Annotated in this window: 95 protein-coding genes, 2 tRNA genes and 2 pseudogenes (2 of these 99 only partly in view); 47 read left to right on the top strand and 52 right to left on the bottom strand. The window is 65.5% G+C overall.

Annotated elements, in window-relative coordinates; translation table 11 throughout:
* Both recB and recD read left to right on the top strand, forming a co-directional pair.
* Positions 1-2,961 carry the 3' portion of an exodeoxyribonuclease V subunit beta gene (gene recB / locus LJ656_RS00885; protein WP_230507381.1) on the top strand. Its footprint begins 765 nt before the window's first position, so only the last 2,961 of its 3,726 coding nucleotides appear in the window; its start codon lies beyond the left edge, outside the window; the stop codon is at positions 2,959-2,961.
* Complete coding sequence (gene recD, locus LJ656_RS00890; protein ID WP_230507383.1) at positions 2,958-4,940, top strand: exodeoxyribonuclease V subunit alpha; 1,983 nt, start codon at positions 2,958-2,960, stop codon at positions 4,938-4,940. The genes recB and recD overlap by 4 nt, the downstream gene beginning before the upstream one ends.
* Positions 4,941-4,944: 4 nt before the next feature.
* On the opposite strand, the gene LJ656_RS00895 is transcribed toward recD, so the two are convergent.
* Positions 4,945-5,586, bottom strand: coding sequence for a VC0807 family protein (locus LJ656_RS00895; protein ID WP_230507384.1), 642 nt, complete (start codon positions 5,584-5,586; stop codon positions 4,945-4,947).
* 196 nt (positions 5,587-5,782) lie between these two features.
* Here LJ656_RS00895 and arfB point away from each other — a divergent pair, with 196 nt between their 5' ends.
* Complete coding sequence (arfB, locus tag LJ656_RS00900; protein WP_230507385.1) at positions 5,783-6,187, top strand: alternative ribosome rescue aminoacyl-tRNA hydrolase ArfB; 405 nt, start codon at positions 5,783-5,785, stop codon at positions 6,185-6,187.
* A gap of 46 nt (positions 6,188-6,233) precedes the next feature.
* Here arfB and LJ656_RS00905 read toward each other — a convergent pair whose 3' ends face one another.
* Positions 6,234-7,553, bottom strand: coding sequence for an EAL domain-containing protein (locus LJ656_RS00905; RefSeq protein ID WP_230507387.1), 1,320 nt, complete (start codon positions 7,551-7,553; stop codon positions 6,234-6,236).
* A gap of 645 nt (positions 7,554-8,198) precedes the next feature.
* On the opposite strand from LJ656_RS00905, the gene LJ656_RS00910 reads away from it, so the two are divergent.
* Positions 8,199-8,489, top strand: a complete 291-nt coding sequence (locus tag LJ656_RS00910; RefSeq protein ID WP_230507388.1) for a putative quinol monooxygenase — start codon at positions 8,199-8,201, stop codon at positions 8,487-8,489.
* 83 nt (positions 8,490-8,572) lie between these two features.
* Here the strand turns inward: LJ656_RS00910 and LJ656_RS00915 are convergent, their stop codons facing one another.
* From LJ656_RS00915 to LJ656_RS00925, 3 genes are all read right to left on the bottom strand, one after another.
* Complete coding sequence (locus tag LJ656_RS00915) at positions 8,573-8,830, bottom strand: DNA-binding protein (RefSeq protein ID WP_230507390.1); 258 nt, start codon at positions 8,828-8,830, stop codon at positions 8,573-8,575.
* 280 nt (positions 8,831-9,110) lie between these two features.
* Positions 9,111-9,350 (bottom strand): hypothetical protein, encoded by a 240-nt coding sequence (locus LJ656_RS00920; RefSeq protein ID WP_230507391.1) that lies wholly within the window; start codon positions 9,348-9,350, stop codon positions 9,111-9,113.
* Positions 9,351-9,617: 267 nt separating this feature from the next.
* Positions 9,618-10,337 (bottom strand): YdcF family protein, encoded by a 720-nt coding sequence (locus tag LJ656_RS00925; RefSeq protein ID WP_425605899.1) that lies wholly within the window; start codon positions 10,335-10,337, stop codon positions 9,618-9,620.
* A 265-nt stretch (positions 10,338-10,602) separates the two neighbouring features.
* Here LJ656_RS00925 and LJ656_RS00930 point away from each other — a divergent pair, with 265 nt between their 5' ends.
* The gene (locus LJ656_RS00930) at positions 10,603-10,923 is read left to right on the top strand and encodes a hypothetical protein (RefSeq protein ID WP_230507393.1); all 321 of its coding nucleotides are present in this window, start codon (positions 10,603-10,605) and stop codon (positions 10,921-10,923) included.
* A 358-nt stretch (positions 10,924-11,281) separates the two neighbouring features.
* Here LJ656_RS00930 and LJ656_RS00935 read toward each other — a convergent pair whose 3' ends face one another.
* Together LJ656_RS00935 and LJ656_RS00940 are read right to left on the bottom strand one after the other, a co-directional pair.
* A complete protein-coding gene (locus LJ656_RS00935; protein ID WP_230507394.1) occupies positions 11,282-11,533 on the bottom strand; it encodes a hypothetical protein in 252 nt (83 codons plus the stop codon).
* Positions 11,534-11,879: 346 nt separating this feature from the next.
* Positions 11,880-12,275, bottom strand: a pseudogene (locus LJ656_RS00940) (transposase); the annotation flags it as partial.
* A gap of 408 nt (positions 12,276-12,683) precedes the next feature.
* Between LJ656_RS00940 and LJ656_RS00945 the strand changes: the two are divergent.
* From LJ656_RS00945 to truB, 9 genes are all read left to right on the top strand, one after another.
* On the top strand, positions 12,684-13,586 hold the full coding sequence (locus LJ656_RS00945; protein ID WP_230507395.1) for a LysR family transcriptional regulator: 903 nt from the start codon (positions 12,684-12,686) through the stop codon (positions 13,584-13,586).
* Positions 13,587-13,671: 85 nt separating this feature from the next.
* Positions 13,672-14,880 carry a pyridoxal phosphate-dependent aminotransferase gene (locus tag LJ656_RS00950; RefSeq protein WP_230507396.1) on the top strand — a complete coding sequence of 403 codons (1,209 nt, stop codon included), beginning with the start codon at positions 13,672-13,674 and terminating at the stop codon, positions 14,878-14,880.
* Positions 14,881-15,303: 423 nt separating this feature from the next.
* Entirely contained in the window at positions 15,304-16,275 is a 972-nt protein-coding gene (gene scpB / locus LJ656_RS00955) for an SMC-Scp complex subunit ScpB (protein WP_230507397.1), read from the top strand.
* 63 nt (positions 16,276-16,338) lie between these two features.
* The gene (gene rluB / locus LJ656_RS00960) at positions 16,339-18,144 is read left to right on the top strand and encodes a 23S rRNA pseudouridine(2605) synthase RluB (RefSeq protein ID WP_230507399.1); all 1,806 of its coding nucleotides are present in this window, start codon (positions 16,339-16,341) and stop codon (positions 18,142-18,144) included.
* A 639-nt stretch (positions 18,145-18,783) separates the two neighbouring features.
* Positions 18,784-19,242, top strand: a complete 459-nt coding sequence (gene rimP, locus LJ656_RS00965; RefSeq protein WP_006052964.1) for a ribosome maturation factor RimP — start codon at positions 18,784-18,786, stop codon at positions 19,240-19,242.
* Positions 19,239-20,714: a transcription termination factor NusA gene (gene nusA / locus LJ656_RS00970; RefSeq protein WP_075297946.1), complete on the top strand. Its 1,476-nt coding sequence runs from the start codon at positions 19,239-19,241 to the stop codon at positions 20,712-20,714. The genes rimP and nusA overlap by 4 nt, the downstream gene beginning before the upstream one ends.
* 94 nt (positions 20,715-20,808) lie before the next feature.
* A complete protein-coding gene (gene infB, locus LJ656_RS00975; RefSeq protein WP_230507400.1) occupies positions 20,809-23,724 on the top strand; it encodes a translation initiation factor IF-2 in 2,916 nt (971 codons plus the stop codon).
* A gap of 85 nt (positions 23,725-23,809) precedes the next feature.
* Positions 23,810-24,175, top strand: a complete 366-nt coding sequence (gene rbfA, locus LJ656_RS00980) for a 30S ribosome-binding factor RbfA (RefSeq protein WP_230507402.1) — start codon at positions 23,810-23,812, stop codon at positions 24,173-24,175.
* A gap of 81 nt (positions 24,176-24,256) precedes the next feature.
* Positions 24,257-25,192 carry a tRNA pseudouridine(55) synthase TruB gene (gene truB, locus LJ656_RS00985; RefSeq protein ID WP_230507404.1) on the top strand — a complete coding sequence of 312 codons (936 nt, stop codon included), beginning with the start codon at positions 24,257-24,259 and terminating at the stop codon, positions 25,190-25,192.
* Between the two features lie 134 nt (positions 25,193-25,326).
* On the opposite strand, the gene LJ656_RS00990 is transcribed toward truB, so the two are convergent.
* From LJ656_RS00990 to LJ656_RS01005, 4 genes are all read right to left on the bottom strand, one after another.
* Entirely contained in the window at positions 25,327-26,889 is a 1,563-nt protein-coding gene (locus LJ656_RS00990; RefSeq protein WP_230507405.1) for a DHA2 family efflux MFS transporter permease subunit, read from the bottom strand.
* A gap of 32 nt (positions 26,890-26,921) precedes the next feature.
* Positions 26,922-28,151 (bottom strand): EmrA/EmrK family multidrug efflux transporter periplasmic adaptor subunit, encoded by a 1,230-nt coding sequence (locus tag LJ656_RS00995; protein WP_230507407.1) that lies wholly within the window; start codon positions 28,149-28,151, stop codon positions 26,922-26,924.
* A 90-nt stretch (positions 28,152-28,241) separates the two neighbouring features.
* Positions 28,242-29,750 (bottom strand): efflux transporter outer membrane subunit, encoded by a 1,509-nt coding sequence (locus tag LJ656_RS01000; protein ID WP_230507409.1) that lies wholly within the window; start codon positions 29,748-29,750, stop codon positions 28,242-28,244.
* 49 nt (positions 29,751-29,799) lie between these two features.
* Positions 29,800-30,315, bottom strand: a complete 516-nt coding sequence (locus LJ656_RS01005; protein WP_230507411.1) for a MarR family winged helix-turn-helix transcriptional regulator — start codon at positions 30,313-30,315, stop codon at positions 29,800-29,802.
* Between the two features lie 345 nt (positions 30,316-30,660).
* On the opposite strand from LJ656_RS01005, the gene typA reads away from it, so the two are divergent.
* The 6 genes from typA (at position 30,661) to LJ656_RS01035 (ending at position 40,571) form a co-directional block, all read left to right on the top strand.
* Positions 30,661-32,490 carry a translational GTPase TypA gene (gene typA / locus LJ656_RS01010; RefSeq protein ID WP_230507412.1) on the top strand — a complete coding sequence of 610 codons (1,830 nt, stop codon included), beginning with the start codon at positions 30,661-30,663 and terminating at the stop codon, positions 32,488-32,490.
* 406 nt (positions 32,491-32,896) lie between these two features.
* Entirely contained in the window at positions 32,897-35,758 is a 2,862-nt protein-coding gene (locus tag LJ656_RS01015) for a 2-oxoglutarate dehydrogenase E1 component (protein ID WP_230507414.1), read from the top strand.
* Positions 35,759-35,899: 141 nt separating this feature from the next.
* Positions 35,900-37,168 (top strand): 2-oxoglutarate dehydrogenase complex dihydrolipoyllysine-residue succinyltransferase, encoded by a 1,269-nt coding sequence (gene odhB, locus LJ656_RS01020; protein WP_230507416.1) that lies wholly within the window; start codon positions 35,900-35,902, stop codon positions 37,166-37,168.
* Between the two features lie 136 nt (positions 37,169-37,304).
* The gene (lpdA, locus tag LJ656_RS01025) at positions 37,305-38,735 is read left to right on the top strand and encodes a dihydrolipoyl dehydrogenase (protein ID WP_230507417.1); all 1,431 of its coding nucleotides are present in this window, start codon (positions 37,305-37,307) and stop codon (positions 38,733-38,735) included.
* Between the two features lie 91 nt (positions 38,736-38,826).
* Positions 38,827-39,924: a cell division protein ZapE gene (gene zapE, locus LJ656_RS01030; RefSeq protein WP_230507419.1), complete on the top strand. Its 1,098-nt coding sequence runs from the start codon at positions 38,827-38,829 to the stop codon at positions 39,922-39,924.
* Between the two features lie 170 nt (positions 39,925-40,094).
* Positions 40,095-40,571, top strand: coding sequence for a transposase (locus tag LJ656_RS01035; protein ID WP_230507421.1), 477 nt, complete (start codon positions 40,095-40,097; stop codon positions 40,569-40,571).
* Positions 40,572-40,879: 308 nt separating this feature from the next.
* Here the strand turns inward: LJ656_RS01035 and LJ656_RS01040 are convergent, their stop codons facing one another.
* The 4 genes from LJ656_RS01040 to LJ656_RS01055 all read right to left on the bottom strand — a co-directional run bounded on the left by LJ656_RS01040 (position 40,880) and on the right by LJ656_RS01055 (position 46,886).
* Positions 40,880-41,365 (bottom strand): DUF2147 domain-containing protein, encoded by a 486-nt coding sequence (locus LJ656_RS01040; RefSeq protein ID WP_230507422.1) that lies wholly within the window; start codon positions 41,363-41,365, stop codon positions 40,880-40,882.
* Positions 41,366-41,583: 218 nt separating this feature from the next.
* Complete coding sequence (locus tag LJ656_RS01045; protein ID WP_230507423.1) at positions 41,584-43,311, bottom strand: ShlB/FhaC/HecB family hemolysin secretion/activation protein; 1,728 nt, start codon at positions 43,309-43,311, stop codon at positions 41,584-41,586.
* Between the two features lie 232 nt (positions 43,312-43,543).
* Positions 43,544-44,950, bottom strand: a complete 1,407-nt coding sequence (locus tag LJ656_RS01050; protein ID WP_230507424.1) for a collagen-like triple helix repeat-containing protein — start codon at positions 44,948-44,950, stop codon at positions 43,544-43,546.
* A 304-nt stretch (positions 44,951-45,254) separates the two neighbouring features.
* Positions 45,255-46,886 carry a collagen-like triple helix repeat-containing protein gene (locus LJ656_RS01055; RefSeq protein ID WP_230507425.1) on the bottom strand — a complete coding sequence of 544 codons (1,632 nt, stop codon included), beginning with the start codon at positions 46,884-46,886 and terminating at the stop codon, positions 45,255-45,257.
* Between the two features lie 656 nt (positions 46,887-47,542).
* Here LJ656_RS01055 and LJ656_RS01060 point away from each other — a divergent pair.
* From LJ656_RS01060 to LJ656_RS01130, 15 genes are all read left to right on the top strand, one after another.
* Entirely contained in the window at positions 47,543-47,725 is a 183-nt protein-coding gene (locus tag LJ656_RS01060) for a Flp family type IVb pilin (RefSeq protein ID WP_230507426.1), read from the top strand.
* Between the two features lie 142 nt (positions 47,726-47,867).
* The gene (locus LJ656_RS01065; RefSeq protein WP_230507427.1) at positions 47,868-48,380 is read left to right on the top strand and encodes an A24 family peptidase; all 513 of its coding nucleotides are present in this window, start codon (positions 47,868-47,870) and stop codon (positions 48,378-48,380) included.
* The gene (locus LJ656_RS01070) at positions 48,380-48,865 is read left to right on the top strand and encodes a TadE/TadG family type IV pilus assembly protein (RefSeq protein ID WP_230507428.1); all 486 of its coding nucleotides are present in this window, start codon (positions 48,380-48,382) and stop codon (positions 48,863-48,865) included. The genes LJ656_RS01065 and LJ656_RS01070 overlap by 1 nt, the downstream gene beginning before the upstream one ends.
* A gap of 121 nt (positions 48,866-48,986) precedes the next feature.
* Positions 48,987-49,949 (top strand): Flp pilus assembly protein CpaB, encoded by a 963-nt coding sequence (gene cpaB / locus LJ656_RS01075; protein ID WP_230507430.1) that lies wholly within the window; start codon positions 48,987-48,989, stop codon positions 49,947-49,949.
* Between the two features lie 41 nt (positions 49,950-49,990).
* Complete coding sequence (locus LJ656_RS01080) at positions 49,991-51,421, top strand: type II and III secretion system protein family protein (RefSeq protein ID WP_230507432.1); 1,431 nt, start codon at positions 49,991-49,993, stop codon at positions 51,419-51,421.
* Positions 51,422-51,508: 87 nt separating this feature from the next.
* Entirely contained in the window at positions 51,509-52,750 is a 1,242-nt protein-coding gene (locus LJ656_RS01085) for a fimbrial protein (protein ID WP_230507434.1), read from the top strand.
* A gap of 3 nt (positions 52,751-52,753) precedes the next feature.
* Positions 52,754-54,163: a TadA family conjugal transfer-associated ATPase gene (locus tag LJ656_RS01090; protein ID WP_230507435.1), complete on the top strand. Its 1,410-nt coding sequence runs from the start codon at positions 52,754-52,756 to the stop codon at positions 54,161-54,163.
* On the top strand, positions 54,156-55,238 hold the full coding sequence (locus LJ656_RS01095; protein ID WP_230507437.1) for a type II secretion system F family protein: 1,083 nt from the start codon (positions 54,156-54,158) through the stop codon (positions 55,236-55,238). Before LJ656_RS01090 ends, LJ656_RS01095 begins: the two co-directional genes overlap by 8 nt.
* Before the next feature lie 2 nt (positions 55,239-55,240).
* Complete coding sequence (locus tag LJ656_RS01100) at positions 55,241-56,248, top strand: type II secretion system F family protein (protein WP_230507439.1); 1,008 nt, start codon at positions 55,241-55,243, stop codon at positions 56,246-56,248.
* A gap of 9 nt (positions 56,249-56,257) precedes the next feature.
* Positions 56,258-57,157 carry a tetratricopeptide repeat protein gene (locus tag LJ656_RS01105; RefSeq protein ID WP_425605889.1) on the top strand — a complete coding sequence of 300 codons (900 nt, stop codon included), beginning with the start codon at positions 56,258-56,260 and terminating at the stop codon, positions 57,155-57,157.
* A 34-nt stretch (positions 57,158-57,191) separates the two neighbouring features.
* Positions 57,192-57,605: a DUF3613 domain-containing protein gene (locus LJ656_RS01110; protein ID WP_230507440.1), complete on the top strand. Its 414-nt coding sequence runs from the start codon at positions 57,192-57,194 to the stop codon at positions 57,603-57,605.
* Between the two features lies 1 nt (position 57,606).
* Entirely contained in the window at positions 57,607-59,511 is a 1,905-nt protein-coding gene (locus LJ656_RS01115; protein ID WP_230507441.1) for a TadG family pilus assembly protein, read from the top strand.
* Positions 59,512-59,529: 18 nt separating this feature from the next.
* Complete coding sequence (locus LJ656_RS01120) at positions 59,530-60,921, top strand: sigma 54-interacting transcriptional regulator (RefSeq protein ID WP_230507442.1); 1,392 nt, start codon at positions 59,530-59,532, stop codon at positions 60,919-60,921.
* A 45-nt stretch (positions 60,922-60,966) separates the two neighbouring features.
* Positions 60,967-61,683 (top strand): DUF2968 domain-containing protein, encoded by a 717-nt coding sequence (locus tag LJ656_RS01125; protein WP_230507443.1) that lies wholly within the window; start codon positions 60,967-60,969, stop codon positions 61,681-61,683.
* A gap of 329 nt (positions 61,684-62,012) precedes the next feature.
* Positions 62,013-62,207 carry a hypothetical protein gene (locus LJ656_RS01130; protein ID WP_230507894.1) on the top strand — a complete coding sequence of 65 codons (195 nt, stop codon included), beginning with the start codon at positions 62,013-62,015 and terminating at the stop codon, positions 62,205-62,207.
* 89 nt (positions 62,208-62,296) lie between these two features.
* Here LJ656_RS01130 and hfq read toward each other — a convergent pair whose 3' ends face one another.
* Positions 62,297-62,779, bottom strand: coding sequence for an RNA chaperone Hfq (hfq, locus tag LJ656_RS01135; RefSeq protein WP_230507444.1), 483 nt, complete (start codon positions 62,777-62,779; stop codon positions 62,297-62,299).
* A 380-nt stretch (positions 62,780-63,159) separates the two neighbouring features.
* On the opposite strand from hfq, the gene LJ656_RS34835 reads away from it, so the two are divergent.
* From LJ656_RS34835 to LJ656_RS01155, 5 genes are all read left to right on the top strand, one after another.
* Positions 63,160-63,294, top strand: coding sequence for a hypothetical protein (locus LJ656_RS34835; RefSeq protein ID WP_268998454.1), 135 nt, complete (start codon positions 63,160-63,162; stop codon positions 63,292-63,294).
* Between the two features lie 26 nt (positions 63,295-63,320).
* The gene (locus LJ656_RS01140; RefSeq protein WP_230507445.1) at positions 63,321-63,956 is read left to right on the top strand and encodes an RNA polymerase sigma factor; all 636 of its coding nucleotides are present in this window, start codon (positions 63,321-63,323) and stop codon (positions 63,954-63,956) included.
* Entirely contained in the window at positions 63,949-64,956 is a 1,008-nt protein-coding gene (locus LJ656_RS01145) for an anti-sigma factor family protein (protein ID WP_230507446.1), read from the top strand. Before LJ656_RS01140 ends, LJ656_RS01145 begins: the two co-directional genes overlap by 8 nt.
* A gap of 149 nt (positions 64,957-65,105) precedes the next feature.
* Entirely contained in the window at positions 65,106-66,683 is a 1,578-nt protein-coding gene (locus LJ656_RS01150; RefSeq protein WP_230507447.1) for an FAD-binding oxidoreductase, read from the top strand.
* 30 nt (positions 66,684-66,713) lie between these two features.
* Positions 66,714-67,205 carry a hypothetical protein gene (locus tag LJ656_RS01155; RefSeq protein ID WP_230507448.1) on the top strand — a complete coding sequence of 164 codons (492 nt, stop codon included), beginning with the start codon at positions 66,714-66,716 and terminating at the stop codon, positions 67,203-67,205.
* On the opposite strand, the gene LJ656_RS01160 is transcribed toward LJ656_RS01155, so the two are convergent.
* From LJ656_RS01160 to LJ656_RS01200, 9 genes are all read right to left on the bottom strand, one after another.
* Positions 67,202-68,158 (bottom strand): DUF1571 domain-containing protein, encoded by a 957-nt coding sequence (locus LJ656_RS01160; RefSeq protein ID WP_425605900.1) that lies wholly within the window; start codon positions 68,156-68,158, stop codon positions 67,202-67,204. The two genes, LJ656_RS01155 and LJ656_RS01160, sit on opposite strands and share 4 nt — an antisense overlap.
* 204 nt (positions 68,159-68,362) lie before the next feature.
* Positions 68,363-70,117 (bottom strand): AMP-binding protein, encoded by a 1,755-nt coding sequence (locus LJ656_RS01165; RefSeq protein WP_230507450.1) that lies wholly within the window; start codon positions 70,115-70,117, stop codon positions 68,363-68,365.
* Positions 70,118-70,176: 59 nt separating this feature from the next.
* Positions 70,177-71,478, bottom strand: coding sequence for an acetyl-CoA C-acetyltransferase (locus tag LJ656_RS01170; protein ID WP_230507451.1), 1,302 nt, complete (start codon positions 71,476-71,478; stop codon positions 70,177-70,179).
* A 120-nt stretch (positions 71,479-71,598) separates the two neighbouring features.
* Positions 71,599-72,534 (bottom strand): MaoC family dehydratase, encoded by a 936-nt coding sequence (locus LJ656_RS01175; protein WP_230507895.1) that lies wholly within the window; start codon positions 72,532-72,534, stop codon positions 71,599-71,601.
* 169 nt (positions 72,535-72,703) lie between these two features.
* Complete coding sequence (locus LJ656_RS01180; RefSeq protein WP_230507452.1) at positions 72,704-74,122, bottom strand: 3-oxoacyl-ACP reductase; 1,419 nt, start codon at positions 74,120-74,122, stop codon at positions 72,704-72,706.
* 221 nt (positions 74,123-74,343) lie between these two features.
* The gene (locus LJ656_RS01185; protein WP_230507454.1) at positions 74,344-76,842 is read right to left on the bottom strand and encodes an acyl-CoA dehydrogenase; all 2,499 of its coding nucleotides are present in this window, start codon (positions 76,840-76,842) and stop codon (positions 74,344-74,346) included.
* Between the two features lie 217 nt (positions 76,843-77,059).
* Positions 77,060-78,055 carry a TetR/AcrR family transcriptional regulator gene (locus LJ656_RS01190; protein ID WP_230507455.1) on the bottom strand — a complete coding sequence of 332 codons (996 nt, stop codon included), beginning with the start codon at positions 78,053-78,055 and terminating at the stop codon, positions 77,060-77,062.
* A 468-nt stretch (positions 78,056-78,523) separates the two neighbouring features.
* The gene (locus LJ656_RS01195; protein ID WP_230507456.1) at positions 78,524-79,759 is read right to left on the bottom strand and encodes an MFS transporter; all 1,236 of its coding nucleotides are present in this window, start codon (positions 79,757-79,759) and stop codon (positions 78,524-78,526) included.
* A gap of 345 nt (positions 79,760-80,104) precedes the next feature.
* On the bottom strand, positions 80,105-81,064 hold the full coding sequence (locus LJ656_RS01200; RefSeq protein WP_230507457.1) for a YihY/virulence factor BrkB family protein: 960 nt from the start codon (positions 81,062-81,064) through the stop codon (positions 80,105-80,107).
* A gap of 205 nt (positions 81,065-81,269) precedes the next feature.
* Between LJ656_RS01200 and LJ656_RS01205 the strand changes: the two genes are divergently transcribed.
* Positions 81,270-83,060, top strand: a complete 1,791-nt coding sequence (locus LJ656_RS01205) for a 3-deoxy-D-arabino-heptulosonate 7-phosphate synthase (protein ID WP_425605890.1) — start codon at positions 81,270-81,272, stop codon at positions 83,058-83,060.
* A gap of 110 nt (positions 83,061-83,170) precedes the next feature.
* Here the strand turns inward: LJ656_RS01205 and LJ656_RS01210 are convergent, their stop codons facing one another.
* The 5 genes and pseudogenes from LJ656_RS01210 to LJ656_RS01230 form a co-directional block, all read right to left on the bottom strand.
* On the bottom strand, positions 83,171-84,124 hold the full coding sequence (locus LJ656_RS01210; protein ID WP_230507458.1) for a PfkB family carbohydrate kinase: 954 nt from the start codon (positions 84,122-84,124) through the stop codon (positions 83,171-83,173).
* Positions 84,125-84,252: 128 nt separating this feature from the next.
* On the bottom strand, positions 84,253-84,618 hold the full coding sequence (locus LJ656_RS01215; RefSeq protein ID WP_230507459.1) for a DUF3140 domain-containing protein: 366 nt from the start codon (positions 84,616-84,618) through the stop codon (positions 84,253-84,255).
* 13 nt (positions 84,619-84,631) lie between these two features.
* Entirely contained in the window at positions 84,632-85,036 is a 405-nt protein-coding gene (locus LJ656_RS01220) for a DUF6566 family protein (protein ID WP_230507460.1), read from the bottom strand.
* A gap of 79 nt (positions 85,037-85,115) precedes the next feature.
* Positions 85,116-86,090, bottom strand: a pseudogene (locus LJ656_RS01225) (Dyp-type peroxidase); the annotation flags it as partial.
* A gap of 119 nt (positions 86,091-86,209) precedes the next feature.
* Positions 86,210-87,121, bottom strand: coding sequence for a CHAD domain-containing protein (locus LJ656_RS01230; RefSeq protein ID WP_230507462.1), 912 nt, complete (start codon positions 87,119-87,121; stop codon positions 86,210-86,212).
* A 237-nt stretch (positions 87,122-87,358) separates the two neighbouring features.
* On the opposite strand from LJ656_RS01230, the gene LJ656_RS01235 reads away from it, so the two are divergent.
* The gene (locus LJ656_RS01235) at positions 87,359-87,727 is read left to right on the top strand and encodes an NUDIX hydrolase (RefSeq protein WP_230507896.1); all 369 of its coding nucleotides are present in this window, start codon (positions 87,359-87,361) and stop codon (positions 87,725-87,727) included.
* 245 nt (positions 87,728-87,972) lie between these two features.
* Here LJ656_RS01235 and LJ656_RS01240 read toward each other — a convergent pair.
* Both LJ656_RS01240 and LJ656_RS01245 read right to left on the bottom strand, forming a co-directional pair.
* Positions 87,973-88,059: transfer RNA gene (locus LJ656_RS01240), tRNA-Leu, on the bottom strand.
* Between the two features lie 227 nt (positions 88,060-88,286).
* Positions 88,287-88,373: transfer RNA gene (locus LJ656_RS01245), tRNA-Leu, on the bottom strand.
* A gap of 416 nt (positions 88,374-88,789) precedes the next feature.
* On the opposite strand from LJ656_RS01245, the gene rnr reads away from it, so the two are divergent.
* Positions 88,790-91,297 carry a ribonuclease R gene (gene rnr, locus LJ656_RS01250; RefSeq protein ID WP_230507463.1) on the top strand — a complete coding sequence of 836 codons (2,508 nt, stop codon included), beginning with the start codon at positions 88,790-88,792 and terminating at the stop codon, positions 91,295-91,297.
* Between the two features lie 210 nt (positions 91,298-91,507).
* Entirely contained in the window at positions 91,508-92,251 is a 744-nt protein-coding gene (gene rlmB, locus LJ656_RS01255) for a 23S rRNA (guanosine(2251)-2'-O)-methyltransferase RlmB (protein ID WP_075298073.1), read from the top strand.
* Positions 92,252-92,411: 160 nt separating this feature from the next.
* On the opposite strand, the gene LJ656_RS01260 is transcribed toward rlmB, so the two are convergent.
* The 11 genes from LJ656_RS01260 to LJ656_RS01310 form a co-directional block, all read right to left on the bottom strand.
* Entirely contained in the window at positions 92,412-92,708 is a 297-nt protein-coding gene (locus LJ656_RS01260) for a contact-dependent growth inhibition system immunity protein (RefSeq protein WP_268998455.1), read from the bottom strand.
* 39 nt (positions 92,709-92,747) lie between these two features.
* Complete coding sequence (locus LJ656_RS01265; RefSeq protein WP_230507465.1) at positions 92,748-93,053, bottom strand: contact-dependent growth inhibition system immunity protein; 306 nt, start codon at positions 93,051-93,053, stop codon at positions 92,748-92,750.
* A gap of 38 nt (positions 93,054-93,091) precedes the next feature.
* Positions 93,092-93,391 carry a contact-dependent growth inhibition system immunity protein gene (locus LJ656_RS01270; RefSeq protein ID WP_230507466.1) on the bottom strand — a complete coding sequence of 100 codons (300 nt, stop codon included), beginning with the start codon at positions 93,389-93,391 and terminating at the stop codon, positions 93,092-93,094.
* Positions 93,392-93,457: 66 nt separating this feature from the next.
* Entirely contained in the window at positions 93,458-93,748 is a 291-nt protein-coding gene (locus tag LJ656_RS01275) for a contact-dependent growth inhibition system immunity protein (protein WP_230507467.1), read from the bottom strand.
* A 95-nt stretch (positions 93,749-93,843) separates the two neighbouring features.
* Positions 93,844-94,140, bottom strand: coding sequence for a contact-dependent growth inhibition system immunity protein (locus tag LJ656_RS01280; RefSeq protein ID WP_230507468.1), 297 nt, complete (start codon positions 94,138-94,140; stop codon positions 93,844-93,846).
* Complete coding sequence (locus LJ656_RS01285) at positions 94,137-94,970, bottom strand: RNase A-like domain-containing protein (RefSeq protein ID WP_230507469.1); 834 nt, start codon at positions 94,968-94,970, stop codon at positions 94,137-94,139. Before LJ656_RS01285 ends, LJ656_RS01280 begins: the two co-directional genes overlap by 4 nt.
* A gap of 172 nt (positions 94,971-95,142) precedes the next feature.
* Positions 95,143-95,439, bottom strand: a complete 297-nt coding sequence (locus LJ656_RS01290) for a contact-dependent growth inhibition system immunity protein (RefSeq protein ID WP_268998456.1) — start codon at positions 95,437-95,439, stop codon at positions 95,143-95,145.
* 93 nt (positions 95,440-95,532) lie between these two features.
* A complete protein-coding gene (locus LJ656_RS01295; protein WP_230507471.1) occupies positions 95,533-95,823 on the bottom strand; it encodes a contact-dependent growth inhibition system immunity protein in 291 nt (96 codons plus the stop codon).
* Positions 95,824-95,833: 10 nt separating this feature from the next.
* The gene (locus LJ656_RS01300) at positions 95,834-96,667 is read right to left on the bottom strand and encodes an RNase A-like domain-containing protein (RefSeq protein WP_230507472.1); all 834 of its coding nucleotides are present in this window, start codon (positions 96,665-96,667) and stop codon (positions 95,834-95,836) included.
* Between the two features lie 194 nt (positions 96,668-96,861).
* Complete coding sequence (locus LJ656_RS01305; protein WP_329958775.1) at positions 96,862-97,152, bottom strand: contact-dependent growth inhibition system immunity protein; 291 nt, start codon at positions 97,150-97,152, stop codon at positions 96,862-96,864.
* A 9-nt stretch (positions 97,153-97,161) separates the two neighbouring features.
* Complete coding sequence (locus LJ656_RS01310; RefSeq protein WP_230507474.1) at positions 97,162-97,995, bottom strand: RNase A-like domain-containing protein; 834 nt, start codon at positions 97,993-97,995, stop codon at positions 97,162-97,164.
* 361 nt (positions 97,996-98,356) lie between these two features.
* On the opposite strand from LJ656_RS01310, the gene rpiA reads away from it, so the two are divergent.
* Complete coding sequence (gene rpiA / locus LJ656_RS01315) at positions 98,357-99,052, top strand: ribose-5-phosphate isomerase RpiA (RefSeq protein WP_230507475.1); 696 nt, start codon at positions 98,357-98,359, stop codon at positions 99,050-99,052.
* 255 nt (positions 99,053-99,307) lie between these two features.
* Here rpiA and LJ656_RS01320 read toward each other — a convergent pair whose 3' ends face one another.
* The gene (locus LJ656_RS01320; protein WP_230507476.1) at positions 99,308-100,462 is read right to left on the bottom strand and encodes a glycosyltransferase; all 1,155 of its coding nucleotides are present in this window, start codon (positions 100,460-100,462) and stop codon (positions 99,308-99,310) included.
* Positions 100,463-100,650: 188 nt separating this feature from the next.
* On the opposite strand from LJ656_RS01320, the gene LJ656_RS01325 reads away from it, so the two are divergent.
* Positions 100,651-101,955: a glycosyltransferase family 4 protein gene (locus tag LJ656_RS01325; protein WP_486650194.1), complete on the top strand. Its 1,305-nt coding sequence runs from the start codon at positions 100,651-100,653 to the stop codon at positions 101,953-101,955.
* Positions 101,956-102,438: 483 nt separating this feature from the next.
* Positions 102,439-102,861: a helix-turn-helix domain-containing protein gene (locus LJ656_RS01330; RefSeq protein ID WP_230507478.1), complete on the top strand. Its 423-nt coding sequence runs from the start codon at positions 102,439-102,441 to the stop codon at positions 102,859-102,861.
* Positions 102,862-103,137: 276 nt separating this feature from the next.
* Here the strand turns inward: LJ656_RS01330 and LJ656_RS01335 are convergent, their stop codons facing one another.
* The 8 genes from LJ656_RS01335 to LJ656_RS01370 all read right to left on the bottom strand — a co-directional run.
* On the bottom strand, positions 103,138-105,561 hold the full coding sequence (locus tag LJ656_RS01335) for a polysaccharide biosynthesis tyrosine autokinase (RefSeq protein ID WP_230507479.1): 2,424 nt from the start codon (positions 105,559-105,561) through the stop codon (positions 103,138-103,140).
* 46 nt (positions 105,562-105,607) lie between these two features.
* Positions 105,608-106,801, bottom strand: coding sequence for a polysaccharide biosynthesis/export family protein (locus tag LJ656_RS01340; protein ID WP_230507480.1), 1,194 nt, complete (start codon positions 106,799-106,801; stop codon positions 105,608-105,610).
* 42 nt (positions 106,802-106,843) lie between these two features.
* The gene (locus LJ656_RS01345) at positions 106,844-107,797 is read right to left on the bottom strand and encodes a glycosyltransferase family 2 protein (RefSeq protein WP_230507481.1); all 954 of its coding nucleotides are present in this window, start codon (positions 107,795-107,797) and stop codon (positions 106,844-106,846) included.
* A 2-nt stretch (positions 107,798-107,799) separates the two neighbouring features.
* Positions 107,800-109,221, bottom strand: coding sequence for an undecaprenyl-phosphate glucose phosphotransferase (locus LJ656_RS01350; protein ID WP_230507482.1), 1,422 nt, complete (start codon positions 109,219-109,221; stop codon positions 107,800-107,802).
* 45 nt (positions 109,222-109,266) lie between these two features.
* A complete protein-coding gene (locus LJ656_RS01355; protein ID WP_006048767.1) occupies positions 109,267-110,001 on the bottom strand; it encodes a Crp/Fnr family transcriptional regulator in 735 nt (244 codons plus the stop codon).
* A 634-nt stretch (positions 110,002-110,635) separates the two neighbouring features.
* Positions 110,636-113,287, bottom strand: coding sequence for a glycosyl hydrolase 2 galactose-binding domain-containing protein (locus tag LJ656_RS01360; RefSeq protein WP_425605892.1), 2,652 nt, complete (start codon positions 113,285-113,287; stop codon positions 110,636-110,638).
* Positions 113,288-113,337: 50 nt separating this feature from the next.
* Positions 113,338-114,417, bottom strand: a complete 1,080-nt coding sequence (locus LJ656_RS01365; RefSeq protein WP_230507483.1) for a DUF1839 family protein — start codon at positions 114,415-114,417, stop codon at positions 113,338-113,340.
* Positions 114,414-115,343 carry the 3' portion of an amino acid--[acyl-carrier-protein] ligase gene (locus LJ656_RS01370; RefSeq protein WP_230507484.1) on the bottom strand. The gene runs 123 nt beyond the window's last position, so 930 of the gene's 1,053 nt are visible here — the last part of the coding sequence; its start codon lies off the right edge, out of view; its stop codon occupies positions 114,414-114,416. The genes LJ656_RS01365 and LJ656_RS01370 overlap by 4 nt, the downstream gene beginning before the upstream one ends.

Consider the following 115,343-nt stretch of genomic DNA (forward strand, 5'->3'; position numbering starts at 1 on the left):
GCGCAGGAGCGTCTGAGCAAGACCAGCCACAAGCCCGAGCACGTCGGCGCGGCGATCGCCGCATGGAACGACTACTTCGCGCAGGGCGACTGCCACGCGGCGCCGCCGCGCGCCGCGCTGAAGCTGACCGTGTCGGCGTTGAAGAAGGCAACCAAGGTCAAGTTCGAGCCGCCCGCGCATCCGTTCTTCGAGCACGCGGAAGCGCTCGCGGCGGCCGTGGTCGCGGCCGAAGCCGCGCAGCGCGCGCGCTGGCTCGCGCTGGTGCAGACGTGGCTCGACTACGCGCCGGCCGAACTGGTCGCGCGCAAACGCACGCGCCGGGTGGTGTCGTTCGACGATCTGCTGGCGAACCTGTATCGCGCGCTGGCCGCGCATCCGTGGCTCGCCCAGGCGCTGCGCAGCCGCTACCCGGCCGCGCTGATCGACGAGTTCCAGGACACCGACCCGTTGCAGTTCGCGATCTTCAGCCGGATCTTCGCGCCGGCCGGGCCGCTGTTTCTGGTCGGCGATCCGAAGCAGGCGATCTACAGCTTCCGCGCGGCCGATCTGCACACCTATCTGGCGGCGCGCGAATCGGCCTCCGCGTGCTACACGCTCGCGGTCAACCAGCGCTCGACCGCGCCGATCGTCGATGCGTGCAACCGGGTCTTCGAAGCGAATCCGCGCGCGTTCGTGCTCGACGGGCTCGACTATCAGCCGGTGCGCGCGGGCGAGCGGCGCCGCGCGCCGTTGGTCGATGCCGATGCTGCCGCGCACGAGCGCGATTTCCGTGTCTGGACCTTGCCGCAAGGCGACGCCGCGCTGAGCAAACGCGACGCGCAGCGCGCCGCAAGCGAGGCGTGCGCGGCCGAGATCGTGCGGCTGCTGCGCGGCGCGCGCGGCGGCACGGTCACGCTCGGCGAACGGCCGCTCGCCCCCGGCGATATCGCGGTGCTGGTGCAGACCCACAAGCAGGGCAGCCTCGTCAAACGGGTGCTGGCAGCGTGGGGTGTCGGCAGCGTGGAACTCGCGCAGGCGTCGGTGTTCGCGACGCTCGACGCCGAGCAGATCGAACGCGTGCTCGCGGCGATCGATACCCCCGGCGATCTGCGCCGGCTGCGCGCCGCGCTCGCGACCGACTGGCTCGGCCTCGACGCGGCCGCGCTATGGCGTCTGACCCAGGTCGCGGACGCACCGGACGCGCCGGCCGCGCCCGGCGACGCGACGCCAGCGGCCGACGCGATGGGCTGGGTCGAACGTTTTTCGCGCTACCGGATGCTGTGGCACGAGCGCGGCTTCGCGGTGATGTGGCGCACGCTGATGCGCGAGTTGCGGGTCGCGCAGCGGCTCGTCGCCGGCGTGGATGGCGAGCGCCGTCTGACCAACGTGAACCATCTCGCCGAACTGGTGCAGGCGCGCGCGGCGACCCAGCCGGGCATCGCGCCGACCTTGCGCTGGCTCGCCGCGCAGCGCGAGCAGGGCGGCGGCGAAGACGCGCAGTTGCGGCTCGAGTCGGACCGCAACCTGGTGCAGATCGTCACCGTGCACAAGTCGAAAGGCCTCGAATACGCGGTGGTGTTTTGCCCGTTCCTGAACGACGGCGGCTTGCGCGAACCGCCGTCGTCGGGCTTGCCCGATGCGCGCGAATATCACGACGACAGCGGCGACGCGGTGCTGCATTACGGCTGCGACGACGAAGAGGCCGAGCGGGCCTCGCGTTACGCGGTGCGCGAGCAGGCGGCCGAGCGCGCGCGGCTCGTCTACGTGGCGCTCACGCGCGCGGTGTATCGCTGCTATCTGGTCGCGGGCACCTATCTGTCGGCGCGCTCGACCAAAGAGTCGCGCCGCAGCGTGCTGAACTGGCTGGTCGGCGGCGCGGGGCACACGTTCGACGCGTGGCTCGCCGAGCCGCCCGACGAAGCGGCGCTCGCCGCCAGCTGGCAGGCGCTCGGCGGTGGTTCGATCAGCTTGCAGCCGCTGCCCGAAGTGACGCGCCGCATTCCGCTCGAAACGCTGCAGGATGAGAGCGCGCAGCTGCTCGCGCGCGCGAACCGGCGGCCGCTGCGCGATCAGTGGCGGATGGCGAGCTTCAGCGGCCTGATCGCGGCGGGCGGCAGGAGCGGCGACGCGCAGGCAGCGGCGCCGCACGAAGAGGTGCGTCCCGATCACGATGAAATCGTCGACGCGCTGGAGGCGGCGCCGCTGCTCGCGCCGCTGCCGGCGAGCCCCGCGCCGACCTACGCGGACGACGACATCCTCGGCTTCCCGCGCGGCGCGGCGGCCGGCGAGTGTCTGCACCGGATGTTCGAACTCGCGGATTTCAGCGATCCCGACACGTGGCGCGACGCGATCATCGGCGCACTGCGCGAGCGACCCGCGCCGGCCGAACCCGAACTCGCCGCGCGTTTGCCCGCGATGATGCAGCGCCTGCTCGCGGATGTCGTCTCGACCGAGCTGGTGCCGGGGATGACGCTCGCGCAGCTCGATCCGCGCCGCCGGCTGAACGAACTGGAGTTTCTGTTCGCGGCGCCGTCGCTCGATTTTCCGGCGCTGCGCGAGTTGCTCGGCGAATACGGTTACCCCGATGTCGCGCTGGAGCCGGGCGTGCTGCGCGGCTTCGTCAAAGGATTTATCGACATGATCGTCGAGCATGACGGCCGCTTCTGGATCGTCGACTGGAAATCGAATCATCTCGGCGACAGCGCCGCCGATTACTCGGCCCCGCCGCTCGAAGCGGCGATGGCGAGCCACGCGTACCACTTGCAGGCGCTGCTCTATACGGTCGCGCTGCATCGCTATCTGAAGACGCGGGTGCGCGACTATGCGTACGACACGCATATCGGCGGTTACCTGTATCTGTTCGTGCGCGGCGTGCGGCCCGACTGGCGCGATGCCGACGGCGCGGCCGGCGTGCACGTGCGGCGCGCGCCGTTCGAACTGGTGGCGCTGCTCGACGCGGCGATGATCGGAGGCGGCGCATGAGCATGCTCGAACAGGAGGTTCCGGCGCCGCTTGGGCTCGAAGATATCGGCGTCAATCTGCCCGCGCCGGCCGACTTCAGCATTGCGCTCGCCGAGGGTTTCGCGCGACGCATCGGGATGCTCGCGCGGCGCGGCGGCGCGTCGACCGAGGTCGTGAAGTGGGCCGCGCGCGCCGCGTTCGCGGCGAGCCGCGCGACCGCCGAGGGGCACGTGTGCGTGCCGCTCACGACGCTCGCGCGCCGCTTCGATGCGTCGAGCGCCGAGGTGCGCGCGGCGCTATCGGCGAGCGGGATGGCGAGCGTGCTGAGCCACGACGACGCGCAACCGGCAGCCGCGTTGCGGCCGCTCGTGATCGATGCGCAGGGGCGGCTCTATCTCGCGCGTTACTACGACTACGAGCGGCGTCTGGCGCGCGCGCTGGTCGCGCATGCGGCGGCCGACGAGCAGGGCGCGGCGCTCGATGGCGATCCCGCCGCGTTGCGCGAACGTCTGTTGCGCTATTTCGGGGTGCCAAAGGACGACGAGATCGACTGGCAACGCGTCGCGGCCGTGATGGCGCTGTCGGGGCGGCTGACGATCGTCAGCGGCGGTCCCGGCACCGGCAAGACCACCACCGTGGTCGGCGTGCTCGCGTGCCTGCTCGATGCGCGCGCCGATCTGCGCATCGCGCTCGCCGCGCCGACCGGCAAGGCCGCGCAACGGATGCAGGAAGCGCTGCTCGCGCGCGCCGGCGACTTGCCGCCGGCGCTTGCCGCGCGCCTGCCGCAGACTTCGTACACGCTGCATCGGCTGCTCGGCTCGGGGCCGGGCGGGCGCTTCCGGCATCATCGCGACAATCCGTTGCCGTACGACGTGGTGGTGATCGATGAGGCATCGATGATCGACGTCGCGATGGCCACCCATCTGCTCGATGCAATCGCGCCGCACACGCGGCTCGTGATGCTCGGCGACAAGGATCAGCTCGCGGCGGTCGAGGCCGGCGCGGTGTTCGCCGAACTGAGCGCCCGGCCGGCGCTGACGCCGAGTGGCTTGCGGCGGGTTGCGCAGGCGCTCGATCTCGACGAGGCGCGGCTCGCGAACGCGTTGCCGCGCGCAGCGGATGAATACAACGATGCGCCGCCGGACGACCTGTTCGCGGCGCCCGCAGCGTCGGGCGCCAGTCCGCTCGCCGATTGCGTGGTTTGGCTCGAGCGCAACTACCGCTTCGGACTCGAATCGCCGATCGGCCGGCTGTCGCTGGCGATCCGCCACGGCTCGCCGGGCGACGCGCTTGGCGTGCTGCAAATCGATCCGCTCGAAGCGTGCGCGGCGGCGTTGCACGAGGACGCGCACACGACGCTGAGCGAGCGCACGATCGCGCGACTCGCGGCCGGTTTCGCGCCGTACGCCGATGCATTGGCCGCGGCGCTCGCCGGCGACGCGCCCGATCCGCTGCCGCTGTTCGATGCGCTGAACCGGTTCCGCATTCTGTGCGCGACGCGGCTCGGCGCGCGCGGCGTCGATCAGGTGAATGCGGCGATGGCCGCCCAGGTGCGCCGCGCGGCCGGCGTCACGCTCCCGGTCGGCGCGCAATGGTTCGCCGGCCGGCCGGTGATGGTCACGCGCAACGACTACGCGCTCGGGCTGTTCAACGGCGATATCGGCATTGCGCTGCCGGGCGCGGGCGGCGCGCTGCGGGTCTATTTCCGCAGCGGCGACGGCGGCGTGCGGGCGGTGTCGCCGGCCGCGCTGCCGCCGCACGATACCGCGTTCGCGCTGACGGTCCACAAGTCGCAGGGTTCGGAGTTCGAGCACGCGGTGCTGGTGTTGCCGGCGGCGTTCAGCCGGGTGTTGTCGCGCGAGCTCGTGTACACGGCGATCACGCGCGCGCGCGAACGGGTCGAAGTGATCGGCGCGCGCGCGGTGTTCGTGCAGGCGGTGGCGACGCCGACCCAGCGGGATTCGGGGCTGGCCGCGCGGATCGCGGATGCGCGGGTGTGAAAGGTCAGCCGGCGACCCCGCTCGCGGGCGCGCTGTCCTGCAGCCGGCTGCGCATCGTCTTGCGGTACCACAGCGTCCACAACGCGAGGCCGCCATAGATGCCGTATCCGATGAACGGCGACACCACGAGAAAGCGCTCGACTGGCCACGTCAGCGCCATCCATGCGCGCAGCGCGGTTTCGGCGGTCAGTCCGCTGCCCCACACCAGCGTCATCACGCGCATCGCCGATGCGAGGCCGGGGCGCTCGCGCCACAGCGCGTCGAAGTGAGCGGCGCCACCGGCCATTTCGCGCGCGACGCTCGCGCGGGCGAGATAGAAGATCAGCGGCCGGCGCATCGGCAGCGACAGCAGGAACACCACGCCGATCGCGCCGGAGATCAGCGACTCGCGCAACAGCAGCATGCGCGCACTGCCGCCGAGCGCCATCGCCGCGACCGACAGCACGATGCCCGCGAGCACCATCACACTGAGCGCGTCGACCCGGCGAAAGCGCGCGAGTTCGATTGCGCTCCACACGAGCGGGGGCACCGCCGACGCGATCAACGCGCCGGTCTCGCCGACGTACGGCCGCGCGAGCCGGTACGCGAGCCACGGCAGCAGGAAGTTGACGGCCAGTTCGAGCACCAGACCCGGGCGGATTTTCATACGGTTTTGCGCGGTAAGCGGAGGAGGCAGTATCGATGAAGCGGCCGCGCCGACGCAAATTTTTTCACGGTCGGCGCGGTGACGAAGGACCTGCACTGGCGGCCCGCATCGCTCTTATCTTGCGCATCTCACGTTCGTCGCGTTGGCCGTCCCGCGCACCGCTTGTACACTGACGCTTCCACATCTGACCCACGCTATGACCTCCCGCTACCCGATCCCGCCGAACGAAATCGAATTGACCGCCGTGCGCGCGCAGGGGGCGGGCGGCCAGAACGTCAACAAGGTATCGAGCGCGATCCATTTGCGTTTCGACGTGCGGGCGTCGTCGCTGCCCGAGGTGTTGAAGATGCGCCTGCTCGCGCTGTCCGACCATCGACTGACCCGCGACGGCGTCGTCATCATCAAGGCGCAGGAGCACCGGACTCAGGAGATGAACCGCGCGGCGGCGCTCGCGCGGCTCGACGAGCTGATCGAAAGCGTCAGCGTGACGCGCAAGACGCGTGTCGCGACCCGGCCGACGCGTGCGTCGAATCTGCGGCGGCTCGACGGCAAGGCGAAGCGCAGCGAGGTCAAGTCGGGGCGCGGCCGGGTTCACGAGTAGTCCGGCCGGGCTCCCAGCGATCACTGCCGCTGCTCAAGGGCGCGGACTACCGCTTGCCGCGCCGGCCGGTACGAACCTCCGCGAGCGGCGTGGCCGCCGGCACGAAATCGACGCACAGCACGTGCGTACCGTCGCTCTCGAACGCGATGGCCGCGGTGTAGCAGTCCTGACCGTCGGCGAGCGAATAATGCGGACCCATCATCGCGACCCGTCCCGGCGCGGCGAGCGCGTGCCGGAAATACGCGCGCCGCGACCAGTTGCTGCGGGTCTCCGCATAGAGCGGCGCGAGCCGCCGCGGCGGGGGCGGCACCGACGCGGCCGTCACCGACGGCAGCGTCTGCTCGCCCTGGCCGTCGGTGAGAAACACGCGGCGCGCCTCGGGCAGATGCCAGATGCACTGCGCGGCCTGTTCGAGATTGCCGGTGCTCCGGTAGACGTCGACGGCGGCCAGCACCGCCTCGGCGAAGCCCTCGAAGCCGAGCCGCTGATGGCTCGCATGGGCGCGCTCGTAGTCGGCGAACTTGCTCCAGATCGACGCGATCAGCTCCGGCACCCTGGTGCAGGCCGCCTGCACCGAACTCTTCGGCAGACCGAACCAGAAACCCTGCACGAAGTCGACGTCGGCCTGCATCAGGATCATCAGCTCCTCGTCGGTTTCGACGCCCTCGGCCAGCACCAGCGTGCCTGACTGGTGCAGCATCGCGATCAGGTGGCTGATCATCGATTCGTCGCCCTCGCGCTTGCCGGCGCGCGCGACCAGCGAGCGGTCGAGCTTGACGATATCGGGACGGAACCGCCACACGCGGTCGAAATTGGAAAAGCCGGTGCCGAAATCGTCGATCGCGATCAGGAAGTCGCGCGGCTGCGACGCGGCGAGCATGCTGGCGACCGCGGATTCGTCGTCGGCCGGTTGCTCGAGCACCTCGATCACGATGCGCTCCTGCGGCAGGCCGAAATGCGCGGACAGTTCATCGATGAACGCGCGCTGCGGCCAGCCCGTCTCGAACACCTGCGGGCGCGTGTTCAGGAACAGCCAGCCGGTGCTGATGCCTTGCTCCATGAAGTTCGCGACATGCAGACAGCGCGCGATGCGGTCGAGCTCGCGCGCCTCGGCGGCCGAGCGCGTACCGGAAAACAGCACTTCCGGCGAAACCGGCAGGCCGACCGGATCGAACGCGCGCAACAGTCCCTCATAGCCGACCACGCACTGATGGGTGACCGACAGCACCGGCTGAAACACGCTATGCAAGGTCAGCGCGCGCCACGTCGCGGTCCAGCCGGACTCGCCGCGAACCAGATGCGGGAGCAGGCCGCTCAGACTCAATTCGCTGACGGATGGCATAGAAACGGGCATGAGAGCGGACATGGGATCGTTGCGGCAAGCGGGTGAGAGGGCGCGCAAACCCATTCGGCGCGCAATGGCGGCTCGCCTGAAGCGTCGACGGGGCAACGCGGATACGGCCCGGGAACGCGAAGGACGATGCCAGTCATGCTGGATTCCGGCGAATTGGTCAAAATCAGTCTAGCAGTTTGGCGCGCGCAACAATGTGCGGGGTATCACAAACACCCACGCCCGAAATTGCCCGCAAACCGGCCACCCGTGGCCCTCCGGCAATGCTTTGCGAATCCCTCGCCGAGCCGTTCGGACCCGGGCCCGGCGCGAGATCGATTCTCAATCGCAATCGTTGCCTACACGCCGAGGGTAACAAAGCGGGAAGTGCCCGCCCGCCAAATTCCAGGCGCGGATGATGCGTCCGCGGGCGGCCCGCGATAGCGGCTTGCGGGCGGCTTGCGATGGCGGCTTGCGATAGCGGCTTGCATAAGCGCGCGACGCCGCGCCGGCGCGGTTCCGGCTGGCCGGGCCGGCGCGGGTTGAGGCAGCCCCCTGCGGGTCTTGGCGCGCTGTCGGACGAAGACGGGATTGTTGCGCAGCCGTGCTGGCAACGGGCGTGTCGGCAGGTTCGCCGCGGCACGGTTATGCTGCTGCTTTTCTTGAAAAGGAGATGAGGTAATGGCGGAAATCGCGGTGGTCGCAATTTCGGTGGCGAAGCCGGGCCATGAGGAGCAACTGCGCGCGGCCCTCGAAGGGATCGTCGGGCCGACGCGCGCTGAAGAGGGCGTGCTGCAGTACGACTTGCACCGCGACCTGCAGGAGCCGCGCCGGTTCGTGTTCGTCGAGCGCTGGACGAGTCAGGAGGCGCTGGCCGCGCATGCGCAATCGGCGCATATCCAGGCGTATCGCGCAGCGGTCGTGGACTGGGTCGAGCACGCGGAAATTCGCGTCGTGTCGAAGATCGCGTGATGGGCGGCGGCGCGCTTGCGGACGCGCATACGCGCGCCGCGTGGCGTGCCGCTGCGTGGCCTGCCGCTGCGCGCGGTCGAGCCTTAGTGCGCCGCTTGCGGCACGTCGAGAATCAGGATGATGGTCCAGTCCGCGTCGCCGTCATGGTGATACTGGCGCTCGGCGACGATGAACGGCTGCTGCTTGCCGGCCGGCCCGAGGAACAGCACGTCGCCTTCCATCGGCAGGCATTCGACGGGCGGCAGCGCGAGGTACGCTTCCTGACCGCCGCGCGGCATCAGTTTTTCGATCTTGCGTGATGCTGCTTCGGTCCATTCGATATCTAGCTGGATGTTGCTCATGCTGTCCTCCGCACCTGAGTGCGCACGGGTTAGGGGATGCCGGCGCGGCGCCGGGCGGTGCGCGACTTTAGCATACCGAAAGCGCAGCGCCGCGGCCTTGCGCGGTAAGGGGCGGGTGGCCCGGCGGGCACGCGTCGCGTCGAGGCCGCGTCGTGGCCGCGCCGGCCGGCGCCGTCTTCATGATGAACGGGCTGATAACAAAAAAGCCGAAACCGGCGATGCCGGCTTCGGCTTTTTCACCTGCACGGCGAGGACCGCGCGGCGAAACCTTTACGTGGGCTTAGGTGCCCGCGTCGGCGGCCTTCTTGTTGTGATGGTGCGGAGCCGTCTTGTGATGCTTGGCCGGCGTGGCAGGCGCGCTTTCCATCGCTTGCTGACGATTTTGCAAGTCTTGCGCGCGCTGTTCGATGTCCGCTGCCTTAGCCGGATCGGTGCTGGTTCTGATGCCGGCGTCTTGCGCGTGCGCCGCGCCCGTTACGGCACAGAGGGAAACCAGGATCGCCAGGGACACTTTCTTCATCGTTACCTCCGTAGAGTGGTGGTGGACCCAAGTATTGCCTGTCCATCAGGAAAGACAATGCATTCTAGCGAGCAAACTCCGCTCCAGCCGATGGCTTTGTAACCGCGCTAAACATTTGTTACATCTCGTAATTGCCGTCGATGCGCGATGCGTCGAAAGGCCCTTTGCAGCGGGGCTCGCGCGGTGTCGGCACGGGGTTCGAGAGCGTCGCGGGCGCATCCGGAAATGCGTCGCACGGTTAAATAACGCACGTTCGGCACCGGCTGCTCAGAACCAGCCGATCGCGCTATACACATGAAACTGCGCAATTCCGACCAGCTCGTGCAGCGCGATTTCGGCAACCGCCAGATTGCCAAAGCGCGGCAGCACGCCCAGTCGCGCGGAGCGCGCGCTGGAGATCTGCGGCTGCGGTTGGATCCCGAAGTGCCGGAAGTCGAGCAGCGCGCGCGGCATCTGATACGCGGACGTGACAAGTATCAAGGTGTCGTAATGAGATTGGCCAACAATGGCCGATACGTTGCGGGCGTTTTCGTAGGTCGTGCGGCTGGTCCTTTCGAGCACGATGTCCGAGCGCGCTACCTGCCGCTCCAGCAGGTAGGGCAGGTAGGTGTCGGCTTCGGTCGCGCTGTGGCGCTGCGGATTGCCGCCGCTCACGATCACGTGGCAACTGGGCGCAGTGCGCTTGCAGGCGGCGTAGGTCTGCGCGGTGACCTCGATGCGCGGGAGCACGTCTCGTGGCGGCACCAGCTGGTGGTTGTCGTCGTAGACCGTGCCGCCGCCGAGCAGAACGATCGCGGTGTGCGGCGCAAACCTCACGGGCGCGGCACTGTTGCGTTGCGGTTGCGCGAGGTCGAGCAGCGGCGCGGCCAGCCAGCCAGCGGCGAGTAGCCAGAACAGCGCGAGCGTGCAGATCACGAGGGGGCGACGGGCGCTTTTCCAAAGCACGATTGCTGCAAAAAAAAGCGCTAATAAAATGAATAGAATCAATTTAAATGGGGTAACGTATGTCTTTCGGGACAAATCTACGGGCTTGCCATCGCGCCGCGGCGGTTGCATCGTCGGTTCGTAGAGAGAACGCTAGCACGACGTTCAGACGGGGGTTCCGAAAGCGAGACCAGGCAGCATCTGCCGGGAATCCGTTGCCGCATGGGCTGCGAGCTTCCGGACAGAAGCGGGTGCCACGCGCGTCACCGGTGGCGCGGTGAAGCGTGGGCACGGATGTGTCATAGCTGCACTTTAAGAAAGAAGTGAGATGACCACGTATTCCAACGAAGCCGTACTTGAAGCGCTGCGGCGAGCGCAATATCGTCAGGTTCCCTGGGCCAGAAGGCCCGGTGTCTTCCAATATCTCCGCGCGCTGGGTCTGATGGATACCGTTAGACAGCGCACCGTCGCGCCGGCCCCCGGCTTTCATGCCCCAGTCGACATCGCCGTGCTCACCGAGCGCGGCAAAGCTGAGTTCGCGCGGCTCGAGCACGACGAGCGTCTGCTCACGTGGACCGCGCAACGCATGAACGATTACGTTCTGGCCGCCGAGCGGCAGTCCGCTGCGGCGGACGAGGTAAGGCCTTAGCTTAGGATTCATCGCTGTTCAGATTCGTTGTCCGCCAGGGCGTACCGCCCCTGGGTGGGCGCGTGTTTCCGCTGACCGGCTGCCTCGCACGGCTGGGGAGCGATGCGCTGCTCTGCCGTCGCGAGCGACGGGCGCTGCGCGTCGGCCGATCGCTATGGCGTTTCGCATTCCCCTTTCCCCCGAAAAAAAAGCCCGTATCGCGAAGATACGGGCGTACCGGAATTACTACTGCCACGCTGTGCTAATGGCGTTAAATCAGACTGGCGCGGTGCCAGGTGGTTCCCCGATTATCAGCGCTGCGATAGCGATCGTTTGATATTTCGCGCGCTGCATCCATCGATTCAGTCCGGCTTGCACGTCAACGGCGTCGAGGTTCGTCGCGAGGCGCATCGGGCCGCGCTCGCACGTTGCTGGCGATATCCCCCCGCAGATCGCCGCGCGGCGCCGGCGGCGTGAACTCGCGATTGTGCGCTTCGCTTTGCTGCCACGCTTCCAGCGTCGCCGGTCGGTCCGGTCGCCAGTTCCACCCTTGCGGGCGTTGTTGAGCGAATGCCGGTGCGGCCATCGATGAAATCACAATGCCGCACAACAGCAGTGACATTGGTTTCATACCAAGCTCCCCCCTAAGCCATTTGACTCAAGGTCTGTTTGCATAGGTACAAACTTATGCCGCGTTGCGAAAGCGCGCTGTAATTAATAGTAAATGGATGTTTCGCGCGGAGCATTTTGCGCGCGTTGGGTGTCAGAGGCCGCGCTCGCGACGGGTGGGCCAGGTCGTGCGCAATGGGTCGCACGACGGGCGCCGCGGGGTCGCGCAAGCAGGTTTTGGCGTGGCGAGCAGAAGGAGGGGCGCTCACCGTGGAGCCGCGCCGGTGACGAACGCTAAAGGAGCGGGTGGCGGCGCCGATAAAAAACCGGGCGCCCGCAGGCGCCCGGTGTGAGGCAGCGTCGCGTCAGGCCATCTTGACCGGCGCGCGCCACGATTCCGGATTGGTCCAGAATGCGCCGCGCAGACGGTCGCGACTCGGCGGTGCCGGCGGTTTGGCCGCCGTCGCACCGATGCGGCCGCGCAGCGAAATTTCGCGGCCGCTGGTACCCAGCCGCTTCACGATTTCAGCGAGCGTGCCGTCAGCTTGCCACTCGTCGAAGCGACGCCGGCAAGTCGGCGGCGACGGATAGCGGCCGGGCAGCTTGGACCAGCCTTCGCCCGTCGACAGCACCCACAGCACCGCATTGACCACCGCGCGTGCTTCCACGCGCGGCCGGCCACGCCGTTCGCTGCGCGCCGGCTCGGCACAGAACAAAGCCTCGACTAGCGCCCACTCGTTGTCTCTCAAATCATCGAACAGCATCATGTTTCACCTCAGCGAAGCTAACTCCGGTGCGCTGCCCCGCGCCGCGCACTCTTCAGGGACTCGATAGGCGAGTTTCAAAGGGAACGGGCTTGCCACGCTTTGCCATTCACCCGGAAATCATGGCGCCGTTCCTGTGCTTCTCGTAATGCACGAACTATGCCAATCTGATTCCGATTGCCTGAAAGCCTTGTGGCGGCGGGCCAGCACAGGCGCCGACCAGCGCCGTATAAGAATCCAAAAAACCTATCTCGCAAATCGGGACAATCACCAATCTTGTGCACACAGGCCCGGCCAGCGTGCGTCCGCGCCTTTTTGCTGCATTGCAGCGAAGATGCCGAGGCGTCGCCCCTGCACGATGTTCGCCGTACAATGCGCATCAAATTGCATCATTAATGAGGGCTGCAAATGAATGTGACGCTGCGACAACTAAGGGTTTTCATTGAGGTCGCACGCCTGCAAAGCTTCAGTCGAGCCGGCGATGAAATCGGGCTCACGCAGTCAGCGGTCAGCCGGTGCGTGCGCGAGCTCGAAAGCGAGATCGGGCTGAAGCTGATCGATCGCACGACGCGCGAAGTGCAGTTGACCGACGTCGGCGGCAACCTGGTGTCGAGCGTGTCGCGGCTGCTGTCCGATCTCGATGACGCGTTGCGCGAGATCCGCGAAATCGGCGAGCAGCGCCGCGGCCGGGTCGTGGTGGCGGCGAGTCCGACCGTCGCGTGCCGCTTGATGCCGCGGGTCGTGGCCGCGTGTGTGCGGCAGTTTCCGTATGTGACGCTCGGCTTGCGCGACGACGTGCAGAGCGACGTGGTGCGCAAGGTGAAGTCGGGCGAGGTCGATTTCGGCGTGATCATCGGCCCGTTTGCGGACGACGATCTGCTCAGCGAGACGCTGATGACCGACTCGTTTTGCGTGGTCTCGCGCGACGACCATCCGCTCGCCGCGCGCGAACAGGTCGCGTGGCAGGATCTGGACGGCGAGCAACTGGTGATGCTCGATTACGCGTCCGGTAGCCGGCCGATCATCGACGCCGCAATGCAGGCGCAGGGCGTCAGTGCCAACGTGGTGCAGGAACTTGGGCATTCGGCGACGGTGTTCGGGCTGGTCGAGGCGGGCGTCGGCATCAGCGTATTGCCGTGGCTCGCGCTGCCGCTGCCGGCGGGGGCGTCGCTGGTCGCGCGGCCGCTGGTGCCGCGTGCGGAGCGGCGCGTCGAACTGGTGCGGCGGCGCGACCGCTCGCTGTCGCCGGCCGCCGAAGCGGTGTGGGATCTGATCCGGCAACTGCCGGGGCGGGCGGAGGAGTTGAACTGACAGGCGCGCGCTACACTACCGCCTCCGCGGCGCCTGCTGACAGCGTGTGCGCCGGATCTGATCTTTTCATCCCCCGGAAGCCCCGATGAGCGAACTGGACCTGCCTGTGCCCTCCATCCCGAATGCGCGCGACGCGGTGCGCGCGCTGCGCCCGTCGCAGATCCGTGAAGTCGCCAATGCCGGTTTCGGCGTCGAGAACGTGTTGCCGTTCTGGTTCGGCGAGTCCGACCGCGTGACGCCGGCCTTCATTCGCGACGCCGCGAGCACCGCGCTCGCCGCCGGCGCGACCTTCTACACCCACAACCTCGGCATCGCGCCGTTGCGCGCCGCGCTGGCCGGCTATGTGAGCGGGCTGCACGGGGCCACTTCCGCTGAGCAGATCGCGGTCACGAGCGCGGGCGTCAACGCGTTGATGCTCGCCGCGCAACTGGTGGTCGGCGCGGGCGATCGCGTGGTCGCGGTGACGCCGCTGTGGCCCAATCTGGTCGAGATTCCGAAGATTCTCGGCGCGCACGTCGAAACGGTGGCGCTCGGCTACGGCGAACACGGCTGGCAGCTCGACCTCGGGCAATTGCTGGCCGCGCTGACGCCCGACACGAAGATGCTGATGATCAACTCGCCGAATAATCCGACCGGCTGGGTGATGAGCCGCGATGATCAGCGCGTCGTGCTCGAGCACTGCCGCCGGTATGGCATCTGGATCGTCGCGGACGAAGTGTACGAGCGGCTTTACTACCCCGACGACGCGAGCGGCGCCCGCGCCGCGCCGTCGTTCCTCGATCTGGCGACGCGCGATGAACGGGTGATCTGCGTCAATTCGTTCTCGAAGGCGTGGCTGATGACCGGCTGGCGGCTGGGCTGGATCGTCGCGCCGACCGCGTTGATGGACGATCTGGCGAAGCTGGTCGAGTACAACACGTCGTGCGCGCCGTCGTTCGTGCAGCAGGCGGGCATCGCCGCGCTCGAGCAGGGCGAGCGTTTCACCGAGGAGCTGGTGCAGGACCTGAAGACCTCGCGCGATCACCTGGTGCGCGCGTTGTCGGCGGTGCCGGGCGTCGACGTGAAGGCGCCGCTGGGCGCGATGTATCTGTTCTTTTCGATGCCGGGCTCGGCGCACAGCCTCGAATTGTGCAAGGCGATGGTGCGCGAGGTTGGGCTGGGCATCGCGCCGGGTAGCGCGTTCGGGCCGCAGGGCGAGGGCTTCGTGCGCTGGTGCTACGCGTGCGATACCGCGCGGCTGGATGCGGGCGTCGAGCGTCTGCGGCAGTTTCTCGCGCGGCACCAGCACGGCTGACGCCCGTTTGCGCCGCCGATAGCGGAGCCGGCGGCGCGGACCGTAGCGGGGGCGCTCACCGCTGCGAGCGACCCGGCGTCGCTGCGCACCAAGGCGCAATTTCCCACGCGGCGGATTTTCCCGTCGCGCGTCGTGCGCATGACGCACCTTACCGCACGGGCTCGCTGGCCCCCTCGCGGCGAGCGATGCACGGCGGATGCGGCTTTACGCCCCGGTCGTTTTTGCGTAATATGGCGCTCAGTCACGCGATTCCCTTCAGGAATATCGCTGCTCCGTCCGGCTGGGTCTGGCTCGATAAGTCTGTTCGCCGCCCCCCGGTGCGTGCTCCCATCAATATGACCGATCAGAATCGGGCGAGCGCGTCTTCAGTTCCACATCGTCTGTTTGATCCGGTTCTTTGACCACAGGGTCTGACCTAGCTGCATGAATACCCAAGAGGCGAAGATCGTCCTCGAGACTGCCTTGATCTGCGCGCAGGAGCCGTTAAAGCTCGGCGAATTGCGCAAGCTCTTTGCCGACGGCGTGTCGGCAGACACCGTTCGGACCTTGCTCGAAGACCTTAAGCGGGACTGGTCGGGGCGCGGTGTGGAGCTGGTCGGGCTGGCGTCGGGCTGGCGGTTTCAAAGCAAGCCCGCGATGCGCTCGTATCTGGATCGTTTGCATCCGGAAAAGCCGCCGAAATATTCGCGCGCGGTTCTCGAAACGCTCGCGATCATTGCCTACCGGCAACCGGTGACGCGGGGCGATATCGAAGAAATTCGCGGTGTGACGGTGAATACGCAGGTCGTCAAGCAGCTGGAGGATCGCGGCTGGATCGAAGTGATCGGGCATCGCGACGTGCCGGGGCGCCCGGCGCTGTACGCGACGACGCGGCAGTTCCTGGACGACCTGGGCCTGACGGCGCTCGACGAATTGCCCCCGCTCGCGGACCCGTCGGCGCAACTGAACGCCGATCTGCTGGGCCAGCACGCGATCGAGTTTGCCGAGGGCGACGCGCACAGCGCGGCTTCGGACGAAACGCTCGAACCCGCGCCGCAAGCCGAACCGGCAAGCGAGCCGGATTCGCAACCGGCAGCGGAGCCCGCCGGCGCGAGCGGTACCGCAGATGCTGCCGGGCCGGATAGCGCGGCGCAGGAGCACGAAGCAACAGAACAGACTGAACCGGTACGCGCGGCGAGCGAGCCGAGCGTCGCCGGTTCGGCGCAGCACCTCGATCCGGTCCCCCAGACCGATCCGGCAACACCCGCGCACGACTCGGGCATGTCTCGCGATACGGAGCATGCCGCCGAGCCGAACCCGATCGAAGCGGCACACGACGATCCCGAGGATCGCCGCGATACCGCGCAGGACGCAGGCTTTCTGACCGACGACGAAACCGAGTCGCGCAGCGCCTGACGTAACCGAACTTTTTAGCCGCGCCCGCAACGGGCGCGCGCGACCTGACACTTTGAGGTTGTTTTGACACATACCCACGACACCGATTCGTCCGAATCCGAACGCGCCGTTCCGTCGGCGCGGACCGACGAAGCGCGCACCAAGCAAGCGTCGGCCGGCGAGGGCGAGCGCCCGGCGCAGAACCTGGAAGCGGACGGCGAAGAGCGTCCGCGCCGCGGTCTGCGTCGCGGGCCGCGCAGCCTGATCGCGCGCCGCCGCGCCGGGGCGAAAACGAAGGCCGCCGAAGGCGCGCCGGCGCAGGGCGCGCCGGTCGTTACCGAAGCGCCGCCGGACGGTGAGGTCGTCGCGCAGGTGCGCATGCCGCGCAAGGACGCGGGCGCGCGGCAAGGCGGTCGACGCAATGCGGCTGGCGCGAAGCAGGGCGCGCCGCGCGAAGGCCAGCCGCGCGAGCGTCAGCCGCGCGAAGGCGGCCAGCGCCAGAATCGCCGCGGCGGCGGCGAGGCCACTGCGGCAGCCGAGACCCCTCAAGATGATCTGTTCTCGTACGTGACGTCGCCGGCGTTCGACGCCGACAACAGCACGACGGGTGGCGTACGCGCGCCGATGCTGCGCCGTGGCAAAGCCGCGGGCCCCAAGCGCGTGCTGTCGCCGGACGACGACGCGCCGAAGCTGCACAAGGTGCTGGCCGAAGCGGGCATGGGTTCGCGCCGCGACATGGAAGAGCTGATCATCGCTGGGCGCGTGTCGGTGAACGGCGAGCCGGCGCACATCGGTCAGCGCATCATGCCGACCGACCAGGTGCGCATCAACGGCAAGCCGGTCAAGCGCAAGCTCGCCAGCAAGCCGCCGCGCGTGCTGCTGTACCACAAGCCGACCGGCGAAATCGTCAGTCATGCGGATCCGGAAGGGCGCCCGTCGGTGTTCGACAAGCTGCCGCCGATGAAAACCGCCAAGTGGCTCGCGGTCGGCCGTCTCGACTTCAACACTGAAGGTCTGCTGATGCTGACCACCTCGGGCGATCTCGCGAACCGCTTCATGCATCCGCGTTATAGCGTCGAGCGCGAGTACGCGGTGCGAGTGGTCGGCGAACTCGCGGAAGGGATGCGCCAAAAGCTGTTGCACGGTGTCGAACTCGAAGACGGTCCGGCAAACTTCCTGCGCATTCGCGACGGCGGCGGCGAGGGCACCAATCACTGGTATCACGTCGCGCTGGCCGAAGGGCGCAACCGCGAAGTGCGCCGGATGTTCGAAGCGGCCGGCCTGATGGTGAGCCGGCTGATCCGCACGCGTCACGGCCCGATTTCGCTGCCGCGCGGGCTGAAGCGTGGTCGCTGGGAGGAGCTCGAGGACAATCAGGTGCGCGCGCTGATGGCATCGGTCGGCCTGAAGGCGCCGAGCGAAGAGCGCAGCAGTAGTCGCAATGCCGCGCCGGAGCGCCGTCAGCCGGATCCGATGCAGACTTCGATGGGCTTCATCAACCGTGAGCCGGTGCTGATGTCGCATAGCCGTTTCGAGCAGCAACCGCGTGGCCAAGGTCGTCGCGGCGCGGCGGGGGGCGGCTTCGGCGGGGGCGCCGGTGCGGGCTTCGGCGGCGGGCTGGGCGGCGGTTATGGCAATCGCGGCACAGGCGGTCAGCGTGGCCGGGATGTCGACGGCAATCGTGCGCCGTCGCCGAATGGCAATCGCGCGCGCCCCGGCGCGGGGGCCGGTACTGGCGGCAAGCGTGCCGGCGCGCCAGGCAATGCGGGCAACCGCGGGCCTGGCGGCAACCGTGGTGGCAACGGCAATCGCGCAGGCGGCAATACGAATCCGGGCGGCGCGAATCGTGGCGGCGCAGGCGCGCCGCGGGGGCGCTCGCGCGGTCGTTAAGCGGGATGGCGAGCGCCGGCGGAAACGGTCGCGGCGAGCCGCCGTCCTCTACCGGTCAGCAAACGGCCGCCACTGTGTGGCTGCGCCCGGCTGATGCTCATACAAGCTCCGAGCGGAAAATACTGCTCGTGCAAAAAGGCGAGGCGGTTACTCGCCTTTAAGTATTTATGGCGTTTCGCCACCTATCGCGCTCGACGATTACCGCATTTTCGAGCGCTGGTTGGAGGCGCGCGGCAGCCCGATAAGGGCTGGATCGCAGCAATGCATCTGCCGCTTCCTGCCCACACAGCTTCGCCGCGCTGCCGGCCGCCTTGCAAAAGCCTCGGATCGCAGCCATATCGGCCAAAGATTCCCATGAAATCAAGCGGAAATGCATGCTGCGCGGCGTTCGGCGGATTGCGTTTGAACCGAAAAAAGGCTACAATCGCGAAGTCGCTGGGCGTACGGTTTCAATGTGCGGCTCAGGTGCGACCACCGGCAATAAGATGATGGGCGTTCAGCCCATTTTTTTTTGCCGCTCAGTTCTTCGTGGTTCGGCATCTCGGGTTCGCATGAACGTGCGCCGGCTTGGCGCGCGGCCCGCTTGGTTGTTTGCAGAAGAGGCGCGAGGCTCGCTGCGCGAACATCTAAGAGGGCACTGTGCAACTGACGGAACTGATTGAAACCACGGTCGTGGGACTCGGCTACGAGCTCGTCGATCTCGAGCGCACCGGGCGCGGCATGTTGTGTATCTATATCGACCAGCCGGCCGGCATTGCGATCGAAGACTGCGAGAAGGTCACGCGTCAGCTCCAGCACGTTCTGACGGTCGAAAATATCGATTACGAGCGGCTCGAAGTGTCGTCGCCCGGTCTCGACCGTCCGCTGAAAAAACTGGCGGACTTTGAACGCTTCGCGGGCAGTGAGGCGGTTATCACACTGAAAAAGCCATTGGACGGACGGAAATCGTACCGGGGCATTCTGCATGCTCCGCAGGGCGAAACGATCGGTCTGGAATTTGAAGGGAAAGAAGGCGCCGCGATGCTCGATTTCACGCTCGCGGACATGGACAAGGCGCGCCTTGTTCCAAAAGTTGACTTTAGGAGCCGCAAACAATGAGTCGCGAAGTGTTGATGCTGGTGGATGCGCTGGCACGCGAGAAGAATGTCGATAAGGACGTGGTATTTGCCGCGCTCGAAGCGGCTCTCGCTTCGGCCTCCAAGAAACTCTTCGAAGAAGATGCGGACATCCGCGTCCATATCGACCGTGAAAGCGGCGAACACGAAACGTTTCGCCGCTGGAAGGTGGTGCCGGACGAAGCCGGTCTGCAGGAACCGGATCAGGAAATCCTGTTGTTCGAGGCGCGCGAGCAGCAACCCAGCATCCAGCTCGACGAGTACATCGAAGAGCCGGTGCCGTCGATCGAATTCGGCCGGATCGGTGCTCAGGCCGCCAAGCAGGTGATCCTGCAGAAAGTGCGTGACGCAGAGCGCGAGCAGATCCTGAACGACTTCCTCGAGCGCGGCGAGCACATCATGACCGGCTCGGTGAAGCGCCTCGACAAGGGCAACTTCATCGTCGAATCAGGCCGCGTCGAAGCGCTGCTGCGCCGCGACCAGCTGATTCCGAAGGAAAATCTGCGCGTGGGCGACCGTGTGCGCGCGTACATCGCGAAGGTCGACCGCACCGCGCGCGGCCCGCAGATCGAGCTGTCGCGGACCGCGCCGGAATTCCTGATGAAGCTGTTCGAGATGGAAGTGCCGGAAATCGAACAGGGCCTGCTGGAAATCAAGGCGGCTGCCCGGGACCCGGGCGTGCGCGCGAAGATCGGCGTGGTCGCATATGACAAGCGCATCGATCCGATCGGCACCTGCGTCGGCATTCGCGGTTCGCGCGTGCAGGCCGTGCGCAACGAGCTCGGTGGCGAAAACGTCGACATCGTGCTATGGTCGGAAGACCCTGCCCAGTTCGTGATCGGCGCGCTCGCGCCGGCAGCCGTGCAGTCGATCGTCGTCGATGAAGAAAAGCACTCGATGGACGTCGTCGTCGACGAGAACGAACTGGCGGTCGCAATCGGCCGCAGCGGCCAGAACGTGCGACTCGCCAGCGAACTCACCGGCTGGCAGATCAATATCATGACGCCGGATGAATCTGCGCAGAAGCAGAATCAGGAACGCGGCGTCCTGCGCGACCTGTTCATGGCGCGTCTCGATGTCGACGAAGAAGTCGCCGACATCCTGATCGACGAAGGCTTCACGAGTCTCGAAGAGATCGCCTACGTGCCGCTCAACGAAATGCTCGAAATCGAAGCATTCGACGAAGACACCGTCCACGAACTGCGCAACCGCTCGCGCGACGCGCTGCTGACGATGGCGATCGCGAACGAAGAGAAGGTCGAAAACGTAGCACTCGACCTGAAGAGTCTGGACGGCATGGACGCCGACCTGCTCGCGAAGCTGGCCGAACACCAGGTGCAGACGCGCGACGAACTCGCCGAGTTGGCCGTGGATGAACTGGTCGAGATGACCGGAATGGAAGAGGATGCCGCTAAGGCGTTGATCATGAAAGCACGTGAACACTGGTTCCAGTGAGAAATGACCATGGCGCACTGAATTGAACGCGGCCGCGAGGCCGCATGACCCGATGCTAACCGCAAGGAATCGGTCCTTGCATTAAGAGGAATGAATGGCGAGTAACAACGTAGCCCAATTTGCCGCGGAACTGAAAATGCCTGCAGGCGTGCTGCTGGAGCAGCTGCAGGCAGCGGGCGTCCAGAAGGCGAGCGAAGACGACAACCTGTCCGAGGCGGACAAGGCGCGTCTGCTCGATCACTTGCGCAAGTCGCATGGCTCGACCGATGCCGACAAGCGCAAGATCACGCTGACGCGCCGACATACGTCGGAAATCAAGCAGTCCGATGCGACGGGCAAAGCTCGCACCATTCAGGTCGAGGTGCGCAAGAAGCGCACGTTCGTCCGCCGCGACGAAACGGTCGCGGAAGGCGGAGACGCATCGAATCATGTGGCCGAAGGCGCGGACGTCGAAGATCTGGAACTTCAGCGCCGTGAGGAAGAAGCGCGTCACGAAGCCGAGCTGCTCGAAAAGCAGGCTCAGGAGCTGAAGGCGCGTCAGGAACAGCTCGAACGCGAAGAAGCCGAGCGCCAGGCGCGCGAACGCGCGGCCGAAGCCGAGCGTCAGCGCGCGGAAGACGAAGCGAAGAAACGCGTGGCAGCGGAAGCGGCAGCTCGCGAGAAGGCCCAGCAGGCGGCGGCGCAAGCCGCGCAGCCGGCTGCGCAAGCCAAGGGCAACGAGCAGGACGAAGAGCGCGCAGCAGCCGAGCGCGCCGCGCAGCGCGAAGCCGCAAAGAAGGCCGAAGACGCCGCGCGTCAGGCGGCCGAAAAGGCGCGCGCCGAGCAGGAACAGATCGCCAAGCGCCGTGCGGCGGCGGAAGCCGAAGCGCGTGCGATTCGCGAAATGATGAACACCCCCCGCAAGGCGCAGGTGAAGGCGCCGGAACCGGCACCGAAGCCCGCCGAACCGGCCAAGGCCGCCGAGGCCAAGGGCACGCTGCACAAGCCGGCGCGTCCGGCAGGCGAGACGTCCGCACGTCCGGCCGCGAAGAAGCCGGCCGCGGCGGCTCCGGCTGCCACGACCGCGCCGTCCGCGGGCGACAAGAAGAAGCCGGGTGCAGGCAAGGGCAGCTGGCAGGACGACGCAGCGAAGCGGCGCGGCATCAAGACCCGCGGCGACACCAGCGGCGGCGTCGATCGTGGCTGGCGCGGTGGTCCGAAGGGCCGCGGTAAGCATCAGGAACAGTCCACCACGTTCCAGGCGCCGACCGAACCGATCGTGCGTGAAGTGCACGTGCCGGAAACCATCACGGTTGCCGATCTCGCGCACAAGATGGCGGTGAAGGCGTCCGAAGTCATCAAGTCGATGATGAAGCTCGGCCAGATGGTCACGATCAACCAGATGCTGGACCAGGAAACGGCGATGATCATCGTCGAAGAACTGGGCCATCGCGCGGTCGCGGCGAAGCTGGACGATCCGGAAGCGATGCTGGTCGAAGGCGAAGTGAGCGATGCGGAAGCGTTGCCGCGTCCGCCGGTCGTCACGGTGATGGGTCACGTCGACCACGGCAAGACCTCGCTGCTCGACTACATCCGTCGCGCGAAGGTTGCCGCGGGTGAAGCGGGTGGCATTACGCAGCACATCGGCGCTTACCACGTCGAGACGCCGCGTGGCGTGATCACGTTCCTCGACACGCCGGGTCACGAAGCCTTTACGGCAATGCGTGCCCGCGGTGCGAAGGCAACCGACATCGTGATTCTGGTGGTGGCCGCCGACGACGGCGTGATGCCGCAGACCAAGGAAGCGATCTCCCACGCGAAGGCAGGCGGTGTGCCGCTCGTCGTCGCGATCAACAAGATCGACAAGCCGGACGCGAATCCGGAGCGCGTGAAGCAGGAACTCGTCGCGGAAGGCGTCGTGCCGGAAGAGTACGGCGGCGACTCGCCGTTCGTGCCGGTGTCGGCGAAGACCGGCGCGGGTATCGACGATCTGCTCGAAAACGTGCTGCTGCAGGCCGAAGTGCTGGAGCTGAAGGCACCGGTCGAAGCACCGGCCAAGGGTCTCGTGATCGAAGCAAAGCTCGACAAGGGTAAGGGTCCGGTTGCAACGATCCTGGTTCAGTCGGGTACGCTCAATCGCGGCGACGTCGTGCTGGCAGGCAGCGCCTACGGTCGCGTGCGGGCAATGCTCGACGAGACCGGCAAGCCGACCAAGTCGGCTGGCCCGTCGATCCCGGTCGAAATCCAGGGTCTGTCGGAGGTCCCGCAGGCTGGCGAAGAAGTGATCGTGATGCCGGACGACCGCAAGGCGCGTGAAGTTGCGCTGTTCCGTCAGGGCAAGTTCCGCGACGTCAAGCTGGCGAAGCAGCAGGCCGCGAAGCTCGAGAACATGCTCGAGCAGATGGGCGAAGGCGAAGTTCAGTACATGCCGCTGATCGTCAAGGCCGACGTGCAGGGTTCGCAGGAAGCGCTGGTGCAGTCGCTGCAAAAGCTGTCGACCGACGAAGTGCGCGTGCAGATCGTGCACGGCGCGGTCGGCGGGATCAGCGAGTCGGACGTCAACCTCGCGACGGCGTCGAAGGCGGTCATCATCGGCTTCAACACCCGCGCGGATGCGCAGGCTCGCAAGCTCGCGGAAGCCAATGGCGTCGATATCCGCTACTACAACATCATCTACGACGCAGTGGATGAAGTGAAGGCGGCGATGTCGGGCATGCTGGCACCGGAGAAGCGCGAAGTCGTGACCGGTACCGTCGAAGTGCGTCAGGTCTTCAAGGTGCCGAAGGTCGGCGCGGTGGCCGGCTGTATGGTCACGGACGGTTTCGTCAAGCGCTCGTCGTCGGTGCGCGTGCTGCGCAACAACGTCGTCATCTTCACCGGCGAACTCGATTCGCTGAAGCGCTTCAAGGACGACGTGAAGGAAGTCCGTCAGGGCTTCGAGTGCGGTATGTCGATCAAAAACTTCAACGACATCGTCGAAGGCGATCAGTTCGAAGTCTTCGAAGTCACCGAAGTCGCGCGTACGCTGTAATTCATGCGGCACTGAACAACGGGCGGAACGGGCTTGACGCCCGCTCCGCCCGTTTTGCATCCGTCATCACGGAGCACATAACACCATGACCAAGAAACGTTCTTCCCCCAACCGCAACGTGCAGATCGCCGATCAGATCCAGCGCGACCTCGCCGAGCTGCTGCGCGAAGTCAAGGATCCGCGCATCGGCATCGTGACGTTCCAGAGCGTCGAGCTGACGCCTGACTACGCGCACGCGAAGATCTACTTCACGACGCTGACCGGCGACCCGCAACAGACGCTCGAAGCGCTCACGCACGCGGCCGGCCACCTGCGCAATCTGCTGTTCAAGCGCTTGCACATCCATACGGTGCCGACGCTGCATTTCCACTACGACAAGACGATCGAGCGCGCTGTCGAAATGTCGCGTCTGATCGACGAGGCAAATTCGACGCGTGCGAAGGAAGACTGAGCGTTTGCCGGGCCGTGCGCGTGTTCAGCCGCGCGCGGCGCCGTTGTTCGTATCCATCGAAGAAGTCTTTGCCTCACTGACATGACCGCACCTCAACGCCCCCGCGTGCCGCGTCGCGCGCTCGACGGCGTGCTGCTGCTCGACAAGCCGCTCGGCCTGTCGAGCAACGACGCGCTGATTCGCGCCAAGCGTCTCTATCTGGCGAAAAAGGCGGGCCACACCGGCACGCTCGACCCGCTTGCCACCGGTCTGCTGCCGCTGTGTTTCGGCGAAGCCACCAAGTTTTCGCAGGATCTGCTCGAAGCCGACAAGACCTATGAGGCCACGATGCGCCTCGGCGTTCGCACGACCACCGGCGATGCCGAAGGCGAAGCGCTCGAGATTCGCGCCGTCGACTGCGACGAAGCCGCGGTGCTGGCCGCGTTGCCAGGCTATATCGGCGAAATCACGCAGGTGCCGCCGATGTATTCGGCTCTCAAGCGCGACGGCAAGCCGCTGTATGAATATGCGCGCGCCGGCCAGACGCTCGAGCGGGAAGGGCGTCAGGTGACGATTCATGCACTTGAGCTGATCGCGTGCGCGCTGCCGGACGTAACGTTTCGCGTCACGTGCAGCAAAGGCACTTATGTGCGCACGCTCGCCGAGGACATCGGCGAGGCGCTCGGTTGCGGCGCGCATCTGGTCGCGCTGCACCGCACCGGTGTGGGCGCGCTGACGCTCGACGGTTCGGTGACGCTCGACGCACTTTCCGACGCGACCGAGGCCGAGCGCGACGCGTGGCTTAAACCGGTCGACGCATTGCTGTCGACGTTCCCACAGGTGAATTTGAGCGACGACGACACGCGCCGCTTTCTGCACGGCCAGCGCCTGAAGCTGTCGACGCTGACAGTTACCGCCGAAGCGGCGAAGGCAGCGCGGGTCCGGGTGTATTCGGCGCAAGGACGCCTGCTTGGCGTCGCGAAGCCGGGCGACGGTGTGTTGGCACCTGAGCGCCTCGTCGTGACCGCCGAAAGCTGAACAGCACGCGCGGGCTCGTCATCCGGAGGAGAGTAGGCACAACAAAAAAGCGGGATCGCTTCATAGCGATCCCGCTTTTTTTATGCTGCGGCGGAAAGTTGGACTCGATCCGCGTCACTGAACCGCCAACGCACTCAATGCGCCGCGGCCGCCGCCGCACCCGCATCGCCGCCCGCGCGCTCCGGTCGCGTGATCCAGATCAGCGCGATCAGCGCGACGAAAATGCCGGCCGAGATAAAGAACAGATCGTTCACGCCGAGTTGCGCGGCCTGCTGCGTGACCATCGAGTTGAACAGACCGTAGGCCTGCGGCTGACTATAGCCCGCGGCGCCCATCTGATGAATCGACTGCCCGAACGCCGGGTTGTACGCGTTCGCCTGCTCGGTCAGTTGAGCGTGATGCATGATCGTGCGGTGATCCCACGCGGTCTGAAAGATCGAGGTACCGATCCCGCCGCACATGATCCGCACGAAATTCGACAGACCCGACGCCGCCGGAATCCGATGCCCAGGCAAGCCCGACAGCGTGATCGATACGAGCGGAATGAAGAAGCCCGCCATGCCGATGCCTTGGATCAGCGTGGGCAGCATCAGCGAATACGTATCGACGCCGGTCGTGTAGCGCGAGCGCATCCAGAAGCACAGCGCAAAGATCAGGAACGACAGCGTCGCGATATAGCGCGGATCGGTGCGCGGCAAAATCTTGCCGGTCACCGGCGACAGCAGGATCGCGAACACCCCGACCGGCGCCATCACCAGACCCGCTTCGGTCGCGGTGTAGCCGATATCGGTTTGCAGCCACAGCGGCAGCAGCACCAGATTGCCGAAGTAAAGCCCGTAGCCGATCGACAGCGCGATCGTGCCGCCGGTGAAATTGCGCCGGCTGAACAGCGACAGGTCGACCACCGGATGCTCGGCCGTCAGTTCCCAGACGATGAAAAACGCCAGCGCGATCACCGCGACGAGGCCGAGCACGACGATCGTCGTCGACGAGAACCAGTCGAGGTCTTTACCCTTGTCGAGCATCACCTGCAGCGAACCGACCCAGACAATCAGCAGACCGAGACCGACGCCGTCGATCGGCGCCTTCCTGAGCACCGAGTCGCGGTTGCGAAAGATCGCCCAGGTGGCGACCGCCGCGGCCGCGCCGACCGGAATGTTGACGTAGAAGATCCACGGCCACGAGATGTTGTCGGAAATCCAGCCGCCGAGAATCGGGCCGGCGACCGGCGCGATCAGGGTGGTCATCGCCCACATCGATAGCGCCATTGGCGCCTTCGCGCGCGGATAGCTGGCGAGCAGCAGCGTCTGCGACAACGGAATCATCGGGCCGGCCACCGCGCCTTGCAGCACGCGCGACGCGAGCAGGAACGGCAGGTTCGGCGACAGTCCGCACATCCACGACGACAGCACGAACAGCACGATCGACGCCATGAACAGCCGCACCTGACCGACGCGGTCGGTGAGCCAGCCGGTCAGGGGCACCGAGATCGCGTTGGCGACCGCGAACGACGTAATCACCCATGTGCCCTGGTCGGACGACACGCCGAGATCGCCGGAAATCGACGGAATCGATACGTTCGCGATCGACGTATCCAGCACGTTCATGAACACGGCGAGCGACACCGCGATGGTGCCGATCACCAGTTGCGCGCCCTCGAGCGGCGGATGAGGCACTTGCGCCTGAGCCTGAGCCATTAGAAATGCCTTCTATTGAGGGTCCGCGCCGCTTAGCTCTTCGTCGCCGGCTTGGCCGCGGCCGCGCCGGTTTGCGTGGACTTCTGCGAGGCGCCGTTCGCACCCGCGTTTTCCGCGATGATGCGGGCGATCACCGCGTCGGCTTCCGCGCCGTACTTGTCGAACACGTTGGTCTGATAGGCGGTGTTCGACGCGTTGCCGAGCTGGCCGCCCGTATCGTCCTTGATGTTCACGTCCGCCTGCATCGACAGACCGATGCGCAGCGGGTGCTTTTCGAGTTCCTGCGGATCGAGCGCGATACGCACCGGCAGACGCTGCACGACCTTGATCCAGTTACCGGTCGCGTTCTGCGCCGGCAGCAGCGAGAACGCCGAACCCGTACCCGCCGAGAAGCCGACCACCTTGCCGTGATACGGCACCGACGAACCGTACACGTCGGCGGTCAGTTCGACCGGCTGGCCGATGCGCATATGCTTGAGCTGCACTTCCTTGAAGTTCGCGTCGACCCACACGTCGTGCAGCGGCACGATCGCCATCAGCGGCGTACCCGGCGACACGCGCTGGCCGACCTGCACCGAGCGCTTCGCGACATAGCCCGTCACGGGCGCCGGCAGCGTGTTGCGCGCGTGGTTCAGGTACGCGTCGCGCACCTTCGCGGCGGCGGCCTGCACGTTCGGGTGATCCGAGATCGTAGTGTTCGCGGTCAGCGCGTGGTTCGCGGCGAGCTGCTGCTTGGCGGCGTCGAGCGCGGCCTGCGCGGACTTCACTGTGTCGCGCGCGTGCGAGATTTCTTCCAGCGACACCGCGCCGGTCTGCGCGACCGCCTGGCGACGCTTCAGGTCGTCCTGGGCGCGCGACAGATCGGCCTGACGGGCGGCCACTTGCGCTTCGTACTGGCTGTCGTCGGCGAACAGGCCGCGCACCTGGCGCACCACCTGGGCGAGATTCGCTTCGGCCTGTTCGAGTGCGACGCGCGCGTCGGCCGGGTCGAGTACGACGAGCGGATCGCCGGCCTTGACGATCTGCGTGTCGTCGGCGTTCACCGCGATCACCGTGCCGGTGACCTGCGGCGTGATCTGCACGACGTTGCCGCTCACATAGGCGTCGTCGGTGTCTTCGTGGAAGCGCGCGACGAGGAAGTAGTACAGACCGTAAGCGACCGCGGCGATCAGGATCACGATGACGAGCAGCGTCATCATGCGCTTGCGTTTGCCGTTATTCGCCGCTTGCGGTGGAGTAGCGGGCTGCTGGGGGGTGCTCATTGATGTGCTCCGGGTTCTTTTGAACGTCGTCGTTTATTCGGGTGTTCGGGCGTGTGTTCGTTCGCTCGTGACGGGTAGGCGCGGGATCGCTCAGTTCGACGCGGTGCTCGCGGCCGGCGCCGTTGCCGGGGCATCGGTCGGCACCACGAGGCCGGTTTGCGTCGCGTCGAAGCCGCCGCCCAATGCCTTGATCAGGCCGATCTGCAGGCTGCGGCGACGCATCTGCAGGCCCGTCACCGTTTGCTCGGCGGCGAGCCGGTTTTCGTCCGCGGTCAACACCTGCAATTGGGGCGACAGGCCGGCCTTGTAGCGCACCACGGCGAGCTGATACGCCTTGGTCGACGCATCGAGCGCGCGCTGCGCGTCGCCGGCCTGGCGGTCGATCGAGCGGATCGACGAGACCTGCGTCGACACGTCCTGCAGCGCGTTGATCAGCGTCTGGTTGTAGTTCGCGACGTCGAGTTCGAAGTCGGCGTAGCGGCCTTTCAGCTGTGCGCGCAGCGCGCCGGCGTCGAAGATCGGCAGATGGATCGCCGGGCCGAACTGGATCTGACGGCTGGATGCGGTCAGGAAGCGGCCCCAGCCGAACGCGTCGAAGCCGAAGCCTGCCGCGAGGTTGACGTCCGGGAAGAACTCGGCCTTTGCTTCCTTCACGTCGTGCATCGCGGCTTCGACCTGCCAGCGAGCGGCGACGATATCCGCGCGGCGCGACACCAGATCCGCGGGGATGTTGTCCGGCAGAGCGACTGGGTTGCCGACGCTCAGCGTCGGCTTGTCGATCTGCAGGCCGCGGTCCGGCCCCTTGCCGAGCAGCGCGCCCAGCTGGTAGCGCACGACGGTGATCTGGCCGTCGAGGTCGGTCAGGTTCGACTGGCTGGTCGCGATATTTCCGGTCGCGGTTTGCTTCTCGACGTTGGTGTCGAGACCGGCGCCGACGCGGTCATTGGTGATGCGGCCGATGTCCTGGCGGTTCGCGATCTCGTGCTCGGCGATGTCGCGGAACGCATACAGCTGCGCGAGCTGGTTGTAGGTGCTCGCGACCGATGCGGCGAGCGTCACGCGTGCCTGCTGCATGTCGGCCTCGGCGGCCATTTTCTGCGATACGGCCTGGCCGAGTCGCTGACGGTTCTTGCCCCACAGATCGAGATCCCACGACGCGCTCGCGAGCACGTTGTTTTCGCTATACCAGGTGCCACCGTAAGGGGGCGGGAACAGCGCATTTGCGGAGTACAGCTCGCGGGTCCACGAATACTTGAGGTCGGCCTTTGGGAACAGTGCGGAGCGCGAGCTTTCGATATACGACGACGCCTTCGCGAGCCGCGCCTGGGCCTGGGCGATCGACGGGCTGCCGTCGAGCGCTTCGGCGATCAGCTTGGTCAGTTGCGGGTCGCCGAACTGGTTGGCCCAGTCGAGCGACGGCCACTGGCCGCCTTCGCCCGGCAGGCTGCGGGTCGACTCGTACTGCGTCGGCGCGGCGATCTGCTTGTCGCTCCTGACGCCGAAGTAGTTCGCGCACCCCGTGAGGGCGAGCGCTGTCACCGCGGCGGCGACAGCGGCCCGGCTCGACAGCGCGGGCGCGGACAGGGAAAGGGATTTCATCGCTCGACTCTTTGAGTGGAAGGTAATGATGGACGCAGCAAGTAATTTCTTACGTTTTGCTGTCGGCGCTGCCTGCGGCGTCACGGACAAGGCCCGTCTGTTCGCCGGAATTGACGAGCACGCGGCGCAGCATGCTCTTGAGAAACCCCACTTCCTCGGGGGTGAAGCCGTTCAGCAGACTATCGAGTACGCCATTGAAAATGCCCGGCATGCGCGCGGCGATCGCATTGCCTTCAGCGGTCAACGCGAGGCGCACGACGCGCCGGTCTTCGTTGCTGCGCACCCGCGTGAGCAGGCCGCGCTTCTCGAGCCGGTCGATCAGCCGCGTGACGGCACTGGCGTCGATCCCGTATTCACGGGCGAGTTCGGCGGCGAGCAGGCACTTGCCGCTGGCCACCATGAACAGGATGCTGCCTTGCTGACTGGTAATGCCGAGTTCGGCCATGCTGCGCTGCGTGACCAGATTCGACATTGTGGATTTCACTCTTGAGAGCAGGTAGCCGACGCTTTCGCCAAGCTGATACTCGCTTAGGTCCGGCGTGGGTTCGTTGGACGGCTCCGTCATGATTCTCGTGCGAATGCAATGGTTGACTAGGCAGCAGTATAGTCGGCTGTTGGTTGACGCGACAAGTGTTATTGCAGCTTAGGCAAGGATTTTTTCGCGCTCGTGCAAGAAAAGGGTGCGGATCGCTTAAAACGTGGCGGGGCTGCGTTTCTGCGAGGTCCTGCAACGGGGTGAGGCGTCGGTCCATTCGGGAATACCAGAAAGCATCATTGGTACATGCTATAATGTTGGGTTCCCAAAAGTGCGCTTTGGGCTAGTCGTGTTTCGGGTTGGTGGTGATTGAACCTCCGGCCAGTATCAGCAGGCGGCAGCAAGCGGCGCACTCCAACTGTCTTCAGGTTTCCTATGACCCGCGCCCTACGCAATATCGCCATCATCGCTCACGTCGACCACGGCAAGACCACGCTCGTCGACCAGCTCCTCCGCCAGACCGCCACGTTCCGCGACAACCAGCAGGTTGCAGAGCGCGTGATGGATTCGAACGACATCGAAAAAGAGCGCGGCATCACGATCCTGTCGAAGAACTGCGCGGTCGAGTACGAAGGCACCCACATCAATATCGTCGACACGCCGGGACACGCGGACTTCGGCGGCGAAGTGGAGCGCGTGCTGTCGATGGTCGACTCGGTGCTGCTGCTGGTCGACGCGGTCGAAGGCCCGATGCCGCAAACGCGGTTCGTGACCAAGAAGGCGCTTGCGCTCGGTCTGAAGCCGATCGTCGTGGTCAACAAGGTGGATCGTCCGGGCGCGCGGGTGGACTGGGTCATCAACCAGACCTTCGATCTGTTCGACAAGCTGGGCGCGAACGACGAACAGCTCGACTTCCCGATCGTCTATGCATCGGGTCTGAACGGCTACGCCGGCATGACGCCGGACGTGCGCGACGGCGACATGCGTCCGCTGTTCGAAGCGATCCTGAAGCACGTGCCGGTGCGTCCGGCTGATCCGGAAGCGCCGCTGCAGCTGCAGATCACGTCGCTCGACTACTCGTCGTACGTCGGCCGTATCGGTATTGGCCGCATCACGCGCGGCCGTATCAAGCCGGGTATGCAGGTCGCGGTGCGCTCGGGTCCCGAGGGTGAAATCCTCAACCGCAAGATCAACCAGGTGCTGTCGTTCAAGGGTCTCGATCGCGTCCAGGTCGACTCGGCAGAGGCGGGCGACATCGTGCTGATCAACGGTATCGAAGAAATCGGTATCGGCGTGACGATCTGCTCGCCCGAGCAGCCGGAAGCGCTGCCGATGATCACCGTCGATGAGCCCACGCTGACGATGAACTTCCTCGTCAACTCGTCGCCGCTCGCGGGCCGTGAAGGCAAGTTTGTGACGAGCCGCCAGATTCGCGACCGTCTGACGAAGGAACTGAACCACAACGTCGCGCTGCGCGTGAAAGACACCGGCGACGAAACGACCTTCGAAGTGTCGGGTCGCGGTGAGCTGCACCTGACCATTCTGGTCGAAAACATGCGCCGCGAAGGCTACGAACTCGCGGTGTCGCGTCCGCGCGTCGTGATGACCGAAATCGACGGCGTCACGCACGAGCCGTTCGAAAACCTGACCGTCGACATGGAAGACTCCCACCAGGGCGGCGTGATGGAAGAGCTGGGCCGCCGCAAGGGCGAACTGCTCGACATGACGTCGGACGGCCGCGGCCGGACCCGTCTCGAGTACCGTATTTCGGCGCGCGGTCTGATCGGCTTCCAGTCGGAATTCCTGACGCTCACGCGCGGCACGGGTCTGATGAGCCACACGTTCGATTCGTACCAGCCGGCCAAGGAAGGCGCGGTCGGCGAGCGTCGTAACGGCGTGCTGATTTCGCAGGACGACGGCGCCGCTGTTGCCTACGCGCTGTGGAAGCTGCAGGATCGCGGCCGTATGTTCGTGTCGCCGGGCGACGCGCTGTACGAAGGCATGATCATCGGCATTCACAGTCGCGACAACGACCTCGTCGTGAACCCGATCAAGGGCAAGCAGCTGACCAACGTGCGTGCGTCGGGTACCGACGAAGCCGTGCGTCTCGTGCCGCCGATCCAGTTGTCGCTCGAATACGCAGTCGAATTCATCGACGACGACGAGCTGGTCGAAGTCACGCCGCAATCGATCCGTCTGCGCAAGCGTCACCTGAAGGAACACGAGCGCCGCAGCGCGAGCCGCAACAAGGGCGCGAGCGAGTAAGCGGGCCGCGTGATTCCGGATAGAAGCAGTTGAACGAAAGCCACCTTCGGGTGGCTTTCGTGTTTCTGGCGCATCCTGTCTCGATGTCCGCGCGCCGTTGCGAGCGCCCGACGTGGCGCGTGGCGCGCGACGACCGCGCAAACGGTTTCCCGCCACTTCCCGCAGAACACTGTTTCAAGCCGTGAAGAGATCCCGGTAAGCGCTGAAAACCCCGTGATGACGGGGCTTTGCGGCTCGGCTGTTCGCTATCTGGGCTATTCGTTCTGTGCTATGCTCCCGGGTGCAAAGTTTTAGGTCCTTCCAAGCAAGACTTGATTCGCGCAATCCGCTAAACGGTCAGGCCGTGTCGCGGAAGGTTCTGTAACCCGCTATTTCTCGAGAAGCTCGAAGAAAGGTGAGCGTAAAAATGATGAAGCAATTCCAGTCGAACTCTTATCTGTTCGGCGGCAATGCTCCGTACGTTGAAGAAATGTACGAAGCGTATCTCGATAATCCGGCGTCAGTGCCCGAGACCTGGCGCAGCTATTTCGATGCGTTGCAGAACGTGCCCGCATCGGACGGCAGCAATGCCAACGACGTGGCCCACGGCCCGATCGTCGAATCGTTTGCCCAGCGCGCCAAGGCCAATGCCTTCCTGCCTCGCGCGACGGCCGGCGGCGAAGACCTCGCTACCGCCCGCAAACAGGTTTACGTCCAGTCCCTCATCGGCGCATATCGCTTCCTCGGCTCGCAATGGGCCAACCTCGATCCTCTGAAGCGCCGCGAACGTCCCGCGATCCCCGAACTTGAACCCGCGTTCTACGACTTCACCGAAGCCGACATGGACCAGGAGTTCAGCGCGACGAATCTGTACTTCGGGTTCGAGCGCGCGACGCTGCGTGACATCGTCAAGGCACTGCGCGACACGTACTGCGGCACGATCGGCGCCGAGTACATGTATATCAGCGATCCGGAGCAGAAGCGCTGGTGGAAGGAGCGCCTCGAATCGATCCGTTCGACGCCGAACTTCAGCAACGACAAGAAGAAGCACATCCTGAACCGCCTGACGGCCGCCGAAGGCCTCGAGCGTTTCCTGCACACCAAGTACGTCGGCCAGAAGCGCTTCTCGCTCGAAGGCGGCGAGAGCTTCATCGCGTCGATGGACGAAGTGGTCCGCCACGCCGGCGCCAAGGGCGTCCAGGAAATCGTCATCGGCATGGCTCACCGCGGCCGTCTGAACGTGCTGGTCAATACGCTCGGCAAGATGCCGGCTGACCTGTTCGCCGAATTCGAAGGCAAGCACGTCGACGATCTGCCGGCTGGCGACGTGAAGTACCACAAGGGCTTCTCGTCGGACGTCGCAACGGAAGGCGGCCCGGTTCACCTGTCGCTCGCGTTCAACCCGTCGCACCTCGAAATCGTCAACCCGGTGGTCGAAGGTTCCGCGAAGGCGCGGATGGACCGTCGCGGCGACGACAGCGGCGTGCAGGTGCTGCCGGTGCAGATCCACGGCGACGCGGCTTTCGCTGGCCAGGGGGTCGTGATGGAGACGCTGAACCTCGCGCAAACGCGCGGTTACGGCACGCACGGCACGCTGCACATCGTCATCAACAACCAGATCGGCTTCACGACGTCGGACCCGCGCGACTCGCGCTCCACGTTGTACTGCTCGGACGTCGTCAAGATGATCGAAGCGCCGGTGCTGCACGTGAACGGCGACGATCCCGAAGCGGTCGTGCTGGCGACCCAGCTCGCTATCGACTTCCGGATGCAGTTCCACAAGGACGTCGTGGTCGATATCGTCTGCTTCCGTAAGCTGGGCCACAACGAGCAGGACACGCCGGCGGTCACGCAGCCGCTGATGTACAAGACGATCGCCAAGCACCCGGGCACGCGCGCACTGTACGCTGAAAAGCTGGTGCAGCAGGGCGTGATCACCGCAGAAGAAGGCGACGAATTCGTCAAGGCCTATCGCAAGGCGATGGACGAAGGCCATCACACGGTCGACCCGGTGCTCTCGAACTACAAGAGCAAGTACGCGGTGGACTGGGTGCCGTTCCTGAACCGCAAGTGGACCGACGCAGCCGACACGGCTGTGCCGCTCGCGGAACTGAAGCGCCTCGCCGAACGCATCACCACGATCCCGGAAAACTTCAAGGTTCACCCGCTCGTCGAGCGCGTGATCAACGACCGTCGCGCAATGGGCCGCGGCGAAGCGAAGCTCGACTGGGGTATGGGCGAACACCTCGCGTTCGCATCGCTGGTCGCATCGGGCTACGCAGTGCGCCTGACCGGTCAGGATTCGGGCCGCGGCACGTTCACGCACCGTCACGCGGTGCTGCACGATCAGAACCGCGAGCGCTGGAACGACGGCACCTACGTGCCGCTGCAAAACATCGCCGAAGGTCAGGCAAAGTTCACGGTGATCGACTCGGTGCTGTCGGAAGAAGCGGTGCTCGGCTTCGAATACGGCTATTCGACCGCTGAACCGAACACCTTCGTCGCATGGGAAGCGCAGTTCGGCGACTTCGTGAACGGCGCGCAAGTCGTGATCGACCAGTTCATCTCGTCGGGCGAAGTGAAGTGGGGCCGCGTGTCGGGCCTGACCATGTTGCTGCCGCACGGCTACGAAGGCCAGGGTCCGGAGCACTCGTCGGCGCGTATCGAGCGTTTCCTGCAACTGTGCGCGGACCACAACATGCAGGTCGTTCAGCCGACCACGCCGGCGCAGATCTTCCACCTGCTGCGTCGCCAGATGATCCGCCTGTTCCGCAAGCCGCTGATCGTCGCTACGCCGAAGTCGCTGCTGCGTCACAAGGAAGCCGTGTCGGATCTGTCCGAACTCGCGAAGGGTTCGTTCCAGCCGGTGCTCGGCGAGACCGACGAGTCGATCGACGCGAAGAAGGTCAAGCGCGTGATCGCCTGCTCGGGCCGCGTGTACTACGACCTGGTTGCGCATCGCCGCGAAGCGAAGGCCAACGACGTCGCGATCATCCGTATCGAGCAGCTCTATCCGTTCGCGCACAAGCAGTTCGAAGCAGAACTGAAGAAGTACGACAACGCGACGGAAGTGGTGTGGGTGCAGGACGAGCCGCAGAATCAGGGCCCGTGGTTCTACATCGAACACCACCTGAAGGAAGGCATGAAGGAAGGGCAGAAGCTGGCATACAGCGGCCGTCCGGCTTCGGCCTCGCCGGCAGTGGGCTACTACGCGAAGCACTACGAGCAGCAGAAGGCGCTGATCGAAGGCGCTTTCGGCCGCCTCAAGAGCGCGTCGATCGCTAAATAAGGAAACAGACGAACCGGGAAAGCGCCGAGCGCTTTCCCGCGCCGCGCTCAACGGACCAACGAAGGTACAGGCGCGGCGCTCAGGGTTCGCAGGCGGTCGTGAACAAGCGCCGTCACCCGATACGTATTCAGGATACTCATAATGGCTATTGTTGAAGTCAAGGTTCCCCAGCTGTCCGAGTCGGTCTCGGAAGCCACGATGCTGCAGTGGAAGAAGAAGCCCGGCGAGGCTGTCGCTCAGGACGAAATCCTCATCGAAATCGAGACCGACAAGGTCGTGCTCGAAGTGCCGGCACCGTCGGCAGGCGTGCTCGCGCAAGTCATCTCGAACGACGGCGACACCGTCGTCGCCGATCAGGTGATCGCGAAGATCGACACCGAAGGCAAGGCAGGCGCCGCTGCTGTCGAAGCCGAAGTGAAGCCGGCTCCGGTTGCTGCCGCTGCTGCCGCACCGGTCGCTCAGGCTGCTGTCGCAACCGGCTCGAACACCGCTGCTTCGCCGGCTGCCGGCAAGCTGATGGCCGAGAAGGGTCTGGGCGCTGGCGACGTCGCCGGCACGGGCCGCGATGGCCGCATCACCAAGGGCGACGTGCTCGCCGCCGGCGCACCGGCTGCCAAGGCGGCACCGGCTCCGGCTGCCGCACCGAAGGCTGCCAAGCCGTCGCTGCCGGAAGTCAAGGCGCCGGCATCGGCCGATCAGTGGCTGAAGGACCGTCCGGAACAGCGCGTGCCGATGTCGCGTCTGCGCGCGCGTATCGCCGAGCGTCTGCTCGAGTCGCAGCAGACCAATGCGATCCTGACCACGTTCAACGAAGTGAACATGGCTCCGGTGATGGACCTGCGCAACAAGTACAAGGACAAGTTCGAGAAGGAACATGGCGTGAAGCTCGGCTTCATGTCGTTCTTCGTGAAGGCGGCCGTGCACGCGCTGAAGAAATTCCCGCTGGTGAACGCGTCGATCGACGGTAACGACATCGTCTATCACGGCTACTTCGACATCGGTATCGCGGTCGGTTCGCCGCGTGGTCTGGTGGTGCCGATCCTGCGCAACGCGGATCAGCTGAGCCTCGCCGACATCGAGAAGAAGATCGCCGAATTCGGCCAGAAGGCCAAGGACGGCAAGCTGTCGATCGAAGAAATGACCGGCGGTACGTTCTCGATCTCGAACGGCGGCGTGTTCGGCTCGATGCTGTCGACCCCGATCATCAACCCGCCGCAGTCGGCAATTCTCGGCGTGCACGCCACCAAGGAACGTCCGGTCGTCGAAAACGGCCAGATCGTGATCCGCCCGATGAACTACCTCGCGCTGTCGTACGACCACCGTATCATCGACGGTCGCGAAGCAGTGCTGTCGCTGGTCGCGATGAAGGACGCGCTGGAAGATCCGGCACGCCTGCTGCTCGACCTGTAAGCGCACGTTCCACTGGCGCCGGCCGGCCATCGCTTGCCGGCGTCATCCGCAGTAAGTCTTCACGCATTCAGCAGCACCGGAACGGCGCGCGCCACCTCGGGTGGCCCGGCGCCGTTCCCCCATCCAAGGGATTGTCATGTCCAAAGAATTTGACGTCGTCGTGATCGGCGCCGGCCCTGGCGGTTATATCGCCGCCATCCGCGCAGCGCAGCTCGGCAAGACCGTCGCATGTATCGAAAAGTGGAAGAACCCGGCCGGCGCGCTGAAGCTCGGCGGCACCTGCCTGAACGTCGGTTGCATTCCGTCGAAGGCGCTGCTCGCGTCGTCGGAAGAGTTTGAAAACGCGTCGCACCACCTCGCCGACCACGGCATCACCGTGGGCGACGTGACGGTCGATATCTCGAAGATGATGGCCCGCAAGGACGGCATCGTCGAGAAGATGACCAAGGGCATCGAATTCCTGTTCCGCAAGAACAAGATCACGTGGCTCAAGGGCCATGGCAAGTTCACCGGCCGCACCGACGCCGGCGTGCAGATCGAAGTGAGCGGCGAAGGCGAAGCCGAAGTCGTGACCGCGAAGAACGTGATCATCGCGACCGGCTCGAAGGCCCGTCATCTGCCGGGCATTCCTGTCGACAACAAGCTGATCGCCGACAACGAAGGCGCACTGAGCTTCGACACGGCACCGAAGAAGCTCGCCGTGATCGGCGCGGGCGTGATCGGTCTGGAACTCGGCTCGGTGTGGCGCCGCCTCGGCGCGGAAGTGACCGTGCTCGAAGCGCTGCCGGAATTCCTCGGCGCGGCTGACCAGGCGCTGTCGAAGGAAGCGGCCAAGCAGTTCAAGAAGCAGGGTCTCGACATCCACGTCGGCGTGAAGGTCGGCGAAGTGAAGACCAGCGCGAACGGCGTGTCGATCGCTTACACCGACAAGGACGGCAACGCGCAGACGCTGGATGCGGACCGCCTGATCGTGTCGGTCGGCCGCGTGCCGAACACCGACAACCTCGGTCTCGAAGCGATCGGCCTGAAGGCCAACGAGCGCGGCTTCATCGACGTGGACGACCACTGCGCGACCTCGGTGCCGAACGTGTACGCGATCGGCGACGTGGTGCGTGGCCCGATGCTCGCGCACAAGGCCGAAGACGAAGGCGTGCTGGTCGCCGAAGTGATCGACGGTCAGAAGCCGCACATCGACTACAACTGCGTGCCGTGGGTGATCTACACCGAACCGGAAATCGCATGGGTCGGCAAGACCGAGCAGCAGCTGAAGGCCGAAGGCCGCGAGATCAAGACCGGCCAGTTCCCGTTCATGGCGAACGGCCGCGCGCTCGGCATCGCGAAGGCGGACGGTTTCGTCAAGATGATCGCGGACGCGAAGACCGACGAACTGCTCGGCGTGCACATCATTTCGGCGAACGCATCGGACCTGATCGCGGAAGCCGTGGTGGCGATGGAGTTCAAGGCGGCGTCGGAAGACATCGGCCGCATTTGCCATCCGCACCCGTCGCTGTCGGAAGTCATGCGCGAAGCGGCACTGGCCGTCGACAAGCGCGCGCTGAACATGTAATCGCGCACGCCTGACTGAACGCAACCTTGGCATCACCAAAGGCGGGCGGGGTTCATTCCCTCCCGCCTTTCTTTTTGCAGCAAGCAATACGATGAACGTCACCGAATACTACGAAAAAGAACTGCAGACGCGGGGTTATCAATCCGATCCGGCGCAGCGCGCGGCGGTCGACCGTCTGCAGCGGTGCTATGAAGAGTGGGTCGAATACAAATCGCGCCGCTCGAATGCGTTCAAGAAACTGATCAACCATCCGGACCAGCCGCGCGGCGTCTACATGTGGGGCGGGGTGGGGCGCGGCAAGAGCTTCCTGATGGACAGCTTCTACATGATCGTGCCGGTGCAGCGCAAAACGCGGCTGCATTTCCACGAGTTCATGCGTGAAGTGCATCGCGAGCTGGAAGAGCTGAAAGGCCAGGCCGACCCGCTCGACGAACTCGCGCGCCGCATCTCGAAGCGCTACCGGCTGATCTGTTTCGACGAATTCCACGTGTCGGACATTGCCGACGCGATGATCCTGTACCGCCTGCTCGACAAGCTGTTCGAGAACGGCGTGCAGTTCGTGATGACCTCCAACTACGCACCGGACACCTTGTACCCGGACGGTCTGCATCGCGACCGGATGCTGCCGGCGATCGAGCTGATCAAGGAGAAGCTCGACGTGATCAACGTCGACGCGGGCATCGACTACCGGCGCCGCACGCTGGCCCAGGTCGAGGTCTATCACACGCCGCTCGACGCGGCCGCCGGCAAGGCATTGCGCGCCGCGTTCTCGCAGCTCGCGGCGGTGCCCGACGAAAGCCCGATCCTGCATATCGAAAAGCGCGAGCTGAAGGCGCTGCGTCGCGCGGACGGCGTCGTCTGGTTCGATTTCGCGACGCTGTGCGGCGGCCCGCGCTCGCAGAACGACTACCTCGAACTGGCGAGCCGGTTTCACGCGGTGATCCTGTCGGACGTGCCGCAGATGTCGGTGCGGATGGCCTCCGAAGCGCGCCGCTTCACGTGGCTGATCGACGTGTTCTACGACCACAAGGTCAAGCTGTTGATGTCGGCCGCGGTGCCGCCGGAGCAGCTGTATCTCGACGGTCCGATGGCCAACGAATTCACTCGGACGGTGTCGCGCATCGTCGAGATGCAGTCGAAGGAATATCTCGACGCGCCGCGCCGGATCGTCGACACGTCGCTGACCTGACGCGCCCCGTGCGGATGCGTCGCACCGCGGGCGGGAGGGTATGCGCGCGGATGTGCGCCCGACCGGTGTACCTGTTTGCCCAAAAAGGTACTCCAGGAATCAGAATGGTCTGATGGCCCACGCGGGGATGACTGGCTATCTTTTGTCGTAGTTCTGACAAAGGAGTGACCATGAATCCGTACCGCGAGATGACCGAAGAGCAGTGGCTGAGCGTCGAGCCGTTGCTGCCCGAACTGCAGCCGCGCAGAGAAACGCGCGGCCGTCCGCTGGCCGACACCCGCGCGGTGCTCAATGGCGTGCTGTGGGTCATGCAAAGCGGCGCGAGCTGGTCGTCGATGCCGCGCCGCTACCCGTCGTATCAGACCTGTCATCGCCGCTTCAAGGCATGGTCCGACGCCGGTGTGCTCCGGCGCGTGGTCGAGCAACTGCTGGGCGGCGCGAGCGCGGATCTGTGCGATTCGATGGCAGCGCGCATGCGCACGCGGGTGTCCGCGCGGCCGAAGCGCAAAGTCGGCGTTCGTGCGCCGGTGCCGCTTCAGGTCGAGTCCGCGCCGCAGGTCGAGTCCGCGGTGCGCAAGCCGGCCAGCGCCGCGCTGCAATCGGGCTCACCGTCTGCGCCCGCGGAATCGATCCGGCAGGCCGCTTAGGTGGGTTTCTCAGGCACTTTGCGTTCACGCAGGCCGCTGGCGCGCAACGTTCGAGCAAGCGAGTTCGAGCAAGCGAGTTAGTCACGCTTTTCACTTAGGCCGCGCACATGATCGCGCGGGCTCGTCAAACGGTTTGCCGCAAAACAAAAACGGCCGCGCGATCATGATCGCCGGCCGTTTTTCCTGTTGCTCAGTTGCGTTAGCGAAAGCGTTCGCTTCAGTTCAAGCTTCCTGTCAGCGCGAACCGGCGCCGTCGATATTGCCGGTACTGCGCGAATCCGGGCAACGCTTGCCGCGCCCCTTGAACCTCACTGCTGCCGGATCCACGTCTGCGAGCGGCCGAGCAGCGCCACGCCGATATAGCCGCGCACCACCAGCTTGTTGCCCCCGTCTTCGAGGTGCATCTTGCACTTATAGAGCTTGCCGTTTTCCGGATCGAGAATCTGCCCGTGGTCCCACGCGTCGCCATCTTTCTTCATGCTGTCGATGATGGTCATGCCCAGAATCGGTTGATCCTTGCGCGCGTCCGTGCACTCGGTGCAGCGGCGGTCCGGCCGATCGTTCGGATTGAGCCCCTTGATGACCTTGCCGCTCAGTTCGCCGTTGCCGTCCTGGATGATCTGCACGAGCGCCTTCGGCTGTCCGGTGTGATCGTCAATCGTTTGCCAGGTGCCGACCGGCGACGCGGTTTGCGCGAGCGCGCTGACCGCGCTTGCGAGCAGCGCGCCGGCGAGTGCCGCCTGGCGGACGGTGCGCAGCGCGACTGCGCGAGCGTGTTCGGTGAATTGCGTCATTGCCTTCCTCCTTGATGAAAGACGCGCGATCGTGGTCGCGCGGCGTTATGGGCATCGCGGAAGGACGTGCGGCCGTGGCCTCGCGCGATGCGGGACGATGCGCGCGGCGGGCCGCATGCATCGTCAGCGGAGAATACGCGAAACTCCCCGTGCCGTTTGATAGTGGAACTTCTAATCTGCACGCGGCACGCCGGCGCACGCATCGATTGAATGCGCGCTCAATTCAACTGATACGAAAACGTCGCGTTGATGCGCGGACTGCGCGACGCACTCTCGACCGGCGCGTCGCCGACCGCCTTCGCGACCGACAGATCGAGGCTGTAGTAGCGCGCATCCGAAATGCGGAAGCCGAACGCAATCGACGACATGTGCGACGGCGAAGGCGTGCCCGCATGCAAATACACGCGCGCGATGTCGAACGATACGTACGGCGTGAACGAGCGCAGATATGTGAAGCCGAGCGCGATCGGCCGGTTGACCTCGAACATCGCGCCCCAACCCGAATCGCCCGACGCCTCGCCGGGCTGATAGCCCTGCGCGAAACGCTGCGCGCCGAACGAGATCTGTTCGGAGGTCGGCAGCGATACCGCGCTGTACTGTCCGGTCAGCGAAATCGACGTGCCGATCTTCAGCGGCCATTCGTTGCTCTGCGAGAAGCTCGCGCCGGTGCGCACGAAAGTCAGCGACGCCGGGTTCGTGATCACCGTGCCCGGCACGTTCGAGTCGCCGGCCTTCGACGCGCCGAGAATGTCGAACGCCTTCGCGACGTTGACGCTTGCGCGCCGCACCTGGCCCGGATCGACCGCGGTGTAGTCCGCCTGCAACTGCATCACCCGCACCTGCGAGCGCAGGCCGATCTGCGCGCCGGTCTGCGTGTTGTGGTAGCGATCTTCGTTGTGCGATGCATAGACCGACGCGGTGCCGAACAGGCTGCGCGAATCGCTGAGGATCAGTGGATAGGACAGCGAACCGCCGAGCTTGTCGTTGATCACCGTGCGTTCGACATAGGAGGGCAGGCCCGGGTTGTCAGTCGGGTTGCCGCGATAGTGCGACGCATCGATATTGCCGGTCAGGCCGTTGCTGCCGATCGGCACGCCCGCATGCGCGGCGAGATAGGTGACGTTGTCGCGGCCCTTCGGCAGCAGCGCCGAGATGCTCAGCTGTTCGCCGAGCGCGGTCAGTCCGTTGGAGGTCGCGGTCAGCAGCCCTTGCACGCCGGGCTGGTTGAAGTTCACGCCCGCGCTGAAGTTGAACGGCTTGCGCTCGACGGCCAGCTCGAGCGTGGTCGCGCCGTCGGTGTTTTGCGGCGACGGCACGTTGGCCGTGACCTTGATGCCCGGAATCAGGCCGAGCACATGGATGAAGCGCTCGAACGTTTCGCGCCGCAGCGGCCGGTCGGCGACAATGTGCTCGGAGATCGCGCGGATCTTGTCTTCGACCGGCCCCGGATTGCCGGTGATCTTCACCGCTGACACATAGCCTTCCACCACGGTCACCCGCACCACGCCGCCTTCGAAGGTCTGCGCGGGAATGAAGGCCATCGACAGCGCGTAGCCGCGCTCCTGATACAGCTTCGTCACGCCGTTGGCGACTTCGATCAGCTGGCCGATCGTGATGTCCTTGCCGACGAGCGGCGTGAAGCGTTGCGCGACTTCGTCGAACGGAATCGACTTCACGCCCTCGACCTGCACGCGCGACGGCGTCAGATGGCGGGCCAGCAGTTCCTGCAACTGGGGGGCTTGCGGCGCGACCTGCACGGTCACGTTCGGACCGCGGTCGGGGGCTTTGACCTGCGGCAGCGAATCGAGCGGATTGCCGCCGACCACCGCGCCGGCGGGACGGCTCTGCGCGTGCGCTTGCATCTGCGTCGCGCCGGCCGCGAGTGCCGCGAGCGCGAGAGTCCAACTGCTCCAGTGAAGCCGGTTACTGCGATACCCGAATGTCATCGGATGTCCCTCGTATGCTGTTCTTGTTTTGCGAGTCGCGCCGCCTGGCCGGGCGGGTCGCGCTCGCTTATGTCATGCTCGCCGCGCACTGGCGGCGCTTGCATCTGCGTGCATCTGTTTGCATCTATAACGTCACCACGGCAGCCGGCTTGAGCCGGGCATCGCCGCGCGACGTGCATTCGCTAACCACGCCACGCGATGCGCGGCCCGCATCGTCCAACTGTTCCAGCGCTTACTTATGGCTGACCGGCAGCAGGCTGCCGAGCAGCGTCGTCACGCTGCTGGCCGCATTGCCCGAGCTGCTGGACGCGCTCGCAGCCGACGAACTGCTCGAGCCGCTCAACGTGCCCAGCGAGCCCGTCACCGTCGTCACCGTGGCGCTCAGCTGACCGACCAGCGACGTCACCGGCGCGAGCGCCGAGCTGCTGGCGTTGCCGCTGGAGGTGCCGTTGTTCAAGCCGCTCAGCGTGCCCGTCAACGTCGCGAGCGGATTCGACGTGGTGCCGCCGCCGCTGCCGCCGGGTGTCGAGGTCAGCGAAGCGAGCGGCGAGCCGCTGGCCGTCGAGCTGAGCGTCGCGAGCGGCGCGCCGCCGAGCAGCGTGGTCAGCGAACCGAGCGGATCGTTGCCGAGCCCGAGACCCGCGAGCGAGCCCTGCAGCGCGCCTAGGGGATTGACGCTCGACGACGTGCCGTTCGCGACCGCCACATGGGTGCTGCCGACGAGGCTGGTCAGCAGACCGGCAACCGGATATGCGCCGTTCGGGCCGTTCGGATTCACGAGGCCGCCGGCATTCGTGACCGTATTGCCGAGCGAGCTGACCAGCATGCCGGCATCGTTGCCGAGCGCGTTACCGGTCGCCGAGCCGACCTTCGCACCCGCCGTATCCAGCGCGCCGCCGACCTGCGCGAGCACGCCGCCGAGCGGTACGCCGAGGCCGCTCCGGGTCCCGACCGTTTGCGTGATCAGGCCGGCGCTGGTGACGAGCGGCGTGATCGCGGTGCTGAGCGGTTGGGTGACCTGCTGCACGGTCGACGAATCGAGCACGTTGCCGAGCGTCGCGCCGCCCGCGTTCAGCGTGGTGGCGGTCGTCGCCAGCGTGCTCGCGAGCGGTGTGGTGAGCGGCGCCAACGCCGAGAACTGGCCGCTGCCGAGTCCGTCGACCGCGTTGCTCACGCCTTGCACGACGCCGCTCGTCGAGCTGACCACCGAGCCGAGGCCGGCCACCGTGGTGCCGACCGGGTTCGCGGTGCTGCCGGTCTGGCCCAGGCCGTTGCTGACGGCGTCGGCGAGTGCGTTCAGCGTGGTGCCGGTGTTCGACACCGCATCGCCGAGTCCCTCGGTGACCTTCGAGCTGACGCCCGGAATGCTTTGCGCTGCGATCGTGTTGCCGAGATCGCTGGTGGTTTGCGCGACGGCGGTCGCGAGGCCGTTGGTGCCGTGCGCGCCGGTCGTGGTGGTCGTCGTGGTGGTGCCCGCACCGCTGCCGCTGCCGGTGCTCGACGCGCTCGGCGGCGCGCTGACGGTGCTGCCGCCGCACGCCGACAGCAGGCTCGCAACCGCGACGGCGATCAGCGGCGCGCGCAGCGACGCTACGGTCGCGCACGCTGTCTGGAGAGAAAAGAGACGTTGACTGGACATGGTGCTCCTCCGTGTTGTTCGGGCTTATTGGCTACGGGTGTTTCAATGCGCCGGTGCCGGTGCCGGTGCCGGTGCCGGTGCTGGTGCTGGTGTCACGCGCGTGCGAGAGGCGTGGCCGGCCAGGACAGCGGCTGTGGCGGCGAGCGGGCTATGCAGTAACTGCGGGTCGGCTCGCGGGCCAAGCCACCGTTCGGGCCGGCTAACCGAGTGGCGGGTTCGACGCGCGGGGGTCGGGCGCCAGCTCGCGCGACGCGCAGCGCTTTCACGTCCGGCGTGACAGCGCCGCGCGCGTTGCACAGGCCGCTTACTTCTTCGCCAGCCCGCCGAGCAGGCCGCCGACCAGCGACGTCACCGGCGTCAGCGCGCTGCTCGCGGTGCCCTTGGTCGAGCTCGTCGACAGCGCGCTGGTGGTGGCCGCGGTCGTGGTCGCCGCGGCGTTGGTAGTGTTGGCGGCGGCCGCGCCGGTGGTGGTGGCGGCAGTCGTCGCCACGTTGCCCAGCGTGCCGGTGACGCCGGTCAGCAGGCCGGTCACCGGGGCGAGCGGGCTGCTCGTGCCGCTGGTCGCGCTGCTGAGGGTGGTCGTCACCGTCGACAGCAGACCGGTGACCGGCGCGAGCGCGCCGCCGCTGGAGTTGCTGCTGGTCGAAGCGGTGCTGCCGGCCGCGCTGCCGACGCTACCCGTCACGCTCGACAGCAGGCTCGTCACCGGCGCGAGCGGGCTGCTCGTGCCGCCGCTGGCGCTGGTCAGCGTGCCGGTCACACTCGACAGCAGCGTCGTCACCGGAGCCAGCGCGCCGCTCGTGCCGGTGTGGCCGGTGCCGCCGGTCGCGCCGCTCAGCGTGCCAGTCACGCTGGTCAGCGTCCCGCCGAGCGAGCTCAGGGAGCCGCTGCTGGTGCCGCGGGACAGGCCGTTCGTCAGACCGCCGAGCGCGCTTGTCACCGCGCTGAGCGGATTGCTGCTGTTGCCGGTCACGAGGCCGCCGACCGACGCGACCACGGTGCCGGTATCGCTGACGGTCTTGCCGAGCGCGCTCGTGACGGGGTTGCCGCCGGTCGACGCGACCGTCACGCCGGCCTTGTTCAGGCCGCTGCCGAGCGTCGCGAGCAGCGAGTTGACCGGTGCGCCGAGACCCGTGACGTTGCCGACCGTCTGTGTCGTCGACGACACCACCGAAGTGATCGGCGTGATCGCGGTGCTGAGCGTTTGCGTGACCTGTTCGACCGGACCGGTCGATAGCACGTTGGTGAGCACGCCGCCGCCGTTCGCGACGGTCTGGCCGAGCGTGCCGACCGTGTTGCCGAGCGGCGTCGTGACAGCCGACAGCGGCGACAGCGCGCCGCTACCGAGGCTCTTCACGAGCGTGCCGGTGTCGCTGACCGCGTTGCCGACGTTGCCGACCACGCCGCCGACGCTGGCGACCGTGGTGCCGACCGCGTTGCTGCCGGTGCCGAGCTGGCCGAGCCCTTGCGATACGCCGTTGCCGAGCGTCGATACCGCTGCGCCGACGTCCTTCACGACGCTGCCGGCGGCCTGGGTGGTTTGCGAGCTGACGCCCGGCAGCGTTTGCGATGCGACCACCGAGCCGACGCTCGAGACCGTGGAGCCGACATCGCCGACCACGCCGCCGCCGTTATCGACGACCGTGCCCAGCGCATTTTTGGCCGTCGACGTATTCGTGCTCGTGCTGTTATCGGTGCCCGGCGTGCTCGAATCGCTGCTGCTCGTCGTGGTGGTGGGCGTCGCGCCGGAGCCGCCCGAGCCCGCCGAACCGCTGCCGGTGGTCGACAGCGTGCCGCCGGCCGAGCCGCTGCCGGTGCTGCCGGTGCCCGTGCTGAGGCTGCCGGAGCCGCCGCACGCGCCGAGTGACAGCAGCGCGGCGACGCTCGCCGCGATCAGGGTTGCCCGAATCGTCGTGTTGGTCGTTTGAATGTTCATGTCGCCCTCGTATCGTATGGTTTGTTGGGTGTTGCTGCGGGCCACTCTCTGCATGAGCCGTGCCATTTTTGAGCGGCGAGGTCGCGATTTTTTGCGGCGCTTCGTGCAAAGCGTTATGCGACAAGGCTTGGCGAGATTTCTGAAAAAACGGCGAAGGGCGTCGCGGAGACAGGAGAGGCGCTTTTTTTATGCGTTTGTGAGCGCTGCGTAACGTAACGAGCCGGGCGCGCCGTTACGGCGCAGCGCGTAACGCGCTTGAGCGGAAGGGGGCCGCGTGCTTCAAACGCGCTGTTGAAACAGTTAATTAGTGCAGCGAATCTAAGTTATGGTTAGCCCTATGTATGCTGGCGCACGGACTGCCGTTACTCTGATAGAGACAAAAAACATACAGAGTTCCGGCATCGCGGCAATGGACAATTGCTTAAAAATGTTTGTTCGGCTATAAATCCGGCAAGCATCAAACAATTGATGTGGGAGGTGCGTTATCGAACAGACGGCTCTAATACGTCCGTTTTAGTCAAAAGCGGCTGCAGGGTGGAGCGACTTCGGCGCAACCGGCAGGACCGGAAATGAGAGAAGTACGGTCAATGACGCCGGGAGAGTTCGAGCGTACAGGCAGCACGAAACAACGAATAAAGAAGTTCCGAGGGTACAAAATGAAAAAATTCACACAACGCTTCCTGAGCGACGACAAGGGCGTGACGGCCATCGAATACGGGCTGATCGCGGGGTTGATCGTGCTGGTCATCGCGACAGCGGTGACAACGCTGGGTACCGACCTGAAGACGGTATTCACCAACATCTCGAACTCCATCACGGGTACGTCCGCAGCATCGTAAGCGGCAGTTCATAAACGTTTTGTGTGGCATTCGGCGTAATCTCGCCGAGTGCCTCCCCTGCGTTTCTGCCGAATAGCGGTATTGATTAATGCGAATTGAATATTTCAATTCGCGGCGCATCGCTTTGCCTGTCGAGTTCGAAATGAGCGTCCTTTTGGGAACGGTTTTATTTATTGCCTGGGCCGCAGTCGTTGCAATAAGCGACTGCCGCGCGAGGCGCATTCCCAATTCAATTGTCATTGCGGGATTAGCGGCGGCATTCGGCTGCGCGCTATTCGCGGGCAATCCATTTCACACTACCTTCATTCAGTCGGCGACCGGCGCGGTAGTCGGTTTGCTTGTGCTCCTGCCGTTCTTCGCATTCGGTCTGATGGGCGCCGCGGACGTCAAGGTCTTCGCGGTGCTCGGCGCATGGTGCGGAATGCACGCGCTGCTCGGACTGTGGATGGCCGCGAGTCTCGCGGCCGGCGTGCACGCGTTGTGGCTGCTGATCGTTACGCGCACCCGGCTCATGAGTCTCGGTCGCGCGGGCGCAGGCGCGCGGGTTGGCGCCACTTTCGAACTGGCGGGCCGCGCGGCGACACCGTATGGAGCCTGTCTGACGGTCGCCGCGACGCTCTGGCTGGTGCTGCAAACGGCCGGCGGGAGGATGTGATGAACACGCACAGCAGGCAGCGCGCACCGCGCGATCTGACGAGGCGCGCACGCAAGCAGCGGGGGATGGCGGCGATCGAATTCGCGCTGGTGTTCCCGCTGTTCTTCGTGATCCTCTACGCGATCGTCACGTACAGCCTGATTCTCGTCGCGCAGCAGAACCTGACGCTCGCCGCGTCCGAGGGCGCGCGCGCCGCGTTGAACTGGCAGAGCAATTCGTCGATGAGCGATGCGCTGACCAGGCGCGCAAGCGCGGCTTGCGACGCCGCGAAACTGGTCGCGGCCACGCTCGTGCAGTCGATGCATTGCACGACCACGACCACGAGCTGCGGGCCGGGCAACGCGATGCAATGCATCAGCGTGTCGCTGAGCTTCGACTACAGCGCGAACCCACTCGTGCCGACCTTGCCCGGATTCGGCCTGGCGCTGCCCAACAAGCTATTCGGCAACGCGACCGTCCAACTCAATCCGGAGAACATCCAGTGATGCATGCGCCGGCCTTCCTCGTTTCGACCGCCGGTGTGCCAGCACGCGCGCGGCGCGACGCTTCGCGCGGTATAGCGCGCGGGGTTTCTCTCAACCGACGCAGTTTTTCGCACGACCTGTCATGCCGAATCTGACCAAAATTCTTGCCGGTGTCCTGATCGCGATCGCGCTGCTGCTCGGTCTGTTCGCGTGGTCGCTGTCGCGCCGTCCGGCGCCGGTCGCGGTCGCGCCGGTGGCCGAGGCGAGCTTCCCGGTGGTGGTCGCGACCCGCACGCTGGCGGGCGGCAAGCCGATCACCGTCGACGCACTGCGCGTGCAGAAGCTGCCGATCAATCCGAACGGCGCGTTCACCGATCCGTCGCAACTGCTCGGCCGCGTGCCGAATGCCGACATCGGCCCCGACTCGCCGGTGCTCGAAGCACAACTGTCGTCGGGTCTGGCCGAGCGGATCGAGCCGGGCGAGCGCGCGCTGTCGGTGCGCGTCGACGAAGGCAATGCGGTCGGCAACCGGCTGCGGCCGGGCAATTTCGTCGATGTGTTCTTCACGCTCAAACGCGACGGCAATCCGGGCAGCGGCGCCGAGATCGACCGGACCCAGGCGCGGCTGCTGCTGTCGAAAGTGCGCGTGCTCGCGTTCGGCGGCGCAACCACGACCAGCGACGCTGGCGGCGATCCGAACGGTCTGGTGCGCACCGCGGTGCTCGCGGTGCCGGTCGCCGACGTCGATCGTCTGACGCTCGCCGAGAGTTCAGGCCGGCTGGTTCTCGCGTTGCGTAATCCGAAGGATCCCGAAGTATTGGATCAGGACTCGCTGCCGGCCTATCCGGCGGTATTGAAAACCGCCGCGCGCGCGGGCAGCGAACCGCTGCCGGATTCGACCCGGGCGGCGGCCGGTGTTGCGCTCGACGCGTTGTCGGGCGCCGGCAACGGCGCCGCGCACCCGGCGGCGCCGCGTGCGCCGACGGCGGCACCGATCGCGCCGACGCGCGTCGCGAGCAACGCGGGCGGCGCCGGCGGCACGGGCCGCACAAGAGGCGGTATCGAAGTGATAAGGGGTGGGCGAGCCGAAACGGTCGCCTGGTAAGCGGTTTCAGGGAGCGGGCGGCCAGTCGCGTCCATAACTACATGACAAAACGGATTTTTGCTTTGAGAAAGGCTGCGTGGCTCGGGCTGGCTTTGCTGGGCGTGTCGGCTATCACCGATGCGGCCTCGCCGGCGCAGCGGGCGGCGGCCGCGCGCGCGTCGCAAACCCATCAGCCGGCGAGCGAGAACGCCCCGGCCGATTTCAACGCGGCGTCGCAGAACGTCGAGCTAACGGTCGGCGCGCAGCGCCAGATCGGCGTCGGCCATGCATTGCAGCGGGTTGCGATCGGCGACCCGAACGTCGCCGACGTGCTGATCGTCAAGGGCGACAAGCGCGGCGGCGTGCTGCTGGTCGGCAAGGCCGCCGGCACCACCAGCCTGATGGTGTGGACCCGCGATCGCGAGCTGCCGCTGAACTACACGGTCAACGTGACCACGCCGGCCGCGGCGTCGCTGCTCGGCGCCGATACGCCGAGCGTGAAGGTGCTCGGCAGCACCGCGCTGGTGTCCGGTTCGACCGCGACGATGGAATCGCACCAGCGCGCGGTGGTCGCCGCGCAAGGCGCGCTCGGCAAGGACGGCACCGTGTTCGACACATCGACGGTGGCGAACCGCGCGGTCGTGCAGGTCGACGTGCGGGTGGTCGAGTTCAGCCGCTCGGTGCTGAAGGAAATCGGCTTCAACTTCATGAAGAACAACAACGGCTTCACGTTCGGCTCGTTCGCGCCGTCGTCGTTGACCTCGTTTACGGGCGGCGGCACCCCGGCGCTCGACGTGACCAGCACGACGCCGATCTCGTCGGCCTTCAACCTGATCTTCAACTCGGCCTCGCGCGGGCTGTTCGCGAATCTGAGCCTGCTGGAAGGCAACAATCTCGCGCGCGTGCTGGCCGAGCCGACACTGGTCGCGCTGTCGGGGCAGAGCGCGAGCTTCCTCGCCGGCGGCGAAGTGCCGGTGCCGGTGCCGCAGGCGCTCGGCGAGACCTCGATCGAATACAAGTCGTACGGGATCGGGCTGACCGTCACGCCGACCGTGCTGAGCCCGCAGCGGATCGCGCTGAAGGTCGCGCCCGAGGCGAGCCAGCTCGACTTCACGCACGCGGTGACGATCAGCAGCGTGTCGGTGCCGGCGTTCATCACGCGGCGCGCCGATACCACGGTCGAACTCGGCGACGGCGAGAGCTTCGTGATCGGCGGGCTGATCGATCGCGAGACCGCGTCGAACGTGTCGAAGGTGCCGCTGCTCGGCGACCTGCCGGTGCTCGGCGCGTTCTTCAAGCAGTTGAGCTATCAGCAGAGCGAACGGGAACTCGTGATCATCGTGACGCCGCATCTGGTGTCGCCGCTCGCGAAAGGCGCGAGCCTGCCGTCGACGCCGGGCGAGCAGTCCGAGCAGCGCAACGCGCCGGTATGGCGTTCGCTGATCGGCGGCTTCGCCGCGCCGCGCGACGCGGTGCCGGGATTTTCGAAATGACGCCGGCACGCGCGGCAGCGCGCACGCGCACCGGCACGCAGTACGACGCGGCGGCCTCGCAGCCGATGCCGCAAGAGGATGTTCAACATGAACGCGAGAACGTATTCGTTGACTGAACGGGCGATCACCGACCATTTCGTGTTCGCGTCGCTTGCCGACGAACACGTGCATTGGCTCGCCAATACGCTGGTCAACGCGGGCATGGTCGAGGCCTCGACGCTCGATCCGACGCTGCTGCTCCAGCGCATCGCGACGCTCAATCCGTCGCTGGTATTCGTCGACTTTTCGTGCGGCCGAGGCGCGGCGGCGAGCGCGGCCGCGAGCGCGGTGCGCGCGAATCATCCGGCGCTGCAGATCGTCGCGCTCGGCTCGCTGGCCGAGCCCGAGAGCGCGCTGGCCGCGCTGCGGGCCGGGGTGCGCGACTTCATCGATCTGTCGGGGCCGCCCGAAGACGCGCTGCGGATCGCGCGCCAGGTGCTCGACAACCTGGTCGAACCGGTCAGCCGCCACGGCAAGGTCACCGCGCTGCTCGGCGCGCGCGTCGGCATGGGCGTGAGCACGCTGGCCGCGAACCTGGGCGTGCTGATGCAGCGGCGCGACGTCGCCCATGGGCGCCAGGCCGCGCTGCTCGATCTCGGCCTGCCGGCCGGCGACGGCTCGCTGCTCCTGAACACCCGCAGCGAATTCAATTTCGTGGAGGCGGTGCGCAATTTGCGCCGCTTCGATCAGACCTTCGTGCATACCGCGCTGTCGCATCACGCGAGCGGTCTCGCGCTGACCACGTTGCCGCCGAATCTGGCCGACATGCGCGAGGTGTCGTACTCGTCGTCGATCGGTTTGCTGACCCGGCTGCGCGCGTTCTTCGACCAGCAACTGATCGACCTCGGCGGCTTCAGCAACAGTGAATTCATCGCGCACGTGGTGCAGGCGGCCGACGAAACCTGGCTGCTGTGCGACCAGGGCGTCGCGTCGATCGTGTCGGCGGTCAGCGTGCTCGACGCGCTGCGCGAAGAGGGCGTCGATACCGCTGGCGTGCGCCTGATCGTCAACAAGTTCGACGCCGACCTCGGGCTCGCCGCCGCGCAGATCGCGCAGCGCCTCGAGGTGCCGTTGCTCGCGACGCTGCCCGAGCGGCGCATCCCGCTCGGCCAGGCGGTCAATCAGGGTCATCTGCTGGTCGACGTCGCGCCGCGCGATCCGTACGTGCGCGCGCTCGAACCGCTGATCGAACGGCTCGGCGGCGCGCAGGCGGCGGCCGGCCACGCACGCGGCAAGTCGCCGCTCGGTGCGCTCAAGCGCCTCATTCCCACTACTCCCAAGCGGTCCTAAACGATGGCAAAAGAGATCCAGTTTGCCGACGACGCGCCGGCGTTCGCGCATAGCCAGCAGTTCCAGGACATCAAGAACGCGGCGCACGAGCACCTGCTCACGCGTATCGAAGAGCTCGGCTCCGAGTTTGGCCGCTGGTCGCGAAACGCGATCAACCAGTTCGTCGATCTCGAGATGGACAGCTTCGTCAGGCTGCGCCGCATTCCGATCAACGAGAGCGAAGTGCGGCTGATCGCCGAGGCGCTGACCAAGGAGCTTGCTGGCTTCGGGCCGATCGAGGATCTGCTCGCCGATCCGGCCGTCGAAGATATCCTGATCAACGGCTACAACGACGTGTACGTGTCGCGCCACGGCATCCTCACGCGCATCCAGGTGCGCTTTGCCGACAACGCGCATCTGCTGCGGATCGTCCGGCGCATTCTCGCGCCGATCGGCCGGCGGCTGGACGAATCGAACCCGATGGTCGACGCGCGCCTGCCGAACGGCGGCCGCGTGAACGTGGTGATCGAGCCGCTGTCGATCGACGGGCCGATCGTGTCGATCCGCAAGTTCCGCAAGGATCCGATGCGGCCCGACGATCTGCTCGCCAACGGCACCTACAACGCGGAGATCGGCGCGCTGCTCGAAGCGGCGGTCGCCGCGCGCTGCAACGTGCTGGTCGCGGGCGGCACGAGCTCGGGCAAGACCTCGCTGCTGAACGCGCTGGCGTTCCATATTCCGGACGCCGAACGGGTCGTGACGATCGAGGACACCGCCGAGCTGTCGCTGAACCACCCGCACGTGGTGCGGCTCGAAAGCCGTCCGGGCGGCTTCGACGGCGCCGGTGTCGTGACGATTCGCGATCTGCTGCGCAATACGCTGCGGATGCGGCCGGACCGCATCATCGTCGGCGAAGTGCGCGGCGGCGAAGTGCTCGAAATGCTGCAGGCGATGAACACCGGCCACGACGGTTCGATGGGCACCGTGCACGCGAGCTCGCCGCGCGAGTGTCTGTACCGGCTTGAAATGCTGGCCGGCTTCGCGGGCTTCCAGGGCACCGAGTCGAGCCTGCGCCGGCAGATCGCCAATGCGATCGACTTCATCGTGCAGATCGGCCGGCTGTCGAACGGCCGGCGGCGGATCCTGTCGATCACCGAGGTCACCGGTCTGTCGGACAACATCATCGCGACCCAGGAGCTGTATCGCTACGAGCCGATCGTGACGGCCGAGGGCGAGGAACTCGATAACTGGGTGTCGCTCGGGATTCATCCGCACTCGCCGAAACTCGCGCGCTTCCGCCAGACGCTTGGCGGCGGCGACGCGGGGCAGGGCTTCGGCGGCGGCGGCGGGTTCGGCGGCGGCAGCGGCGGCGGTTTTGGCGGGGGCTTCGGAGGCGGCGGTGGCGGCGGCTTTGGCGGAGGCTTCAATGTCTAGCGCGATCCTGGTCTGCGTGGCGCTCGCGCTCGTGTGCGCGGCGCTCGCGCTGCTGCTGTGGCAGCGCGGCACGCAACGCAAAGGCCAGGCGAGCGTCGCCCGCTATATCGATAGCCGGATGGCGTCGGCGGCGTCGCCGGCCGGCGCGGCCGCGGGTGGGGTGGGCGGCATCGGCGGAATCAGTGGCACTAGCGGCGGCGCGGCGGCCGGTGCGCAGCGCGCGCCGCGTGCGACGGCGGCCGCGGCTGCGGCCCGCGCGTCGTCTCCATTGATCGCGCCGACAGCGCCCTCGGCCGACGCCGACTGGCGCGAGCGCGCGCAGTACCTGTACGCGCGGGCCCGCTTCACGGTGCTGTACGCGCTGACCCGCGCGGGTCTGGCCGATGCCAAAGGTCCGCTGACGCTCGGCGCGCTGCTGGTGCTCGCGCTGTGCGGCTGGGCCGCGCTGGCGGGCGGCCTGATGGCGTTCTGCGCGACGCTGGCCGTCTGCGCGATGGGTTTCTATTTCCTGCTGACGATCCGCGCGGCGAAGCGTCGCCAGCAGATCGTGCGGCAACTGCCGCTGTTTCTCGACGGCATCGTGCGGCTCATCACGCTCGGCAACAGCGTGCCGGCCGCGTTCCAGGCCGCGTTGCAGAGCACCGAGGCGCCGCTGCGCGACTGTCTCGACTACGTGTCGCGGATGCTGCGCACCGGCGTCGAAATCGATCGCGCGCTGTCGCAGGTCGCGGCGATCTACGGCGTGCGCGAGCTCGAACTGGTCGGCGCGGTGCTGCGGCTGTCGGTCAAGTACGGCGGCCGTGCGGACGTGATGCTCGACCGGATGGCGTCGTTCATGCGCGATCTCGAACAGGCCGAGCGCGAACTGGTCGCGATGTCGGCGGAAACGCGCCTGTCTTCATGGGTGCTGGCGATGCTGCCGGTCGGCATCGGCGGCTTCCTGATCCTTTCCAATCCGAAGTATTTCGCGTCGATGTGGTTCGACCCGAGCGGACGCCAGCTCGTCTATCTCGCGTTCGGCCTGCAACTGGTCGGCGCGTATCTGCTGTACCGCATGACGCGCCTGAGGGACTGACGATGCAAGCTCGACAACTCGTCGTTCTCGCTCTGCTGCTGGCCGCGCTCGCGGCGCTGCTGCTCGCGGGTCTCGTGCTCGCGCGGGTGGTGGCGGTGCGGCGCAGCGAGCGCACGCTGCGCCAGGCGCTCGACGAGCGCGCGTTGCAAAGCGCGGCGCTCGCCGCGGCCGCGCGCGGTGGCGACGCCGCGCAGGGCAACGCGAAGCCGGCGCCGCGCGCGGCCCGGCCGCAAGGTTTCAAGGGGCTGCTGGAGCGCTTCGCACACACCGGCATGCGCTGGCTCGATACGCCGTTCGGCCGCCAGGTGGTCGCCCAGGAAGAGCGCCGTCTGCTCGAACAGTGCGGTTTCGTCGATACGCGCAGCCGCGGGCTGTTCCTGATCGCGCGACTGGCCGGCATGCTGGTGCTGCCGCTCGTGATCGGCGTGCTGCTGAACGGCCACGTGGCCGGCGTGCGCTACGTCGCGTTCGTGCTGGCCGCCGCGATGGCCGGCTTCATGCTGCCCAAGTTCGTGCTCGCGCGGCGCGCGAGCCGGCGCCGCAACGGCGTCGTCAACGAACTGCCGCTGCTGGTCGATCTGCTGCGGCTGTTGCAGGGCGTCGGGCTGTCGCTCGATCAGGCGTTGCAGGTGATCGTCGCCGAGTTTCGCGCGATGCTGCCGGTGCTCGCGAGCGAGCTCGAAATCGCGCAGCGCCAGTTCGCGACCGGCCGCACCCGCGAGCAGTCGCTGAACCGGCTGTCGTCGAGTTACGACAACGAGGATTTGCGCGCGGTGGTGCGTCTGCTGGTGCAGGTGGACCGCCACGGCGGCGCGGTGCAGGAGCCGCTCAAGCAGTTCGGCGACCGGCTGCGCGAAGCGCGCCGCGCGATGCTGCGCGAGCGCATCGGCCGTCTGACCGTGAAGATGACCGGCGTGATGATCGTCACGCTGCTGCCGGCGCTGATGATCGTGACCGCCGGGCCCGGTGTGCTGGCGGTTCAGCATTCGTTTCGCACGGCGAAGCATTAAGGATTTTCCATGATCGACTTTTTCCGTTCCGGGCATTGCCGGCAGCCGCTGCGGCTTGCCGCGGCTTGCGCGACGGCCGCGGCGCTCATGCTCATTGGCGCGTGCGCGTCGAAGACGCCGCTCGGCTACGGCGTCGGCGCGCAGGCCGAGCGCGAGATGATGGCGCAGCAGGCCGACAACGCGCCCCCGCCGAACACGCCGGGCATGTACCTCGGACTGATCGACCAGATGCAGTCGCAGGGACTGTACTTCGCGTCGCTCGCGCATATCGATGCCTATGACAAACAGTACGGCGCGAGCCCCGATTCGATCCTGCTGCGCGCCGACGCGTTGCGCATGACGGGGCAGGCGGCCGCGGCCGCGAACGCATACGGCGAGCTGCTGAAGACGCCGCTGGCGGCGCGCGGTTATCGTGGCCTCGGTTTGCTCGCGGGCGCGGCCGGCGATTTCGCGACTGCCGCGCAGCAATTGCAGCAGGCGGTGCACCTCGCGCCGACCGATGCGGCGACGCTGTCGGATCTCGGCTATGCGCGCTTGCGCGACGGCGACATCGACGGCGCGCGCGTGCCGCTGATGCAGGCGGCCGAACTCGATCAGAAGAGCCCGAAGATCGTCGCGAACGTGGTGCTGTATCTGCTCGCGAGCGGCGGCGACGCGCAGGCGCTCGCGGTGATGGACCAGCAGCAGTTCGCGCCGGAGGTGCGCGCGGCGATCCGCGGCGATGCGGCGAAGATCGCCGCGGCCGGGCGCGCGCATGCGCGCGCGACGCCGACGCAATTGGCGGCGCCGGCTCAACCGCAACAGGCGGCAAAAGAACAGGAGCAGGCGCGGCCGGCCGCGCAGACGCGCACGGTCGCGAGCATGGGCAGCGAGCCCGCGCCGCGTCTGCTGCAGCGTTTCGCGCAATAGGCGCGCGCGCTCGTCAGCGATTCAGGGAGTGGACATGACAAACAGAACGGCAATCCGGGGTTGCCTCGCAGCGATGCGAGGGATGGGGGCGGTGGCGGCGGTGGTTGTGAGCGCGACGTTCGGCGCGACGCCGGGCTTCGCGCAAAGCGCCGGACAGGAGGGCGCGGCCGCGCAGCCGGTGCAGCAGGACGTGCAGCAGGAGGTGCGCAAGAGCGACGTCGGACCCTCGGCGCTCGCATGGCTCGATCTTCAGCGCAGCAACGCGCAGGCGGCGCCCGCGCAACCGATGCTCGGCGCCGAAGCCGGCCTCGCGTACAAGCGTTACATGGAGTCGTTCAAGAACAGGATTCCTGAGCACTACGGCTCGACGTTCGGCTCGGGCGGCAACGGCGGCAGCGGTTCGGGTAGCTCGGGCGGCGGCGCGTCGGGATCGGGCGGCTTGAACTGACATGCGTGCGCAACCACCGGTCCGGGCCGCGCACGCGGCCGCGAGCGGCGTGCCGCGTGAGCCTGAAGCGCAGGCTGCGCTCGCGTCTAGGCGGGCCTTTGCGATGACGCCGCGGCGCGCGCGTGGGTGGTCGCGGCGCAGCGCAATGCAGCGCGTGCGCTTCGGCGGCGGCCGGCGCGGGCAGCGCGGCTCTATCATGATGATCGCGGCGATCGCGCTCGGTCTGGCGATCGTCGCGCTCGGCGCGGTCGACGTCGGCAACGTGTACTTCGTGCGCCGTTCGTTGCAGCGCACCGCCGATATGTCGGCGATGGCGGCCGTCCAGGTGATCAGCACGCCGTCCGGTTGCGGCGGCGCGCAGAACGCCGCGCAACTGAACGCGCAGGCCAACGGCTTCACCGCCGACGGCAGCAACTACACGATCAGCACGACCTGCGGCCGCTGGGACACGAGCAGCAAGACCTACTTCGGCAACAACGGCAATCCGCTCAACGCGGTGCAGGTGCAGTTGACGCAGCAGGTGCCGATGTTCTTCCTCGCCGGGCCGTCGATCAGCGTCAGCGCGAGCGCGACCGCGCTGGCGTCGAATATCGATGCGTTTTCGCTCGGCACCGGCATTGCGTCGTTGAATACGCAGCAGTCGGCGCTGCTCAATGCGATTCTCGGCGGACTGCTGAAGAGCAATATTTCGCTGAGCGTCGGCGATACGCAGAGTCTCGCGAGCGCGCATATCAAGCTCGACGATCTGCGTGTGGCGCTCGGCGCGGCGTCGATGCAGGGGCTGCTCAAGACCTCGGTCACGTACCAGCAACTGGTGGCGGCGATGGTCAGCGCGTTGCAGGCGGGCGGCGATACCGTCAATGCGACGATCCTGCAGGCGCTCGAAGTGGATGTGCCGGGCGGCCAGAACATTGCGATCGGCGATAACGGTACGTCGGCGCCGGGCCTGCTCGCGCTGGGGCTCGCGAACGCGAATTCGGCGGCGAGCGCGACGGTCAACGCGCTCGATGCGGTGATGGTCGCGGCGCAGATTGCGCAGAGTAATCCGGATGGTTCGGCGGGGTCGGTGATCAATTTGACGACGGGTATAACCGGGGTGGCGGGTCTTTCTCTTCAAGTCATTCATCCGCCAGTGCTGGCTGTGGGCGAGGCGGGAACAGCAACCGCCAACGGCGTGACCGACTATCGGACCCAGGCACGCACGGCGGCGCTGCAACTGGGCGTCAAGTTGCTGCCGGTGGGGTTGCCGACGCTGACAGTCGGCGTACCCGGCCTCGCGGCGATTTCCATCTCGGCACTGAGCACGCCGATTGCGCTGCAACTGGCTGTCGGAGCGGGTACAGCATCACTGGTATCGATTGATTGCGAAAGCACGAAAGCGGCCACCAATGCGACGATTCTGGCTAAGCCGAGTATCGTGAACGCTTGCCTCGGCAGCGATTCGTCGTGCAGTACTCCCATTGGCATCGCATCGATCTCGACCGAAGTGCTCGGCATCACCAAAAAGGTGGCCACCGTTCAGCTCGACAATACGCAAACACTGTCGCTTGGGCCCGCGAGCGGAACCCAGCTCGTGTTCAATGGCGCTTCAGGCAGCTTCGATTCGTACCAAACGGTCAATTCCAATGCGCTCGGTTCAGATGCATCGGTGCTCACCACTCAGGTACTTAATGCGTTGCCAAATCTCCTGAAAGTCAAGGTATTCGACGACAGGGTTGATTTGTCGGGAGCCATCGCGCCGATTCTTAGCGCTGTGGGCGACGCTCTGAAGCCGTTGCTCAAACCCGTCTTTTCCCTGCTCGACACCGTGTTGCTCCCGGCCCTGCAACTCCTCGGCGTCCAGCTCGGCACCGCCACCGTCCACAACATGTCGCTGACCTGCGGCGTCCCGCAACTGGTCCAATAGCCTATCCAAGATTCCAAGATGAGAACCACCACCAAAATCGAGGAACTCGATATCTACGTCTGGGAGGGCAAGGCCGATATCGTCGACCGCGTCGCGCGCTGCATGGCGAGCTTCGACGTCGAGGTGATCCGCGCGGACGATATCGCGATCTCCCCCGAGCGCACCGCGTTGCGGCCGGCGCTCGCGATCATCAGCGTATCGGTGATCGACAGCGGTGCGCTGATCCTGCGCGACTGGCAGGCCGCGCACGGCATTCCTGTGGTGTGGGTCGGCGCCGCGCCGCGCGAGCACGATCCGGCCGCCTATCCGGCCGAGTACTCGCACGTCCTGCCGCTCGACTTCACCTGCGCCGAATTGCGCGGGATGGTCACCAAGCTCGTGCTGCAGATGCGCGCGCACAGCGCCAAAACCCACGAATCCGACGCGCTGATCGCGAACTCGGAATGCATGCAGGCGCTGCTGCACGAAGTGGATACCTTCGCCGACTGCGACACCAGCGTGCTCGTGCACGGCGAGACCGGCGTCGGCAAGGAACGCATCGCGCAGCTGCTGCACGAAAAACACAGCCGCTACGGCCAGGGGCCGTTTGTCGCGGTGAACTGCGGCGCGATTCCGGACGGCCTGTTCGAGTCGCTGTTCTTCGGCCACTCGAAAGGCTCGTTCACCGGCGCGGTGGTCGCGCACAAGGGCTACTTCGAACAGGCCGACGGCGGCACGCTGTTTCTCGACGAAATCGGCGATCTGCCGCTCTATCAGCAGGTCAAGCTGCTGCGCGTGCTCGAAGACAGCGCGGTCACGCGGATCGGTTCGACCACACCGATCAAGCTCGATTTCCGGCTGGTCGCGGCGACCAACAAAAGCCTGCCGCAACTCGTTAAAGAAGGCACCTTCCGTGCCGATATGTACTACAGGCTCGCGGTGATCGAGTTGAAGATTCCGTCGCTCGAAGAGCGCGGCGCGGTCGACAAGATCGCGATCTTCAAGGCGTTCATCGCCCAGGTGGTCGGCGCCGAGCGGCTCGCGACGCTGCCCGATCTGCCGTACTGGCTCGCCGATGCGGTCGCCGACACGTATTTCCCCGGCAACGTGCGCGAGCTGCGCAATCTGGCCGAGCGGATCGGCGTGACGGTGCGGCAGATCGGCGCGTGGGATGCCGCGCGCCTGCAACGGCTGCTGGCGCTCGCGCGCAGCAGCCAGCCGGTGCCGGTGGAGAGCGCGGCCGAGGTGCTGGTCGATCGCAGCAAATGGGACATGGCCGAGCGCAACCGCGTGCTCGCCGCCCTCGATGCGAACGGCTGGCGCCGCCAGGATACCGCGCTCTATCTCGGTATTAGCCGCAAGGTTTTGTGGGAAAAGATGCGCAAATACCAAATTTTCGACGAAGAGCCCGAAACTCGCGAAAGTGAGTAATAATCGTCCGCTTTAATAAAACAAAAACCGATAAACAGGTAATTCATGGACCGAAAGTCGAAGCTTCGAGAGATTGCGCTGGCCGCATGTATCGTGCTGGGGGCAGCACAAGGCGCGCACGCGCAGGCTCTGTCGAATGGCGGCGCGAGCGGCGCGGTCGTGTCCCAGCCGGGCACCACGACGGCCTTGCCGGACACCTCGCAGGCCGGGCAGGGGGAGACCACCGCGCTGACGCCGGATGAAAACCGTCAATCGGCGGCCGGCAATGTGGCGGAACTGCAGCAGATGATCCACGGCTCGGAGCTGAGCGAGCTGCGCACCACGTACAACGGCACCTACGGCGCGAGCCTGCTGTTCTACGGCAAGGAAATGACCTATTACGTCGCACTGTTCCAGCAGAAAAACTTCTGGCGCGTGATCAAGACTCAGGACGTCGGGCGCGCGGAATTGATCTACAAGGATTTCGTGCGGCAGACGGTGCAGCTGTCGGATGTCGAAATTCGCCGCACCCAGCTCGAAGCGCAGAAGGCGTTCACGCAGCGGATGATCGCGCTGTCGCAGGATCGCGCGAATCGCCTGCAGGCCGACCTCGATGTCGCGCGTCAGCAGCAGAGCATCGTCGCGAGCCAGCAGCAGCAGAAGCGCGCCGAAGCCACGGCGCTCGCGCAGCAGAAGGCGCAGGCGCAGGAACAGCTGCGCGCCGCGCAGCGTCAGGTGCGCGACCTGCAGCGCCAGCTCGAGACCGGGTTGCCGGTGCATTGAGCGTCAGTGTTTGACGCGCTGGCGCGCTGCGCGCGCCAGCTTCCCGGGCGCTCATGCATTCAGGCATTCAGGCGTTCAGGCGTTCCGGGATTCCCCATTCCCTCGTTGTTCATTCCCGCGGCTCGACGGCTCGCGGCGGCGTCGTTGCGCGGCGTCGCCGGACGCATCGTTTGAAACCGGCCCGGGTCGCTTCGTTTTCCGGGTGTCGCCGTTTTTCACCGATGCCACCGGAGCACGCAATGCAAGCCGAAGCAAACCTCACCGGCTACCGGCCGGCCGCCGCCCGGGCAAACCCGCTCGACGCGCCACAGCCGGCGCCCGCGCGGCGCGTGCACGCGCGCCACGTCGTCGAAGCCGAACTGGAACACCTGGATTGGGCCACGCAGCAACCGGCGTTGGAACTCTTCGCCGCCGGCTACTGGCGTCGGCGGGTGCTGGCGGTGAAGGGGAGATTCGAGCTGACCGAACGGCAGCTGGCACGACTGGAGAAAATCCTGCAGCGCCTCGGTCCTTGTACGGACTGACCGGGCACTGCCTTACTGGATTTGACTGATGATGCGGCGGTGGTGATGCAGTGATGATGCGGTGATGAGGCGCGCGACGCTTCGCGCGCTTATTGATGGCCGCCGGAGCTGCCGCCGCCGTGGTTACCGCCATGATTGCCGCCGTGGTTGCCACCGTCGCCGCCGGTGCCGAACAGACGGCGCCGCCGCGTGACGACTACCGGGCCGTCCGGGTTGCCGCTGCGCTCGTTCGACGAGGTGCGCTCCGACGGCGCGCCATACGATTCGCGCGGCTCACGCGGCTCCCGGTGTTCGCGCGAACCGTGCGGGCCGCGCGCGCTGTGTTCGCCGTGCGACGGCCGGCCGGTGCGCGGCGCCGGCCGCGTGCCGGTGTCGAGCTGGATCGTGGAGATCGCGCGCTTGTAGATACCTTGCAGGCCGACCGGCGTGCGCAGCATCACCAGGTACTGATCGAACGACTCGATGCAGCCGGTCAGGCGAATGCCGTTGACCAGATAGATCTCGACGCGCTTTCGTTCCTTGCGCGCGGCGTTCATGAAGTCGTTTTGCGGATGCGATTCTGCGGAGGCCATGGAGAATTCTGGTTAGAGAGACGGTGGTTCGGCGCGATTCTACCCTGTGTGGGGGCAGAACGCGTCGCTGGTCCGAATTCTGTCCACTATAGCGGCTCGCGCGCAGATAAGCATCCGATAAGCGCGCACTGTAACGTTGAGTTACGAATCTGCTGATCAATGGCGGGTCCGTCCGGACTCTCCAGGCGTCGCCCGCAGCGCTGGCGGAAAAGACCGGTCGCGCGGCGCACTGCGCACCTTCGCGAACCACGAAAAAAATACTATGGAATAAAGCGCGCCGCCGTCGCGTTAAGCGCTGTATGACGGCATCGCAGCGCGCGTTCCGTCGCCCGCCTGGCCGGTCCGCGAATCGGGCGCCGGGCATCCGTCAGGAGGATCAGATGAAAGCATCCCAGCTTCTGTCAGCACTATTCGTGTTGCTCGCGCTCGCGTGCGGCACGCTCGCGAACGCCGCCGATAACGACAGCGCCGCGTCGGGCAGCAGCGGCAACAGCAACAGTAGCGGCGGCTACTAGCGCCGCGCTCGCGTATTGCGCGCCGGGTGACATTCGAAGCGGAAGTGATCGCGTGGCTCCCGCAGTTGCGCCGCTATGCGCGCGCACTGACGGGCGAGCCCGCCTGGGCCGACGATCTCGTGCAGGATACGGCGGAGCGGGCGCTTGCGCGCTGGACGGCGTTCCGGCCGAACAGCAACCTGCGCGCGTGGCTGCTGACGATCCTGCGGCATCTGTATATCGATCAGTTGCGCGGCCGTCGCGAGATCGCGGTCGACGACGAAAGCGCGCCGTGGCGCAACCTCGAAGCGCCGCACGGCGAAGTCGACGGGCTGGTGCTGCGCGATGTGCAGCGCGCGCTGTATTGCCTGCCGCTCGAACAGCGTGAGGTGCTGCTGCTGGTGGGCGTCGAGGAACTGTCGTATCAGGAGGCGTCGCGCGCGCTGGGCGTGCCGATCGGCACGGTGATGTCGCGGCTGTCGCGGGCGCGCGAGCATCTGCGCGCGTTGCTCGGCGAAGACGCGCAGGCGTTGCCGCGGGCGGCGGGCGAGGGCTCTGCGCAGGTTCGCACGCAGGCCAACACGCACGCTTCCGTGCAGGCCAACACGCAGGGCCCCGCGCACGCCCCCGCGCAGGCCCACAAGGCTGCGCCGCTGAAAGTAGTGAGAATCCGCAATGACTAACGACGATCTCGACGCCGGGCTGCCCGAGGGGCTCGATTTACGCACGCTGTCGGCGTACGTCGATGGAGAATTGCCCGACGCACAGCGGGCCGCGATCGCCGCGCAGCTTGACGCGCATCCGCGGGCCGCCGCGCGGGTCGCCGCGTGGCGCGCGCAGGACGCGGCACTGCGCGCGTTATGTGGGGTGCCGCGGCGCGATGGGCGGATGCGGGAACAAGCGGCGGCGCACGCAACGACACCAGCGACGACACAAGCAACGACACAAGCGGCGACACAACAGGCGGCACGCGAGGAGAACGAGGCGCGCGAGGAGACCACCCAGCGCGACAGCGCCGCGGTGCCGGCCGACGGCACCGTGCGCGCGCAACCCGCCCCGTCGCCCGATGAACCGACCTATATCGTCGTGCGCCGCACCCGCCCGTGGTGGCAGCGCGCGGGCCTCGCCGCCTGCTGGCTCGCCGCCGGCGCCGGCCTCACGCTGGCTCTCGGGCCGCTCGCGCCGCGGCTGACGGGCGGTGCATGGAGCGGCGCATGGGGCCGCTTCGGCGCGCAGCCGGCCGGCTTCGCGCAACGCGCGGACGTCGCGTATGCGGTCTATTCGCCGGAGCGGCGTCATCCGGTCGAGGTCGCCGCGAGCGAAGAGGAACATCTGATCAACTGGCTGTCGAAACGTCTGAACCGGCCACTGTCGGTGCCGTCGTTGCAGGAGTATGGTTATTCGCTGGTGGGCGGGCGGCTGCTGCCGGGCGAGGCGGGGCCGGCCGCGCAGTTCATGTACGAAAACCAGGCGGGCGCGCGGCTGACGCTGTACGTCGCCGGCGGCACCCAGGACCAGACCGCGTTCCGGCTGTTGCGCGACGGCAATCGGCGCACCTTCTACTGGGTCAGCGACGGCATGGGCTACGCGCTGTCGGGCGCGATCGCGGAGGGCAAGCTGCGCGCGATCGCCATCGACGTGTGCAGCGCGCTCGGCGGCAAGCCGGAAGCGTGGCAGCAGTAGCGGGCGCTCGCGCGGCCGGGGCGTGTCGCGTGGGCCGCCGCTTTTGCGCCGCGTCGCGATCCGCGCCGGTCTCGGCCTCTCCGCCTCGCCGCCTTTCCGCCTCTAAGCCTCTAAGCCTCTAAGCCTCACAGCCGCCAACAGGAGCCGCCGTGCCCCACACCCTGCCGCCGAACCTGTCCGCCGCGCAGTTCGACCAGGCACTGGCCGGCTGGCGCGCGATCGTCGGCGATGCGCAGGTGCTCACGTCCGACTCGAGCCTCGCCGCCTATCTCGATCCGTTCGCGCCGGGCGCGCCCGGCGAGTTCGCCGCGAGCGCCGCGTTGCTGCCCGCGTCGGTCGACGAAATCCGCGCACTGCTACGGATTGCCAATCAATATCGAATTCCGTTGTGGACCGTATCGACCGGACGCAACTTCGCGTACGGCGGCGCGGCGCCGCGCCTGAGCGGCTCGGTGGTGCTCGATCTGCAACGGCTGAACCGCATCCTCGCGGTCGATGAAACGCTCGCCTACGCGCTGGTCGAGCCCGGCGTCAGCTACTTCGACCTGTACGCGCATCTGCGCGAGCACGGCTACAAGCTGTGGGTCGACCCGCCCGCGGCCGGCTGGGGCAGCGTGGTCGGCAACACGCTCGAGCGCGGCTTCGGCTACACCGACTACGGCGATCACGCGGCCGCGCAATGCGGAATGGAAGTGGTGCTCGCCAATGGCGACGTGCTGCGCACCGGCATGGGCGGGATCGAAATCGGCGGCGCGTGGCAGCTGTATCAGCCTGGCTACGGGCCGTCGTTCGATGCGATGTTCATGCAGTCGAACTACGGGATCGTCACCAAGCTCGGCGTGTGGCTGATGCCGGCGCCGCCCGCGTATCTGGTCGGTGAAATCCAGTTCCAGCACGAGGCCGATCTGGCCGCGATCGTCGATATTCTGCGGCCGCTGCGGCTCGACGGCACGATTGGCAATCACGCGGTGATCGAGGGCGGCTTGCGCCGCGCGGCGGGCCTGTCCGCGCGCCGGCAGTGGTACGACGGCGCGGGCGCGATGCCGGAGAGCGCGGTGACGGCGATGCTGGAAAAACTCGGCGTCGGCCGCTGGAATCTGCATTTCGCGCTATACGGCGCGCCCGAAGTGATCGACGCGCGTTATGCGCTGATCGAGCGGGCGTTTTCGACGGTGCCGCGGGCGCGGCTGATGGCGGCGCGTTATGCGGGCGATGCGCAGCCCACCGGCGGCGGTGATCGCAACATGGCCGGCATCCCGGCGATGAGCGCGTTTCGCATGCTCGACTGGCGCGGCGGCGCGGGCGCGCATGTCGATTTCTCGCCGATCTGTCCGGCGAGCGGGGCCGACGCAATGCGCCAGTACACGATGGTGAAAACGCGCGCGGCCGAATACGGCTTCGACTACTACGGCGGTTTTACCGCCGGCGCGCGGCATCTGCATCACATCTTCGCGGCGATTTTCGCGCGCGACGACCCGCGCCAGCGCGAGCAGGCCGGCGCGCTGCTGCGCTCGCTGATGAGCGACGCGCGCGCGGCCGGCTACGGCCAATATCGCGCGCATCTCGCGGTAATGGACTTCGCGGCCGCGCAGTACAGCTTCAACGACGGCGCGTTGTTGCGGCTGTCGGAAACGATCAAGGACGCGCTCGACCCGAACGGCATTCTGGCGCCGGGCAAGCAGGGGATCTGGCCGGCCGCCTGGCGGGACCGGCGCGGATATACGTAAGTGTGTGCCGAACGACAACCGGGAGGCATCATGGATAGACGCGGTTTCATGCTGACGAGTGTCTCGCTGGCGATCGCGGCGGGCGGCGCGTGGCCGTGGTTTGCGTGCGCCGCCGGAGACGCATCCACCGCGCGCGCGTTGGCAGTTGTCGATTCGACGCTCGCGGCCGGCGACCTGCTCGCGTGCTACGCACGGCAGTTCAGCTTGCCGGTGTTCGAAACCGGCGACGACATCGGCGCGCTGTGGTTCGCGACACTCGCCCCGTTGCTCGCCGCCGCAACCGTCATCACCACCGCGCCGGCGGCACCGGCCGCGCGCAGTGCGGCTTCATTGATCGGCATCACGCGTGCATCCGATCATTTCGTGCTGAGCCGTCTCGCGCTGTGTAGCGGATGCTTCACCGAGCACAGCCAGCAGCGCCACGCGATGCCGGGCGAACAAGTCGAATACGTGGCGTTCGCGTTGACGCCGCGCGATCGCCGCGAGCCTCGACCCGCCACCCCTCGGCCCGCCACCCGCTAGAACTTGTACGCGCTGTTCTTCGGATCGAACGTCGCGTCATCGAAGCGCTTCGGCGTAATGCTCTCGAACACGATCCGCTCGAACAGCTTGCCGTCGTTGTCGTAAGACTCGACGCTGCGAAAGTACGGATGCCGCAGATCGAGCCCCAGCGTTTCCTTCTTCGCATAGAACTCGGGCTGGCCGGTCGGCGTCTCGAACGTGAAGGCGACGACCCGCACATCGTCGATAGTCTTCACTTCGATCTGCACCGAACGCGGCAAGCCGGTCTTCGCGTACCTTTTGCCCTCGGCCAGGTACTGCGCGGCGATGTACTCGGTGCCGAGATCGCGCACCTCGTGATTCGACTGCGAGCGCGCGAGCGCGCCGTCCAGCGAAGTCCACATCGGCATCACGTTCATGATGCCGCCCAGGTGGCCGTACATTTGGTCGCTGCGCTTCGATTCGTCGTAGATGATTTCCTGGCCCGCGTGCGCGCCGTCGGGCAGCCACTTCGCGTAGATTCGCAGCGGTTCGCGCGTGAGCCGCACCAGCATGTGATCAGGTTTGTCGGGCCACTGCCCGTGAATGCGCTCGGAGCGCGACATCGTGAACTCGTACGACGGATAACCGTTCGGTCCCGCCTGAATATAGCGCGGCAACGTCAGCGGATCGAGCGACTGGAACAGCGCGACCAGTTGCGCATCGTCGAGCTTTTCAAGCGCGCCGCTTTGCTGCGCGGCGCGCAGCCATTTGACCTGCTGATCGAGTGTCAGCTTGCCGACCTGCGCGGGCGGGGTGGTCGGCGCCTTGACCGCGCTCGCGGTCTCGAGCGGCGGCGGGCGGTCGTCGTTCTGCGCAAATGCCGCCGGCATCGCGACGGGAGCGGCGAGAGCGGCGAGAGCGGCGCCGGCGAGCAGCGTGCCGCGCAACCAGCGTCGGCAGCCGGCCACGCCGCTCAAAGCGCCACGCCGCATCGACCCCTCGGCGAGCGCGGCGGCGGGCGGCCAGCCGCCGTCGGCGTGCACATACGAGAGCGGGTGGTGCGAACGGGCGGACAGGCGGTGCTTCATGCGTTCCTCCAGGAAGTGGCGCGAGCGACGGCCGCCCCGCGCGAAAACGCGAGGCACCGTCACGCGGGCCGCGATGACATAACGTCAGGCACGCAAGCGTTATTCCAGTCAGTTCGCTTTGTGTTTCGCGAGTTCCTCGTCGCGCAGCGCGCGGCGCAGGATTTTGCCGACATTGGTTTGCGGCAGCTCGTCGCGGAACTCGACCAGCTTCGGCACCTTGTAGCCGGTCAGATTCTTGCGGCAGTGCGCGAGTACCTGCTCGACGGTCAGCGTCGACGAGCGCCGCACGATGAACACCTTCACGCGCTCGCCCTGGGCCGGGTCGGGCACACCGATCGCCGCGACTTCGCGCACGTCCGGATGCGCGGCGATCACATCCTCGATTTCGTTCGGATACACGTTAAAGCCCGACACGAGGATCATGTCCTTCTTGCGGTCGATCAGCCGGATAAAGCCGCGCGAATCCATCACGCCGACGTCGCCGGTCGCGAGCCAGCCGGCCTCGTCGATCACCTTCTCGGTTTCGTCCGGCCGATTCCAGTAGCCCTTCATCACCTGCGGACCTTTCACGCACAGCTCGCCCGCCTCGCCGATATTGGCCCAGCTGCCGTCGTCCTTTCTGAAACGCACCTGAGTGGACGGCGCGGGCAGCCCGATCGAGCCTTCGAAGTCGCGCAGCTTGCTCAGATCGACCGGATTCATCGATACGATCGGCGAACACTCGGTGAGCCCGTAGCCTTCGACGATCGGTTTGCCGGTCACCGCCTTGAAGCGCTCGGCGACCGCTTTCTGGGTCGCCATCCCGCCGGCCATCGCGAGCTTCAGATCGGAGAAGTCGCGCTTGCAGAATTCCTCGTTGTCGAGAAACGCGTTGTACAGCGTATTCACCGCGGTCATGCCGGTGAATTTCTCGTGGCGGATGATCATCATCACGCGCTTCATGTCGCGCGGATTGGCGATCAGGATGTTGCGCCCGCCGAGCCCCATGAAGATCAGCGCGTTCACGGTCAGCGAGTAGATGTGATAAAGCGGCAGCGGCGTGAGCACCGTTTCGACCTCGCCCGACAATTGCCCGGCGGCCCACGCCTTCGCCTGCAGCAGATTCGCGATGATGTTGCGATGCGTGAGCATCGCGCCTTTCGCAACCCCGGTGGTGCCGCCGGTGTACTGCAGGAACGCGATGTCGTCGTGGCTCACCGGCACTCGCGTGAGCGTGCGCGCGTAGCCGATCGACAGCGCGCTCAGCAGCGGCACCGCCTGCGGCAGCTGATAGGCCGGCACCATTTTCTTCACGTGACGCATCACGAAATTGAGCAGGCGTCCTTTCGGATTGAGGCCGTCGGCGAGCAGATCGCCGAGCCCGGTGACGATCACGTCGCGCACCTGGGTGCCGGGCAGCGCGTCTTCGACGGTCTTCGCGAAGTTCTCGAACACGACGATCGTGCGTGCGCCGCTGTCTTTGAGCTGATGCGCGAGCTCGCGCACCGTATAGAGCGGGTTGACGTTGACGACCACCGCGCCGGCCTTCAGCGTGCCGAACAGCGCGACCGGATACTGGAACGTGTTCGGCAGCATGATCGCGACGCGCTCGCCGGGCTGCACGCCGATGCTTTGCAGATACGCAGCGAACGCGTTCGCCTTGCGGCCCAGCTCCCCATAGGTCAGGTTCGCGCCGACACTGACATACGCGACGCGCTCGCGGAACTGCGCGACGCATTCGTCGAAGAACTGGCCGATCGATTCGTACTGCGTGACGTCGATCTCGCGCGGCACGTCGTCGGGGTACGACGCGTACCAGATGCCGTCGGTGTTCGGCGCGGACCCGGCGGCGGCGGGGAGCGGGGCTTGGGTGGGCTGGGTCATCGATCGTCTCCTGAAGCCGTGGTGGCCTTTGTTGGTATCCCGGTGGATCGCGCGGCGCGCTAGCGTTCCAGAATCGCGACGACCCCCTGGCCGCCCGCCGCGCAGATCGAAATCAGACCGCGCGCGCCGCCGCCCGGCTTGTCGAGCTGCGCGAGCAGCTTCGCGAGGCCCGCGACGATCCGCGCGCCGGTCGCCGCGAACGGATGGCCGGTCGCGAGCGAGCTGCCGTTCACGTTCAGCTTCGCGCGATCGATCGCGCCGAGCGCGCCCGCGAGGCCGAGCTGCGTGCGGCAATATTCGTCATCCTGCCACGCCGCGAGCGTGCATAGCACCTGGGCCGCGAAAGCCTCGTGAATTTCGTAGAAGTCGAACTCCTGCAAGCTCAGGCCGGCACGCGCGAGCATGCGCGGTACCGCGTGGACCGGCGCCATCAGCAGTCCTTCCCGCTGGTCGAAGAAGTCGACCGCGGCGGTCTCCGACCAGCTCAGATAGGCGAGCACCGGCAGTCCGCGTTCGGCCGCCCATGCCTCGCTCGCGAGCAGCACAGCCGATGCGCCGTCGGTCAGCGGCGTCGAATTGCCGGCGGTCAGCGTGCCGGCATCGCGGTCGAACACCGGCTTCAGGCTCGCGAGTTTTTCCAGCGTCAGGTCGGCGCGCAGGTTGTTGTCGCGCGCGAGGCCCTTGTACGGCGTCATCAGATCGTTGACGAAGCCGCGCGCATACGCGTCAGCGAGCTTGCGGTGGCTGTCGTACGCGAGCACGTCCTGGGCTTCGCGCGAGATGTTCCAGCGCTTGGCCATCAGCTCGCAATGCTCGCCCATCGACAGGCCGGTGCGCGGCTCGCTGTTTCTCGGCAGCAGCGGCTTGAAGAACATCCCGGGGCGCAGCTTGCTGAGCGCGCCGAGCCGCTGGCCGGCACTCCTGCCGCGATTCGCTTCGAGCAGGATCTTGCGCATCCGCTCGTTGACGCCGATCGGCGCATCCGAGGTGGTATCGACGCCGCCCGCGATGCCCGCGTCGATCTGGCCGAGCGCGATCTTGTTGGCGACGAGGATCGTCGCTTCGAGGCCGGTGCCGCAGGCCTGCTGCACGTCGTAGGCGGGAGTTTCCTTCGCGAGCGTGGTGGACAGCACCGACTCGCGCGTCAGGTTGAAATCGCGCGAGTGCTTGATTACCGCGCCCGCCGCGACTTCACCGAGACGCACGCCGTGCAGTTCGTAGCGGTCGATCAGGCCTTGCAACGTGAAGGTCAGCATGTCCTGATTCGACGCGTTCGCGTACGCGGTGTTCGAGCGGGCAAACGGGATCCGGTTGCCCCCGACGATGGCGACGCGGCGCACGGCGGGTTGCGGGTGGGGCATGTGGCGGCTCCTTTGGGGCGGTCCAGGTTAGCGGGTAGTGCTTGCTGCCTTGCTGCGCGGGTAATGGCAGCGCGATCGCGGCCGGATTGTGGCCGGATTGTGGCCAGGATCGCGCGGCCGTCACTGCAAGCGCCACTGCATGCGCCCGCGCAAATGCGGCTTTTCTCCGTTGATATCGCGCACCTCCAGGTCTCGCTCGATCAGCGACGGCGCCGCGCTCCACAGCGACACCTCGCCCGGCAGCAGCATCGGCAGCTTGAATTCGGCGGCGAGCGTCGCTTCGGCGAGCGGCTTCGGCGGCTGCAGCGAAGACGCCGCTCGCGCCAGCGTCCACATCCCGTGCGCGATCGCGCGCGGAAAGCCGAACGCCTTCGCCGACAGCGCGCTCATGTGGATCGGGTTGTAGTCGCCGGACACGCTCGCGTAGTCGCGGCCCAGTTGCGGCGCGAGCTGCCAGCGCGCGAGCCGTTGCAGCGGTTCCGGCCCCGGCTCGAGCGCGGCGAGCGGATCGCCGATCGCCGGCACCGCGCGCTTCAGATAGACGCTGTCGCCGTCCCACACCGCCTCGCCGCGCCGGTAGATGCGGGTATGGACGACGAACGCCTGGCCCTTGTCGTGGCGCAGCAGCGCGCCGAATTCGACCTCGACGCGCAACTGGTCCTTGTACGCGAGTGGGCGGCGCAGCCGCACGTGATTGGCCAGATGCACGAGCCCGAGCGCCGGCCACGGAAAGGCCGGATCGGTCAGCATCAGAAGATGCAGCGGAAACGCCAGCAGATGCGGGTAGGTGAGCGGCACGCCGTGCTCCGGGATAAAGCCGCACACGCGCGCGTAACGCCAGATCGGGCCGGGGTCGAGCGCGACCGCCGGGCGCACCAGCCGCAGCGCCGGCAACGCGCTCTCGCGGCCGCGCTTGACGACACCGCACAGCGCCCGCGCATACAGTTTCGCCGGCGCCGGCAGCGTCTCGACGACGATGGTTTTCGGCCGCGCGCCATTGCCGCCCGGTGTGTGCGCGGCATCGCGACTGCCGAACGGATCACCCGCGTCGCCCATACCCATGCCCATGCTGATGCTCTCCCGTTCAGTGTCCGGCCCGGTTGCCGCTTAGTTGCCGTTCAGTAGCCGCTCAGTTGCGGCTGAGTTGCCGTTCAGTCGCCGCTCAGGCTCCACGCTTCGGCTCCACGCTTCGGCTCCACGCTCAGGCGCCACGTTCAGGCTCCCCTCACGCGCCAAGCAGGCTTTGACCGCAGACCCGCACGACCTGGCCGGTCACGCCCGCGCTGCCCGGCTGCGCGAGCCACGCGATGGTGTGCGCGACATCGACCGGCTGGCCGCCCTGGCTCATCGAGTTCATCCGGCGGCCGGCTTCGCGGATCGCCAGCGGAATCTTCGCGGTCATCTGCGTTTCGATGAAGCCCGGCGCGACCGCGTTGATCGTAATCCCACGCGCACGCAGCCGCGGCGCCATGCTCTGCACGCGGCCGATCACGCCGGCCTTCGAGGTCGCGTAATTGGTCTGGCCGGGATTGCCGGCGATCCCGCTGATCGACGACACCGCGACGATGCGCCCGCCGTCGCGCAGGATGCCGCCGGCGAGCAGCGCGTCGTCGATGCGCTCCTGCGCGGTCAGGTTGATGTCGAGCACGCTTTGCCACGCGGCTTCGGTCATCTTCGCGATGGTTTTGTCCTTCGTGATGCCGGCGTTGTGCACGACGATGTCGACGCCGAGTTCGTCGAGCGCGGCGGCGATCTGCGCGGGCGCTTCGGGCGCGGCGATGTCGAACGTCAGCGCGCTGCCGTGCAACTGGCCGATGGTGGCGTCGAGCGCGTCGCGCGCGCTCGGGATGTCGAGGCCGATCACGTGCGCGCCGTCGGCCGCGAGCACCTCGGCGATCGCCGCGCCGATCCCGCGCGCGGCGCCGGTCACGAGCGCGCGCCGGCCGGCGAGCGGCTGGCGCCAGTCGAACGGGGCGGCGGCCGCGGGGTTCTCTGGCGCGCTCGCGTCGATCCGCACCACCTGACCCGACACATAGGCCGAACGCGGCGACAGGAAAAAGCGCAGCGTCGCGTCGAGCCCGTGTTCGGCGCCGTCGGCGACATACACCAGGTTCGCGGTGCTGCCGCGCCGCGCTTCCTTGCCGAGCGAGCGGGTGAGGCCTTCGAGCGCGCGCTGCGCGGTCCATTGGCGCGGACTCGCGCAGGCCTCTGGCGGGCGGCCCAGCACGACGATCCGCGCGCATTTGCCGAGCGAGCGCAGCGTGTCGTGAAAGAAGCGGTAGAGCGGTTCGAGCTGACAGCTGTCCTCGATGCCGCTCGCGTCGAACAGCAACGCGGCGAGCTTGCCGGCCGAGCCGCTCTCGGCCGGCTCGAAGCGGCCGGTCATCAAGCCGTGGCGGGTGGCGAGCGGCACCCAGGCGGGCGCGCTGTCGTGCGCGACGCTGGTCATCCCGACGCTCGCGACCAGCTTCGCGAGCGCGTCGAACAGGCGCGGTTCGCGGCCCGCGCCGATCGCGATCAGGCCGTCGAACTCGGGCCGGTCCGCGCGGTAGCGGCGCAGCACCTCCGGCTTCGGCAGCCCGAGCGAGCGGGCCAGCCGCTCGCCGAACGGCGAGTTGACGAACTTCAGGTAGGAGTCGTTCATGTTGTTGTTGCTCCGCTGGTCACGCGCGCGCGGGCGGCGCTTGCAAGGGCCTATGAAAGGGCTTTTGAAAGAGCCTTTGAAAAGGCTCTCGCAAGCATCGCTTGACCGCGCCGGACGTTTGTCAGTGTGCCTTGAGTTTGCCCTGAGTTTGCCTTGAGTTGCGCGCCTGCGGTGGGCTTTACCGTGCCGCGCCACGGGTTTTTTATCTAAAGGGCGCGTCGTCAGGCTGCCAGTTCCAGCGATTTGTCCAGCGCGTCCCTGCGTTTTTGCAGGCTCGCGAGCATGTCGAAGTCGGCCGGGAAATCGTCGACCTTCACGACCTCGGCGCCGAACCGCGCGTAGTCGTCGAGCACGCGCCGCTCGTCCGCGTCGAGCAGACCTTGCTGGTGCGCGCGCTCGGTCCACGCGGCCAGTTGCGGCAGGCTTTGCGGCATCGGTTCGAGCAGCCCCTGCTTGACCGCGTCGCGCAGCTTCTGGTCGATCTGCGTGAAGCGCGGTTGCAGCGCGAACACCAGCTCGCCGTAGCCGAGCGCATCGACGTCCGGATGCGGCACGTACGAGTCGGAGACCAGCCGCTCGCGCGCGGCGCCCGGCGTTTGCATCAGTTCGGCGATCTCGCCGCCGAGTCGGTCCGACGGCTCGCGATGCGGCAGCCCGAACGGGAACGCGAGCACCCGCACCAACGTCGCGGCGAGCCGGTTCGGGTAGTTCGCGAGCACGCCGTCGAGCGCCTGCTGGGCCTTGTACAGCGAGTCCTCGACGCCCCAGCGCACGAGCGGCAGATCGGCTTGCTGCCGTCCTTCGTCCTCGAAACGCTTGAGCGTCGCCGAGATCAGGTAGAGCTGCGAGAGCACGTCGCCGAGGCGCCCGGAAATGCGCTCGCGGCGCTTCAGATCGCCGCCGAGCACGAACATCGACACATCGGCGAGCAGCGCGAACACCGTCGCGAGCCGGGTGGCCGCGCGGTAGTACGGATTGAGCGGCGCATACGCACGGCGCGGCTTCGCAATCAGCGCGCTGCCGCCGAGCCCATAGACGACGCTGCGCACCACGTTCGACAGCGTAAAGCTCAGATGTCCGAAGAATGCCGCGTCGAACTCGCGCAGCGCTTTCGCGCGATCCGGCTCGCGGGTCGCGCTCATTTCCTTGAGCACGTACGGATGACAGCGGATCGCGCCCTGGCCGAAGATGATCAGGCAGCGCGTCAGAATATTCGCGCCTTCGACGGTGATCGCGATCGGCACCTGCTGATACGCGCGCGCCAGAAAATTCGACGGCCCCATGCAGATGCCCTTGCCGGCGGCGACGTCCATCCCGTCGTTGATCACGCTGCGGGCGCGCTCGGTGATGTGATATTTGGCGATCGCCGAAATCACCGACGGCTTTTCGCCGAGGTCGACCGCGTGCGCGGACAGGCGGCGCGCGGCGTCCATCACGTACAGGTTGCCGCCCATCCGGCCGAGCGCTTCCTGCACGCCCTCGAACTTGCCGACGGCGGTGCGGAACTGCCGCCGGATCGCCGCGTATGCGCCGGTGCCGCGCACCGCGATCTTCGCCATCCCGACATTCGACGACGGCAGCGAAATCGCCCGGCCCGCGGCCAGGCATTCCATCAGCATGCGCCAGCCGTTGCCGACCTGGTCGCGCCCGCCGATCACCCAGTCGAGCGGAATGAACACGTCCTTGCCCGAGTTCGGCCCGTTCTGGAACACCGCGTTCAGCGGCCAGTGACGGCGGCCGATGTTCACGCCCGGGTGGTCGGTCGGAATCAGCGCGCAGGTGATGCCGGGTTCGTCGTTCGGCCCGAGCAGGTGGTCCGGATCGAGCGCGCGGAACGCGAGACCGAGCACGGTCGCGATCGGGCCGAGCGTGATGTAGCGCTTGTCCCACGTGACGCGAAAACCGAGCGTCTCGCGGCCGTCGTGGATACCTTTGCAGACGATGCCGACATCCGGAATCGCGGCCGCGTCGGAACCCGCGTACGGGCTCGTCAGCGCGAAGCACGGGATGTCTTCGCCACGCGCGAGACGCGGCAGATAGTGGTTTTTCTGCGCTTCGGTGCCGTAGTGCATCAGCAGTTCGGCGGGCCCGAGCGAGTTCGGCACCATCACCGATACCGCCGCGGCCGAGCAGCGCGTCGCGAGCTTCATGATGACCTGCGAATGCGCGTAGGCGGAGAACTGTTTGCCGCCGTACTGCTTCGGAATGATCATGCCGAGAAAGCCGCGCTCCTTGATGAACCGCCACGTTTGCGGCGACAGGTCCTGCCAGAGCATCGTGGTCTCCCAGTCGTTCGCGAGGTCGCACAGCTGCTCGCATTCGACATCGAGAAACGACTGTTCTTCAGCAGTGAGCGTGGCCGGGCCGTAGCCGAGTAGCGTGTCCCAGTGCGGGCGGCCCGAGAACAGTTGCGCGTCCCACCAGACGGTGCCCGCTTCGATCGCGTCGCGCTCGGTCGGCGACATCTGCGGCAGGATCTTGCGGAACAGCTCGAACACCGGCTTGGTCAGCCACGCGCGGCGCAGCGCCTTGAGCGTCAGCACCAGCGCGGGGAGTACGAACACCAGCGCGAGCACGGTGGCGAGCAGGGGACCGGCCGCGCCGCTCAGCTGCGCGGCCGCGACCCACACGATCAGCGCGGCGAGCCACCAGGCGGCGCGGGCCTGGACGTAGACGAGGGCGAGCGCGGCGACGACGAGCGCGAGCATGAACCACGGCATGACGTTTCCTCCTGTTTCAATACGGCGTGCGAACGCATCCGCGACAGCATGGACGGCTCGCGTTGTGTCGATCTGTTTATCGGTAGTGCTGCAATTGGCGCGCCATCGGCGCGGCCTGGTGTGGCGTGGTGAGGTTGGGTGCGGCCGGACGGCTTCGGCTGGAGCCGTCCGGGCGATGCGTGCGCGCGGCAGCAAGCGCGCTTATGCGTTCACGCACTCACGCGGTGCCGTGCAGCAGGTGCTGGAACGTCGCCGAAGCGGTTTCGATACCGGCGCCGCGGGTTGGGTCGTCGGCCGGATCGCCGTCGATCGAGCGGGGCGCCTGCGCGGTCCCGTTCGACGCGGCCTGCGAGAGCGCCGTGCCATTGGCGCCTTCGTGCCGCTGCGGGTGCGCTTGCGCGTGGGGCTGCGTCTGCTCCGGCTGCTGCTCCTGCTGCTCCTGCTCCTGTGCCGCTGGCGCGCCTTGCTGTGCGCAAGCCGCCGGGCCGTCCAGACCGTCCGCATTGCCGTCGGCCGCATCGCCTAGCACCGCCGCGAAGGTGGCCAGTTGCGAGCTGTCCGGCAGCGGCGCCTTCAGCGCGGCGACCATCAGCGACGCGAGCCGCGCGATCAGCTGCAGATCGTCCATCGACTTGCCCTGCGAGAACTCGGAAAGCAGGCTGTCGGTATCGCTGCCGGCCAGCACCCCGGACAGCGCGCCGATCGCGAAGTGCAGCCGCCAGCCGAGTTCTTCGCGCGGCAGATGCGGCAGCGCGCGCTGGAACGCAGAGAAGAAACGCACCGCGACCGACTCGTAATGCGCGTTCAGAAAGTCGCGGATGAATGCCGACGGATCGGTGTACGCGCGCCCGAGCAAACGCAGAAACGCCTTGCCGCCGACGCGCGGATCGCGCGAGAGCCGCAGCGCCGGAATGAACATCGCGCCGAGCACGTGCTCGCAGGTCAGGCGCTCGCCGAGCAGCGCGTCGAAGCGGTCGAGCAGCTTCAGGCGCTCCTGATTGAGCCGGTCCAGGCGGCGCGACAGCATCGAATGAATCAGCGATTCCTTGCTGCCGAAGTGATAGTTGACCGCCGCCAGATTGACTTCGGCACGCGAAGTAATTTGCCGCAGCGACATGGCTTCATAACCGCAATCGATGAACAGCGTCTCGGCCGCGTCGAGAATGCGGGACTTGGTATCGCCGGCGTGCCGGCCTGTTGTGCGAACTGCCATATTGCGTCTCCCAGTTGCCGGACTTGCCGGCTCGCAAACAAGCGATTCAAATTCGTATTTGAAACAACCGTTTTTTTTCAGGATAAGGAAAGTGGATGCGGACGATCAAGGGGCTGTCTCGACTAACTCCTCTAGAAGACCTGACGAAGGTCGACTTTCCCGGCTGCGCGGTTCGTCGATTCCGCGCGGAAAATAAAAAAGGCCGTTCCGAACGAATCGGAACGGCCTCGTATAGCTGGCGATCTGGTTTTGGCCTCGCATCCGTCGCGGGGTCGACCCGCGCGTTGCGTATAGGTGACGCGCTTTGGCGTCGTGGCGGTTCGAACCGCCTTGGCGGCTATTGTGCCCTGAAACGCGCCGGCACAATAGCCGTTTAGTTCGAACGCTTCAAGCTCGGTGCCATGAGGGCGGCGCGGCTTTTACACGCGGCCTTCATGCGTCACCCCGTGCATCACCCCATGCGTCACCTCATGCGTGTCCGCCCGCGGTCTGCGCGCCCAACTCGCGCGCCGACTGCGTCATGTCGATGCCGCGCCGCTCGCGGCTGAACGGAATCAGCGCGCAGATCACGATCGCGACAATGCCGATCACGATCGCCATCACCAGCGCATAGTTGTTGCCGTGCATTTCGGCGATCTTCGATTGCAGCGGCCCGTTGACCGACGCGATCAGATTGCCGAGCTGATACACGAGACCGGGGAAGGTCGCGCGAATTTCATCGGGCGAGATTTCGTTCAGGTGCACCGGGATCACGCCCCACGCGCCTTGTACCGAGATCTGCATCAGGAATGCGCCGAGCGCGAGCAGCGCCGGCGTGCTCGAGAATGCCCACAGCGGCAGCACCGGCAGCGCGATCAACGCGGAGATGAAGATCGCGCGTTTGCGGCCGATCTTCTCCGACGCCCAACCGAAGAACAGCCCGCCGCAGATCGCGCCGACGTTCAGCGTGATCGTGATCCACGACACCGTATGCGCGTCGAACTGGTGCTGCACGCGCAGGAAAGTCGGATACAGATCCTGCGAGCCGTGCGAGAAGAAGTTGAACGCGGTCATCAGGATGATCGCGTAGATCGACAGACCGACGTTCTGTTTGAGCGTTGCGACGAGGCCCGGACGGGCGCGCTTTTCGAGCGTCCTGAACGCGGGCGATTCCGGCACGTGCGCGCGGATGTACAGCACGAGCAGCGCCGGCAGCACGCCGACGAAGAACATCCCGCGCCAGCCGATGTATTGATAGAACACGCCGAACACGATCGACGCGAGCAGATAGCCGCTCGGATAGCCGGCCTGCAACAGGCCGGAGACGATGCCGCGCGATTTCGGCGGCACGGTCTCCATCGTCAGCGCGCCGCCGACGCCCCATTCGCCGCCCATCGCGATACCGAACAGCGCGCGCAGGACCAGCAGCGTCATCAGGTTCGGCGACAGACCGGACAGCAATTCGAGCAGCGAGAAACACGCGATGTTGATCATCAGCGTCGGACGGCGGCCGTATTTGTCGGCGAGCCAGCCGAAAATCAGCGCGCCGAGCGGACGCATCATTAACGTCAGCATGATCGCGACCGCCACCGACGGAATATCGGTATTGAATTCCTGGGCGATATCTTTCAGCACGAATACCATCAGAAAGAAATCGAATGCGTCGAGCGTCCAGCCGAGATACGCGGCGATCGTGACGTTTCTCTGTTCCCGGGTCCAGCTCATTGATTGTTCTCCTGTGTCTCCATAAACCCGCGTTTTAACGCGAATGGCTCGTGGCCCGTAGCGCGTTATGCGAGGCGGCTGTGGCCGAGTGTACGCCGAGAGTTAAGCGCTTGCATGGTTCAGTCCGGCCTTATCGGTGTTAATCCCGACAGCAAATTCCGTGCTGAATCCGCATTGCATAATTAATGTCCGGTAAATGTAATGGTTGTATTAAAGATGTCGGTATTCGTGTTTGTTGTTTGTAAAGTTAATCCGGTTTTTACGGCTGCCCGTCATTGACGATATGCAAAAGCGCCGGCTTACCAGGCAGTGACGGCAGGGCCGGCATCGCCTTCGGAGTACTGCTCATTGCTCGCGCGTCGCATCGCCGGGTTCGGCGGCCGCGCGGTCGAACGACGAGCCGCTTGCGTGCCGGCCGGTGTCGCCGGCGGTATGGCCGCTCGCGCGGCACAGCGCGGCGGTGACTTCCGAGCCGAGCAGAAACACCACCGCACAGAAGTACAGCCACATCATCAGCACGGCCAGCGAGCCCGCCGCGCCGAACACGCCCGCGGTGCCCGCACGCGCGAGATAGAGACTGAACAGATGCCGGCCCACGGTGAACAGCAGACTCGCGACCACGCCGCCGGCCAGCGCGGGCCGCAGCGGTACCGAGGTGTCGGGCAGCCACTTGATCAGCGCGCCCAGGCCGACCGCCAGAATGACAAAACCGAATAGCGATTGCGCCGCCTGGGCGATCGTGCCCAGCGTCGAATTACCGAAGATCATGCCGCCGACCGTCGTGATCGCCGCATCGAGCACCAGCGACACGACCAGCAGAAAGCTCAGACCGATCAGCAGTCCGATCGATACGAGCCGGGCTCGCAGCACCAGTGCGATCCCCGCGATCCCTTTGCGCGACTGCGCGGCGAACACGATGTCGAGCGCGGTATTGAGCGACGCGAAGGTCGCCGATGCGCCGACCAGCAACAGCACGACCGAGAACGCCGCGGCGACGCCGCTGCCGCCCGCGTAATGCGCGTGGACGACGATGTCCTGCATCGCCTGCGCGGCCTCTTTGCCGAGCAGGAACTGCACCTGCGCGAAGAAGCGTCCCTGAGCGATGTCGCGGCCGAAGATCCAGCCGATCACCGCGAGCACCAGCAGCAGCGTCGGCGCCAACGAAAAGGCCGAGTAGAACGCGATGCTCGCGCCGAGCATCGGGCAGCGGTCCGACATGAAGCGGGTGACGGTGTCGCTCGCGACGTGTAGCGCGCGGAACCGGCCGGCGGAGCGGGGCGACGCGTACGATGACGGTTTTTGCATGGTGTCCTCTGCGGGCGGCGGTCGCGCGAACCGGTGCGCTGCGCGCGATCGACGGTAACGATGGTCGTTGCGCGCTAGTTGCAGCACGACGCGCGCCCGCTCTTGACGCGGATGGCGCGGCGCGTGCTGCGGGGACGTTTGAACCGCCGGCTGCTCTTCGCTACTCTTCGTTATCTTTCGTCCCTCCATTTGCCTCATCGCCGTCATGTCGTTGCCGCCTTCGTCTTCGTTGCTCGACGCGCTGCTCGCCGCAGTTGCGCGGCGTTATCGCGTGCCGGCGCTTGCCGTCGTGTGCGCGCCCGGCGGGGAGAGTAGCGGGCCGAACAGTGGGCCGAACAGTGGGCAGAACAGCGGGCACCCCAGCGCGGCGACGCTGCTCGCGCTGGCGATCGAACAGGCGCGCGAGGCGATCGCCCGCGGCGAGGCGCCCAACGCGTCGAGCGCACGGCTATTCACCGGCGCGCTCGCGCGGCTGATCCGCGACGCGCTGCGCGAGAACGGCGGCGATCCGGTGTTTCAGGCGATGCTGCTGCGCCATCGCACGGCGGTGGTGCGCGAATATGCATCGCTGGCCGCGCACGCGGACCGGGACCGTCGCCGGATTCACGCGAGCATCAATGCGATCGCGCATCCGGCCAAGCAGCAGCGGCTCGACGCGGGCGCGCAGCGCGACGCACTGAGCCGGCTGCACGCGCTGGCGTTCGCGCACGCGTGGGCGCAATTCGGCGACGCGCTGCAGGCCGCTGTCGACACCCCGGAACTTGCTCGCGACGCCGCGCTCCAGCGCAACCTCGCGCAATTGCTCGGCAGCGCCGAGTTACAGCGTCTGCGACGCCTCGATGCGCTAGCGACGGATCCGCAGGTGCGCGGCTATCGGGCGCTGTGGGAGCGGCAGGGGCCGCGTCCCGGCAGTTCGGGCGCGCTCGCGCGCGGCGTCAGTGCGAAGCAGCGTGGCGCCGAGGTGGAGGCGCTGGCGAGCGACGCGCTCGAAACGCTCGCGCGGCGGCTGAACGAAGCGTGCCGGCGGCCGGACGGTGAGCCGCCTTTGGCTTCGTACCGAGTCGTCAACTCGATGCGCGTGCCGGCGACGATACCGGCCAGCCACGAGCGCGCGAAGACCGAATGGGACGTGGTGCTGTTGCGGCGGACCCGCGCGCTGACGCCCACCGCGCTTGCGGGTACCGACGCGCAGACATGGGACGTATGCCTGCTGGTCGAAGCGAAAGCATCGGTCGACGCCGCCACCACCGATCTGCCGCGTCTTCTGCGCGGTCTTGCTCTGCTGGCGCACGCGGACCCCGATACCGTGTACTCGTTTCAGACGCAGCAGGGTACGGTCCAACTGAACGGCGCGTCGCTCGCCGCATTGCGCACCGACGCGGCGGCGCTCGCGCGAACGGTGCTCTACTGCTGCGACGCGCCCGCCGACACCGCGCCGCGCGTGCTGAGCCCCGCGAGCCGGATGCAGTTGCTGTCGGCGCCGGCGAGTCTGGAATTCGCGAATGCGCTCGCGCACGGGCGCGGCGTCAGCGACGCGGACCTCGAACCGGTGTGGCGCGAGTTGCTCGAAGCGCCGCGCTGGCGCGCCGTCCTCGATCAATACCTGACGCTGCGCCAGGTTCGCGATCTGATGGTGCATGCGGACGATTTACGCGCTGCAGTCGCCGCGCCGGCCGCTGACGGCGCCGCTCACGCGCCCGGGGCAGGCGCGCGCGTTGCTACGACCGTGAGACCTTCCACTCAACCAGGAGCGGCAATGGACACGCAGCCGAAGCGACTCTCGGACACGCAGGTGCAGGTCGAAAACAAGATCTACGGCTATCGTTCGCGCGAGGAGGCGGATCGATTCATGCAATGTTTACGCGACGGCGACGCCAACTGGTGTGTTGCCGACTGTCCGCCGCAAACGGTGGTCGATGCGTATCCGGCAGATGCGCGCAAAGGCGCGGGGATCACGATCGGGCCGCCGTCGGGCGGGCTCGATAACGATGAGTAACCGCGCGACGAGTAACGACGAGTCTCCACTGCGCTACGGACGCCACGCCGCGCCGAGCGTCGCGCCCGGCGCGAGTCCGCAACGAGGCGAGGATCGCCCGGCACCGGACGCTACAACCATTCGGAGCGCAGTCCGACCGCGAACTCGTCGACCTGCGCGCGCGCCGGTAGCGCGGTTTGCGCGCCCCACGCCATCACGGTCAGATTCGCGGCGGCGGTCGCGAAGCGGATCGCCGCCGCGAGCTGTTGCCGCTCGGCGAGCGACACCGCCAGTGCGCCAGTGAACGCGTCCCCCGCGCCGGTGGTGTCGACCGCTCGCAGCGGTTTGACCTGCACCGATAGCACGCCGTCGCGCGACACCGCGATGCAGCTTCCGTCGCCGAGCTTCACGCACACCCGCTCGACGCCTTCTTTCAGCAACGCATGGCCGGCCCGCGCGGCGCTCTCGCGATCTTTGACGTCGATGCCGGTCAGCGCCGCCGCTTCTTCGACGTTCGGCGTCAGCGTATGCACCGCCGACCACAGGCTGTGAATGGCGCCCGAGCCCGCCCGTTGGGGCGGCGCGGGGTCGAGCACGACCCGCAGCGCGCGCCGTTGCGCGGCGGCGAGCGCCGCCATGCACGCATCGACGCTGATCTCGCAGTTGAGCGCGAGCACGCTGCCGGCCGGCGCGGCTTCGATCGCGGCAACCGCGCTGTCGATGTCCGCGGCCTGCCACGCGTCGTTCGCGTTCGCCGCCAGTACGATGGTTTTCCTGCCGCTCTCGGGCACGAAGATCATCGACACCGCGGTCGACTGGCCGGCCGCGCGCCCCACGCGCGACACGTCGGCGCCGAGCGCGCGCAACGGCGCGAGCACTTCGCCGGCGAAGTCGTCGTCGCCGACCATGCCGAGCAGTTGCGCCTCGTGGCCGAAGCGGCGCGCGAGATACGCGATGTTCGCGGCCTTGCCGCCGGCCAGGCGCGAGAAGTGATGGGCGCTTTGCGTCTCGAACTGGCCGAGCGGCTGGTCGATGCGCATTTGCAGATCGAGGTTGATGCTGCCGAGGCTGACGATGGTGGCCATACGAAGTACCGGAAAGGTGGGCGCTCGCCGGCCGGTTGCGATTTCAGCCGGTGAGCGGCGGCGCGGATGCGGGTCGCGTTTGCGCTGCGAGCGAGCATCGGCTGTACCTGGGGCGCACGCGTGTGCGCCTAACGATGCTTCAACGGATCGTGTCCCCAGTTCATCAACGAATAGCGCCATGCGGTCTGTTCGAGCTCCGCGGCCGGATGGGCGGGGCGCTGCGCGAGATGCCGCGCGATGTAGCCGAGCACCTTGCGCATGTGGCGGATGTCGTCTTCCGATAGTTCGTTCTGCCTGGTGCCGAGCAACTGGACGATGCGGCGGCCCGAGCGGTGGCCGACCGATTCGCCGCCGTCGTGTTTCTGACCGACTTCGCGCGATGCGTCGGTATCGAGCCAGCGAGCCAGTTCGCTCGCGCTCATGTTGACCTGCCGTTTGAATTCGGTGACCACGTCGTGGTCGCTTTTATCGCTGGAGGAGTCGGCGTGGGTCATGGTCGGCGTGCCTTCATGCGCGCGGATCCGGCAGCGCCCGGTCGACCAGATAGCGGCCGTGCTCGACGCCGGCGCGCAGCGCTTCGGCCTCGGTCAACCATTCGGGGGTGATCGGCTGCGCGTTCGCGAGGCCCGGCGGCAACTGCATCTGCTGGCCGTCGCGGATCAGCGCGATATCGGCGATCCATGCGTGGCGCGCGTTCTGGTACGCAGTGACGGCGATCAGCGTGCCGCGATAGGCGACGCGAGTCTGATGGACGGACGGCGAGCCGGCGGGCGTCGTCGCGCCGCCGGTCGACGGATCGCCGGCGCGATAGGTGTCATCGGAGGAGGGGTTCATGCTGTCCTCGGCTGGCGGAAAGACTGCCAGCACGAGAGCAAGCGCCATGCCGCGCGCGGCGGCGAGCGATGTGGTCACGGTCCGCTCTCTCGCGGCCGGCGCGGTGACCGGCGACCGGCAACCGGCCGTGGCGGATTCGACCCGCTCAGTTCCGATTCGCCGGCGCGTTCGGATCGCGCTCCGCGAGTGCCTCCAGCAGCGACGCCGACGGCACGAAAAACAGACAGCCGGTCACCGCGCGGCTGAAATCGAGCAGGCGATCGTAATTGCCCGGCGGCCGGCCGACGAACATGTTCTCGAGCATCTGTTCGATCGGCGCCGGCGAGCGCGCATAGCCGATGAAATACGTGCCGAACTCGCCCGAGCCCGGCCGGCCGAACGGCATGTTGTCGCGCAGGATTTTCACTTCCTCGCCGTTTTCGTCGAGCGTGGTCAGCGAGCTGTGCGACGAAGTCGGCTTCACGCCGTCGGCGAGTTCGATATCGTCGAGCTTGGTGCGCCCGATGATGCGCTCCTGCGCCTCGACCGACAACTCGTTCCAGGCCGCCATATCGTGCAGATATTTCTGCACGAGCACATAACTGCCACCCGCGAATTGCGGATCTTCTTCACCGACCACGGTGAAGTGCACGGCCTCGTTGCCGACCGGATTCTCGGTGCCGTCGACAAAGCCGACCATGCTGCGCTGATCGAAATAACGAAAACCGTGCACTTCATCGACGGTCGTCACCGCGTCGCCGAGCCGGCTCATCAGATGCGTGGCCAACTCGAAACACAGGTCCATCTGGTCGGCGCGGATGTGCAGCAGGATGTCGCCGGGCGTCGCGATCGCGTGGCGCTCGCCGGCCCCGAATTCGCGGAACGGATGCAGCCCGGCCGGGCGGGGCGCGCCGAACAGCGCGTCCCACGCTGTGCAGCCGAACGCGCACACGCAAGATAGTCCACCGTCGGGGATGCGTTTGCCGACCGCCCGCACGAGCCCGGCGATATCCGCGCACCAGGCGCGCACGGTCGCGTGGCTGGCCGCGTCCGGCTTGATCGTCATGACGATGAAAATCGCGCTGCGCTTGGCCTGAGTGGAGACGGCCTGCGGTTCGAAAGTGACGGCGGCGGGGATCGGGGTATCGGACATCGCGGGCAGACCTTTGTGGTGACGTTGCGGGAGAACCGGTTATATAACCCGAAGCGCCGCAAAACGCCATTAAGAGCGGCGCCCGTTCGATCGAATTCGCTGTGGCGAGCCGCTCTGTCTCACGCGCACAGCGCCCGGACCTGCCGCGCAGCCGCGCGCATGCGCCGCCACTTCTGCTTTTCCAGCCACTGCAGCGATTCCTGCACGACTTCGGGCGGAACTGCGCTGAAGGACTCGCCGCGAATCAGCGTTGCGCTGGCGGCAATGTCGTTGAATTGGCCGAGCGTGTCCTGCACCGACGTCAACGCCTTGATGGCGCGGCCGTGGCCGCCTTTGATGACCGGTTCAAAGAACTCGAGCAGATAGCGGAGTTTTTTGCCCGCCTTGCGCACGTCGTGCAGTTCTTCCTCGTGAGCGGTCTCGCTGCGCGCCGTGCGTTTGCTGCGCTTCATGAACGCGCGTTGCGCCAGACGGACGCGTTCCTCGGCGAACGCCTGAATCGGCAGATCGTTGCAACACGCTTGCAGTGCGGTTTGCGCGCGCAGCAGCGCGTCGTTCAGAAACGGCTCGACGGTGTCGCTATTGAGCAGCGTCCGGCTATCGAGCACCGCCTGTGCGCGCTTGTCTTGCGCCGCGCTCACCAGCAGTGCGAGCGATGCACGTGAGTGCTGAGCAACGCGTAGAAGATCACCAGCAATATCCCAATCGCGGGTTTCGCCTGCCACTGCCGCGAGACGCCTGAATTCTTCGCTGGCCTGGGTGGTCGCTTCTTCTCCGAGATAGGGGGAGTACGCCCAGTACAACGCTCGAAGTTTTCTGAGCGCGACGCGAAGTTGATGAAATCCCTCTGCATCGCTTTCGGTGGAAAGTTCTCTGGCCCTTTCCACCGCTTCGGCGACGAGCGGCGTCGCCAATAGCGAGAAAGTACTGGCGATCGAGTCTATTTTTGAAAGGGTAGAACCTTTCGGACGGCGGCCGACTTTGAGAGGTACGTTAGGTCGTGGCAAGCGCCAGTCGGCGTCCATATCCATGACGGTCTCGCGTCCAAAGAGTTTTGATTTGCCCAGACCTTATCACGCCCGGTTCCGGTCGCCGAATTTGTGACGTCTTGATGAAAAAACTCGCGCATGTCGCGAGTACTGCGCGATCGCATCGCGAGATTGCTGGCATGTGCTGACTGTATTAGGATGATCAGCCATCTGGCGCCGCCCAGTACGTCTGTACGTAGAGCGGGCGTCAAAATGGTTAGAGACAAATGGGAGTTCGTTTTGAAGAAGCGCGCAACCGTGATCTGTCGCAGAGGTAAGCGAATCCTTCTGGTCGCACGTCATCAATCAAAGTGGGCTTTGCCGGGCGGGATACTCAAGCGTGGAGAGCATCGCTCGGCCGCCGCGCTGAGAGAGCTCAAGGAAGAAACCCGGCTTTCGGGAAGATCGGCGAAATATCTGTTCGACTTCCGAGGCAAGCAGAAGCACCATCATGTGTTCTTCTGCGAAATTCCGGGTAGCGCCAAGGCGCGTCCGAGTAACGAAATCGCCAGGTGTCGCTGGGTTCATCCGGACGACCTTCCCCGACTGATCACCAGCGGGCCGACAACCGATATCGTGAAGCTGATGAATCAGCGGCGCAGGAAGTAGGCCGGCTATCGAGCGCGGTCGGCCGGTATGTTGGACCGGTGAAGAGGTAGGGGCAGGTAAGGGCGCGTGGCGGGTAACGCCATCGCAAGTCGTTCGGATCAACGCAGCGCGGAAAGCGAGTGAACCGAAGCGCGATTGAACCGAAGCGATTGAACCGAAGCGATTGAACCGAACTGCGGCGGCATGCCGAAAAACAAAAAACCCCGTAAGACGAAAATCTTACGGGGTTTCTCGATACTAAAGCTTGGTGCCCAGGAGAGGACTCGAACCTCCACGGTGTTGCCACCGCTAGGACCTGAACCTAGTGCGTCTACCAATTCCGCCACCTGGGCACGTCTTCAAGCTAGACCGCTATTTTAGCGTGATGATTAAGCTTGTCAATCCCTACTTCGAACAAACTTGCTTTCTCATCTGCCCGGTTGAAACAGCAGCGAAGTGATGCAATCGCTACCGAACCACCGTCCTGCTCATCCGACTTTCGATGCCGCAAACAGCGGTTTCGATTGCCGGGTCTTACATAAAAAAGAGAGCCGCCAGAAGGCGGCTCAACTTTTGAATCTGGTGCCCAAGAGAGGACTCGAACCTCCACAGTGTTGCCACCGCTAGGACCTGAACCTAGTGCGTCTACCAATTTCGCCACCTGGGCAGGTGATGAACTGCAAAGAACGCCATTATAGCTCGAATGTGACACCTGTCAAGCGTTTCGCTACAAGCTTTTTAACACTGCAGTGGATCGGCGCAAGCGGCCCGCGCACCGCCACCGACGGCCCGCTTGGCCGGGCAACACGGGTGTTAGAATGCCTCGCAGTAGTTCGTCGGCACATTTGCATATAGGTACCCAGGCACGTATATGCGTATATAGAGTGTCCGTACGCGCGTCGACTCGGCGTTGAACGAGCCGGGCCCGGCCCGGGCAGTTTGCGGTGCAATCGCAGTAGAGCAGCAAGCAGCAGATGCAATGACGATGCAGCCCAGGCGCGATGCAGATGCAGATGCAATTGAGCGACTGCGCGCATGCCACCAACGCCTTTTCAGGCCGGACCCTAGCGCCGACCGACGTCCATGCAACGAGAAAAAACCATCGACAAGCCCTTGAGCAAATTTCCGTATCCGATTCCAAGCCGCGAAGAAATCCTCGGCGTATTGCGCACGAGTGAAACGCCGCTTGCCGCGAACGACATCGCCGAAGCGCTGTCGATCAAGCGCCAGGAGCGCGAAGGATTTTTCAAGCGCCTCGGCGCGATGGAGCGCGATGGCCAGATCCGGCTCGATCAGCGCAATCTCTATCAGTTGACCCATCCGTCGAATTTCGTCGCGGGCCGCGTGCAGGGCCATCGCGACGGCTACGGCTTTCTGATTCGCGACGACGGCCAGGACGATCTGTTCCTGCCCAACGGCGAAATGCAGAAGGTCATGCACAACGACCGCGTGCTTGCGCGCATTGTCGGCTATGACCGGCGCGGGCGTCCGGAAGGGCACATCGTCGAGGTCACGGATCGCGCGAACAAGCGCGTGATCGGCCGGCTGCTGAACGAGAACGGCGCGCTGATCGTCGCGCCCGAAGACAAGCGCATCGGCCACGACATTCTGATTACGCAGAACACCCGCAAGGCGAAGGTCGGCCAGGTGGTGGTGGTCGAGTTGACCGATTTCCCGAGCCGTCATTCGCAGCCGCTCGGCCGCGTGGTCGAAGTGCTCGGCGATATCGACGACCCCGGCATGGAAATCGAAATCGCGGTGCGCAAATACGGCGTGCCGCACGAATTCAGCGGCGCCGCGCTCGAGGAAGCCGCGCGCCTGCCCGACGAAGTGCGTCCCGCCGACATTCGCCATCGCGTCGATCTGCGCGACGTGCCGCTCGTCACGATCGACGGCGAGGACGCGCGCGACTTCGACGACGCGGTCTATTGCGAGCCGGTCAAGGTCGGTCGCGGCGACGGCTTCCGCCTGATCGTCGCGATCGCGGACGTGTCGCATTACGTGCAGCCGCAAAGCGGGCTCGATACCGATGCGCTCGAACGCAGCACGTCGGTCTATTTCCCGCGCCGTGTGATTCCGATGCTGCCGGAGAAGCTGTCGAACGGACTGTGTTCGCTCAATCCGCAGGTCGACCGTTGCGTGCTGGTGTGCGACATGATCGTCACCGCGCGCGGCGACGTGAAGGCGTACCAGTTCTATCCGGGCGTCATGCATTCGGCCGCGCGGCTCACCTATACCGAAGTCGCCGCGGTGCTGAAAAACACCAAGGGACCGGAGGCGACCCGCCGCGCTGCGCTGCTGCCGCAACTGCAGAATCTGTACGGCGTCTACAAGGCGTTGTTCGCGGCACGCCAGAAGCGCGGCGCGATCGACTTCGATACGACCGAGACGTATATCGTCTGCAACGCGCAGGGCAAGATCGAGCAGATCGTGCCGCGTACCCGCAACGATGCGCACAAGCTGATCGAGGAATGCATGCTGGCCGCGAACGTGTGCGCGGCCGATTTCCTCAAGCGCAACAAGCATCCGGGCCTGTTCCGTGTGCACGCGGGGCCGGGTCCGGAAAAGCTCGAGAATTTGCGCACGTTCCTGCGTGGGATGGGCCTGACGCTCGGCGGCGGCGATACTCCGCACGCGAGCGATTACGCGGCATTGATGGCGCAGATTCGCGACCGGCCCGACGCGCAGATGCTGCAGACCATGTTGCTGCGCTCGATGCAGCAAGCGGTCTACAGTCCCGACAACATCGGGCACTTTGGTCTCGCGTATGAGGCTTACGCACACTTCACGAGTCCGATTCGCCGCTATCCCGATCTGCTCACGCATCGCGCGATCTACGCGATTTTGCAGGGCCGCAAGTATCAGCCGCAGCCGTCGCAGGGCGTCGAACTGAATACTGCGCTGTCGCCGCGTGCCCGGGCGATGCAGCAGGCCGACGAGGAGAAACGCGGCCCGCGCGCGCGCGGGAACAACGTCGCGATCTGGGAAGAACTCGGGCTGCACTGCTCGGCGAACGAGCGACGCGCGGACGAAGCATCGCGTGACGTCGAGGCATGGCTCAAGTGCTATTTCATGCGCGACAAGCTCGGCGAAGAATATGGCGGGATGGTCAATGGCGTTACGTCGTTCGGTATTTTCGTGCAGCTCGACTCGCTGTTTATCGAAGGTCTCGTGCACGTGACGGAACTCGGTTCGGACTACTTCCAGTACGACGAGATCAAGAACGAGTTGCGCGGCGAGCGTACCGGGATTCGCTATCGACTGTCGGATCGCGTGCGGGTGCAGGTGAGCCGCGTCGATCTCGACGCGCGCAAGATCGACTTCCGCCTCGTGCGCGACACGCCGATCAAGCCGCCGATGGTCCGCGGCGGGGCGCCCGACAAAGCCGCGTCGAACGCCGGTGACGGCGCGGGTCCGCGCGTGCGTTCGTTGCCGCCGGCCGAGCACGGCGGGGCTGCTGGCTCGCGGCGCAAGAAGGCCGCGCCGGCGCAGAGCGCGGCGGTCAAGGAAGCACGCGCGGAGCGCGGCGCGGCGAACAAGCACGGCGCCGCGCCGAAGGCGGCGTCGAAGCAGGCACGCAAGAAGCGCTGAGGCGGTTGCAGCGCCATACCGCGCGCAGCGGGCACGTGAACGCGTGCCGGTTGCGCGCGGTATGCGTTTGAGCGTGTCGACGGTTTTGGTGCGGGCGCGCTGGAGCAACGCGATGGGCGTTGCTACCGGGACAGCGCGGCACAGGTATCCGGTTTTATCTTCATCACAGCGGCGCGCACTGACGCGCGCCCAATCAAAGGTTGTTCAGTCATGGCACGTCACAAGGTTTTATACGGTTTCCACGCAGTGACCGCGCGTATCCGGCACGATGCGTCGACGGTCGAGGATGTCTATTACGACGCGACCCGCAAGGACCGGCGGATGACCGAATTCCTGCACGTCGCGAAGGAAGCCGGCGTGCGCCTGATCGCCGCCGACGAAACGCGTCTGTGGGGACTCGCGCGCACCGAGCGCCACCAGGGCGTGGTCGCACGCGCCGGCGATATGCCGCTCGCGCAGAACCTCGCCGAACTGCTCGACGGCATCAGCGGCTCGCCGCTGATTCTGGTGCTCGACGGCGTGACCGACCCGCACAATCTCGGCGCTTGCCTGCGCGTCGCCGACGCGGCCGGCGCGCACGCGGTGATCGCGCCGCGTGATCGCGCGGTCGGCTTGAACGCGACCGCCGCGAAGGTTGCGAGCGGCGCGGCCGATACGGTGCCGTACATCACGGTGACGAATCTGGCGCGGGCGCTGCGCGAGCTGAAGGATGCGGGCGTGTGGATCGTCGGGACGGCCGGCGAAGCCAGCAAGAGCGTCTATGAGACGGAGCTGGATGGTCCGGTCGCGATCGTGATGGGCGCGGAAGGCGAGGGGATGCGGCGTCTGACGCAGGAGACCTGCGATATCGTCATGCGCATTCCGATGGCGGGGACGGTGGAGAGTCTGAACGTTTCCGTTGCAAGCGGTGTGTGTCTGTTCGAGGCGGTGCGGCAGCGGGCGGTGAAGAAGTAGAGCTTTTTGCCGCCTCTGCTGTTCTTGCTGTTGGTCGATTGATGTGGCGCCCGGGACACTTTGGTGTTGCCGGGCGTTTTGGTTTGGGGGGCAGTGGGGTGCGTGAGCGGGCTTTCCTGCGGGGCGGTTGTGCGTAAGTGGCCGTTGGGCGTTTTGACGACTAGGCGGTGAGGATTTTTTTCAGATCTTCGAAAAAGTCATTTGTTGAACTGTAGCCCCACGAAATAGGATTGAAATCAAATCCGTACGCCTCATGAAATATTTTGTCCAGGTTTATACTAGCCTCCTCTTTGAATTTGTCGATTTCGACTAGCGTGGCTTCAAGCTGTCGGGGTGTGCTGTCTTTCTTGAAGCAGACGACAACTTCTGCCAGTGTATCGCCCCACATGTCGGAATCCTGATTTAGATAGGCTCCGAATAGCGTGTCGAACTGAGGGTATGAGTTTTCGTTGATCATTTTTCGGCAAAGGGCTTGCGAGCAGATTCGGAGGTGGGGCTATTCGATCAGGATGCGCGCCAATTCATTGAGAAAAGAGTTGGTTTTATGTCCCCATAATTCGGGTGAAAATTCGGTGCCGTAAATTTTTTCGTACGCGAAATCAAGATCATCTCTGTATTCTTCCATAAAGGAGAGGATCTCGGTTATCAATTCGCGATGATATTTTGGAGGACTATCTTTCTTGTAGCATGAGACGATTTCCGTAATTTTATTGCCGGATAAATCATAGTCCTGGTTAAGATAACCTCCGAAAATTTCGTTCATTCGTGGGTGGCGCTCTGTCAGCATGTGATGAAGTTTCATTAGCGATCGAAATCGTGTAAGCGTTACCGGTTCGTAGGTCAGTGAGTAATAAGAATTTTTTTCAGATCGTCAAAGAAGTGGCCGGTAGTAGCATATCCCCATAAAATGGGATCGAAGTTAAATCCATATGCTTCGCGAAAAACCTCATCCAGTTTTCCCCGGGCTTCCTTCCTGAAGTTATCTATCTCGACCAAAATATTTGAAATCTCTTCGGGCGAGCTATCGTTTTTATAGCAGGTGACAATCTGCTCTACAGTGTCACCCCAATATTCGGAGTCTTGATTGAGGTAGGCTCCAAACAGTACGTGAAATTCACAATCGGAGTTTTTGTCAATCATGTCGAGAGCGGGTGGGGCGCATATAATATCGCTTGACTGTGCAGGTCGCGGGGACTGTGGATTGCGCTATTCGCTCAAAAGTCGCTTTAATTCATTAAGGAAGGAAGTGGATGTGTGGCCCCAGAGTTTCGGCTTAAAGCCAGTTCCATATTCTCTTTTAAACTCTAATTCGATCGTATCGGGATGGTCGGTGAAAAATAAATTAATTTCTCTAATTAAGTCCTGGTGGTGTTGCGGGGGACTGTCCTGCATGTAGCATGAAACTATTTCGGCGATTGTGTCGCCGAAGAGGTCAAAATCCTGGCCGAAATATGCACGGCAAACCAGATATAATTGTGGGTATCGATCCGATGACATGGGTTTCCTTCAATCGACATACGCACTGAAAATGTAATATGGCCTGCCGATGTGGGTTTGCGCGTTAAATGAAAATTTGTGGATACGCGGGGAACCTACGTTGTAAGGATTTTTTTTAATTCTTCTAGAAAATGATTGGTTGATTCGTATTTCCATAAAATCGGGTCGAACTCGTCTCCGTAAGCTTCAGAAAAGATTTCATCAATTTTTTCACCAGATTCGGATTTGAATTTTTCTATTTCTGCAAGTGTAGCCTTGATTTCATTCGGGGAACTGGCTCTCTTGAAGCAAAGGACTACCTCCTCAACAGTCTCACCCCAAAGATCAGAATCCTGATTGAGGTAGCCGCCAAACAAAATATAGAATTGAGGGTACGATTTTTCGTCGATCATTTTAGTAGGTAAGATGTAAGAATATAATAAGGCATTCCGTTGTGGGTTCCGAATTTGAGAGATATTCGAACGGTATTCATGTCGCGCAGTTCTCCCGTTGCCCGGACTATTCCATAGCCGACCTTTCGTCCGACATTCTGTTTCAGAATTAGAAGCTGATCGGGATTTGACCGAGCCCAACCACTGATTCTCGATGCGTTGTTTTCCATCACTTGCGAAATTGCCCATTGCGCCGCCGACAAGTCCCGAAACGACGATACAACTCTTCGCTCTGGTTCTAATCGTAGCCGTTCCCGCAACTGAGCCTCGGTCCTTCCGACATGCTTCTCTATGGTATGACCACCAAGCCGGCTGCCGCTTTTAGCCTCATGCATCTGCAGATCGATCCGCCCGCTCGTAATCCGCGCCACCCGCACGGCCTTGATCGAGCTGGCAAAGCCAAACGGCACCGCCAGATCGACCAACATTCCAATCCGACTCGCGACATCGGCCTGAGCCTTCAGCGTCTGCGCGAACTTCCCCGCGCCGCGCTGCGTTAGCGTGTCCGCCTCGATGCCCGTCATCAGCTGACGCAAGCCCGCCGCCGCTGTATCCGAGCCGTGCGCGCCGAACACGATGCAGCCCGCTTTGCTGGCCATCGTCGGTTCGGGCAGCACGCACAGCGCGCTTGCGCCGACCATTTCCAGCACGCCAGCGGCGATCTGTACGCCGCCCCAAAGGCGGTTGGTGAGCATCGCGGTCTGGTCGATTGTCCCGCGAGTCAATACGGCGGCCAGTTGCGGCGCACTGAGCACCACGCGCACGCCGTCTGCGTCCAGTTCTTGTTGCATTCGAAAGTCCCCTGTTTGATGGACTGTCGAAGCTAACAAGCGACCCTGTACGCGCGATATGGGCGGTGGATGATTCCGCGGAACCACTTTTCCTGGGACGGGCTGTTGAGGAGGCGGATGCGAAGCGTGGGGAGCCTGATATGCCTTGAACACGAAATTACCGACAGGCCCACTAGGCGGTGAGGATCTTTTTCAGATCGTCGAAAAAGTGATTTGTCGAACTGTAGCCCCACAAAATAGGATTGAAATCAAATCCGTACGCCTCGTGAAATATTTCGCCCAGGTGTATACCAGCCTCCTCTTTGAATTTGTCGATTTCGACCAGCGTCGCTTCGAGTTGTCGGGGTGTGCTGTCTTTCTTGAAGGAGACGACAACCTCTGCCAGTGTATCGCCCCACATGTCGGAATCCTGATTTAGATAGGCTCCGAACAGCGTATAAAACTGACGGTATGAGTTATCGTTGATCATGTCCGGAAAGGGAGCGAATTTTTTACAAATGGGAAGGTGATTAATAGGTTTAATATATCTGAGCGTCTCATTGCACGGAAGTTGTGGCTTCCGCTATTCACTCAAAAGTCGTGTTAGTTCACTGAGAAAAGAAATGGTTGTATGACCCCATAGTTTCGGATCAAATCCCGATCCGTACTCTTTTTCGAATGCGGCATCAAGATCATTGGGGTGGTCATGCAAAAATAAATTTATCTCATCGATAAGTTGGTGGTGATAGTGTCGTGGGTTGGTGTTTTTATAGCACGAAATTATTTCTGGAATCGTGTCGCCAAACAAATCAAAATCTTCGCCGAAATATGCGCCAAATATTTGCTCCATTTGCGAGTATTGTTCTGGTGACATTGTTTTTTCCTTATTCAATATAGGCCGAAACTATGTAATGAGGTAATCCATTATAGGGCTCATTTTTTAAGATGACTTTAACGTTATTTCGCGACGTCAGCTTTCCTGTGGTCCGCTCAACTCCGTAGCCGACATCTCCTGGAATGGTTTTTTGGAGCGTGAGGACGGTATAGCGGTCCGAAGTTCGAGCCCAGTGTTCAATTCTTACTCTATGGGAACGGAGGACCTCGGATATCGCCCATTCCGCTCGTTCTTTGTTGGCGAAAGAGGACGCGACACGCCGTTTGGGCTCTAGCCTGAGCCGCTCCCGCAACTGCGCCTCCGTCCTCCCCACATGCTTCAGCAGCGTATGTCCGCCAATCCTGCTGCCGCTTTTAGCCTCATGCATCTGCAGATCGATCCGCCCGCTCGTAATCCGCGCCACCCGCACGGCCTTGATCGAGCTGGCAAAGCCAAACGGCACCGCCAGATCGACCAACATTCCAATCCGACTCGCGACATCGGCCTGAGCCTTCAGCGTCTGCGCGAACTTCCCCGCGCCGCGCTGCGTTAGCGTGTCCGCCTCGATGCCCGTCATCAGCTGACGCAAGCCCGCCGCCGCTGTATCCGAGCCGTGCGCGCCGAACACGATGCAGCCCGCTTTGCTGGCCATCGTCGGTTCGGGCAGCACGCACAGCGCGCTTGCGCCGACCATTTCCAGCACGCCAGCGGCGATCTGTACGCCGCCCCAGAGGCGGTTGGTGAGCATCGCGGTCTGGTCGATTGTCCCGCGAGTCAATACGGCGGCCAGTTGCGGCGCACTGAGCACCACGCGCACGCCGTCTGCGTCCAGTTCTTGTTGCATTCGAAAGTCCCCTGTTTGATGGACTGTCGAAGCTAACAAGCGACCCTATACGCGCGATATGGGCGGTGGATGATTCTGCTAAACCACTTTTCCTGGGACGGGCTGTCGAGGGGGCCGATGCGAAGCGTGCGGAGAGGGGCGAACCTTTCGGCCTGGCCGGATTCGACGGGGCTTTGTGATTTATTGTCGAATGCTTACTCGTGTAGCAGTCTTATTAGTTCACTGAGAAAAGTTATCGTTGTATATCCCCATAAATGAGGATCAAATCCTTCTCCGTAGTCGTTCTCAAAGGCGGAGTCAAGGTCTGCTGGATGCTCGCGTATAAATGAATTGATTTCGTCAATCAATTGGTAGTGGTATTTGCGAGGGGCAACCTCCTTGTAGCACGAAAGGATTTGAGGGATTGTGGTTCCCCATAAATCATAATCTTGGTTAAAGTACGCGCCAAAAAGCTCATACATTCGAGGATGACGTTCGGATAGCATATTCAGTATTTATCCAACATGTGAAGTAAGAATGTAGTAAGGCATATTGTTGTACGTCTTATATACGAGGACGACAGTCACGTTATTCATCTTTGTCAGCTTGCCGGTCGCTCGCGTGACGCCGTGTCCAAGATTTCCGGTAACGTGCTTGGTCAAGACAAGCGGTATATTTCGTTGTGCGGACCGAGCCCAAGTCTCAATTTTTGTCCTGCTGGACAGCATTACGTCTGATATCGCATGTTCAGCAGTTTGAACGTTATAAAACGATGAAGCCACCTTTCTTCCCGGTTCTAATCGTAACCTCTCCCGCAACTGCGCCTCCGTCCTCCCCACATGCTTGAGCATCGTATGGCCGCCGATTGAACTCCCCGCCTTGGCCTCATGCATCTGCAGATCGATCCGCCCGCTCGCAATCCGCGCCACCCGCACGGCCTTGATCGAACTGGCAAAGCCAAACGGCACCGCCAGATCGACCAACATTCCAATCCGACTCGCGACATCGGGCTGAGCCTTCAGCGTCTGCGCGAACTTCGCCGCGCCGCGCTGCGTTAGCGTGTCCGCCTCCATCCCCGTCATCAGCTGACGCAAGCCCGCCGCCGCTGTATCCGAGCCGTGTGCGCCGAACACGATGCAGCCCGCTTTGCTGGCCATCGTGGGTTCGGGTAGCACGCACAGTGCGCTCGCGCCGACCATTTCCAGCACGCCGGCGGCGATCTGTACGCCGCCCCAGAGGCGGTTGGTGAGCATCGCGGTCTGGTCGATTGTCCCGCGAGTCAATACGGCGGCCAGCTGCGGCGCACTGAGCACCACGCGCACGCCGTCTGCATCCTGTTCTTGTTGCATTCGAAAGTCCCCTGTTTGATGGACTGTCGAAGCTAACAAGCGACCCTATACCCGCGATATGGGCGATGGATGATTCTGCTAAACCACTTTTACTAGGACGGGCAGTTGAGGAGGCAGATGCGAAGCGTGGGAAGAGGGGCGAACTTTGCGGCCTGGCCGGATTCGGCCCAACGTGAGCAAAGTGAGCAACCCGCACAACCACGCCCGAAGGCCAAAACCCACCACGGCTCCGCGCGCCTCAAAAAACGCCCCGAAAACGCCAGAAAAACCCCGCCTAACCCCGCCCCAAACCCCCACCCACCCCAACCACCGCCCGCCACTCCGGTAAACTAGCGATTTTTCACGCCTCCTCGCATCTCCCATGACTCAAGACGAACTCAAGCAACTGGTCGGCCAGGCCGCCGCCGACTATGTGAACGCCAACGTGCCGCAAGGCTCGGTGATCGGCGTCGGCACCGGCTCCACCGCGAACTGCTTCATCGATGCACTGGCCGCCAGCAAATCCCGCTATCGCGGCGCGGTATCCAGTTCGCTCGCCACCACCGCGCGTCTGCAATCGCACGGCTTCAAAGTGCTCGACCTGAACGAAATCGATTCGCTGCCGGTGTACGTCGACGGCGCCGACGAAATCGATCACGGCGGCGCGATGATCAAGGGCGGCGGCGGCGCGCTGACGCGCGAGAAGATCGTCGCGTCGGTGTCGGAAGTGTTCGTCTGCATCGCGGACGCGAGCAAGGTGGTCGATACCCTCGGCCAGTTCCCGCTGCCGATCGAGGTCGTGCCGATGGCGCGCACCGCAATCGGCCGTCGCGTGACGGCGCTCGGCGGCGTGCCGGTCGTGCGCGTGACGAAAGAGGGCGTGCCGTTCATCACCGACAACGGCAACGAGATCATCGACGTGAAGGGCCTGACGATCAACGACCCGCGCACGCTCGAAGCGCACATCAACGCATGGCCCGGCGTCGTCACGGTCGGTCTGTTCGCGGGCCGCGGCGCGAACCTGTGCCTGCTCGGCACCGACACCGGCGTAGAAACGATCACCTACGGCCGCAACTAAGCAGCGAATCCGCACACTGCGCCGCTGCTGTTCAGCTACTGTTCATACAGCGAGTGCGCGGGCGGTCCGGGCAATCCGGACCGCCCAACTCATCCTGGCCATCCACCACCCGCAAAGCTCACGCACCTGAAGTACGCGGAGCACCTAAAAGTACCTAACGCGCCTCGCACACGCCGCGTCCCGTCCGAACGCATAGATGCACATAGACGCACATCGACGCGCATCGACACCACCTCAATCACCACCACCCAATTCTCACCGCGCAGCCTGTCCAATCGCCTGCGTCATCCGCTGTAAATAACGCTCCACCGAAAATTCCGAACGTGCATCGCTGAACGCCTGCGCGGCCAGTTGCGCGGCCAGCGCGGGATCGTTGCGCAACGTGTCGATCGCGTCGCCAAGCGCGCGCGCGTCGCCGGGCTTCACGAGCCAGCCGTTGTGTCGATGACGCACGATCTCGGTCACACCGCCGGCCGCCGCGGCGATCACCGGCCGCGCGGCGGCCATCCCTTCGACGATCACGCGGCCGAACGGCTCGGGCTCCGTCGACGTATGCAAGATCACGTCCATCGCTTTCATCCACGCGGGCACGTCGTCCTGAAAGCCCGCGAAGTGCACGCGATCGGCGACGCCGAGCGCGGCAGCCTGCTCGTGCAAAGCTCGCGCATAAGCGTCTTCGCCGAATAGCGGTGCGCCGACCAGCACCAGATGCATATCACGCAAACGCGCGAGCGTATCGAGCGCGATGTGTTGTCCCTTCCACGGCGCGAGCCGGCCGAATAGTCCGGCGAGCCACACATCCGCGGGCAAGCCGAGCCGCGCGCGCAACGCAGCCATGTTCTTTCCGTCGACGCGTTCGAACGCACGCGCATCGATGCCGTTGTAGATCACTGGTACGGAGTCCGCATCGATTCCGGTAAGCGCCGCGAGCGAGCGCGCCGACGCGTGCGAATTCACGACCACGTGATCGACCGCGAGTCGCACGAGCCATTTAACGATGTTTAATTGCACCCGGCCGAAATGCTCGCGCGTGAGGATGTCGTGCTGATACCAGATCACCGGCCGGCGATGCAACGGCTTGCCGAGCGCACCGAGCACGAGTGCTTTCTGCGTATTGAGAAACAGCACGTCGAAGCGTCGCGCGTGCGCGGCGATCGCGCGGACCTGGCGGAAAATACCTGGCACTACTTGCAGGCAGCGAGCCAGTGATGCATGGCGCACGACTTCCGATACGCGCGCGTCGCTGATCACCCGCACGCGCGCGCCGAGCGCTTCGAGACGCGCGCGGAACGGACCGTCGGAAAGCAGCACGACCTCGCTGCGCGCGCGGCAATGCGCGGCCAGTTGCAGCAGTGCGAATTCGGCCCCGCCGAGCTGCCCGCTCTGATCGACGAACAGCACGCTGGGCATGGCGCCGGCGTGCGTCGCGGAGTCTGTGTTGGAGGTCGTGCCTGAATCGGGAAGGGCGGACTGCGGCAGCGAGGAGGCGAGAGGCGAAGCGTCGAACGTCGAGTGCATAGACAAACTGAACAATGAAGACCGTGAGTTCGCGACGGCGAACAAACACTCCGCATTATTCGCGCACTGTCGCGCGTCGAATGTGGGCACCCGCACGCACAGCGCGGAATGGGGCACATACACTGCTAGTTAGCCGTTGTGGCGTTTTGAGACAGGTAGGTAGCAATATGAAAGTGGCGATCGTGCACGATTGGCTCGTCGCACCAGGCGGAGCCGAGAAGGTGCTCGAGCAGATCATCGAATGTTTTCCCGACGCCGATATTTTCAGCCTCGTCGATTTTCTCGAAGATCGCAAGCCGCTGGGTGGCAAGCCGGTTACCACGTCGTTCATTCAACGTCTGCCGATGGCCCGCACACGCTATCGCGCGTATCTGCCGTTGATGCCGCTCGCGGTCGAGCAGTTCGATCTGTCCGGCTACGACCTGATCATCACGAGTTCCTACGCGGTCGCGAAGGGAGTGCTGGTCGGCCCCGATCAGACGCATGTGAGTTATGTGCATTCGCCGATGCGTTATGCATGGGATCTGCAACATCAGTATCTGCGTGAAGCGAAGTTGTTGAGCGGACCGAAGTCGTGGGCCGCGCGCGTGATGCTCCACTATCTGCGCGGCTGGGATGCGCATTCGGCCAATGGCGTCGATAGTCTGATCGCGAATTCGCAATTCGTGGCGCGGCGCGTGATGAAAACCTACCGGCGCGATGCGGTGGTGATTCCGCCGCCGGTCGATGTGAGCGAATTCGAATTGCGTTCGCAGAAGGACGAGTTCTATCTGACCGCGTCGCGGATGGTGCCGTACAAGCGTATCGATCTGATCGTCGATGCGTTCAATGCAACACCGCATCGCCGGCTGGTCGTAATCGGCGACGGGCCGCAGATGGCGTCGATTCGCGCGAAGGCCGGCGCGAACGTGACGATTCTCGGCTATCAGCCGTTCGCTGTGCTGAAGGATTATTTGCAGCGTGCGCGCGCTTTCGTGTTCGCGGCCGAAGAGGATTTCGGCATCGTGCCGCTCGAAGCGCAGGCCTGCGGAACGCCGGTGATCGCGTTCGGCAAGGGGGGCGCGCTGGAGACGGTGGTCCCGGTCGGCGACCCGCATCCGACCGGGGTGTTTTTCGCGAATCAGACGGTCGCGTCGCTGCTCGCCGCGATCGAACGCTTCGAGCGCCTGCGCGCCGCCATCACGCCGGCGGCCTGCCGCGCGAACGCCGAGCGGTTTTCGGCGGCGGTGTTCCGGCGCGCGTTCATGGCCGAGGTTACGCGCACGATTTCGGCCGCGGGGCCGCGCGAGCGCGTCGTCGCGGTGGAGCGCGGCGAGCCCGAGCTAGCGAACCAGTCGCGCGGCTGGCGCGGCGACGCGGCGCGCAACGGCAGTTGGGGGCACTGACGCCGGTCCGGCTCGGTGCGCCGGCAGCGAGATGGTTTTCGGAGAAGAACCAAAGGTCTCATCGCTGTGTAGTGACTTCGCAGCAGCAGTAATGAGCCGTGCGGGCCGGCGCGCCCGCTCGGCCATCGATGTGGGGCAGCCGTTCGGCTCCGGCCGGCCAGCGGGTTCGAAAAAAACCCGCTGCCGGGCGAAGCCGCCGCGGCGTATCCGCATCAGTCGGGCAGGGGTTGAACTTCATTAAAGCAGCGGGATGCGCGCCGTGCGCAAGTGACGTGGACGTTCACGAGTGCCGCATGCCTCGCGTAGCCATAAAGACCTGAAGCAGACGTTCGCCAGTGTGGGCGCTGGGCGGCCTGATCGCGATCCCGCGGTGCAGGCGGCGCAGCGTGCGACGGCGATTCACGACAATGGGTAGCCGTCATCCGCGCGTGGAAGCGACCCGCCACGCATCGACGGCCTTTGGACGAGGACGAATTTAAACTCATGAACGCCGATCGACTTCCGGGACCGGTTCCCGACTATTCCGCAACCTGGACCACGCTGCGAGGCCAGTTGCCGATTACACCGATTCGCACCGAAGAGGATTACCAGCAGATGGTGCGGGTGTCGAACACGCTATCCGAGTATCTGAGCGGCGGCGCCGAGGATCCGCTCGCCGATCTGCACGCGATCGTGACCGAGCTGATCGCTCACTGGCAGGCCCGCCACCCGACGCTGCCGCAGGCCGAGCCGCGCGAAGTGCTGCGGCATTTGCTGGCCACGCATGGGCTCAAACAGAAGGATCTGGCCGGCATCGCGTCGCCGACGGTGGTCAGCGATATCCTCGCGGGGCGTCGCGCGATCAGCAAGAAGGTCGCCAAAGCGCTGGCGGCGCGCTTTCAGACCGACGTCAGCGTGTTTCTGTGACGAGCGGTTCGTCGCGCGATGTGCTCGCCGGCTGCCCGCGAGCCGCCGCGCATGATTGCGCATGAGTGTGCATTCACGCGCGCTGGCGTCGATTACCGCTCACTGCCGGCGCGTTGCGGCGGGCGCGATTCAGTTAGCGTCGAACGTCAACGCCGGCGGCTGCTGATCGAGCCGCCGGCGTCGGCGTTTCGGCGTTGGTGTTTGCATCCGCAATGGCATCCGCATTTGCATCCGCCATCCGCATTGGCATTTTTCGTCGCCGCATTCCCCGCGCGCTTACCTCGGCGCCTGAATATCCGGCGGGTCGCCGGCCGAATACGTATACGCGTAGGCGTAGTCGTAGGTGCCGCGGCGATTGTGACTCTTCGCCGGCATCGCATTCATCACGCCGCCGATCACCCGCGCCCGCGCGCGCCGCAACTTCTTCAGCGCGTCGGCAAGATGGGTTTCGGTATGCGCGCCCGCGCGCATCACCAGCACCGTCGAACCGGCCAGGTTGGCGATCACCGCGGCGTCGGCGACCGCGAGCAGCGGCGGCGTATCGACGATCACGAGGTCGAACTGCTGTTCGAGCCGCATGAGGATTTCGCTGAAGCGCGGCGAGGTCAGCAGCTCCGACGGATTGGGCGGATACGCGCCCGACGCGATGAAGTGCAGACCGCTGACGCCGGTCGCGCGCGCCGCCGCTTCCAGGTCGGCCTCGCCGGTCAGCAGTTCGCTCAGCCCGCCATGGGGCGCGCGGCCGAGATATTGCGCGAGCCGGCCGCGACGTAGATCGGCGTCGATCAGCAGCACGCGATTGCCGGACTCGGCGAGCAGCGTCGCGAGATTCGCGCACAGGAAGCTCTTGCCGTCGGACGGCGCCGGACTCGTGATTGCGACGATGCGGTTCGGCGCATCGACGAGGCCGAACTGCAGCGTCGCGCGCAGGCTGCGCAAGCCTTCGACGGTCGTGTCGTACGGATGCGTTTTCACCAGCAGCGAGCGCATGGGCGTGCGGCCCGACGCGATCACGCTCTGCGTGCCGACTGCTTCGGTATCCAGAGCATTGCGAGCAGTTGACGAGGCGCTGCCCGGCGCGCGCGGATGCAGCAGATTCGCGAGCGCGGCGCGCGGCTTCGTCAGCACGGACCCGCTGGCGCGCGGCCCGGCCGGCACCTCGCCCGGCGTCGAGCGCGGCGCCCGGAGCGCGCGCAACTGCTGGTCGCTGCGCGCCTGTTCGGGGCTGAACGTGATCCCACCGAAAATCGGCAGCTGGAAGCGGCGTTCGACGAACTCCGGATCGGCCACGCCAGTGAAGAATTTGTGCCGGCAGAACGCGAACGCAATGCCGCCGAGAATCCCGAGCATCGTGCCCGCGCCGATAACCAGCGCGCCCTTCGGCCGGATCGGCTGCGACGGCACCAGCGCCGCGTCGAGGATATGCACGTTGCCGACCGTGCCGGCGCGTGAAATCGACAGCTCCTGAATCCGGTTGAGCAGCGCGACGTAGATCTCTTCGGCAACCTTGGCATTGCGTTGCAGCGCGAGCGCATTGCGCTCGGAACTCGGCAGCGTCGCGAAGTGCTGTTCGAAGCGCGTTTTTTCGCGGGTCAGCGCGTCGATCTGCGCGTCGATCTGCTGCACTTCGGGTGCGTGCTCGGTAAAGCGCTGCATGAGCTGCGAGCGCTGGATGCGCAACGCCGCGATCTGCTTCTCGTAATCGAGCCCGCCTTGCAGATAGACGCCGGCTTCCTGGGTCGGCTGGAACGAACCGGTCTTCGCCTGATACTCGGACAATGCGGTCTCGGTGCGCTTGACCTCGTCGCGCAGATGCGGCAACTCGCTATTGAGAAACTCGAGCTTGTGGCTCGCTTCTTCCTGCGCGCGCTCGGTGCGCTGCTTCAGATAGGAGTTCGCGACCGCGTTGGCGACCTCGGTGATCAGGCGTGGATGGGTGCCCGTGTAAGACAGCTGCACCACGCCGGTATCGTGGCCTTTCTCCGCGACGAGCAGCGCGCTCGACAGCGCCGACACCGCGTCGAGCTGGTTGTAGCGGATCAGGTGGAACTCGGTGCCGGGCCGCGCGATCAGCGTGTCCACCAGCAGCGCGACGCCGTTGCCGCGCGCCTGGACGCCGGCCACGCCGGTCAAGAGCGGCGCGCCGCTCGCATCGCTCAGTTCGAAACGGCCGCCGTCGAGCGCACGCAAGGTCAGGCGCGTGCCTTCGAGCGCGGCCGGCACCGTGATCGACGCGACCTCGAAGCGCTCGCCACCCCACGCATACGCGCGCAGCCCGGGCGGCGCGCCAAGCGGCTGGCCCGGCCGCGCGAACGACGCGCTCAGGCGGCCGAGCAGCGGCATGGTCCGCGCACTGGCGCTGAAGTTTAGATGCAGCTGATCGACAACCGGCTCGACCACGCCGCGGCTGCGGATGATTTCGATCTCGGCGTCGGTGCGCATCGGCTCGGCCGGCGGTAGCAGCGACACCGACTTCTGGTTGGGCGCGCCGCCGTTGGTGCTGGTGTCGACCTGCAACAGCGCGTCGGCCGAATAGACCGGCGTGGCCAGCTTCGCGTAGATCACCGCGGCGACGATCACGCTGGCCGCGATGCCGAGCACCCAGCCGAGCTGCGCGAGCACGATGCGCGACAAGTCGCGCATCACCGCATCGTCTTCACCGGCGGGCGCGGGACCGTAATCCATCTCATAGGAACTCATAGCGATACTCCATCGCGTGAAGCGATCTGCAGCGATTCGAAGCGATTCATTTCGACATCTGCACCGTGTAGAACAGCGACTGCAGTGTCGGTGTGATCTGTTCGAGCGCGCGGTTGAAACGCGCCGATTTCGACACCTGCACGTACACCACGTCCTTCGGCTGCAGCGTGAACTTGGTCATCAGCATCAGCGCGTCGACCTGGGTCATGTCGAGCTGATAGACGTCCGGGGTCAGCGTCCTGTCGGCACCGCGCACCACGTACACGAAGCGCGGGTCGCCGGTCTTCACGTCCAGACTGCCGGCGCCGGTCAGCGCGTCGGCGAGCGTCAGACGGCCGCGGTTCATCGGCAGCGAGGTCGGCTTGTTCACTTCGCCGAGCACGAACACGCGGCTATTCGAGCGGTCGGGCACGTCGATGATGTCGCCGTCCTCGAGCAGCACGTTCTGCAGCGGGTTGCCGGTTTCGAGCAGCGCGGCGACGTCGACCGTATAGCGGCGGCCGTTGCGGGTCACGCCGACGTTCTGCAGATCGGCGTCGGGCAGCGCGCCGCCCGCGCGATTGATCGCGTCGAGCACGGTGAGCGGCGCATCGGTGATCGCTTCGGAGGAGGGCGTGCGCAGATTGCCGGTCACCTGCACCGACTGGCTGTTAAAGCCCGACACGCGCACGTCGAGCTGAGGATCGCGAATCGTCCGCGACAGCGCTCGGGTCAGCGCTTCCTGCACCTGTTGCGCGCTCTTGCCGACCACCTCGAGGCGGCCCACGCGCGGAAAGAAGATCGTGCCGTTGCCGGCGACCCGCACCGCGAGGCCACTTTCGCCGCCGCTCGATGAGCTCGCGGCGAGCGGCGTCGCGCCCTGGGTTTGCGCGGGACCGGGCGACGGACCCACGCTGGCCGGCAACGGCGGCGTGCCGGTCGGGCCGACCCCCAGCGCGCCGGTCAGCTCCGGGTGGTCCCAGACGATGATCGTCAACTGGTCGCCGATTCCCACGCGGTATTCGTACGCGGCGCGCGTGGCCGGACTCAGACACGACAGCGGACAGGGCGCCGGCACGAGCGCCGCGCGTTCCTTGCGGAAATACTCGAGGTCGATCATCTGTACTGGAAACTTCGCCGCGGTCTGCTCGGGAGGCGCCGGCGGTTCGAGTCGTGCGGTATCCAGATACGGTCCAGGCGCCAGCGAGCAGGCGCAAAGCGATACGGCCGCAAGAGCCGCGGCCATTGTTTTGGTATTCATTGTTACGGTCCTTCAGAAAGCGGCGTCGAGAATCCCCCCGGTTTAACGCACCGCTTCCTGCCAAGCTCCGCGCATCGCGCGTAAACCGACTCGCCATTTGCGAAGCGACAGCGCGAGCCCGCCGCGCTCGAAGCCGAGCGACAACGCGCGCAGGAACCCCGGGTCCGCGCGATCGCCGATCAGCGTCGAGTACACGACGAACGCCCAGCGACCGGCCGGGCTCAGGTGTTCGCACATGATGAGTCGAAGATTGAATGACGCGTTGTAGAACGCCGCGTCGTTAAATGAGTAGCGCTGGTCTTCGTCGCCGCGCACGGCGGGGAAGTGTTCGACCAGCAAGGCCGGGTCGTAGACGAGGGTCCAGCCGCGCCCGCGCACGTCGAGACTGAACGCCATCTCGCAGTGCACCTGCGCGCCGGTGCCGCGCAGCCGCGCGTCGAAGCGCAACGCGCCGATCGCGTCGCGGCGAAACGCCATGTTCACGCCTTTGAGCACCTGGACTTCGCGGGCCGCGCCGTGACCGATATGGTGATTGCCGATCGTGCGGCCATACCAGCGCACGAGGCCGACCGTCGGCTTGCGGCCTTCGAGAATGCGGCCGCGTTCGTGCACGATGTCGCGCCCGCCGATGCCGCCGAGTGTCGGATTCTGTTTGAAGGCCTGGGCGATGCGCGCGATCCAGTCGCGATGCGGCGCGGCGTCGTCGTCGGTGAAGCACAGCACGTCGCCGCTCGCGCTTTCGATGCCCAGGTTGTACGCGGCCACCACGCCGGGCCGCTGCACCAGCACCACGCAGCGGCGCGGCTCGGGGCGACTCGCCTCGCGCGTGCGCAGCCAGTCGAGGGTCGCGTAATCGTCGTGGCGCGCGACCACGATCACTTCATCGGCGCGCCGCTGCTGCGCGTCGAGCGCGGCGAGGCAGCGGGCGAGATCGGCGGTACGACGGTAAGTTGGAACGATGACAGAAACTCTCAACTGCGACTTCCGAAGCGGCATGGTCAGAATGCGTTACGGCCCACAAAGCCCTTGAAGATCGTCAGGAAGACGATTTTCATGTCGAACCAGAATGACCAGTTATGAATGTAGAAGAGATCGAACTTCACGCGCGCTTCCATTTTTTCGACCTTGGTGGTCGCGCCGCGATAGCCGTTGACCTGGGCCCAGCCGGTGATGCCGGGCTTGATCCGGTAGCGGTGCATGTAGCCGTACACCTGATCCTTGTACAGATCGTCGTGTTCGAGCGCATGCGGGCGCGGGCCGACCACCGACATCTGGCCGAGCAGCACGTTCAGGAATTGCGGCAGCTCGTCGAGGCTGGTGCGGCGCATGAACTTGCCGAGCTTCGTCACGCGCGAGTCGTTGCGGGTTGCCTGGGTGACCTGACCATGTGCTTCCTGATGCACGCTCATCGAGCGGAACTTGTAGATGCCGAACGGCCGGCCGTCGACCCCCTTGCGGATCTGCCGGAAGAACACCGGGCCCGGCGAGGTCAGCTTGATGCCGAGCGCGAGTACCACGAACACCGGCGCGAGCAGCAGCAGCGCAAACGCGGCGAATAGCCGGTCGAACATCAGCTTCGGCCACATCTGCGGCGGCGAGAACGGCGTCGCGGACAGGTTCAGCGTCGGCAGACCGACCACATCGACGATCGTGTGATTGAACAGCGACAGGCTGCGCACGTCCGGAATGAAACGCAGATTGACGAAGTCGTCGCGGAACGTGCGCGTGAAGCGGTAGATCGTGCGCTCCTCGGACAACGGCAACGCGAGCCACACTTCGTTGACGCGTTCGTTGCGAACCTTCGCGGCGAACGCCTTCAGATCGGTGAGCACCGGCAGGCGCGTGAGTTGTGCGCAATATGGCGCGCCATATTGCGCGCCGTATTGTGCAGCATACGCGTCGTGGCCTTGCACGCTGGTGTCGAATACGCACACGGGCTTGAAGCCGGCATCGGCCGCATGCTCGAGATGCGCGAGCAGCGTGCGCGCGAAGCCCGGCGCGCCGACGATCGCAACCGTGCGCGCATTGATGCCGCGGCGGCGCAACGAGCGCAGCACCGCGTGCGTCACGCAGCGCGCGGCGATTAGCAGCACGCCGGAAATCAGCGTCGAATAGCCGAACCACAGCCGTGAGACCGCATCCATCCGATGCAGCGTGAAGGCCAGCACCAGCGAGGTCGCGGCCACCGTCAGCCATGCTGCGGCGAGCCGCGCGAGCACCGGCGCGAGCGCCTTGCCGCGCCAGGTTTCATAGACGCCGAAGCCCGGAAACAGCAACAGCACGAGCACGCAGTTGAACGCGATCAGCAGGCGCTCGGTGTCGGATAACGCAATCGGTGTCGAGAAACGCATCCAATAGGCGAGCAACCCGCCCGCCACCACGAAGAGTGCGTCGAGACATCGCGCAGTATTCCTGAACATATTCGAATGAACCCCGGTAATCGAATGGTGCGCAGCCTGACGGTCTTATTCGACGGTCTCGGCCTGGCGCAGACGCGGCAGCAGCCGATCGAACTCGCGCTTGACGAGGCCGTAGCATTCGCACGCGCGGGCTTCGAGGCCCTTGCGGTCGAGCACCTTGATATGGCCGCGGCTGTGATGGATCAGCCCTTCGTCGTGCAGCTTGCCGGCCGCTTCGGTGATGCCCTCGCGGCGCACGCCGAGCATGTCGGCGATCAGTTGCTGGGTGACCGTCAGATCGTTCGATGCGACCCGGTCCACTTCGATCAGCAGCCAGCGGCACAGCTGCTTGTTCAGCGCATGGTGACGATTGCAGGCGGCGGTTTGCGCGACCTGGGTCAGCAGCGCGTGCATGTACAGCAGCATCAGACGGCGCAGGAAGTCCGAGCGGGCGAACTGCTGCTTGAGCGCCTGCGCGCTCATCCGGTACGCGAAGCCCGCGCATTGCACCTGCACGCGGTTCGGCATGGTTTCGCCGCCGGTCAGCACCGGCACGCCGGTCATCCCTTCGCGGCCGACCGCGGCGATCTCGACCGAACTGCCGTCTTCCATCGTCGAGAGCATCGAGATGATCGCGGTGGTCGGGAAGTACACGTGATGGATGCGTTGACCGGAGTCGCACAACAGCTGCTCGGTGCGCAGGTGAACCAGTTCGAGATGAGGGGCCAGCGCCTGCCATTCGTGCGACGGCAGTGCGCCTAGCAGATGGTTACCGTGCAGATCGGATTGAAGTGTCAACATGATCGGTCCTCGCATGCGAGCCGCGCGTCGCGCGTCGCTCTGATTCTTTGATCCGATGCCCGGTCCCCACGGCTCGCTGCCTGGCGAGCAGCGAAGAGGAACAGGATCGGCCCCGTATCGGCCTGTATGCCGCCGCCGTTGTCGTAGCGCAGGTTTGCGGCAGCAGGTTGTGCGGACAACTAATAGCGAGGACCGTGCCAAGGTTAGGGAAAACGCGTGCTGGTGCGGTGCAGCGTGCGAAGCGCCGGTTCGTCGGGCAGCGAAAGAGCGCTTTTTGTTTCACTTCTGCACACCCCCCCAGGCGGGGCAATGCATCGGATGAAAACTCCGGGTTCGCCGCGGACCCTTGAATAACGGGCCTGACGGCGAAAAAGCGGGGGGCCGTCGAACCTGTCTCAGAATTGAAATTGCCGTCGCATGCACGTTTTAGTGCGCTCTTCGTCAGGTGCCGGAAATGATTCAGAAGTGTTAAACCCTGCGCGGGCGCGGTCTTCGCGAGGCCTGTGCGCAGGGCCTCGCGCGCAGGCCGAAAGTTGCCTGCGCGCCAACACTCGTTTAACAGAACGGGCATAAAAGTTCGCGCGCCGCGAGCTTCTATGCGCTTCGCGCGAATGCGACTAGTCGCGAATGACCACTAGCCGTAATAAATGGCCGATAACGCATTGAGCGCGCGGACCTCGCCGGATGGACGCGGGGATGTTTCATCATCGTTAGATCGCGCAAGCGGGTTCGCTGGCCGCGCATACGGCAGCAGCGTAACGACACAGCGACGCTCGGGCGCGAGATGAAACCAGTCGCGCGCGGCGCGATAGCGCGGATCGACGATGTGCACGAAACGCGCGAAGCGTTTCGTTTCGAGTGTGAGCTGCCAGTGACCCGTCTCGGCGTTGTGCTCGACGCTAATCGTCATACCGAGGTCATGACGTTCGCGCACGTGCCGCTCGGGCAGATGAAACGCTTCGGCCACCACCGCGCCGCTCGCCGCATCGCGCAGCGTCGCGATCGTCACGTCGTGCGTGCGCGGGCCGAAGCGGTACGCGTGGGTGAAGTCGAAGAACTGGCCGAGCAGCGCGGCCGCGCTCACGCGCTGCATGCTGTGCGGCGCGAGTTCGACCGGGCGCCGCGCGGACACCACCTTGACGCTGCCGTCGCGCAGACACAGCAGTTCGAGTTCGCCGCCAAACGTTTGCGGGCGTTCATTGATCAGCTGAATATCGAGGCCGTTCAGCCCTTCGTCGGTGAAGCCGACCTGCAGCGGCCGCAGCGCGTTCGCGAAGCCGTGCAGCGCGCTCTTGGGGCGCCCGCACGCGTCGATCAGACCCCAGCCCGCGCCCGCGCGTAGATCCTGCATCTGCCACACGAGGCCGCCGCCGCACGACGAACCGGCGCGGCGCCACTCGGCGAACACGTCGCCGATCACGTCGGCGACAACCGCGCGCGACAGCTCCAGATAGCGTGGCGGGTCGTCGTAGCGCAGCCGCGCCGGCTCGACGCCGTACAGCGTCTGCAGATAGTGGTCGCGCACGTCGTCGAAATCCCAGCCCGCGCCCGGGTCGCGCGGCACGGCCGCTTTCCAGCGCGGATCGTGGACGTGGAGCGTGCCGAGCGCATCGTGCAGCGTCGCGTCGTCAGGCACGTTGGCGAACGCCAGACACTCGGCGGCGAAACGCACCTGGGCGCGGCGCGCATCCTCCAGCGGGCGCTGATACGCGCCGACCCCGTAGTAGTGCGTAATGCCCGCGTTAGTCGAAAACGGCCACGCGCCGCCGGACGGCGAGTTGCTCACGTACGGCACGTCCGCGCGCTCGCGGGCGACCAGCGCGGGCAGCAGTTCGGTAAATAGCGGCTGCGTGCGCCGCGCTTCGGGCAGGCCGAACATCGCCGCCTGCTGGTCGACCTCGCTGCCGCCGCACAGCACCGCGAGCGCCGCGAAACGCCGCGTGCGCGCGAGAAACTGGCTGGCCTCGCGCTCGATCAGTGCGCTGAACGCGGTGTCGCTCGGATAGTCGAAATTGGCCAGCGCAAAGTCCTGCCAGATCAGTACGCCGTATTCGTCGGCCAGTGCATAAAACAGGTCGGACTCGTACAGCATCGTGCCGCCGACGCGCAGCATGTTCATGCCGGCCGCGCGCGCAAGCTCGAAGGTGTCGCGCAATTGCGCTTCGCTGCCGGTCAGCGTGACGAGATCGGCGCTGGTCCAGCAGGCGCCGCGGCAGAACACCGGCACGCCGTTCACGCGCAACGCGAAGCCCTCGCCATCGGCGCCACGCTCCACTTCGATCTGACGAAAGCCGATCGAACCGAGCGGATGCGAGTTGAGCGTGCCGTCGTCATCGAGCTGTAACGTCAGAGGATAGAGCGTCGGTTCGCCGTGGGTGTGGGGCCACCAGCGTTGCGCCTGCGGCACGCGTACTTCGCCGCGCAATGTGTACGGATCGTCCCACTGCAACGACGCGGATGCGTCGCCGCAAAAAAATCTTGCGCGGCACGCGCGGAGATCGTGCGGATACGCGAAACGTAACGTCAACGAAACAGCCCCGTCTTCGCGCTCGATCCGGCTGGTCAGATCAATCGAGTCGAACGCGTGCGGCGCGTCGCCCAGTATCTCGATCGGGCGCCACGGACCGACCGGCTGGATCGGCGGACACCAACCGGGCATATGGCCGAGCAGCGTCGTACGCAGATTGCGAAGCGTCGGCGGCGTGACGAGCCGCGGGCGCCAGCGCGCGCGCGAGCGTTTGGCCGCCAACGCCGGCGTCAAGGACCGGAAGCACAGTGCGAGCGTCGTTTCGCCATTCAGTTCGATGTCCAGATCATGCGCGACGAACATCGATTCACAATCGAAACGTTTGACGCCGTCGAGCCACACTTCGGCAAGCGTCGCGAGGCCATGAAAGCGCAAGCGGCGCGGCCCGTGACCGTTCAGTGTGACGCGATACCAGTGATCGTCGAACGCGAGCGGCGGCGGATTGTTCACGTCGAGCAGACCGGCCGCGCGGCGCGCGCCCGCCACCGTGCCGGGCACTTGCGCGGCGAGCCAGCCGTGTTCGGGCAATTCAGCGGGCGACGCATACGCGTGCGCCGGTGTGCTCAGGCACTGCCAGCCGCTGTCGACCGGTTGCGGCCACCACGACCGGGCGGCGGGTGCGGTGGTGGCGGTGGTTGCATTCGCAACCATCCGCGCGGTGCCGGGCTGGGGGGAAGGTGTTGCGGGAAGGCTGGCGGTCGCGGCGGGGCGGCTCGTGCCGCCATCGTCGGGCGCCGGAGCGAGAGTCGATACATCCACGGCGGGTTCCTGAAGGACGCACGCGCGGCCGGGGCCGCGCGCGTCGAGCGTCAACGCACCAGCGCGGCGAGCGCCGGCAGGGTTTTTTCATAGGCGCTTTCGAGCACGTCGAAGCAGTCTTCGCAGGTATCGCGGCGGCCGCGCGCGAGCGAGCGGATCAGCCGGAACTGCATCACCATCGACTCCGACGCGATCCGCTGCGCGGCGGCCGGGATCGCCGCCGGAATCTCGAAGCCCTGCTCGAACAGCCACAGCAGATACTTCGACAGGAACTCGAAGTTCGCGCCGAGCTGGCGCATCAGATTGAAGGAGTACAGATGAAAGTACGCTTCGTCGCGCTCGAACAGCGTGTCGAGATGAGCCGGAAACGCGGCGCGCCATTGCGAGACCGGATTGACCAGCGGCCGCCGTTCCAGATGCGCGCACAACAGCTGCGCCGACGCGTCGGCGAGCGCGACGCCGGTGAGCGCGGGACGTGACTGCTTGGCGAACTCGACATACGGAAACAGCAGATCGGGTTGCCCGGCGAAGCGCGGCAGCTTGCGGAACACGCCGTCGTAGTCCTCGCCGTCGAGCTGGTGATAGCCGGCATTGTGGAAGTAGCCGATCCGGCGCGCGACGATATCGACGAAGTCGATGCCGATCGTCGTCTTCGGATGCTCGCGGCGATACGAGGTCGAGCGGGTGTCGGGCAGGTAGTAACCGTCTACTTCGACCAGCACCGTATGGCCGCGCAGCGTCTGCGCGAGCACGCGCGCTTCGAGCGAATCGTAAATCGCGAGTTCCTGCACCTGGATGCCGTACAGCTGTTCCAGATCGTCGAGCGGAAACTTGAAGAAGGTGAACTGATCGCCCTCGAAGTCCTGCGTGACGGTGAACGCGAGCGCCGCGCGCGGATCGAGCCCGAAGCCGTGCAGCAGTTCGATCCATAGGTCGACGTAGCAGTTGGTTTCCTGCCAGACCCGCTCGCCCTGATGCAGCGCATGCGGTACGTGCTCGCGCAAGCCGGTGCCGAGTGGCGGGATGAACGCGGCGCTCGCTTGCGGCGCCTCGTTCTTCCCGCCCCCGCGGCGCTGCAGCCCGGCGCTCGCCCACGTGCCGCCGCCAGTCGGTGTCGGCGCTGTACTCATGCGCGCTCCCCGAGCGAGGCGGGCGCCGCTTGCAGCGCATCGCCCACGCGCGCTTCGGTATCGCCCCACAGCAGCGCGCGCACCGCGTCGGGCCACGCGTTCACGTCGAGCCCATGATGACGGAACAGCGCGAGCGTGATGCGCTCCATCCCGAAGCCGACGCAGCCGGTATGCGCGACCGAGCCGTCGTCGCAGGCGATCTTCCAGATCGCGCCGAAATGCTCCATGTGATAGTTGAACGACAGGCACGCGGTCTTGCCGCGCGGATCCGCGACCGGGATCAGCAGTTCGAACTTCAGCGCCTGCGCGCGCTGGCTGTCGGCGACGATCTTGCCGCCGCGGCCGAAGAACGGATCGTTCGCGAGATCGACTTCGACCGGCAATTGCAGCAGCCGCACCAGCAGCGTGCCGCGCTCGATCCACATCTGCCGGAACGCCATCACCTGTTCGGCGCTGCCGAGCCGCACGTATTCGCGCTGGCGGAACATCTGCATGCGGCCCGGATCGAGCGACGGTTCGTGGCGGAAGCAGTACGACAGCACGTCGAGCGTGCGGCCGCCGGCGGGCAGCGCGCCGCGCCGCGCGATCACCGGATAGACCGGATAGCAGGCGGCCGGCGTCAGCACCAGCCGGGTCGGCTTCTGCTGCTCCATCCACGCATCGTCGCGCTCGTCGTCGCGCTCGTTCATCGCGTCGTCGAGCGCGCGCAGCAGACGCTGGTGGCCGAGATCGTTGCCGCAGAACGAATGGACCGTGCCGGCCAGATTCGGAAAGCTCTTCAGATATTCGCTATCTTCGAAGTCGGTGCGGCGCATCGCCGGCGGAAAGCGCAGTACTTCGGGCTGCTGATCTTTGCCCAGATGCGTGATCGCGAGGTTCAGGCGGTCCACCACGTCCTCGAAGATCTGGCTGCGGCCGTACAGACC

Source organism: Paraburkholderia sejongensis (assembly GCF_020880815.1).
Classification (GTDB): domain Bacteria; phylum Pseudomonadota; class Gammaproteobacteria; order Burkholderiales; family Burkholderiaceae; genus Paraburkholderia; species Paraburkholderia sejongensis.

Bases quoted from the DNA above. Each gene is read 5' to 3' on its own strand.
- LJ656_RS34835 (WP_268998454.1), top strand. From the start codon at position 63,160: ATGAAAGCATCCCAGCTTCTGTCAGCACTATTCGTGTTGCTCGCGCTC.
- LJ656_RS00935 (WP_230507394.1), bottom strand. From the start codon at position 11,533: ATGAAACCAATGTCACTGCTGTTGTGCGGCATTGTGATTTCATCGATG.
- LJ656_RS01340 (WP_230507480.1), bottom strand. From the start codon at position 106,801: ATGAATACCAAAACAATGGCCGCGGCTCTTGCGGCCGTATCGCTTTGC.
- typA (WP_230507412.1), top strand. From the start codon at position 30,661: ATGACCCGCGCCCTACGCAATATCGCCATCATCGCTCACGTCGACCAC.
- LJ656_RS01180 (WP_230507452.1), bottom strand. From the start codon at position 74,122: ATGAACGACTCCTACCTGAAGTTCGTCAACTCGCCGTTCGGCGAGCGG.
- nusA (WP_075297946.1), top strand. From the start codon at position 19,239: ATGAGTCGCGAAGTGTTGATGCTGGTGGATGCGCTGGCACGCGAGAAG.
- LJ656_RS01270 (WP_230507466.1), bottom strand. From the start codon at position 93,391: ATGATTGACAAAAACTCCGATTGTGAATTTCACGTACTGTTTGGAGCC.
- LJ656_RS01080 (WP_230507432.1), top strand. From the start codon at position 49,991: ATGACAAAACGGATTTTTGCTTTGAGAAAGGCTGCGTGGCTCGGGCTG.
- LJ656_RS01275 (WP_230507467.1), bottom strand. From the start codon at position 93,748: ATGTCATCGGATCGATACCCACAATTATATCTGGTTTGCCGTGCATAT.
- LJ656_RS01125 (WP_230507443.1), top strand. From the start codon at position 60,967: ATGGACCGAAAGTCGAAGCTTCGAGAGATTGCGCTGGCCGCATGTATC.
- LJ656_RS01205 (WP_425605890.1), top strand. From the start codon at position 81,270: ATGTCGTTGCCGCCTTCGTCTTCGTTGCTCGACGCGCTGCTCGCCGCA.
- rbfA (WP_230507402.1), top strand. From the start codon at position 23,810: ATGACCAAGAAACGTTCTTCCCCCAACCGCAACGTGCAGATCGCCGAT.
- lpdA (WP_230507417.1), top strand. From the start codon at position 37,305: ATGTCCAAAGAATTTGACGTCGTCGTGATCGGCGCCGGCCCTGGCGGT.
- cpaB (WP_230507430.1), top strand. From the start codon at position 48,987: ATGCCGAATCTGACCAAAATTCTTGCCGGTGTCCTGATCGCGATCGCG.
- LJ656_RS01005 (WP_230507411.1), bottom strand. From the start codon at position 30,315: ATGACGGAGCCGTCCAACGAACCCACGCCGGACCTAAGCGAGTATCAG.
- LJ656_RS01285 (WP_230507469.1), bottom strand. From the start codon at position 94,970: ATGCAACAAGAACTGGACGCAGACGGCGTGCGCGTGGTGCTCAGTGCG.
- LJ656_RS01210 (WP_230507458.1), bottom strand. From the start codon at position 84,124: ATGGCCACCATCGTCAGCCTCGGCAGCATCAACCTCGATCTGCAAATG.
- LJ656_RS01070 (WP_230507428.1), top strand. From the start codon at position 48,380: ATGAACACGCACAGCAGGCAGCGCGCACCGCGCGATCTGACGAGGCGC.
- LJ656_RS01320 (WP_230507476.1), bottom strand. From the start codon at position 100,462: ATGCCCAGCGTGCTGTTCGTCGATCAGAGCGGGCAGCTCGGCGGGGCC.
- LJ656_RS00915 (WP_230507390.1), bottom strand. From the start codon at position 8,830: ATGAGCAACATCCAGCTAGATATCGAATGGACCGAAGCAGCATCACGC.
- hfq (WP_230507444.1), bottom strand. From the start codon at position 62,779: ATGGCCTCCGCAGAATCGCATCCGCAAAACGACTTCATGAACGCCGCG.
- LJ656_RS01355 (WP_006048767.1), bottom strand. From the start codon at position 110,001: ATGTTGACACTTCAATCCGATCTGCACGGTAACCATCTGCTAGGCGCA.
- LJ656_RS01195 (WP_230507456.1), bottom strand. From the start codon at position 79,759: ATGAGCTGGACCCGGGAACAGAGAAACGTCACGATCGCCGCGTATCTC.
- zapE (WP_230507419.1), top strand. From the start codon at position 38,827: ATGAACGTCACCGAATACTACGAAAAAGAACTGCAGACGCGGGGTTAT.
- LJ656_RS01290 (WP_268998456.1), bottom strand. From the start codon at position 95,439: ATGATCAACGATAACTCATACCGTCAGTTTTATACGCTGTTCGGAGCC.
- LJ656_RS01035 (WP_230507421.1), top strand. From the start codon at position 40,095: ATGAATCCGTACCGCGAGATGACCGAAGAGCAGTGGCTGAGCGTCGAG.
- arfB (WP_230507385.1), top strand. From the start codon at position 5,783: ATGACCTCCCGCTACCCGATCCCGCCGAACGAAATCGAATTGACCGCC.
- LJ656_RS01280 (WP_230507468.1), bottom strand. From the start codon at position 94,140: ATGATCGACGAAAAATCGTACCCTCAATTCTATATTTTGTTTGGCGGC.
- LJ656_RS00895 (WP_230507384.1), bottom strand. From the start codon at position 5,586: ATGAAAATCCGCCCGGGTCTGGTGCTCGAACTGGCCGTCAACTTCCTG.
- LJ656_RS01330 (WP_230507478.1), top strand. From the start codon at position 102,439: ATGAACGCCGATCGACTTCCGGGACCGGTTCCCGACTATTCCGCAACC.
- LJ656_RS00920 (WP_230507391.1), bottom strand. From the start codon at position 9,350: ATGAAGAAAGTGTCCCTGGCGATCCTGGTTTCCCTCTGTGCCGTAACG.
- LJ656_RS01060 (WP_230507426.1), top strand. From the start codon at position 47,543: ATGAAAAAATTCACACAACGCTTCCTGAGCGACGACAAGGGCGTGACG.
- LJ656_RS01145 (WP_230507446.1), top strand. From the start codon at position 63,949: ATGACTAACGACGATCTCGACGCCGGGCTGCCCGAGGGGCTCGATTTA.
- LJ656_RS01345 (WP_230507481.1), bottom strand. From the start codon at position 107,797: ATGCCGCTTCGGAAGTCGCAGTTGAGAGTTTCTGTCATCGTTCCAACT.
- recD (WP_230507383.1), top strand. From the start codon at position 2,958: ATGAGCATGCTCGAACAGGAGGTTCCGGCGCCGCTTGGGCTCGAAGAT.
- infB (WP_230507400.1), top strand. From the start codon at position 20,809: ATGGCGAGTAACAACGTAGCCCAATTTGCCGCGGAACTGAAAATGCCT.
- LJ656_RS00930 (WP_230507393.1), top strand. From the start codon at position 10,603: ATGACCACGTATTCCAACGAAGCCGTACTTGAAGCGCTGCGGCGAGCG.
- LJ656_RS01120 (WP_230507442.1), top strand. From the start codon at position 59,530: ATGAGAACCACCACCAAAATCGAGGAACTCGATATCTACGTCTGGGAG.
- LJ656_RS01230 (WP_230507462.1), bottom strand. From the start codon at position 87,121: ATGGATATGGACGCCGACTGGCGCTTGCCACGACCTAACGTACCTCTC.
- LJ656_RS01260 (WP_268998455.1), bottom strand. From the start codon at position 92,708: ATGATCAACGAAAACTCATACCCTCAGTTCGACACGCTATTCGGAGCC.
- LJ656_RS01325 (WP_486650194.1), top strand. From the start codon at position 100,651: ATGTGGGCACCCGCACGCACAGCGCGGAATGGGGCACATACACTGCTA.
- LJ656_RS01090 (WP_230507435.1), top strand. From the start codon at position 52,754: ATGGCAAAAGAGATCCAGTTTGCCGACGACGCGCCGGCGTTCGCGCAT.
- LJ656_RS01215 (WP_230507459.1), bottom strand. From the start codon at position 84,618: ATGACCCACGCCGACTCCTCCAGCGATAAAAGCGACCACGACGTGGTC.
- rnr (WP_230507463.1), top strand. From the start codon at position 88,790: ATGCAACGAGAAAAAACCATCGACAAGCCCTTGAGCAAATTTCCGTAT.
- LJ656_RS01105 (WP_425605889.1), top strand. From the start codon at position 56,258: ATGATCGACTTTTTCCGTTCCGGGCATTGCCGGCAGCCGCTGCGGCTT.
- LJ656_RS00905 (WP_230507387.1), bottom strand. From the start codon at position 7,553: ATGTCCGCTCTCATGCCCGTTTCTATGCCATCCGTCAGCGAATTGAGT.
- LJ656_RS01350 (WP_230507482.1), bottom strand. From the start codon at position 109,221: ATGTTCAGGAATACTGCGCGATGTCTCGACGCACTCTTCGTGGTGGCG.
- LJ656_RS01085 (WP_230507434.1), top strand. From the start codon at position 51,509: ATGAACGCGAGAACGTATTCGTTGACTGAACGGGCGATCACCGACCAT.
- LJ656_RS01055 (WP_230507425.1), bottom strand. From the start codon at position 46,886: ATGAACATTCAAACGACCAACACGACGATTCGGGCAACCCTGATCGCG.
- LJ656_RS00950 (WP_230507396.1), top strand. From the start codon at position 13,672: ATGAGCGAACTGGACCTGCCTGTGCCCTCCATCCCGAATGCGCGCGAC.
- LJ656_RS01095 (WP_230507437.1), top strand. From the start codon at position 54,156: ATGTCTAGCGCGATCCTGGTCTGCGTGGCGCTCGCGCTCGTGTGCGCG.
- LJ656_RS01050 (WP_230507424.1), bottom strand. From the start codon at position 44,950: ATGTCCAGTCAACGTCTCTTTTCTCTCCAGACAGCGTGCGCGACCGTA.
- LJ656_RS01295 (WP_230507471.1), bottom strand. From the start codon at position 95,823: ATGTCACCAGAACAATACTCGCAAATGGAGCAAATATTTGGCGCATAT.
- LJ656_RS01110 (WP_230507440.1), top strand. From the start codon at position 57,192: ATGACAAACAGAACGGCAATCCGGGGTTGCCTCGCAGCGATGCGAGGG.
- LJ656_RS01170 (WP_230507451.1), bottom strand. From the start codon at position 71,478: ATGCCCCACCCGCAACCCGCCGTGCGCCGCGTCGCCATCGTCGGGGGC.
- rlmB (WP_075298073.1), top strand. From the start codon at position 91,508: ATGGCACGTCACAAGGTTTTATACGGTTTCCACGCAGTGACCGCGCGT.
- LJ656_RS01000 (WP_230507409.1), bottom strand. From the start codon at position 29,750: ATGAAATCCCTTTCCCTGTCCGCGCCCGCGCTGTCGAGCCGGGCCGCT.
- LJ656_RS01310 (WP_230507474.1), bottom strand. From the start codon at position 97,995: ATGCAACAAGAACAGGATGCAGACGGCGTGCGCGTGGTGCTCAGTGCG.
- LJ656_RS00945 (WP_230507395.1), top strand. From the start codon at position 12,684: ATGAATGTGACGCTGCGACAACTAAGGGTTTTCATTGAGGTCGCACGC.
- LJ656_RS01040 (WP_230507422.1), bottom strand. From the start codon at position 41,365: ATGACGCAATTCACCGAACACGCTCGCGCAGTCGCGCTGCGCACCGTC.
- LJ656_RS00910 (WP_230507388.1), top strand. From the start codon at position 8,199: ATGGCGGAAATCGCGGTGGTCGCAATTTCGGTGGCGAAGCCGGGCCAT.
- LJ656_RS01175 (WP_230507895.1), bottom strand. From the start codon at position 72,534: ATGGGCGACGCGGGTGATCCGTTCGGCAGTCGCGATGCCGCGCACACA.
- LJ656_RS01190 (WP_230507455.1), bottom strand. From the start codon at position 78,055: ATGGCAGTTCGCACAACAGGCCGGCACGCCGGCGATACCAAGTCCCGC.
- scpB (WP_230507397.1), top strand. From the start codon at position 15,304: ATGAATACCCAAGAGGCGAAGATCGTCCTCGAGACTGCCTTGATCTGC.
- LJ656_RS01160 (WP_425605900.1), bottom strand. From the start codon at position 68,158: ATGCGGCGTGGCGCTTTGAGCGGCGTGGCCGGCTGCCGACGCTGGTTG.
- odhB (WP_230507416.1), top strand. From the start codon at position 35,900: ATGGCTATTGTTGAAGTCAAGGTTCCCCAGCTGTCCGAGTCGGTCTCG.
- LJ656_RS01165 (WP_230507450.1), bottom strand. From the start codon at position 70,117: ATGACCCAGCCCACCCAAGCCCCGCTCCCCGCCGCCGCCGGGTCCGCG.
- LJ656_RS01115 (WP_230507441.1), top strand. From the start codon at position 57,607: ATGCGTGCGCAACCACCGGTCCGGGCCGCGCACGCGGCCGCGAGCGGC.
- LJ656_RS01185 (WP_230507454.1), bottom strand. From the start codon at position 76,842: ATGCCGTGGTTCATGCTCGCGCTCGTCGTCGCCGCGCTCGCCCTCGTC.
- LJ656_RS01065 (WP_230507427.1), top strand. From the start codon at position 47,868: ATGAGCGTCCTTTTGGGAACGGTTTTATTTATTGCCTGGGCCGCAGTC.
- LJ656_RS00995 (WP_230507407.1), bottom strand. From the start codon at position 28,151: ATGAGCACCCCCCAGCAGCCCGCTACTCCACCGCAAGCGGCGAATAAC.
- LJ656_RS01265 (WP_230507465.1), bottom strand. From the start codon at position 93,053: ATGAAACTTCATCACATGCTGACAGAGCGCCACCCACGAATGAACGAA.
- LJ656_RS01155 (WP_230507448.1), top strand. From the start codon at position 66,714: ATGGATAGACGCGGTTTCATGCTGACGAGTGTCTCGCTGGCGATCGCG.
- truB (WP_230507404.1), top strand. From the start codon at position 24,257: ATGACCGCACCTCAACGCCCCCGCGTGCCGCGTCGCGCGCTCGACGGC.
- LJ656_RS01300 (WP_230507472.1), bottom strand. From the start codon at position 96,667: ATGCAACAAGAACTGGACGCAGACGGCGTGCGCGTGGTGCTCAGTGCG.
- LJ656_RS01365 (WP_230507483.1), bottom strand. From the start codon at position 114,417: ATGAGTACAGCGCCGACACCGACTGGCGGCGGCACGTGGGCGAGCGCC.
- LJ656_RS00990 (WP_230507405.1), bottom strand. From the start codon at position 26,889: ATGGCTCAGGCTCAGGCGCAAGTGCCTCATCCGCCGCTCGAGGGCGCG.
- rpiA (WP_230507475.1), top strand. From the start codon at position 98,357: ATGACTCAAGACGAACTCAAGCAACTGGTCGGCCAGGCCGCCGCCGAC.
- LJ656_RS01200 (WP_230507457.1), bottom strand. From the start codon at position 81,064: ATGCAAAAACCGTCATCGTACGCGTCGCCCCGCTCCGCCGGCCGGTTC.
- LJ656_RS01100 (WP_230507439.1), top strand. From the start codon at position 55,241: ATGCAAGCTCGACAACTCGTCGTTCTCGCTCTGCTGCTGGCCGCGCTC.
- LJ656_RS01015 (WP_230507414.1), top strand. From the start codon at position 32,897: ATGATGAAGCAATTCCAGTCGAACTCTTATCTGTTCGGCGGCAATGCT.
- LJ656_RS01305 (WP_329958775.1), bottom strand. From the start codon at position 97,152: ATGCTATCCGAACGTCATCCTCGAATGTATGAGCTTTTTGGCGCGTAC.
- LJ656_RS01045 (WP_230507423.1), bottom strand. From the start codon at position 43,311: ATGACATTCGGGTATCGCAGTAACCGGCTTCACTGGAGCAGTTGGACT.
- LJ656_RS01335 (WP_230507479.1), bottom strand. From the start codon at position 105,561: ATGAGTTCCTATGAGATGGATTACGGTCCCGCGCCCGCCGGTGAAGAC.